Below are 112448 nucleotides of genomic sequence, written 5' to 3'. Positions count from 1 at the left end.
CGTCGTCGGCGAAATCCCCTTCCACACCGTCTACCTCCACGGCCTCGTCCGCGACGCCAAGGGCAAGAAGATGTCGAAGTCGTTGGGCAATGTCATCGACCCGCTCGAGATCATAGACGAATACGGCGCCGACGCCCTCAGGTTCGCGAACGCCGCCATGGCCTCGCTCGGCGGTGTGCTGAAGGCCGACATGAACCGCATCGCGGGCTACCGGAACTTCGGCACGAAACTCTGGAACGCCACCCGCTTCGCCGAAATGAACGCCGCCCTTTGTCGGGACGTTGTCGGGACGGATGCGGGACGGATGCCCGACGCCAGCCATACCGTCAATCGCTGGATCATCGGCGAGACGGCGCGCGCCCGCCTCGCCGTGGACGAGGCGCTGGAAGCCTTCCGCTTCAACGACGCGGCGGACGCGCTTTACAAGTTCGTCTGGGGCAAGGTCTGCGACTGGTACGTCGAGTTTGCCAAGCCCCTGATGGACGGCGATTTTGCCAACGAAACAAGGGCCACCATGGCCTGGGTGCTCGACCAGTGCTACATCCTCATGCACCCGATCATGCCCTTCATCACCGAGGAACTCTGGGGCCTGACCGGCGAGCGCGCCAAGATGCTCGTCCATGCCGACTGGCCAACCTACGGCGCTGAAATCATTGACGAAACGGCGGATGCCGAGATGAACTGGGTCATCCGCCTGATCGAGGAAGTGCGCTCCGCCCGCACCCAGATGCGCGTGCCGGTGGGCCTCAAACTGCCGATGATCCTGACCGCCCTCGACGACAAGGGCCGCGCGGCGCTCACCCGCAACCGCGCCATCATCGACCGCCTCGCCCGCATCGACGGCCTGAGCGAAGGCACCGCCCCGAAAGGCGCGATCACCATCCCGGTCGAAGGCGGCGCTTTCGCCCTTCCCCTCGAAGGCATCATCGACATCGGCGCCGAAAAGACCCGTCTTTCCAAGACTTTGGAGAAGCTCGAGAAAGACATGTCCGGCCTGCGCGGACGTCTGAACAACCCGAAATTCGTGGCCTCCGCGCCCGAAGAAGTCATCGAGGAAACCCGCGCCAACCTCGCCCTCAACGAGGAAGAAGCCGCCAAACTGAAAGCGGCGCTAACCCGTCTTTCCGAAGCAGTCTGACCCATTCATCTTGGCCCAAATACCTCGGGGGTCCGGGGGCAGAGCCCCCGGCCTTCGCCAATAGGAGGACCGATGCCCCGCTTCACGCCCCTCGTCGACAGCCTCCCCTCGACCGTCCCCTTCGTCGGCCCCGAAACCCAGGAACGCGCCCGCAGCCGTGCCTTCACCGCCCGCCTCGGCGCGAACGAGAATATCTTCGGGCCCTCGCCCATGGCCGTCGCGGCCATGGAAAAGGCCGCCCGCGACGTCTGGATGTACGGCGACCCCGAAAACCACGACCTGAAGCAGGCACTTGCGCACCATCATGGGATCGCTGCGGAAAATATCGTGATTGGCGAAGGGATCGACGGCCTCCTCGGCTATCTCTGCCGCCTCCTCATCGGCCCCGACGATCCGGTTGTGACCTCGGACGGCGCCTACCCTACCTTCAACTTCCATGTCGCGGGCTTCGGCGGCACCCTCCACAAGGTCCCCTACAAGGGCGACCGGGAAGACCCCGAGGGCCTGATCGCCAAGGCCCGCGAAACCGGCGCGAAACTCATCTACCTCGCCAACCCCGACAATCCGATGGGCTCATGGCACCCGGCCGAAACCGTCCAGCAGATGATCGACGCCGTGCCCGAGGCCTGCCTCCTCGTCCTTGACGAAGCCTATGTCGAGTTCGCCCCCGACGGCACCGCCCCCGCCCTCGCCCCCGCGAACCCGAATGTCATCCGCATGCGTACCTTCTCGAAAGCTTACGGCATGGCCGGCGCCCGGGTCGGCTATGCGATCGGCCATCCCGACCTCATCCGCGCCTTCGACAAGATCCGCAACCATTTCGGCATGTCCCGCATCTCCCAAGCGGGCGCCCTCGCCGCGCTTGCAGACAGTGGCCACTTGCCTCGCACCCGCGCCGCCGTAGAAGCGGCCCGCACGGAAATCGCCCGGATCGCCGAAGCCAACGGTCTCGCCCCGCTGCCGTCGGCGACCAATTTCGTCACCATCGACGCCGGGCGCGACGGCGCCTTCGCCCGCCGCCTCGTCGCCGAACTCATCGCCCGCGATATCTTCGTCCGAATGCCCTTCGTTGCCCCGCACGACCGTTGCATACGTGTGAGCTGCGGCCGCCCCGAAGACCTCGCCGCCTTCGCCGAGGCATTGCCACGGGCCCTTGAGGCCGCGCGGGCCTCGTCCTGAGCCTCACGCCCCGGCGATCATCGCCGTAGCCGCGTCTAGCGCGCCTGCGCCGTGCGCCACTTGCAGGGCTTTCATTCCCGCCTCGATCACCGACAGGACGCCTAGCACCATATGGGCATTCACATGACCCATATGACCGATCCTGAGATAGTCGCCATAGGCGGGCTCGTTCGAGTGCGCCATGCCGAGCGGGATGCCCAGCGTCACCCCCGCCACCTCCTCGCTCCAGCGGCGCAACCTGCCGCCCGCCCCGCCGCCGAAGCGCACCGCCGTCACCGATGTGCCGCGCTGGTCCGGCGCCGCCACGTTCAGCGCGATGTCACCGCCCGTCCCCCAGGCATCGACCGCGGCCCAGACCGCGCGCGCCAAACGTTCGTGCCGCGCCCAGACATTTGAAAGCCCCTCCTCGTCGAGGATCATCGTCAGCGCCTCGCCCAGGCCGAACAGATGATGCGTGGGCGCGGTCCCGCAGAAATGCTGCCAATATTCCTCGGCAAAGGCGCGCGGCTCCCAGTCCCAGTAGGGCGTCCTGAGGTCCGATCCCTTGCAGGCGGCAAGCGCCTTGTCGGAGAACCAGACAAAGCCGAGACCCGGCGGCACCATCAGCCCCTTCTGGCTCGCCGCCACGGCAACATCGACACCCCATTCATCCATCAGGAACGGATCGCAGCCCATCGAGGCGATGCAATCGACCGCCAGAAGGGCCGGATGCCCCGCCGCGTCGATCGCCGCCCGCACCTCTGCCACGTCATTCCTGACGGTCGAGGCGGTGTCGGTATGGGTCAGGAGCACCGCTTTGATCCGGCCGCCGCGATCAGCCCGCAGCGCCGCCTCGATCCGGCCCGCGTCGGCCTTCGCCGAGCGGCCGAAATCCAGAAACTCGACCTCGACCCCCATGCGGCGGACCGAATTGGCCCAGCTCAACCCGAACTGGCCGGTCGAAGCCACCAGCGCCCTGTCGCCGCGCGAGAAGAGGTTGGCATTCGCCGCCTCCCACGCGCCATGGCCGTTGACGATATAGATCGCCACATGGGCCGAGGTGCGGGCCACCCGGCGCAGGTCGGCCATGATCCTTGCGGTCAGGTCATGCAGCGGCCCCTCATAGATATTGGGCGCCGCACGGTGCATGGCACTCAGCACCCGGTCGGGCATGACGGACGGGCCGGGGATGGCCAGATAGCGACGGCCCTGCGACAGGTTCATGGGAAAGCTCCTACAGTCGGCGCGACGCTACGACGCGTCCGTTGAGAAGACAATGCGCCCCGCCCCTTTCGCATGCCGGAGCCTGCGCTATATCTTGGCCTCGCGACAGGAGGGATCATGACAGGCGAAGAGGCCCCGGGCCGGACCATCATCCGCATCAGCGGCAAGGATCGCGAAAGCTTCCTGCAGGGGCTTGTCACCAACGACCTGCGCAGGCTCCAAGACGGGGCGGTTTATGCAGCCCTTCTGACCCCGCAAGGCAAGTACCTGGCCGATTTCTTCCTCTACCCGGCCGAGGAGGCAGTGCTGCTCGACGTGGCCGAACCGCTAGCCGAAGGGCTGGTGCGCCGCCTGTCACTCTACCGGCTGCGGGCCGATGTCACGCTCGAGCGCACCGCACTTCACGTCCATCGCGGCCTTGGGCCCGCCCCTGCGGGTGCATTCCCCGATCCGCGCCATCCGGCGATGGGCTGGCGTGCCGTGGCGAATGGTCCCGGCGCCGCGCCGACCACCGACTGGGATGCGATACGCGTGGCCGAGCTGATCCCCGAAAGCCTGACCGAATTGCATCCCGATGACAGCTATATTCTGGAAATGGGGTTCGAGCGGTTGAACGGTGTCGATTTCCGCAAGGGCTGCTATGTCGGGCAGGAGGTCACCGCGCGGATGAAGCACAAGACCGAGCTGCGCAAGGGTCTTGCCCGGGTCGAGATCGCCGGGGAGGCAGCACCTGGCACCCCGATCCTTGCGGACGGCAAGGAAGCGGGGGAGATTTGTACACGTTCCGGCAATAATGCGATCGCCTACCTGCGATTTGACCGGGCGGAGGGCAAAATGCGGGCGGGAGAAGCCACGGTTCGGCGCGCGTAGCCTCGATCGGGTTCTTGATCGACCGTCTGGTCAAATCCGCAAAAGAATCGCATGGGCGACTTGACGCGGCGAAGAACCTCCCCATATCTGGACCTGCGTTTGCGGTAACTTCAGCCAGATATTGATGCTGCGACCGCAAAGCCATGCGTCAGGCGCATGACAGGCATTCGAAACCAGAAATACCGAATCACGAATAAATCGTCATATTCACGGCACTTCGGGAAACGCAAGAGCAATAACAGGACGAATGGAATGCGCGACTTCGTGGATGGTACGGCTTTCAATTACGAGCAGGGTCAGCGGTCGCGCAAACTCTTTGCCGCGGTGGTTCTGGCTGCGCTCGACGATGCGATCGCCGATGACAAGAAATACGGCAACGGCCCCGACCAGATCGCCCGCTGGGCGCGGTCGCGCGATGGCCGCGAGGTTCTGTCCTGCGCGGGGATCGACCCGAACGAGCGGGTGGTGAAGGGCCTGATGGAATTCGTGGGCAAGGGCGTGCGCACCTCGGTCGCGCTGTCGCGCGAGGAAAGCGAACGCCGTCATGCCGCGGAAGAGGCCGAAGCGGCCTGATCAGCGCCCGGCAGTCCGGTCACACAGCGCGCCCAAGGGCGCGCGTTTTCGTGTCCGGGTCAGAGCAGATAGTGGAACATCAGGTGCGGCGTGAGTTCGAGTGCGAGCAGCGCGGCGAAGAAAGCCCGCGCCCGCCAGCCCGAGAAACGCCGCCAGAGCCAGGCGGTGCAGAGAATCGCGAGCGCCATTTCGACCGGCGCGACAATCTGGCCATGGTGGCGCGGATCCCAGTAGCTGACCGGGCTGCGGAACATCCAGTCAGACACCGGCCAGAAATGGCGGCGTGCATCCTCGTTGTGCAGCACGAGGTCGCAGGTCACATGCAAAAGCCCCGCCGCCGCGAAGGCGATGACAGCGGTCCTGCCCCGCCAAAGGGCGAAGGCCAGGACGATGCCCCAGAGCGGGATACTGTTATCGACTGCAAAAACCGCCTGCCATTCGGTCGAGAAATAAAGCTCTCGGAACACCCGCTCTGCCGGGATGCCCATGAGCCAGATCGAGGCCGTGGCCATGAGATACAGCGACAGGTCGGGTACAAGCGCGCCGAGAACAGCGGCGACGGTCGTTCCCGGGTGCGACGGGCGCGCGAAGAGCGCGGCGCCGAAGAGAAGATGGGCGGGCGTGTTCATGGCGGCGGCAGAGTGCGCCGCCCGTTGCTTGCTGGCAAGGGCCGGTGACGGACCGCTGCCCTCACCGGCGCGTCTGCAGCGCCTCGGCGATGGCTGCCTCGATGCGGCTGACAAGGCGGGCACCGAACTCGCCCTGCATCTCCTCGCGCAGGATGTCGGCGATCAGGTCGCGTAACATGCCGTCCGACTGTCCGGCGGCCTTCCCGGCTTCCTCGTCGGGCCACGGCGCGGCAGCCTCGTCCAGCTCGTCCGCGAGAAGGCTGTCTTCCCCGTCCTCGGGCGTGTCGTCTGCAACGTCCGGCAGGGCAACGGCCGTCAGCGACAGATGCAGCCGACCAGCAGGTTCGACCGCTTGCGCCTGTGCGGCGTCGCCGAGGGGCTGCTCATCCCGGCTTTCGGGGTCACCGCTGCCGTCAGACAGGCTTTCGGAAAGATCCTGCGCCGCGCCGCTGATGTCGTCGGCGACCGGAGTTGCGCTGCCCGGCGGCTCGGACAGATCGCCTTCGGGGGCCGCGGGCGAGAGCGAGACACGCCAGCTGTCGCCGCGACGCATGAGCGGCATCGCAATATCACCGATGATCGGCGCATCGAGGCGGTCTTCGGGCGCCGACATTTCGAAACCGGCCATGATCCCGTGGAAGCCTGACGGCTTCTGCTCTGCAGGCGCTTCTCCCGCCCGGCTGGCGGCCTCCGGCGCGGGATCGGCGGCGTCCGCCGTCCAGTCAGCATCCTCCAGGGCCTCGGCATCGCCAAGATCGGGTTCAAAGGGCTCATCGATATCGGCGACGGCGGCTTCCAGTTCGGCGATGGTTTCTTCCAGGGATGCCGCCTCCGCCAGAAGCGGCTCGGCCTCGACCTCCGGCGGCAGGTCGAGGAGGAGCGGCGTCTCCTCTACCTCGGCGGCGATATCGGCCTCCCATTCGGCGGCCGTCCCGGACGCGACGGCAGGCGCGGCATCCTCGGCGGGGATGCGGTGGGCAGCGGTCAGCACAAGGCGGCTGTCGGCACTCTCGGCCAGAGCAGCGGGCGCGGAAACAGACGGGGCAGCCGAAGCGGGCGCTGCAGCCGCGCCGCCAGCCTGCGCTGCCTCGTCGGGCATCACGTGCCGACGCTCGGCCACCAGCCGCCGGATCGAGGAAAGGACGTCGTTGATTTCCATATTCGCCGGGGATGTGCTCATCTCAACCGCTCCTGCCTTGCCATGATAACAGCAGACCGGCGGCCGTACGTCACATCAAAAATGAGACTTCTGTAACAATCAGTTCTTGCCGATGGCCTTGAGGACACGGTCGAGCTTCGCCCCCTGCGCCGAGAGGGGCGCCTTCCTGACCACGTTGTAATAGGCCTCTGGGTCATAGACCGGGATCCCGAGTTTCAGGTTTTCCGCCGTCAGAAGACCCATAGAGGCGAGAAGTGAATAAAATGCTACCTGAAGATTGGCCTCGGCCGTGGTGCGGTCTGACTTGGCCGACAGAAGCTCGCGTTCGGCGTCCAGCACGTCGAGCGTCGTGCGGGCGCCAAGCGCCGCCTCTTCCTTGGTGCCGTCATAGGCCGACTGGGCTGCCTCGATCTGCAGGTCGATGGCACCGATCTGGGCGCGCGCGACCTCTATCGCCGACCAGGCATTGGACACCTGCTCGGCCACTTCGACCGCCGTCTGCGTCAGGGCCGCGCGCGACGCATCGCGCCCGGCGATGGCCTTGCGTTCGGCCGAAGCGATCTTGCCGCCGGTGAACAACGGCTGGACAAGCTGCACTGTCGCCTGACCGGAGGTCTCGCCATCGTCGTCGCGCAGGGCCTGAGCGCCTGCCTCGATAGTCGGGAAATGCTGGGCGCGCGCCAGTTCGAACTGCAGGTCCGCGACCTTGGCCTGATGCTGGGCCCTCAGGATCGCCGGATGCAGCTTCTGCGCCAGCGCCTGCGCCTCGGCGAGTGTCTTGGGGAAGGCGGGGGTGCCGGGCAGGCTGGTGCGCCCGTCGCTTTCATGGCCGACGGCGGCGGTATAGGCAGCCCGCGCCACCTTCAGGTCGCCCTCGGCCGCGGCAAGGCCCGCGCGCGCCGCCGCCAGACGCGCCTCGGCAAGCGCCACGTCGGTGCGGGTGATCTGGCCAACCTCGAACCGGTCCTGCGCGGCGCGCAGCTGTTCGGAAATCACGTTGACCGAGGTGCGGTTGATCTCGACCGCCTGGGTCGCGCGACGCACGTCCATATAGGCGCGAACGGCGTCCAGCAGCACGCCCTGTTCGACCTGCAGAAGCGCCTGCCGGGTGGACAGGACGGTTTCCTTGGCAATGTCGATCCCAAACCGCGAGCGGCCGAAATCGTAAAGCGTCCAGTCCAGGCTGATGATGTGCTCGGCGGTGCGGCTGTTCACCCCGGTGCCGAAGAGCGGGCTGCGCCCCTCGCTGTAGGTGCCCTTGAGGATATAGCTGATCACCGGCCTCAGCGTCGCGACGGCTGTCGCCACATCCTCGTCGGCGGCACGCAGCACCGCCTGGTTTTGATCCAGGAGGTTGGAGTTGCGATAGGCTGACACCAGCGCGTCCCCCAGGGTTTCCGACTGGACCTGCCCGGAGAGAAGCGCGAGCATGGCCGACCCGGCCGCGAGGGCCCTCAGCGTGCGCGCCACATGACCTGCCATTCTCTTGCCTCCTGCCGCCGGGTTCGGACCCGGACTATTGTCGCCTGACCGGCCAGCTGTCCGCGAAGAGCGGGCGGGCTTACAGGCTGAATTCCCGTTTCGCGGCAAAGCCCGGCAGAACCGGGGCCGCGCCGTTGAACGCAAAGCGCCAGCTGATGGCGCCGTCGATCTTGTGGCCGATGCGGGCGGTGCCAAGCGCGCCATCCATGAAGACCGCGCCGATGCGGCCACCCTCGCACAGCTGCGCGGCCAGCGTCTCGGGTAATGTCTCGATCGCGCCTTCCACGAGGATCCGGTCGTACGGCCCGTCGGCTTTCGCACCATCGCCAAGTGCGCCGTCACGGACCGTGACATTGGCGGCACCCTGCGCCGACAGACGGTCACGCGCCGCTGCCGCAAGGCCCGCTTCCGACTCAAGCGCCACGACCGTGCCCGCCATCCGCGCCAAGAGGGCGGCCGAATAGCCAAGCCCTGCGCCGACGATCAGCACCTTGTCGCCCGGCCCGACATCCAAAGCGTCCAGCAGCTTGGCGAGCGTGCGGGGTTCCAGCATCACCCGGCCCGGGTTCAGCGCGATATTGTCGCCGAGATAGGCCGCGCCCTTGGCCGCTTCAGGCACGAAAGCCTCACGCGGCACCGTCAGCATCGCTTCGATGATCGGAAACTTGGTCACGTCATTGGGGCGGACCTGCGTATCGACCATCATCGTGCGGGCGGCGGCGTAATCGGTCATTTCTGAACTCAATGGTTTAGTTTGGCTTTACTCAGTCTTGCCACAGTTTGCAAGCCGCGGCAACCGCGCCCGGGGTCGCAACGCAAGGCCGTCAAGGCTGAATGAGGGCCGCGCGCCATTCTTCCAGAAACCGCCGCCGGGTGATCTGGTCGAGGTTCGCCAGAAGGCCGGGATCAAGCCGGATCGGGCGCAGATGCGGGTTGCGGTCGAAGGCATCGGCGTCCAGCGCGGGCAAACCCGCACCCTCGGCAACAAGCGCCTGCCCCTCGGCGGACAGAAGGAACGCCAGAAACTCAGCCCCGGCCTCCGGTGCGCGGGCGCCCTGCGGCACAAGTGCCGTGCGCAGAAGCGTCAGCGTATAATCCTGAAGCTCGACGATCCTTAGCCCGTCCGCGTCGTTTCCCGGTGCGTAGGAGCCAAGGACATTATAGCCAAGCAGCATCCGCCCCTCGGCAATGTCGCCGATCATGCCGGCAGAACAGCAGTAAAGCTTCGTGTCGAGCCGTCCCATCACTTCCGCCAGACGCCAGAATGCGTCGGACAGCCGCGCATCCTGGACCGCGAACAGATAGCCCGCGCCGGACACGGCCGGATCGTAGGTCGCGACCTTGCCCCGGAAGCGGTCGGGATGGTCGCGCAGAAGGTCGATCAGCTCGCGCCGCGTCGTGGGTGGGGAAACGCCGGGCGGCAGGGCATCACGACCAAGAAGCAGCACCACCGGTTCCTGTGTCACCGCGACCAGAAGGCCGCGCCAGCGCGCCCAGCCCGGCTGGCCCGACATGAGCGCGGCCGGGAGCGGGCGCGCCAGCCCGTCATTGGCGATCTTCATCTGCAGGTCCATCGCCGAGGAGATCACCAGATCGAAGGGCGCGTCCTCCTCCGCCACGGCGCGGTAGACCTCCTGGCTGGAGGCGACGACATAATGCAGGGTCACATCGGGGTGGCGCGCCAGATAGGCGTCAATCACTGGCTGCATATAGGCGATGTCGGTGGTGGACAGCACGTCGATGCGCTGCGCGCCGCTGCCGAAGTCCTCCACCGCCTCGATTTCGAATGCCCGCGCGGTCGTCGCCACGACAAGCGCAAGCCACAGGGCGCCGAAGAACAGCCTTACAGAAGCGGCAGCGAAAAGACGGCGCATGTTCCCCCTCCCTCTCGCGGGCCGATGGCGAAGCGGCCGCCCATCGCCTGTGCGGCTTCCTCGACGATGGTCAGGCCAAGGCCCGATCCCGGCACGTCGCTTACATTGGCACCGCGCCGGAACCGGCGCTTGAGCCCCTGTTCCACGACCCCCGCCAGACCGCGCCCGCGGTCCATCACAGTCACGCGCCCCTCGCCCGAGACTGCCTCGGCCACCACCTCGACAAGCCCGTCCGGCGCCGAATATTTGACGGCATTGTCGATGATATTCCTCAGCGCCGCCTCGACCAGCACCGGGTCTGACCGCGTGGGCAGCGTGCCACGGACCTCCAGCCGAACCGAAATATCCCGCATCTCTGCCGCCGGGCGGAAGCGTTCCACCAGATCGCGGACAAGTTTCGCCAGATCGACCTCGGCCCAGTCGGCCTGTTCGGCCCGGTAAAGGACGGTCGCATGATCCAGAAGCTGGCTTGCCGAGCGCGCCGATTCGTCAGCCGCCCGGATCAGGCCGCGCAGCCGGGCGCGGGTTTCCTCCTCGCCCGACTGCCGAAGCGCCAGTTCCGCCTCGTTTCGCATCACCGTCAGAGGCGTGCGGATATGATGCGCGGCCTCGGCCAGAAAGGTCTCGGTCTGGCTGAGGGTGCCGCGCAGCCGGGCGATGAAGCTGTTCAGCGCGGTGACGAACGGTTGCAGTTCGCTAGGCGCCGGATGGCGCAGCGGGCGCAGGTCGCGGGCCCCGCGCCGTCCCACCGCCTCGGCCAGACGGTCGATCGGGCTGAGGAAGCTGCGCGCGAAGTAAAGAGAAAAGGGGATGGCGGCGAGGAAGATCCCAAGCCCCAGAACCGCCGCCCGGTTGCCAAGCCGCGCCGCGATCGCCCCCTGCCCCTGGCGCGTCTCGGCAAGTAGCACCAGAAGCGGCGCCGCGCGCCCCTCGATCCTGATGCTGCGCAGGATGGCTGCGACCCGGACATCGGTGTCGCGATAGCGGGCGTCATAGAAGCTCGGCGCAAGGGCTGTTGGCGGCAGTTCCGGCAAGGGCAGGTCGCCATAGCCTGTCACCGGCACGCCATCGACATCGACACGGTAGAATATCCGCTCCTCCCCCATCGCCGAGAGCATCGAGAAGGTCGCGGGCGGCAGGTCGACCGCGATACCCCCTTCGGCAACCCGCACCTCTTCGGCGAGGCTTCCGGCGGCAGCCCCGAGGACGGCATCGAATGTTGCCTCCGACGCGCGGTCGGCGCCAAGTCGCACGGCGGCGTAAAGCCCGACCGACAGGCAGGCGGCCAGCAGCAGAAGCTGCAGGAGCAGGCGGCGCCTCAGCGATACCGGCGAGAGGGAGGGTGTGACTGACTGCTGCGCCATGTCAGCCGCCCGTCAAACGGTAGCCAAGGCCACGCACGGTTTCGATCCGCGCGCGGCTGCCCGCAAGTTTCTTGCGCAGGCGCCCGACATAGACCTCGATGGCATTGTCGCTGACCGGTTCGGAAAAGGAAAAAAGCCGGTCACACAGATGTTCCTTCGACAGGATCCGGTCAGGCGCATTGAGGAAGAGTTCAAAAAGCCGGACCTCGCGCGAACGGAGTTCCCGCCGTTCGTTGCCGACCGCCAGCGTCGCCGCGAGCGGATCGAAGGTCAGATCCCCGTAGGTCCTGAGTGTCTGCGCCCCGCCACCCCGCCGCCGCAGGACTGCACGGCAGCGCGCCTCCAGTTCGGCGAAGTCGAAAGGCTTCGTGACATAGTCATCCGCCCCGGTATCGAGCGCGTCGATCCGGTCGGTGACGGCAGAGCGCGCAGTCATCACGATGACCGGCGTTTCGCGGCTGGCCTTGCGGTGACGCGCCAGAAAATCCCGCCCGTCGCCATCGGGCAGCATCATGTCGAGGAGGATGAGATCGTAACCGGCAACGCCCAGACAGGCCTCGGCCTCGCCAAGGGTCGCGGCGCTGTCGACGGCATGACCGTCGAGCTTCAGCCGCGCAGCGACCGAGGCCGCAAGATCGGCATTATCCTCGACCAGCAGGAACCGCATCGCCCTCCCCTTTGCGATGAACCTTGGGCGAACCATGGCCCGTGACAGGTTCATGTCAGCTTTTCAGGTTTGACTGCCCCTCGCAATCCCCGGGCAGCCAAGCGCACCGGGGCGCGACTGAACCATGGGAGGAACAGATGAAAACCACTTTCAAGGCGCTGGCGCTATCCGCTGTCGCTGCTTTTTCGGCCGCTGGTGCGGCGTCGGCCACCGAATGTATCGCGCCTGCGAACCCCGGCGGCGGCTGGGATTTCACCTGCCGCCAGATCGGTCGTATCCTGCAGGAAATCGGCGTGACGCCGAACCTTGTTCAGGTGACCAACATGGCGGGTGCGGGCGGCGGTGTCGCCTATTCGGCGGTTGTCGCCGACCGGAACGAGGATGCCGACCTGATCGTCGCGGCTTCGTCCGCCACCACCACCCGGCTTGCCCAGAACGCCTTCGCAGGCGCGACGGCCGACCAGGTGCGCTGGGTCGGCGCGATCGCCGGCGATCCGGGCGTGATCGTCGTGGGCAAGGACAGCCCTTACCAGTCGATCAACGACCTGATCGAGGCGGTGAAGGCCGATCCGGCCGCCGTTTCCTTCGCAGGCGGCTCGGCCGTGGGCGGCTTCGACCACCTGAAGGTCCTGATGCTTCTGAACCGGGCAGGCTTCACCGATGCAAAATCGGTCAAGTACATCGGCCTCGACGGCGGCGCAGACGCGATCACCCAGACGGTGGGCGGCTTTACGCAAGCCATGACCGGCGACTTGTCGGAGGTTGGCGGCTTCCTGAAATCCGGCGATGTGCGCGCGCTTGCGGTCCTGTCGGATGCACGCGTCACCGGCTTCGACGATATCCCGACCGCCAAGGAACAGGGCGTCGATCTCGTCGCGATGAACTGGCGCGGCCTTTATGTGCCGAAGGGTATCTCGGACGACGACTATGCGAAGTGGGTGGATGCGCTGAACAAGGTCGCGGCCTCGGACCAGTGGAAGCAGGTCATGACCGAGAACGGCCTTGCGCCCTACACGGTCACGGGTGCCGATTTCGAGACCTTCGTGGGCGAGAACATCGCCGAGATCACGAATATCTCGAAAGAAATCGGGATCATCCAGTGATGAAAGGTGACCGGATCTTCGGTCTGGTCATGATGGTCGTGGCGCTGGGGTATCTCCTCAGCGCCTCTACCGTAGAGACCAGCTTCATGTCCGATCCTGTCGGGCCACGGGTCTTTCCCTACATGATCGGCGGGCTGGTGCTGATCTGCGCGCTGGTGATGGTGCTGCGCCCCGATCCGGACGTCGACTGGCCGGGCCCGGCGATGGTGATGACACTTGGCGCGGCCCTTCTCGCGCTCGTGCTCTATGCGCTGACGATCAAGCCCCTGGGTTTTATCCTGCCGACGATGCTCGTCTCGGGTTTCCTGTCCTGGCAGATCAGCCGCCGCCCGGCTCAGGCCGCGCTCGCAGGCGCGGGTCTGGGGATCGGCCTTTACGTTCTCTTCAAGACGGTTCTCGGTCTCGGCCTTCACGGCCTGCCGCGTTTCCTGATGGGTTAGGAGCGCCTGAATGGACATTCTTTCGAACCTCGCCATGGGCTTTTCCATCGCGCTGACGCCCTGGACGCTTATGCTTGCGGTGATCGGCGCCTTCGTCGGCACGATCATTGGCGCCCTGCCCGGCCTTGGCCCCTCGAACGGCGTGGCGCTGCTGATCCCGATCTCCTTCTCGATGGGACTCGACGCGATCTCGGCGCTGGTGCTGCTGACCTCGGTCTATTACGGCGCGATGTATGGCGGGCGTATCTCCTCGATCCTTCTGAACATTCCCGGCGATGAACCGGCAGTTATGACGACACTCGACGGCTATCCGATGGCCAAGCAGGGCTTCGCCTCGGACGCGCTGGTGATTTCCGGTGTCGCCTCGTTCGTCGGTGCCTTCCTCGCCACCATCGCTTTGATGCTACTGGCGCCCTTGCTCGTTCAGGTCGTCTACAAATTCGGACCGGCGGACTATTTTGCCCTCTATGCCCTCGCCTTCTGCACGCTCGGCGGCATCGGCTCCAACAATCAGGCCAAGTCCGCGATGGCTGTCGCCATCGGCCTCGGAACTGCGATGATCGGATACGACAAGACGACGGGCATGCCCCGTTTCACCTTTGGTAACATGCATCTGAACGACGGGATCAGCTTCCTTGTCGCCATCGTCGGCCTCTTTGCGGTGGCCGAGGTTTTCCATTTCATCGAAAGCCATGGGCGTGACAGCGCCATCGGGGTCAAGCTGGGCAAGATCACCGTCGACTGGGCAAAGCTCTGGTCCACCCGCTGGACCATGCTGCGCGGTACGGTCATCGGCTTTGCCGCAGGCGTCCTGCCGGGCGCGGGCGCCTCGATTGGGTCCTTCCTCGCCTACATGGGCGAAAAAGCCATCGCGCGTGACCCCGAGAGCTTCGGCAAGGGCAACCCGCGCGGCGTGGCGGCGCCGGAGGCCGGGAACAACGCGGCGGCGGGCGGTGCGCTGGTGCCGATGCTGACGCTTGGCGTGCCGGGGTCGGGGACGACGGCGGTGCTGCTGGCTCTGCTTCTGACGCTGAACATCACGCCCGGGCCCCTTCTCTTCACCGACCGGCCCGAGGTTGTCTGGGGTCTGATAGCCGCGCTTCTCATCGCCAACATCGTGCTGCTGGTCATGAACGTGCCGATGGTGAAGATCTTCGTCCATATCCTGTCTGTGCCAAGCGCGATCCTTCTGCCCGGCGTCACGATGATCGCCTTCGTGGGGATCTATTCGCTGACCGGATCGAGCTTCGACATGCTGATGATGATCGGTTTCGGCGTGATGGGCTATGTCTTCCGCAAGCTCGACATTCCGACCGTGCCGGTGATCCTCGGCATCCTCCTCGGCAATGCGATGGAGGACAACCTGCGCCGCGCGATGGTTCTGTCGGACGGCGACTGGACCTATCTCTTCTCCTCGCCGATCTCTGTGGGCCTCTGGCTTGCCGCGGCACTTGGCTTTGTCGCGCCGATGTTCCTGCGCGGTGTGCTTAAGCGGCCGCCGGTGCCCGCAACAGACAGCTACGACAGAGACTGAGGGAAGGATGGCGACGCGCGTTCTGGTGCCTTCGGGCGTTCTCGGCCTCGGTTTCGACCGGGCGGCGCTGGCGCGCGGGGTGGCGGCACGGCCCGACATCATCGCCATAGACGGGGGCTCGACCGACAGCGGACCCTATTCCCTCGGCGCGGGTGTATCAAAATATTCCCGCGCCGCCACAAAGGCCGAATGGCGGCATCTGATGCAGGCCCGCGCCGAGGCGGGCGTACCTTTGGTGATCGGCACGGCGGGCACCTGCGGCACCGACGCAACCGTCGACTGGATGTATGCGATCACCGAGGAACTGGCGGCGGAACTGGGCGAGAGCGTCCGCGTGGCGCGGCTCTATTCCAGCCAGCCCAGGGACCGCATCACCAAGGCTCTGGCGGCGGGTGAGGTACGCCCGCTCGACCCCGCGCCGCCGGTCGATGCGGCGGCGCTTGCGGAGATGACCAATATCGTCGCCCTTGCAGGCGCCGAACAGATTCAGGCGGCCCTCGCCACCGGCGCTGATATCGTCATCGCCGGACGCACCACCGACACGGCGACCATCGCCGCCCTGCCGCTTGCGCGCGGCGATCATCCGGGTGCGGCCTGGCACGGCGCCAAGATCGCCGAATGCGGGGCGCTCTGTTCAACGAACCCGACGTCGGGGGTGATCCTCGTCGATTTCGACGAGACCGGTTTCACTGTCGAGGCGATGGCCGAAAGCGCGCTTTGTACGCCGCATTCGGTCTCGGCCCATATGCTTTACGAAAATTCCGACCCGTTCCGCCTTTATGAGCCGGGCGGGCATCTCGACGTGACGGGCGCGCGCTACCGCGCGCTCGACGCGCGGCGGGTCCGGGTCGAAGGGTCGGAATGGGTGCCCGGGCCTTATACGGTCAAACTCGAAGGGGCGCGGATCGCGGGCTACCAGACAACGATCCTCGCCATCCTGCGCGCGCCCCGCTATGTCGCCGCCGCGCGGGAATGGACGAAAAGGCTGCACGCCTTCCTTCAGGGGGAAATCGCAAACCGAATGGGCCTGTCACCCGCCGACTATACAATCGACTTCCGGCTGATCGGCGCCGACGGAGCGCTCGGGAGCCTTGAGAACCGCAGCGGCCAGCCGGTGGAAATCGGCGTTCTGGGGATCGTCACGGCGGCAACGCAGGAAACGGCGGCCGAAATCGGCAAGCTCATCAACCCTTTCGTCCTTCATTATCCGCTGACCGAGGAGGAGGAACTGCCCACCTTCGCCTTCCCCTATTCGCCCGCCACGACCGACCGTGGCGCGCTTTACGAATTCGCGCTGAACCATGTCCTGATGCTCGACGACCCGATGGCGGCCTTCCGCATCCTTGTGACGGAGGTCGGCGCATGAAGCTGGGCGATCTGGTCCTGAAGGTGCGCTCGAAGAACGCCGGTCCCTTCTGGCTGACGGTGGACATTTTCTGCGGCGATGCAGATCGGTTCGCGCGGGTTAGCGCCGCGCTGGACACGGGCGAGGTTGCGCGTCTCTTCGCCACGCCGCGTCAGACGCTCAAGCGCTTTGACATCGAGGGTCTTTCGGTGGTGAAATTCTCGCTGCCCCGCCCGGTGATCCAGGGCAGCCGCGAGGACCGGGACATGCATGGCGCGCAATGGGCGCATCTTCTGGAAGAGATCGAGGTGTGAGCTATCTCGACCGTGGCCGCCTGACCACCTTCGCCGCCGCTGCGGCGGGCGCGGCACTCTTCCTGGTCCTTCACCTGCCGCTTCCGCTTCTGCTTGGCCCGCTGGCGGCCTGCCTTGTCGCCGCGCTGTCGGGTATCCGCATGCGCGATGCGGGCATACTCGGTACCTTCATGCGCACCTTCCTTGGTGTCGCGGTTGGATCGTCGATCCAGCCAGCCACGCTTGGCCATATCCCCGATTTCGCGCTGTCGCTCCTCTTCGTTCCCGTCTTTGTTCTGACCATCGGCGGGCTCGGCTATCCGCTCTTCCGCCGGGTCCTCGGCTTCGACCACGCCACGGCCTTCTACGCGGCCATGCCCGGCGGGCTGCAGGACATGCTGATCTTCGGCGAAGAGGCGGGCGGCAATCCGCGCGCCCTGTCGCTGATCCACGCCACCCGCGTTCTCTTCATCGTGACGCTCGCCCCGGTCATCATGACCCATGTCTGGTCGGTCGACCTGACCCGTCCGCCGGGCCAGCCCGCAGCAGACGCGCCGCCCTTGCAGATCGCCCTGATGGTAGCGTCGGGCTTCCTTGGCTGGAAGATCGCCGAGCGCGCGGGCCTATTCGGCGCCTCGATCCTCGGGCCGCTGATCCTGACCGCGATCCTCTCGCTTGCGGGCCTCATCACCATGCGCCCCCCGGCCGAAATCATCTGGGCCGCGCAATTCTTCATCGCCATCGCCGTCGGGTCGAAATATTCCGGCATCACCTGGGCCGAGCTGAAACGCATCGTCGGGGCGGGCCTTGTACACGCGCTGCTGCTCGGCTGCCTGTCGCTTGCGCTGATCGAGGTCATCCACCGTTCCGGCATCGCGCCAGCACGCGAGGCCTTTCTCGCCTTCCTGCCCGGCGGGCAGGCGGAAATGGTGGTGATCGCCATCGTCGCGGGCGCCGATCTGGCCTACGTCGTCAGCCACCATCTATTGCGGATCATCCTGGTGATCCTGCTGGCCCCGCTCGCCGAACGCTGGCTGCGCTGACCGGCGCGCAGCCTCAGTGCGCCGCCACCAGATACCCGTGACCGACATCCGTCAGCTGCCCCCTCTCCGGCCCTGCGCCGGATCGGCCATCGCCTCGTTGCTCAGGTCACCACACGCAAGGTCAGATTGATCCGGCCCGGGCGTTCAAGAAGCGCGGATGTGCCGGGCGCGATACGGTCGATACCGTGATGAAGAAGGCGCGAAGCGCCCTCCATCACCAGAACGTCACCGGAGTGCAGCCAGACACTTTCGCTTGGCCCGCCTCGTTCGATATTGCCCACCCGGAAGAGGCCATCGTCACCGAGACTGATCGACAGGACCGGCTGGCTGAAATCAGCCTCGTCGCGATCCTGATGCAGGCCCATGCGCGCCTCGGGCCTGTACCAGTTGATCAGGCAGCACTCGGGGTCGCGCGCCGAGCCCGACAGAGCACGCCAGACCTGAAGCACACGTTCCGGGATCGGCGGCCAGGCGCCGCCGGAGGGATGCCGGTCGATGTAGCGGTAGCCCTTGCGGTCGGAATACCAGCCGAAGCGCCCCGCCGAGGTCATGCGTACGCTCATCGGTTTGCCCCAGCCGGTCAGCGGCGAAAAGAGCGGCGCTGCGGCGATGACCGCGCGCAGATCTGCGACCAGCGCGCGCTGTTCGTCCGGCGCGATCCAGCCCGCATGCAGGCGCATTCCGCGGATCACCGCCGACGGCGATGGAAAAGAGGAAGAACTGTCCGGCTTTTCCACGATTTCTTTCCGCTTTTCCGCTTCTCTCGCCGCTTGCAGGGGCAATTTCCCCTCCCTATATACGCCCAGAAGCCGGTCGGGGGGCACCCCGATCACAATCTGGGATCGGAGGCGGGGGCCTTATGGGACCCGGCTCCATATCATCGCCGAAGGAAGAGGAATTACTATGGCCAAAGTCATCGGGATCGACCTCGGGACCACCAACTCCTGCGTCGCGATCATGGACGGGTCGAAGCCCCGCGTGATCGAGAATTCGGAAGGCGCCCGCACCACGCCCTCGATCGTGGGCTATACCGACAGCGAACGCCTTGTGGGCCAGGCCGCCAAGCGTCAGGCCGTCACCAACCCGTCGAACACCGTCTTCGCCGTCAAGCGCCTGATCGGCCGCCGCGTCACCGACGCGGAAGTGGAAAAGGACCGCAAACTCGTTCCCTATTCGATCGTCGACGGTGGCAATGGCGATGCCTGGGTCGAAGTGCGCGGCGAGAAGTTCAGCCCCGCCCAGATCTCTGCCGTCATCCTGCAGAAGATGAAGGAAACCGCCGAATCCTACCTTGGCGAGTCGGTCACGCAGGCCGTCATCACGGTTCCGGCCTATTTCAACGACGCCCAGCGTCAGGCCACAAAGGATGCAGGCAAGATCGCGGGCCTTGAAGTTCTGCGCATCATCAACGAACCGACGGCGGCGGCGCTGGCCTACGGCCTCGACAAGAAAGAGACCAAGACCATCGCGGTCTATGACCTCGGCGGCGGTACGTTCGACATCACGATCCTCGAGATCGACGACGGTCTTTTCGAAGTGAAATCGACCAACGGGGATACGTTCCTCGGCGGCGAAGACTTCGACATGCGCATCGTCAACTATCTGGCCGACGAGTTCAAAAAGGAACATGGCGTCGACCTGACGAAGGACAAGATGGCCCTTCAGCGCCTGAAGGAAGCCGCCGAAAAGGCCAAGATCGAACTGTCGTCGAGCCAGCAGACCGAAATCAACCAGCCGTTCATCTCGATGGACATGAAGTCGGGCACGCCGCTCCACATGGTGATGAAGCTGACGCGCTCGAAGCTGGAAAGCCTCGTGGGCGACCTGATCAAGAAGTCGCTGAAGCCCTGCGATGCAGCGCTGAAGGATGCTGGCGTCTCGAAAGGCGACATCGACGAGGTGGTTCTGGTCGGCGGCATGACCCGCATGCCCAAGGTGATCGAGGAAGTGACGAACTTCTTCGGCAAGGAACCGCACAAGGGCGTGAACCCCGACGAGGTCGTGGCGCTTGGTGCCGCGATCCAGGCCGGCGTGCTTCAGGGCGACGTGAAGGACGTGGTTCTTCTGGACGTCACCCCCCTGTCGCTCGGCATCGAAACGCTCGGCGGTGTCTTCACCCGTCTGATCGACCGCAATACCACGATCCCGACGAAGAAGAGCCAGATCTTCTCGACCGCCGAGGACAACCAGAATGCCGTGACGCTGCGCGTCTTCCAGGGCGAGCGCGAGATGGCGGCCGACAACAAGTTGCTCGGCCAGTTCAACCTTGAGGAAATCCCGCCCGCGCCGCGCGGCCTGCCGCAGATCGAGGTCACTTTCGACATCGACGCGAACGGCATCGTGTCGGTCAAGGCCAAGGACAAGGGGACGGGTCGCGAACAGGCGATCACGATCCAGGCCTCGGGCGGTCTGTCGGATGACGAGATCGAGAAGATGGTCAAGGACGCCGAGGCCAATGCCGAAGGCGACAAGAAGCGCAAGGAACTGGTCGAGGCCAAGAACCAGGCCGAGGGCCTGATCCATTCGACCAGGAAGTCGCTGGAAGAGCATGGCGACAAGGTCGATGGTTCGACCGTCGAGGCGATCGAACTGGCCATTGGCGCGCTTGAGGAAGCGCTCAAGTCCGAGGATGCCGGCAAGATCAAGGGCGGCATCCAGAACGTCATGGATGCGTCGATGAAGCTCGGCGAGGCGATCTACAAGGCGAGCCAGGCCGAAGGCGCCGCCAAGGCCGATGACGAGGAAGAAGGTCCGCGCAGCGTCGACGATGATATCGTCGATGCCGACTTCGAGGACCTTGGTGAAGACAAGCGGCGCCGCTAAGGCCGCCTGAACCCGGGGGCCGGTCCGGTTTTGGCCGGGCCGGCCCCGCGCGTTTCCCGAAAGTGGGTTGAGAATGGCAAAACGCGACTATTACGAGGTTCTTGGCGTCCAGCGCGGGGCGTCGGCCGACGAGATCAAGAAGGCCTACCGGACCAAGGCGAAAGAACTTCACCCCGACCGCAACAAGGACAATCCCGCGTCTGAAGCCGCGTTCAAGGAAGTGAACGAGGCCTATGACTGCCTGAAGGACGACCAGAAGAAGTCAGCCTATGACCGGTTCGGCCATGCGGCCTTCGAGGGCGGTATGGGGGGCGGTGGTCCGCGCGGCGGGCAGGGCGATTTCGCTTCTGCCTTCTCGGACGTGTTCGAGGACCTTTTCGGCGATTTCATGGGTGGCCGGGGCGGTGGCGGCGGACGGCAGCGCGCGACGCGCGGGTCGGACCTGCGCTACAACCTGCGTGTCACGCTCGAAGAAGCCTACAAGGGCGTGCAGAAGGCGATCACCGTGCCAACGGCGGTCAATTGCGGGGCGTGCAACGGCACCGGCGCGGAAAGCGGGTCTGAACCCCAGACTTGCCCGACCTGCTCGGGCATGGGCAAGGTCCGCGCCCAGCAAGGCTTCTTCACCGTCGAACGCACCTGTCCGACCTGCAATGGCGCGGGCCAGATCGTGAAGAATCCCTGCAAGGCCTGCCGTGGCGCGGGCCGGATCGAGAAGGAACGCCAGCTGTCGGTCAATATCCCCGCGGGGGTGGAGACCGGCACACGCATCCGCCTGGGTGGCGAGGGCGAAGCGGGCCTGCGCGGCGGACCGGCGGGCGATCTTTATATCTTCATCGAGGTGAAGGAGCATGCGCTTTTCCAGCGCGATGGCGTGAACCTTTACTGCCGCATCCCGGTATCTATGCCGACCGCCGCGCTTGGCGGCGAGGTCGAGGTGCCGACGATCGACGGCGGGCGCAGTCTGGTCAAGGTGCCTGCGGGCGCGCAGAACGGCAAACAGCTCAGACTCCGTGCCAAGGGCATGCCCGCGCTGCGCGGTGGCGGCGTTGGTGACATGCTGATCGAGTTCGCGGTGGAGACGCCGGTGAACCTGACGGCGCGGCAGAAGGAAATCTTGCGCGAGTTCGACGCGATCGAGGCCAACAACAACCCCGAAGGCTCGTCCTTCTTCTCGAAGGTCAAGAACTTCTGGGACGGGATGACACGGTGACGGGCGCGCCCGCCGGTCTGAAATCCCTGATCATCGAACAGGCCAAGGCCGAGGGTTTTTCCGCCCTCGGCTTTTGTCGTCCGGGCGCCATCCCCGACGCCGCCGGGCGGCTTGCCACCTTCGTGAGCGATGGCCGCCATGGCCAGATGGGCTGGATGGCGGAACGGATGAACTGGCGCGGCGATCCCGCCGCACTCTGGCCAGAGGCGCGCACAGTGATCATGCTGGCCGAGGCCTATACGCCACCGCACGACCCTTTGACGGTTCTGGAGCAGAGAGACCGGGCGGCGATCTCGGTCTATGCGCAGGGCAAGGATTACCACGACATCGTCAAGAAGCGCCTCAAGCGCCTGGGACGCTGGCTGATCGGCGCGGGCGGCGGCGAGATCAAGGTCTTCGTCGATACCGCCCCGGTGATGGAAAAGCCGCTCGGGGCGGCGGCGGGGCTCGGCTGGCAGGGCAAGCACACGAATCTTCTGTCGCGCGATCTCGGCAGCTGGTTCTTTCTTGGCGCGATCTTCACGACGCTGGACGTTGATCCCGATCCGGCGGAAGTCAGCCATTGCGGCTCCTGCACCGCCTGCCTCGACATCTGCCCGACGAAGGCCTTCCCCGCGCCCTACCAGCTCGACGCCCGCCGCTGCATTTCCTACCTGACGATCGAGCACAAGGGGCCGGTTGACGAAGAGCTGCGTCCGCTTCTTCGCAACCGCATCTATGGCTGCGACGATTGCCTCGCCGCCTGCCCCTGGAACAAGTTCGCGCAAGCGGCGTCCGAGACGGGTTACGCCAGCCGCTTCGCCGAGGCGCCGAAACTCGCGGACCTCGCCGCATTGGACGATGCCGCCTTCCGCGCGCTCTTCTCCGGAAGCCCGATCAAGCGCATCGGCCGCGACCGCTTCCTGCGTAACGTGCTCTATGCCATCGGCAATTCCGCCGACCCGTCGCTGGCCCCCCACGCCGCCGCCCATCTGGACGCCGCCGACGAGGCAGTCGCCGACGCGGCCCGCTGGGCGGTCGCGCGCCTCGGGGGGCGACCGGTGTGATCGCCCCGCCGACCGCACACACTCGCCCGGATCGTCACAAGCCGAGCGCGGCGGCGATGTCGGCGACGAGCCGGTCATGCACCTCTGTGCGCACCGCTCCCTCCGGATCGCTGCAAAGCGGGTCTTCGCCCTCGTCCTGCAAGATCGCCTCGGCCCCGTCCTTGCAGGGCGCGAGGAAGGTGAAGTGGTTCGCGGGCGCCACGACCGAATAGGTCGCGCCCGGCAGGCGGGCGGCAAGGCCGTTGCCGTCCGGTCCGACGTCGGTCGCGTCAATACGATCGGCTGCGTCGCCGAGGTTGACCAGATGAACCCCTGCCGTCACCGCCCGCAGGCTGTCGGCGATCACTGCGCCGCCAAAACCCGGATCGATGGCGACTGCGCGGACGATCCGGGCATCGCGCGCATCTGCGGAGAACCCGGGGACGGAGGCAAAGCTTACCCCGCCACGCTTGAAGAACCAGCAGTCCGCGGCGTCGGGGCCGGTGGTGCAGCGTTCGTCCTGCATGGCGCCGTCAAAGCGCAGGCCCGCGAGGTTCAGCGCGGTGGAGCCTCCGAGCGAGAAACCGACGACGCTGACATTGTCCTCGTCGATGAACGGCGCGAAGGCAGGGTCGGTCAGGATCTGGTCGAGCGCTGCACTCAGGTCCCCGGCCCGGGCCTGAAGATCGACCGAGCGGCGGGGCGAGCTGTCGCCGCCGGTCGACCCGGGGTGATCGACGCCAAGAACGATCGCGCCGCGACCGGCGAGCGCCGAGAGGAGCCAGCCGAGCCCATCGGCCCTGCCGCCCGAACCGTGCGAGAAGAGAACAAGCGGATGGCGGCCTTCGGCGACCGCCGGCCCCATGAAGGCCATGATGGGCCTGAAGATCGGGTTCTCGCCGATCGGCGCGCGGAAGGTCGGATTGGCCGCCGGATACCAGAGCGAGGCGGCAATCGGGCGGGCGCGGTGGACGGACTGGACATCGAACCGGTCATAGCCCGGCAGCATGTCGGCCGCGGCGGGCAGCGCGGTGGCCAGAGACAGTGCGAAAGAAAGTGTCAGGCGTTTCATCGGAACCTCCTTGATCTGAACGCTGTGGCCGGGATGCCGCCCTGCCACGGCTTTGGCGTCCGAAATCCCGAAAAGAGGTCGCCAGGATCGGGATTGAGGACCAGAAGGGTGCAGGAGGTTCCCGATGCCCAACCTGCCTGTCCCCGCCTTCGGCGCGCTTGTCCTCGCCTATCTCGCACTGCGGACGCTTCTGTCCGGCGGGCCGAGGCTGCTGGCCCTGCTTCTGGGGGCGACGGCGCTGCAGCTGATGACCGTGGCGTTGGTGCATGGTTATGGCGTGACGGCGTTGCGCCCGCTTCTGCCGGTCGGGGCGACGGTCATCCCGCCCCTGACCTGGATCAACTTCCGCGCCGCCTTTTTCCGCCGGCCGGACTGGGCGCAGGTCCTGCCTCATCTTGGCGCGCCGCTTTTCGCGATCTTCTGCCGCCTCTTCGCGCCCGCGACCATTGACGGCGTCGTGTCGCTGACCTTCGTGGCCTACGGCGCGGCAATCCTGTGGCAGGTTGGCGCCGTGCGCGACCTGCCGCTGGCCCGGATCGAGGCGGGGGGGCTGCCCGCGCGGATCTGGATGGCGCTCGGCTGGGCGCTGATCGGGTCCGCCCTGACCGATCTCCTGGTGGTTCTGGCCTATGCGAGCGGCCATCCCGACTGGGCCGCGCCGCTTATCGGGTCCTCGGCGACGCTGGCGCTGATCGCGATCGGGCTTCTCAGCGCCGCGCCGTCGGCCACCGATGGCGGCAGCGAGGAGGAGGTGCCCGAGGCACCGGCCGTGCCGGCCGAGACCGAGGCCGAGGATGCCGCCATCCTGGACCGCCTCGATGCGCTCATGGCACGGGAACAGATCCATCTCGACGCGGGCCTGACGCTTGTTCGTCTGGCCCGCCGCCTGCATCTGCCGGAAAAGCGCCTGTCGGCTGCGGTCAACCGGGCGACAGGTGAGAATGTCTCGCGCCATATCAACGGCTGGCGCATCCGCCATGCCTGCGGGCTGATCGAGGCCGGGCAGTCGGTGACGGGCGCGATGCTGGAAAGCGGCTTCAACACCAAGTCCAACTTCAACCGCGAATTCCGGCGAGTCACCGGAATGCCGCCAAGCCGGTGGCGAGGCCCTGTCCCCGGGGGTGACGCGGCGTTCCTGTTGACGCGCGAGCCGGGCCGGTCGCACATCTGAACTCACCCGTTCAGCTTTGCCGGAGCCCGCCGATGATCCCGACCTTGCGCGTTCTTTTGCACATGGGCAGCCTGCAGCGGCTCTTTCCCTTCTGGCTCGCGGCCATCGCGCTGGCGGTGTGGGGCTGGACGCCCTGGCTGATCCTCGCGGTTCTTTACGGGTTCATCCTGCAATTCTTCGTCGAGTATGCGATGCACCGGTTCCTGCTGCACAGGAAGCCCCCGACGGAGCAGGGGATCTTCAACCATCTTTACCGCAGCCATATCGGCCACCACGAGTTTCCCGCCGACCCCGAACTCTTCACCGGCGACGACCATTGGTACCCGGTCCGCTTCGGCCTGATCTCGGTCGCGCTGCACACGGCTGCCCTCTGGCCCTTCCTCGGCCTCGGCCCCGCCTTCACCTTCGCCTTCGTCGGCCTCTTCGCGGGCTCGGTCTCGGCCTTCGCCTTCTACGAATATTGCCACACGCTAGCGCATCTGAACGTGCCCAAGGGCTGGATCGGCCAGAAGATCACCCGCGACCACCTGGCCCACCACTATCAGGACCATCACGCGACCTTCCACGTCAGCCTTGGCATGGGCTGGATCGACCGGCTGTTCGGCACCGGCCACGACGCCGAAACCGCCAAGGCCCGCTTCGACCGCAAGACCATCCTATCCATCGGCATGGACCCGGAGGATTTGCGGCTCGTGACCGCCCGCAAGGCCTACGGCCTGCCGCCGAAGCCGGGGATGAAGCGGGCCCAGCCGGGGGAGTGATGTAGCGATAGGCTTGCCCTGCGGCGGCATGATGCCGTTTGCCGGAAGGTTCGCGCCGGTAACCTGTCCTTAAATGCTTGTGAATCAAAACATCCGAGGCCATCTTTGTGACATGTATGGCATTGGGCATCGGGAAGATCATGGCTGGGTCAAGCAAGGCGCGAGTTGTCAAGGAACCCGGGGGGCGCCGGTCCATCGATTCAGTCAAAGGTGGCTGGGTCAAGCGCGATGAAACGACCGGCCGCTTTGTCGAAGTGAAAACGGAAACGGGCACCTATCGCGCGAAACCTGAATCCGAGTCTGCGATCAAGTCGGCATCCCGGGACAGGTATGATGCGCTGAAGCGATTGGCCGATCGCTAGGATGCATTACCGCGTCACCTTGGCCGACGCGATTTCAGCGCATGACGAAGCCCTGACCTATGGCGGCTGACCGGGGATCACCAGCCTGCATCTGACCGAGTCCGCGCTGGGAAGGCCTTACTCCGGCTATCACCGGAACATTGCGTCGAAAGCGGCCGCGCTTCTTGAAAGCATGGTTGGCAATCATTGGTTCGTCGACGGCAACAAGCGGACCGCCTTGCTTATGGTCGAATTGCTGGTGCGCCGCAGCGGCTATCATATCGAAGTCGCCGAAACCGAACGCCTCGACGACCTCGTGGTCACGGTCGCCGCCGGGCAAATGGACTTCGGCGCGATCGTCGACTGGTTCAAGTCGCGCATTCGCAAGATGCCCTAATGTCATCCCTCCTTCCCAACCCCCCCGTTTTCCTGTATGGCCCGCGCCATCTGTGACGTGAGGCCCGCCCCCGGCCGCATGCAAAGGATAGGGGGCGGCGGCAATGGGGCCGCCATGCAAACGGAGGACCGGCAGGGGCCGGGATGCCTCCTTGAGGAAACGATAGATGTTCAATGTGACGAAGAAATCCATCCAGTGGGGCAATGAGACGCTCACACTGGAAAGCGGGAAAGTTGCGCGCCAGGCAGACGGCTCGGTGGTCGCGACGCTCGGCGAAACCCAGGTCATGGCCAACGTGACCTTCGCGAAATCCCCCAAGCCCGGCCAGGACTTTTTCCCCCTGACCGTGCATTACCAGGAAAAATACTATGCCGCGGGCAAGATCCCCGGCGGCTTCTTCAAGCGCGAGGCGCGTCCTTCTGAAAAGGAAACGCTGGTCTCCCGCCTGATCGACCGACCTTGCCGCCCGCTTTTTGTCGAGGGCTTCAAGCATGAAGTTCTGGTCATGGCGACCGTGCTCTCCTGTGACCTCGTGAACGACCCCGACGTCGTGGCGATGATCGCGGCCTCGGCGGCGCTGACCATTTCGGGCGTCCCCTTCATGGGCCCGATCGGCGCGGCGCGCGTCGGCTTCTCGAACGGCGAATATGTCCTGAACCCGGCCATGGACGACATGAACCAGCTTCGGAACAATCCCGACCAGCGTCTGGACCTTGTCATCGCCGGCACGAAGGACGCCGTGATGATGGTGGAATCGGAAGCCTACGAGCTGACCGAGGCGGAAATGCTGGGCGCGGTGAAGTTCGGCCATGCCCAGATGCAGCCGGTCATCGACCTGATCGTCGACTTCGCCGAAGATTGCGCGAAAGAGCCCTTCGACTTCTCGCCCCCCGACATCTCGGCCATCTACGGCAAGGTGAAGGCGGCAGGCGAGGCGCAGATGCGCGCCGCCTTCGCGATCCGCGACAAGCAGGAGCGTACCAACGCCATCTCGGCGGCGGTCGAGGCGATCAAGGCCGCGCTGGGCGAGGAAGATCAGGCCGATGCCAACCTCGGTTCGGCGATCAAGAAGCTGGAATCGTCGATCCTGCGCGGCGACGTGGTGACCAACGGCACCCGCATCGACGGCCGCGACACGAAAACCGTCCGCCCGATCGTCTGCGAAACCGGCATCCTGCCGCGTACCCATGGCTCGGCCCTCTTCACCCGCGGTGAGACCCAAGGGTTGGTCGTGACCACGCTCGGCACCGGCGAAGACGAGCAGATCATCGACGCGCTGAACGGCAACTGGCGGTCTAACTTCCTCCTGCACTACAACTTCCCGCCCTATTCGGTCGGCGAGGTTGGCCGCGTCGGTTCGCCCGGCCGCCGCGAGATCGGCCATGGCAAGCTTGCCTGGCGCGCGCTGCAGGCGGTTCTGCCGGCCGCGACCGACTTCCCCTACACGATCCGCGTCGTCTCCGAGATCACCGAATCGAACGGCTCCTCCTCGATGGCGTCTGTCTGCGGTGGATCGCTTTCCATGATGGACGCGGGCGTTCCGCTGAAGGCGCCGGTCGCGGGCGTGGCCATGGGCCTCATCCTCGAAGATGACGGCCGCTGGGCGGTCCTGACCGACATCCTCGGCGACGAGGATCACCTCGGCGACATGGACTTCAAGGTCGCGGGCACCACGAACGGCATCACGTCCCTGCAGATGGACATTAAGGTAGCGGGCATCACGCCCGAGATCATGGAGCAGGCTCTGGCGCAGGCCAAGGACGGCCGTCTGCACATCCTCGGTGAAATGGCCAAGGCGCTCAGTGCCCCGCAAGGCTTCAGCGAATACGCGCCGAAGATCGAGACGATGTCGATCCCGACCGACAAGATCCGCGAAGTGATCGGCTCGGGCGGCAAGGTCATCCGCGAGATCGTGGAAACCTCGGGTGCCAAGGTCGACATCAACGACGACGGCGTGATCAAGATCGCATCGAGCGACGCGAATGCAATCAAGCGCGCCTATGACATGATCTATTCGATCGTGGCGGAACCGGAAGAGGGCAAGATCTACACCGGCAAGGTGGTGAAGCTCGTCGATTTCGGTGCCTTCGTGAACTTCTTCGGCAAGCGCGACGGTCTGGTGCACGTGTCCCAGATTTCCTCCAAGCGCCTGAACCACCCGAACGAACTGCTGAAGGAAGGCCAGGAAGTGAAAGTGAAGCTTCTCGGCTTCGACGATCGCGGCAAGGTTCGGCTCGGCATGAAGATGGTCGACCAGGAAACCGGCGCCGAGATCGTGGCCGAGAAGAAGGAAAAGGAAGAGGCAGCCGAGGGCTGAGCTTCTTTATTCTTGATGTAAAGTGGCCCCGGCGGCAGCGCCGGGGCCACTTTGCTTTCAAAATCAGGGCGATTTTTGCCGTCAATATGACTTGCTGGCGCTTGAATGACAGCAACCCGGATTGACAACAAGATATGCGCGAAATCTGTTGTCAACCCTGCTTGCTGTCAATACTGTGCCGGCAAGCTTGTTTGACGACAGGAAACGCCCGAAAATGAATCTCAACGAGCCGGATTTCTCGCAAGCGGTCCATTACCATTCCGGCGCATTCCCTCCGGTCACTCTCGACTACCAGCGTCTTATCCCGGCAATCGAAGACGCCGCCGCCTCGCTGGCGCGCTATGACGCCAAGATGGAAAGCATGGTGAGCAGCGCCTTGCTTCTCGCGCCACTACGCCGCCAGGACGCCGTTGTCTCTTCGCGGATGGAAGGTACGATCTCGACGATCGACGAAATCTACCGTCTTGAGGCAGAAGAGGACGCGCAGACTCTCGATCCCTATCGCGAGGCTCGCAGTGACGATATCGAAACTTTCCTCTACTCTCGGGCAATGATGCGTGCCCAGCAGGCGATCGAAGCAGGTCAGTCGATCGACGAGCATCTCATACGCTCGATACATCACGTGCTGTTGTCATTCGGACGGGGCATGCGCAAGAACCCCGGCCAATACAAGCGCGACCAGAACTATGTTGCGGACGATCGCCGACGTGTCATCCACTTCGTTCCCATTTCGCATGTGCACCTGCCCCAGGCCATGCAATCATTGGTCACCTACATCAACGACGACCGGCACCGACCACTGATCCGCACTGCATTGGCCCATGTCGAGTTCGAAGCCCTCCACCCTTTCGAGGACGGTAATGGCCGGATCGGGCGCATGCTCATCACGCTGATGTTGTGGAAGCTTGGCATCCTCAGTCGACCGCACTTCTTCGTTTCGGGATATTTCGAGACACACAAGGAAGAATATGTCGAGCGTATGCGGAATGTGTCGGCGAACGGCGACTGGACAGGATGGACCGAGTTCTTTCTGACCGCCCTGCACGAACAGGCAAGGGTCAACATCGCCATTGCAGACAAAATCCTGACGCTCTATGGCGCGATGCGCGAACGGTTTCGGACCGTTCTCAATTCCCAATATCACGATCAGGCACTTGACTATGTCTTCGGCAACCCGGTCTTTCGCAATGATCGTTTCGTCGATCGCGCGGGAATTCCGGCCTCGTCCGCTCGTGGTATCACGCGGCGGCTGACCGAGGCGGGGTTTCTTCGTACGCTCGAACCATCGTCAGGTCGTCGCGCAGCACTTTATGCATTCGATCCCTTGTTAGACATCCTGCAAATCTGACAAATCCGGGTGTCGCGTTCACCAACAAACCGAAGACCCCACACACAACAGCGCGCCGGGATAACTTCGTCACCGTCAACAGGCTTGCACGGAAGACCGACCATCACCCTTGAGCGCGCGCCATGCCCGCGCAAGGACATCCCGCATCGCGCGCTCCGCCTCTTCCGGGTCTGCCGCTTCGGCATAGACGCGCAGTTCCGGCGCGTTGCCGGAGGGGCGCAGGTGCAGGATCAGGCCGCGTTCGAAGGTCACCCGCAGACCGTCGGTCAGATCGAGCCCCTCCTCTCGCCCATATCCGTCGAAGAAAGCAGCACGCGCGGCCTCGTCACCGCTGAGGCGCGCGACCAGGGCCTTCGACAGATCGGTCGGCGCCTCCTCCAGCCGGTCGGCGGCGGTGTGACGCTGTGGCAGGCGCGCGAGAAGCCCCGCCACGCCGTTGCCCTCGGCCCGGGCCACCGCGAGGACGGCGAGGATCGGCAGGAAGGCGTCGCGGGTCAGAAGCGGCGGCAGACGCCGCCCGCCGCGTTCCGCCGTGAAGCCCAGAAGGAAGCCGCCGTTCGCCTCGAACCCCACCGGGCGGCCGCCCTCGCCCGCGACCTCGGCAAGCCCCGCCACGACATAGGGCGAGCCGATCCGGGTGCGCAGCGTGCAGCGAAAGGCGCCGCTCCGCTCGATCAATGTGTTGGAAGAGACCGGGGTCACGACCAGATCGGCGCCAAGCGCCATCGCGGTCAGCGCACCAAGCACATCGCCCGGCACCACCCGGCCCGAAGCGTCGGTCAGAAGCGGGCGATCCGCGTCGCCGTCCGCCGACACGATCGCATCGACGCCGTATTCTCGCGCCCAAGCGCCAAGCGCGGCGCGCATGTCGGGGCTGACCGCCTCGGTATCGACCGGAATGAAGATGTCGGACCGGCCAAAGCGCACGACCTCGGCCCCGAGTGCAGGAAGGACAGAGGCGAGGCCGTCGCGCGCGACGGTCGAATGCTCATACACCCCGATCTTCAGGCCCGACAGTGCACGCGGCCCGAAGAAATCGACATACCGCGCCGCATAGGCCGCCGCCGCATCGAATGCCTCGCGCCCCGTCGGCTGGATCGTGCCGCTCGCCGCCCCGGCGCGCGCGCTGATCGCTTCCTCGTCCTGCTTGGTGATCTCGCCTTCCGGTCGGTAGAACTTCAACCCGTTCCGGTCGGCCGGGATATGGCTGCCCGTCACCATGACCGCCGGCGCGCCCGCCGCCATTGCTGCAAGCGCCAGCGCGGGCGTCGGCAGGGCGCCACAGTCGACCACCCGCCGCCCGTCCGCCGCCCCCGCCACCGCCGCGGCAATCCGCGGCGAAGAGGGGCGCAGGTCGCGCCCGACATAAAGCAGATCGCCCGGCGGCATGACATCGAGGAAGGCCCGTACATAGCGCGCGCACAGATCGTCGGTCAGGTCGCTGACAAGGCCGCGCAGGCCGCTCGTTCCGAATTTGGGCGCCATGGTCTGTCCTGTTGGTCCTGGCCCAAGCTATCCGTCCACGCGCTGCCGGAAAAGGCCGTGCTGCGATACAATCGGCGCAGGCGATGACAATCGCCACGAAACGGCGTGAAATGGCTCCGCGATCGGCACGGCCCTTGCCCGGAACCTCGAAATGACCGATTTCAGTCCTATCGCCTGACCGAAGCCTAGGAGTGAGTGATGACAGCGACGATCCGGCCGGTGATCCTTTCGGGCGGCACGGGGACGCGGCTCTGGCCGGTCTCGCGCGAAGGGATGGCAAAGCAGCTTCTGCCGCTCGCGGGCGAGCGGACCATGCTGCAGGCGACATTGATGCGTGTGACCGGCGACGAGGGCTTCGGCCCGGCGATGGTGATCGGCGCCCATCCGGTGCGCTTCATCCTGAAGGACCAGATCGAGGCGGTCGCGCCCGCGACCACGCTCGTGCTGGAGCCTGCCCGGCGCGACACGTTCGCCGCCGTCCTTCTTGCCGCGACACTGGCCGCCTCCGACGATCCCGATGCGATCCTCGCGGTGATGCCGTCCGATCACCTGATCAGCGGCGAGGCCGCCTTTTGCGACGCGGTGCGCGCTGCCGCCGCGCGCGCCAGCCAGGGCGGGATTGTGGTGATCGGCGTCACCCCCACCGACCCCGCGACCGGCTATGGCTATATCCGTCCGGGCGCCGAAACAGCGCCGGGCCTCTTCGCGGTGGAGCGTTTTGTCGAGAAACCCGACGAGGCCGGGGCCGCGCGGCTCATTGCCGAAGGCTGCCTGTGGAACGCGGGCCTCTTCGTCTTCCGCGCCGGCTGGCTGATAGAGGCCCTGGCGAAGCTCTACCCCGGCGATGTCTCGCTGATGGAGGAAGCGGTGCGGCGCATGAGCCGCGATCTCGGCATGCTGATCCCGGGCGCCGCTTTCTCGGACGTGCGCCAGATTTCTTTCGACCATGCCTTCATGGAAAAGACCCGCGAAGCTTTCGTGGTGCCCGCCGCCTTCAGCTGGTCGGATGTGGGCGACTGGAACGCGCTGTGGAAGAGCGCGGCTCGCGACGGCAATGGCAATGCGCTGCGCGGCGATGTGGTGGCGAAGAACACGAAGAACACCCTCATCCGCGCCGAAAGCCGCACGGTCTGCGCGCTCGGCGTCGCGGACCTGACCATCGTCGAGACGCCCGATGCCGTGCTCGTTGCCCATCGCGACGCCGCGCAGGAGGTGAAAGGCCTGGTCGAGGCTCTGAAAGCCGCGGGCAACCCGGCGGCAAGCGAACATATCCGCACCCACCGCCCCTGGGGCTGGTACCAGACGACCGACCTTGGCGACCGGTTCCGGGTAAAGCGCATTCAGGTTCGTCCGGGTGCAAAACTGTCGCTCCAGCGCCACCACCACCGCTCCGAACATTGGGTCGTGGTGCGCGGCACCGCCGAGGTGACGGTCGACGGCACGGTCCGCGTCCTGCACGAGAACGAAAGCGCCTATATCCCGATCGGCGCCATCCACCGTCTGGCCAATCCCGGCAAGATCCCGGTCGAGATCATCGAGGTCCAGACCGGCGCCTATCTGGAAGAGGATGATATCGAGCGGATCGAGGATGAATTCGGCCGCGCCTGACCGGCAGGCCCGAACCGGCCTTGCCCTTCACCTTGGTTCAAATACCTCCGGGAGAGCGCGAGAGGGCAGGCAGCCCTCTCGCTCCGCGCTCACGGCATCTCCCGCAAGAGCCGGATGGTCGAGCCTTCGCCGTTGTTATAGGGATGCGGGCCCACCCGCATCGCCGACCGCACCTGCCAGCCGGGGCTGAAGGTCGACCCGCCCTTGAAGACCGCAAGCTCGCAATCCCCGCCCTTGTAGGCCGACCCGTCGGTGATCGATGCCGGGTGAGACGGGGTGAAACAATCCTCGGTCCATTCCCAGCCATTGCCCGCCATGTCGTAAAGGCCAAAGTCGTTCGGCGGCTGAAGTCCGACGGGGCCAACTCGCCATTGATCCCAATTGCCGCCGCAGCCGAAACAGGCGGCGCGGCCCGGCTCCATCGCATCGCCCCAGTAATAGGCCGTCGCCGTGCCCGCCCGCGCGGCATATTCCCATTCGGCCTCAGACGGCAGGCGGTAGGTCTGGCCGGTCTTCGCCGACAGCCAGGCGGCGTAGGCATGGGCATCGTTCTGATCGATCTGGGTGACGGGCCGGGCCAGATAGTCGGTCTCGCCAAAGGCGATCATCCGCGCCGGGCGCCCGGTGATCCTTTCCCAGTCCGGATCGCCCTGCGCCCTTTCCCAGTCCGCGAACGTCACCTCATATTTCGACATCGCAAAAGCCTGGCGGATATGGACAAGCCTGCGCGGACCCTCGCGGTTCAGGAACCTGATCTGCGCCCTGACCGGATAGCGGCCGAAGAAATGCTGGTGCCGCCCGTACTCGATCAGCGGCGAGCCGATCAGATAGTAGCCGGCGGGGATCGTCACCAGTTCCGGGCAGTCCGGGCAATCGCGGACCACCTCGCCCGGCGCCACCGTCTCTGCCCCCGGCTGGCGCAGGGGCAGAAGCTGCGAGACGAGGAACAGGGGCCAGCTTTTCCAGCCTGGCAGGGGATCGTCTGCCGATGCCTCTGCCTCGCCCGCCGCGACGATCCGGTCGAGATCGGAAAGCGCTGAAAGCGCGAGGCCATAAAGAAGCGCCGCGACGAGGCCGAAGGCAACGAGGAGCAGGCGCCAGGGATGTTTCATGTCAATCTCGCAAGCTGTTGGCGATGTCGGCGCCCGCCCGCGCCGAAAGGGCCATGATCGTCAGGCCGGGATTGTGGAACGGATTGGTCGGGAAGGACGCGCTGTCGGTCACCCAGACATTCGGGCAATCATGCAGGCGGTTTCGCGCATCGGTGACATGGCGGCGCGGATCGTTGCCCATAGAGGCCCCGCCGGTTTCATGGATCGACGAGCCGGGAATCAGCGCCCCCTCGGGCGTGTAGACCAAGGGCCCCGCGATCTTGTAGACCAGCTTCGAGATCAGGCTTTCGCGCCCCAAGAGATCGTCGGGCAGACCGAAAGTCTCTGAAAGATCCTTCAGCACCGCCTGCATGTCGGCGATCATCGCGCGTTCATTGTCGGAATGGGTCAGCGTCACTCTCGCGACCGGCAGGCCCCAGGCATCGGTTTTCCCCCGGTCAAGCTCCACCCGGTTCTCGGCCCGCGGCAAGACCTCGCCGATCGCCATGAAGAACCAGCCGGGCGACAGGCGCCCGACCGAGCCCAGAAGCGAATAGCCGCGCAGGAAGGGCAGCCCTTCCGGCCCGGCGCGGTTGCGGAACGAGGGGATATAGATCCCCGATTGCTGGCCGAAATCGTAAGGATCGTGGCCCGCGCCCATCCCCTCGACCTCGGGCAAGGTTCCGGCGCGGAAGACCATCAGATGGTCGGACAGATAGCGCCCGAGATTGCCCGACGAATTGCCCAGCCCCGCCCCATGACGCCCGCCCGAGGACATCTGCAACAGCCGCACGCTTTCGATGGTCGAGGCGCAGACAGCAACCGCCCGCGCCTTGACCGTTACCCGCGCCTTCGTCCGCGCGTCGATGTAGGTGACGCCGGTCGCGAGACCGGTCGCCGGATCGGTCTCGACCCGCGCCGCAATGGCATCGGGTCTGAGCTCCGCGCTTCCCGTCGCCAGCGCGGCCTTCAGCGTCGGCACCTCGCGCCCCGTCATGTGATGGATGATCCGGCAGGTCGTGGCGGGCCGGTCGGGCCATTTCTCCGCCATCTCGGCGATCAGCCGCCGTTCAGCCTGCGTCAACGGGTGGGGGTGGCTGTAGTGCCCGTCGGGCAGGTTATCGATCCCTGCCGCCTCGCCCGTCACACCCAGAAATTTCTCGACACGGCCATACCAGGGATCGAGGTCGCCATAGCTGACCGGCCAGCCATCGCCGAACCCGTCGCGCTCCGCCATATGCAGGTCGAGGTCGGAAATGCGCAGCGCATTCCGCCCCCACAGATGCAGCCGCCCGCCGACCTGCCGCGCCCGGTACCAGTTGAAGCGCGCGCCCGGCCCGGTCGAATAGGGGTTCTGCCGGTCGTTGATGAAAAGGTGGGACGTCTGCGGCGTGAAGGACATGCAGCGCGCCTGCACCGCCTGGCCCTTCAGGATCGACATGACCCGGGTCAGGACCGAAACGCGCGAGCCTTCCTCGTGCGCCTGCGGCGGGAAATCCTTCGCCGGATCAAGCTTTCGCCCGGCTTCCAGGACCAGCGTCGAAAGCCCGCGCTCGGCGCATTCCTTTGCCACCCAGCCCCCGGCGGCGCCGGAGCCGATGACGATGACGTCGAAGGCCTCGGCTTCGCTCATGGCCGCCGCGTCACATAGCCCCAGACCTCGCCCACGGTCCAGGCGATGGTGAGGATGATCACGTATGGGAGTGCCAGTAGATAGCGCCCGCCCCGGCCCTTTCGCGCCTGCGTCAGCCCATGTCGCAGCCAGAGGCTGACCGGAATGAGCGGCGAAAGCGCGATATAGAAGAACCGCTGGCGCGGCGTGAAATGCTTGGCCCTAATCCAGCCAAAGAGCCGACCCCAATGGAACCGTTCCGGCAGAAGTCGGGCGAGCGTCGCGGGCGGTCGGACATGTTCTACCACCAGTTCGTTCGACAAAAGCAGTTCCTCGCCAAGCGAGATCAGGTGCCAGTTCACCACCGGTTCATGAAACCGCTCGCGCCAGAGATGCCGCGTCGCCTCCAGCGCCTTGCGGGAATAGGTGACATTGACGTCCGACACCCAGGTTGCTGGCCCTGTCTCGAACGGGCGACCATAGCGGCCGAAATCGGTGACCCAGAAGGCCCAGTTCAGAAGGCTCGTCGGTTCCTTGCAGTCGATTGCACCGCCGATGACGTTGCGGCCCGTCTCGCGATGCAGGCGCACGACCGTTGCCGCCCAATCGGGCGCGGGATGACCGCGGTCTTCCAGAATGGCGATGATGTCGCCGGTCGCCGCCGCAAGCCCCGCCGCGCGGCGGCGGTCGAAAAGCTCATGCTGCCCGGCTTCGGTGGTGATCGGGTAGATGGGCGTGATGGTGCCCAGGTCGAGGAAGGTCACATGCGGAAATTCCGCCGCATAGCTCGCCACATCCGCCGCGGTCGCGTCATAGGGAACGATCAGTTCCAGACGCGGCGGCGTTGTGAAACGCTGCGTGGCTTTCAGAAACTCCCGCAGATAGGGGCCGCCGTCGACGATGGTGACGACGATCGACAGAAGCGGACCTTCTTTCACCTCAAGACCTTCGCTCAATTCATTCCCTCAAACATCATCGTCATAGCACGGGCACCCGCCCATCCAAAGGTTCGGCCGCGTCAGACCCGCATCGGGCCGAGGTCTTCCAGCCTGACGGGCAAACCGGTTCGCGTGCTTTCCGGCACGGCGGCGGCAATCTCGACCGCGCGCAGCGCGGCATGTCCGTCGGCGATGCGCAAGCCGCTTTCGCCCCGTGTCAGTCGCAGGAAATCCGCGAGTTCCGCCGCGAACGAGGCCTCTGCCGTCACCTTCCAGCTTCTGAGTTTCTCGGTCAGCTTCACGCCCCAGAAACGGTTCCGCTCCCGCCGAACCGCGCCGCCGGGCTTGTCCATGGTGATCGTCAGCGTTTCCATCGGTGCATAGGCGCCCATCACCATGCCGTGGCTGCCATAGACCTCGACCGCGCTGCGATAGCCTTTCCAGTCGGTCCAGGTCGCCTGATAAGTCGCGGCAAGACCCGAGGGCGACTTGAAGATCGCCATGGCATTGTCCTCCGACCCCGGCACCTTCCAGACCTTTTCGGTCGCCACGCCATAGACCTCGGTGATCTCGCCCATCAGGTGACGCGCCATGTCGGTCATGTGGATGCCCACATCCCACAAGGCCCCGCCGCCCGAAACCTCGGCCTTGTATTCCCAGTCATAGGCGAATTTCGGCAGGCCCTCGTGCCCGCCATAGATGCGGATATGGTCGATCTCGCCGATGCGGCCGCTCTCCATCACGTCCTTCACATGGGCGAAGGCCGGGTAATAGCGCATGTTGAAGCCCGCCCCCAGCACCCGGCCCGCGCGCTTGGCCGCCGCGACGATCCGGCGGCTGCCTTCGACCGTGTGGTGCAGCGGCTTTTCGGACAGGACATGCAGGCCGCGCTCGAAGGCGGCAAGGCAGAGGGGCTCGCGCACATGGGCGGGGGTCGAGATGATGACGGCATCCATCTTCTCGTCGAGGAAGCGGCCAAGCTCGGTATGAACCACCGCGCCACCGGCCAGCGCGCGGGCCTTGTCGGCGTCAAGGTCCATCACCGCTACAAGATCGCATGCGGGATTGGCCCGCACCGTCGCCACCCGCATCCGGCCGATCTTGCCCGCCGCCCCGATGATCCCGATCCGCATCCTGCCCTTTCCGATCCGCCAGCTTTCGCAGCGGACATCATCAATGATCGCGAAACAATCGCTTTGTCGCGCGGCTAGCATGGGCACGGGATTCGGGCCAGCCCCGGGACGCTTCGGTGTTCCGTTCGGAAACACTCGCGGCTAGGGTCGGGGAAAGCGGAAAGGATGGGGAAGATGGCAGGGTTCGAAAGCGCGCTGAAGAGCCGGAAGGTGCTGGTGACCGGAGCATCGGGCTTCATCGGTCGGCCGCTGGTCGCGGCGCTGGTCGCGGCGGGGGCGGAGGTGACGGCGCTTGGCCGTACCCGGCATTCGGCCGCGCCGTTCCGGGGGCAGCCTGTGCGCTGCCTGACCGGCGCGATGGGCGATCCGGCTGCGGCGCGCGCGGCGGTTGCGGGGCAGGAGGTGATCTTCAACCTCGCCTATGACTTCCGCGATACCGGTGCTGCAAATGTCGCCGCGCTTGAAACATTGATTGCCGCCGCCGAGGCAGAGGGTCGGGCGCGGATCGTCCATACCAGTTCCATCGTCGTCTATGACGACTGGCCCGCTGGCACCCTGACGGAATCATCCCCGATGGACCGGCCGGGCGGCAGCCCCTACCGGCAGGCGAAGGTAGCGATGGAGCGGCGGCTGATGGGGTCGCCCCTGCCGGTCGCGATCCTGCAGCCGACCATCGTCTGGGGACCGGGGTCGAGCCTCTGGACCGACGGTTTTGCCGAAGCGCTGATTGCGGGTGCCGTGGTGCTGCCGGAACCGGAGGGCCTGTGCCAGGGTGTCTATGTCGACGATGTGGTGCAGGCCTGCCTCCGCGCCGCCGTCCTGCCCGACCTCGGGCGCGAGCGCTTCATCATCAACGGGCCCGAACCCTTCCCCTGGTCCGCTCTGCTGGAGGGCTACAGCAAGTCCCTCGGCCGTGGAGAGATCCGTTTCGCCCCGGCCGAGAGCCTGAAACCGGCCGTCCCGCATGGCGCAGAGCCGGAGCCCGACCACGCGCCCTCCGCCGCCGCCCGCATCTCGGCCCTCGGCCGCCGCCTGATCGGGCGTGCGCGTTTCGAGGCGCTGGTGCGCGCCGCCAAACGTCGCCTGAAGCGCGGCGGCGAGATGCGGCCCGACGCCCATCTTTACGAATTGATGGTCGCGGCGGGGCGGTGCCCCTCGCAACTGGCAGCCGATAGGTTTGGCTTCTCGCCGACCTTCGGGCTCGTTCAAGGGCTGCAGGCGGTGGCGCCTCATCTCGCGCAACTCGGTCGGTCAGGATGATGACGACACCTGCGCGCGCCCCGTGTGCATCTTCAATCTGTCGGCAACTTGGCGCGCAGATTCGACTGCGTGAGAAAAAACCTGCCCATTAAGGGTTTGGTGCGGCACGAAGACGACAACCGGGGGTGTAAGCAGGCGTGTTTTGCACTATGTTCGGATCATGTCTGACACCTGCCGCACCACGATCGTCTCGGTCTGCTACAACAGTCTCGCCGTTCTGCCCGCGATGCTGGCGTCGGTGCCCGCTGGCGTGCCCGTGATCCTGGTCGACAATGCATCAGCCGATCCGGATGGCGTCCGGAAACTGGCCGAAGCGGCCGACGCGCGCGTCATCCGCAATGCTGCCAACCGGGGATTTGGCGTTGCCTGCAATATTGGCGCTGCCGAGGCATCGACCGAATTCTTGCTGTTCCTCAATCCTGATGCCGCGCTTGAGAGCGGTTGCCTTGAGGGTCTTGAGGCGGCAATGGACCGCTTTCCTCAAGCGTCCGCGCTGAACCCGCGGATCACCGAAGCCGACGGGCGAGCCTATTTCAAGCGGCGGAGCGTGCTGTTGCCGCGTCGCGAACATATGCCGCGCGGGTGGCCCGAGGCAGATCGCGAAGTGAGCGTGCTGTCGGGTGCCGCGCTTATGGTGCGCCGCGCGGATTTCGAGGCCCTTGGCGGTTTCGACCCGAAGATATTCCTCTACCACGAAGATGATGACCTGAGCCTCCGGCTGCGCGCCGAGCGCGGCCCGCTCATGTTCATCCGCGGCGCAGCGGTCCGGCACGCAGGCGGCGGATCCAGCCCGCGCAGCGCAGAAATGGCGGCGTTCAAGGCCTGGCACATGGGACGATCCCGTGTCTATGCCGCGCGCAAGCACGGTCTGAGATGGGGAGGGGTCGTTGCGGCAATGGCAGGCATTGCGCAAATGGCATTGCCGTGGAATATCGTCTCCCGAAGACAGCTTCATAAAAGGTATGGTTTTGTTCGCGGCGTCTTCTCCGGCTACTTGGGTGCAGACCAGAATGTCCAATAAGATGAGTCTCTCGACATTCGGCCGGAAGGCACGGCGCGAGGTTCGCCGAATTGGGCTGCAGTTGAACAACCTGCCCTATCGACTCTTCGAATCCACCTTCGTTCAACTTCACTACGATCTGACGAAGTCCTACAGGACACAGACCACCTCTGGCCGAATGGAGCTGCGCGACAAGTGTGCGGTGTATCTGATCTACCCTCAGGACGGTGTTGCCGCGTCGCATTTTCTGGCGCTGGATTATCTGGCTGCGTCCGGATATGCGCCGGTCGTCGTGTCGAACCTGCCATTGACCGCAGAGGCGCGCAGGGCGCTTGCCGAGAAATCCCATGTTGTCATAGAGCGCCCGAATTTCGGATATGACTTCGGCGGTTATCGCGACGGAATCCTGTTCCTCAAGGACAGGCTTCAAGGGTTGCAGCATCTCGCCCTCTTGAATGATTCGGTCTGGTTTCCGCTTCCCGGCTCCTACGACTGGCTCAAGCGGATGGAGCGATCCGGCAAGGATTTCTGGGCTTCGATCTGGGCATGGGCCGTTCCAAAACGGGAACCTGAGGATTTCCGGCGGATCGACTGGCGGATCGACAAGACCAGGCGACATTTTCACTATGCCTCTTTCGCGCTGGGATTTTCTGGAAAAGTCCTGAGAGATGCCGGTTTCGCGCAATTCTGGCGAAGCCTCAGGCTTACCTCGGACAAGGACCTTACCGTCCGGCGCGGAGAGATGGGCCTGACGCGATGGATATTGCACAACGGCTATTCACATGCTGCAGCATCCGAAATGGCGGATCTTCCCAGCATCCTTTCCAGTCTGTCGGACCGGGAGGTGCGGAGGGTCTTTGACGAGCTTATCAGCGTCAATGATCCAGACATGAGCGCCTTCCGGCGACAGTATGCTGCGCAGATCGACGTCAGGACTGCGGACAGGGCCGATCTGGAGAAGATCATATTGTGCAGCGTCGCTCGCCAGGGCGCGAGCTATGCCATCGCCGGGTTGCTGACACGCAAACTGGGCTTCCCCTTTCTGAAAAAGTCCCCCTGCACTGCCGGGCCCGAAAGCGCACGCGTCATGCTCGCCATAGCGAACCATCTGAGTTGGATGGGCGACAGCTGCATCTCTAGTGAAATCCGGGCACAGGTCGAGAAGGCCGTGCAAGAGAATGTTCCCGCGGTGCAGGAATTTCGCCTCGCCTCCTAGCGAGTTGCCGGCACTCGTCCCAGTTGGACGCCGCTACCCCTGCTTCTCGCAGGCGCCGGAAAGTAGCTGAAACTGCGTGGCATCCGTCGGCGCCGCGTCAAAGCCGTCGGCTCGCCACCCAAGCATAGCCGTTCGGGCAAAGAACATAGCATTCCCTGAGCCCATGCGGCTTGTCGGTCGGCGGCTGAAGGATCGTCGCCTGATCGTCCGCCGCGGCCAGGGCCGCCACCCCGTCCGGGTCGCTTTCATAGAGCCTGATCTCGATACCTGCGCCGCGCGGACCCGCTTCGGGCAAGAGCGACAGGAGCGGGTTCGACCCATAGGTCTGGTCGGCGTGCAGCTGAAACAGCTGCTCGCCATAGGTCATGATGGCGAAATCCTTCGACAGCCGGTGGACGCCCATGCCGAAGAGCCGGGTCAGGAACGCCGCTTCCGCCTGCACGTCCCGCACCAGAAGGTTGAGCCCGATACCCTTCAGCGAGCGGCCGAAATCCTCGGGGCTGATCTTTTCGAAATCCATGGTTCCTCCCGATGCCCTTGTCCTGCACGCCACTGCCCTTGTCAAAGCCCGCGCGCCCATGGATGGTCGGGCCATGACCGACGCAGTCTTCAGCCTGATCCCGGCCCATGACCTCGCCATCTTCGTGATGGCAGGGCTGATCCTCAATCTCACGCCCGGCGCCGATGTGATGTTTGCGACCGCCGCGGGCCTCTCGGGCGGGCCGCGCGCGGGGGCGGCAGCCGGGCTTGGTGTCGGGCTTGGTGGGCTCTGGCATGTCGGCCTCGCCACGCTCGGGCTTTCGGCGCTGCTTGCAGCCATGCCAACGGCGCTTACCCTGCTTCGCTGGGCCGGGGCGGCCTATCTTCTGTGGCTCGCCTGGTCGAGCTGGCGGGCAGGCAACGCACACCTTCCACAGCCAGAAGCGATCAGCCCGGCCCGTGCCCTTTGGCGCGGCTTTCTCGTCAATGCCTTCAACCCCAAGGTCGCGCTCTTCATCCTCGCCTTCCTGCCGCAGTTCACCGATCCGGCGCGCGGACCGGTCTGGCAGCAGATCGCGATCCTCGGGCTGCTTTTCACCCTGACCGGCACGATGGTCACCGCGCTTTACGGGGCGGCCGCAGGGCTCTTCCGCTCTGCTCTGGCCGCGCGATTGCATCTTCTCAACCGGCTGGCGGCGGGGCTTCTCGCCCTGCTCGCCATTCGCCTTCTTCGCACCAACTGAGGTTTCCATGGCAGACATCACCCTTCTTGACGGCGGCATGGGGCAGGAGCTGATCGCCCGGTCCGGCGATCCGCCGACGCCGCTCTGGGCCACACAGGTGATGATCGGCCATCCCGGCCTCGTCGGCGCGATCCACGCCGATTACTTCACCGCCGGATCGACCGTCGCCACCGCCAACACCTATGCGATCGAGCGCGAGCGGCTGAGGACGTTCGAGATCGAGGATCGGTTCAGGTCGCTGATGGAACAGGCGCTGCGCGAGGCAACCGAAGCCCGCGCCGCCCATGGCACGGGTCGGATCGCGGGCTCGCTTGGCCCGCTCGTCGCCTCCTACCGGTCGGATGTCCTGCCGCCGCACGAGGTTGCCGTTGCCCGCTACCGCGAGGCGGCAGGGCTGATGGCGCCACATGTCGATCTGCTGATCGCCGAAACCGTGCCCTCGCTCGCCTCGGCGCGGGCCGTGGCCGAAGGCGCCTCGGGCGCGGGAAAACCGCTCTGGCTGTCGGTCACGGTGGATGACGAGGACGGCACGCTTCTGCGGTCGGGCGAGAAGGTCGCGGGCCTCGCGCCGATCCTGCGTGACCATGGCGTTGCGGCTGTGCTTGCCAATTGTTCGGCGCCCGAGGCGATGGCGGCAGCACTCGATATCTTCAGGGGCTTCGGCCTGCCCTTCGGCGCCTATGCCAATGGTTTCCAGCAGATCACCAAGGAATTCCTCAAGGACAATCCGACCGTCGACCTCCTGAGCGCCCGGCCCGAGATGACACCGGCCCGCTATGCCGATTTCGCCCATCTCTGGGTGACGATGGGCGCGACGATCATCGGCGGCTGTTGCGAGACGACACCCGCCCATATCGCCGAGATCGCCCGGCGACTAAGTGCCGAGGGTCACCGGATCGTCTGATGCCACCCGACCATCTTCGCTTCGCAGCGCGGTCGTCCGACGATCAGCGCGCCGCGCTGTTCGACATCGTGCGCGACAGCCCGGTGCTGATGCGGACGCTGGCGGGTCTAAGGGCGCTTGACCTGCCGGACAGCTGGCTCGTCTCGGGCGCGATCTACAATCAGGTCTGGAACCATCTCACCGGGCGGCCCGAGATGCATGGGGTCAAGGACATCGACCTTTTCTATTTCGACGCGGACACCAGCTACGAGGCCGAAGACCGCGAAATCCGCCGCGCCGCACTGCTCTTCCCGCCCGAACCGCCGGTCGAACTGCGCAATCAGGCGCGCGTGCATCTGTGGTACGAGTCGCATTTCGGTCAGAACCGCGCGCCCCTGCCCGACAGCCGCACCGCCATCGACCAGTTCGCCAGCCGCACCCATTGCGTCGGGCTGCGGCTTGAAGCGGATTACAGCCTGACGCTGCATGCCCCTTACGGACTCGATGACATCTTCGCCTTCCGTCTCACGCCTAACCCCTGCCTGCCGAACCGGGCAACGCACGAGGCGAAGGCCGCGCGGCAAAGATCCTGCTGGCCCGAACTGACCGTTGTCCCCTGGCCCGCCGACTGACCGATCGCGCCTTGCCCTTTCACTCTGGTCCAAATATCCCGGGGTGCGGGGTGGAACCCCGCTCCTGCCGCCCGGGATCCATGACCGACTTCACCTATGCGCCCCCCGACGAACCCGTCCGCGTTGTCCATGCCGATCACGCGGTTCTTCTCGTCGACAAGCCCGCAGGCCTCCTTTCCGTGCCGGGCAAGGGCGAGCATCTGGCAGATTGCATGATCGCGCGCGTGCAGAAGCTTTACCCCGAGGCTTTGCTCGTCCACCGGCTCGATCTCGATACATCGGGGGTCATGGTCTTTGCCCTGACCCGCCATGCGCAAAGGGAGCTTGGCGCGCAGTTCGAGGGACGGCAGACGAAGAAGGTCTATCGCGCGCGGCTTTGGGGGCATCTCGAGCCGAAGGAGGGACGGGTCGATCTGCCGCTGATCGTCGACTGGCCGAACCGGCCGCGTCAGCATGTGAACCATGAGACCGGCAAGCCCGCCCAGACCGACTGGCGCGTCCTTGGCCACGATCCGGACGGTACGACGCGGGTCAGGCTTTACCCGCTGACCGGGCGCAGCCATCAACTGCGGGTCCATTGCCAGGCGCTCGGCCATCCGATCCTCGGCGATCCGCTCTATGCCGAGGGCCCGGCGCGGGACTTTCCGCGCCTGATGCTTCATGCCGAGAGCCTGCGCTTCCGCCATCCGGAAACCGGCAAGGGCATCACCTTCTCGGCGCCCTGTCCGTTTCGCTGAACGCCCAACATGAAAAGACCGCCCGGGTTTCCCGCGGGCGGTCTTTCAAATTCCGTGCGCTCGAAGCGATCAGCCCAGGGAGATCAACCCTGATGGGCTCAACCCTGACGGGCCTTGTAGCGCTTCTGCGTCTTGTTGATCACATAGACCCGGCCCTTGCGGCGCACGATCTGGCAATCGCGGTGACGCGTCTTGAGCGAGCGGAGCGAGTTCGCAACCTTCATCGTTCTCTCCTTCGCAGGCCAAGTCGGCGCTGCATGACTTGCCCCCGGAGGGGCGGTGAATGGTGGGCGCGACAAGGATCGAACTTGTGACCCCTACGATGTCAACGTAGTGCTCTACCGCTGAGCTACGCGCCCGCCGTCAACAATTCCGCCCATTCCAAACAATAAGGACGCGGGCGGAACCGCGTCGGTCCCGGGGTCTATATAAAGAGTCGTCGGGGCTTGCAAGAGGGTTTGGCGCTTAAGTTTTTGGCGCTATGGTTGGTGCATGACAAGACCGGCTGCACAGACGATCGCCTACGAACTCCACCTGCCGGAAGACCGCCGGACCAGCGTGGTTTTCGCCTCGCCCCATTCCGGCCGCGCCTATCCCGAAGCGTTTCTCAGGGCGTCGGTGCTTGATGAACGCGCGATCCGCTCTTCTGAAGATGCCTTCGTGGATTTGCTGCTTGGCGGCGTGACAGAACTCGGCGCGCCTTTGCTGACAGGCATGGCGCCGCGCGCCTACCTCGACCTCAACCGCGGGGCGGATGAGCTTGACCCGGCCGTCGTCGAAAGCGCGCTGGCCTTCGCCCACAATCCGCGAATCGCCTCGGGTCTCGGGGTCATCCCCCGCGTCGTCTCGGGCGGGCGCGCGATCTATCGCGGCAAGATCCCGATGTCGGAGGCGCGCGAGCGCATCCAGACCTATTGGCACCCCTATCACGACCGCCTGCGCGCGCTTTTGTCCGAATCGCGGGGGCTTTTCGGCCAGGCGATCCTCGTCGATGTCCATTCGATGCCGCATGAGGCGATGGAAACCCTCGCCCACCGGCCCGGCCACCGCCCCGAGATCGTGATCGGCGACCGCTATGGTGCCTCGGCTGCGGGCGGCATCACCGACGCGGTCGAGGAAGCCTTCCGCGCCCGGGGCTTCACCGTGGCCCGCAACGCGCCCTTCGCGGGGGCCTATATCGTCCAGACCTACGGCCGCCCCGGCATCGGCCAGCATGCCCTGCAGATCGAGATCGACCGCAGGCTTTACATGGATGAGCGCACGATCACCCCGCACGGCGATTTCGCGCCCTTCAAGGAACGGTTGCAGCATGTCCTCGGCGATATCGCCGCGATCGGCGGCGAGGCGCAGAAGCTCGCGGCAGAATAGCGCGCCGGGGCGGGCGGCTCGTCGAGCCCTTGCGTGCTCTTCTCGCCGTTGTCAGCGCGCAATCGATCCGACGCGTGCACGAAGTGCTCGAGGAGGCCGCGGCCCTTCGCCGACTACCGAAGCGCCCGGCCCTTGACGATCGCGTCCTTGCCGAATTTAGCGCGGATCCGGTCGGCGGCGCGCTCGGCGCCCACACGCCGCACGGCCTCAGGGTCGAGAAGATCGCCCGACAGGTCCGCCTCGCGCCCCGGCCGGATGTCAGAAAGACCGACGCCGATCAGCCGGAAGGGCCCGGGTTCCCTCACGCCCGCCATCAATTCCGCCGCCGCGCGGTAGAGGCGGTCGGCGGTCTGGGTCGGTTCATGCAGCCGGTGACTGCGCGTCAGGAGCGAGAAATTCGCCCGCCTCAGTTTCAGCGTGACCGTGACACCGGCAAGGTCCTTGGCCTTCGCCCGGTCGGTGACCCGTTCCGACAGGCGCCAGATATGGCCGTCGAGCAGTTCGCGGTCGGCGGTATCCTCGTCGAACGTCGTCTCGGCAGAGATCGATTTCATCGGCTCGTGCGGGTTCACCCGCCGGTGATCCTCGCCCCGCGCCAGATGCCAGAGCCGGTCACCTATCGAACCGAACTTCTGTCCCAGGTCCTTGCGGTCCCACCGCAAGAGATCGTCGAATGTCCGTATCCCCGCCTGTTCCAGCATGGCCTGCGAGGCGGCACCCACGCCCCAGATCATCCGCACGGGCTTGCCCTTCAGGAAGGCCGCGGTATCGGCCCGGCCGATCACCGAAAACCCGCGCGGCTTGTCGAGGTCGGAAGCGACCTTGGCGAGGAACTTGTTGTGCGACAGGCCGACCGAACCGGTGAGACCAAGTTCCCCCTCCATCCGCTTCAGAAGCCTGCAGAGCAGGACGGCGGGCGGCGCCTTGTGCAGCCGCGCGGTTCCGGTCAGGTCGAGGAAGGCTTCATCCAGCGACAGGGGTTCGATCTGCGGGGTCAGCGCCTCCATCAACGCACGGATTTCCTTCGAGACGGCGGCATAGTGACTGCCGCGCGGCTTGATGACCACTGCCTCGGGGCAAAGCTTCAGCGCCTGGAACATCGGCATGGCCGACCTTACGCCCTTGATGCGTGCCAGATAGCAGCAGGTGGAAACGACGCCGCGCTTCGCCCCGCCGACGATCACCGGCCTGTCGCGCAGGTCCGGCCGGTCGCGCTTTTCGACCGAGGCATAGAAGGCGTCGCAGTCCATATGCGCGATGGACAGGTCGAATAGTTCCGGGTGCGCAAGAACGCGCGGCGACCGGCAGGCCGGGCAGCGGCTGCCGGAGTCGAAAGGATGAAAGCAGTCGCGGCACAGGGCGGGCATGGGCCCAGTATAGGCCCCTGCCCGCCCCGAGGAAACGCTCGCCTGTCTGGCGAGCCCTACGGATGGTCCGGCTTGCGGATCACTGCGACGCGAGCTTGTCGTTGGCCTCTTTCAGCGAGCTGGCGACGATGTCGTACCACTCGCCGCTGTCACGCATCTCGTTCAGGCCGCGGTTGAGGTAAGTGAGATATTCGCGGGAATGTGGATTGGATTTGTAGGTCATCACCGCGATGGCCTGGATCGAGGAAATCCGTGGATTTTCGACGATGTCGCCCCCGACGCCCTCGGCCTCCAGCGCCGGATAGGCCGCCTGCGATTCCACCGAGAACACGTCATATTTGTCGGCCATGATGCCCTTGATACAATCCTCCATGTAATCGTCGATCGTGATGGATACGACGGGCTCCATTAGCCCCTGGGCGTCCAGGTCATGGAAGGAATAGCCCTCGGGCCGGCAGATGCGCGCGCCCTTGAGGTCGGCGAAGGTCCTGGCGTTTTCGTACTTGTTGCCCTTCTTGGTGAAGAAGCCGAACACCGCATCATAGAGCGATTCCGAGAAGTCGTAGTTCAGGCACAAATCGCGCGTCATCTCGGAAACCGTGTCGAGCGCGCTGCAATCGGGCTGGTACCAGGCGATCGAGGCATCGAATGCTCCCAGCGGCAACAGGGTTGTCAGGTGCGAATCCCAATCATCCACCCAGTCGATGGCGAACTGCTGGTCGTTTCCGCCGCGCTGCATCGCGGTCGAAACGAGCCGGATCAGGAAGCCACCGCCCGAGAGCCCCTCGTCCGCGAACGGATACCAGTCTCCGCCCGTCACGAAACGGATCTTGGCGCGATACTTGCCCTGGGTATCGCTGGAAACGTTCCCGACCTTCGAGACGGCCGCATCGATCTCGGCGACATCGTCGGTGGCGCTCAGGCGCCCGTCGCCACAAGGGATCACCAATTCCATTCCGGCACTCAGGGCGTTGGGATTGGCGCGCAACTGCTCTGTGTTGGCATTGAAGATCGCCTGATAATCCAGCCGACCGTAGGCCGACATCGAGATCGAGCCGAGCGTGTCACCCTCTTTCACGACATAGCTTGTGCAGGCATCCTGCGCGAAGGCCTGGGTGGCGAGCGCCCCCCAGACCGAAAGGATCAGGAAGCTGCGGCTCGATCCGCAAAACACATCCGTAATCATATTTTCTGCTCCGTCCTGGATTCATCGGTGCCGCTTGACGCGACGCTCCGAAGAGGCTTGCGTCGGAATCAGGCGATAATGCGGCGTTTTTGAACATCTCTTCCACTTTGCGAAAAATTTGAGCAAATTCGGAGATTGTCTCGAGACTCAGGACCGGCAGGGGCGCCTGCGGCGAGCCGCCGGGACCGCCTCCCACCACATTCCAGCCACGAATCGGCGCGCGGCCGAAACCGGTCGGAAGCCACTTGCGCGCGGGTTTCAATCCGATCATTTAAGGGAAGAACAAACGGGAGGGACCCATGATCGGGAACGAGCTTACCGGCGGCAGCGCCGTCTTTCTGGTGCTGGCGCTATTCATACTGCTCTGCATCTGGCTTGGCGTGCGCATCGTGCCGCAGTCGGAAAAGCATGTGGTGGAACGGTTCGGGCGGCTGCGCGCCGTTCTGGGGCCGGGGATCAACTTCATCATTCCGTTCCTCGACCGGGTCCGCCACAAGATCTCGGTCCTTGAACGGCAGCTTCCGACCCACAAGCAGGATGCGATCACCGCCGACAACGTGCTGGTGACGGTCGACACGAGCGTCTTCTACAGGATCACGGAACCGGAAAAGACCGTCTACCGCATCCGTGACGTGGACGCGGCCATCGCCACCACGGTCGCAGGCATCGTCCGGGCCGAGATCGGCACGATGGACCTCGATCACGTCCAATCGAACCGTTCGAGCCTGATCGCCAAGATCCGCGATGCACTCGCACAGGTGGTGGATGACTGGGGGATCGAGGTGACGCGGGTCGAAATCCTTGACGTCAATCTCGACGAGGCGACGCGGTCCGCCATGCTCCAGCAGCTCAACGCCGAACGGGCGCGCCGCGCGCAGGTGACCGAGGCCGAAGGCAAGAAGCGCGCTGTGGAACTGTCGGCAGATGCCGAACTCTACGCGGCCGAGCAGGTCGCCAAGGCGCGCCGGATCACGGCGGATGCCGAAGCCTACGCGACCGGTGTCGTGGCGCAGGCGATCAAGGAAAACGGCATCGAGGCCGCGCAATATCAGGTCGCGCTCAAGCAGGTCGAGGCGCTCTCAGCGGTGGCCGCCGGGCAGGGCTCGCAGACCGTCATCGTTCCGGCATCGGCGCTTGAGGCCTTCGGCGATGCGTTCAAGCTTCTGAAGGGGCGCGGCTGATGGAACTTTGGCAAGAATGGTGGGTCTGGGTTGCCGCGGGCGGCGTGCTGGCGATCCTTGAGGTGATGGTCTCGGGCTATGTGCTCCTCGGCTTTGCCATCGGCGCGGTGCTGACCGGCCTTCTCATCGCGCTTGGCGTGCTTGGCGACTGGATGTCACCCATGGTCCTGGTCTTCGCGATCGCCTCGCTTGCCGCCTGGCTGATCCTGCGCCGCCTTTTCGGGCTGCCGCGCGACCGGGTGAAGATCTTCGAGCACGATATCAACGAGAACTGAAAAAGGGCGGCGCAAGCCGCCCTTCCTTCGCCCGCTGCCTCTGACTGACCTTTTCAGGTCAAGGCCCGATAGCGCGCCGCGAGCTCGGTCATCGCAGTCCGATAGGGCCCCGGCCCGTAGCTCGCGCGCGCCACTCCAAGCGCGGCGGCATCGCTGATCCGCCCGAGCGCCCCCATCATCATCACATTCACCGGCAATCGAACGGATGAGGTGATCGCCCGGATGAGGCCATGGTCGGTCAGCCCGGGAACGAAGAAGCCGTCCGCACCCGCAGCAGCATAGGCCTCCGCCCTGTGCAGGGCCTCCGCCACGCAGCCCTCTTGCGCGGCAGGATCGGCGTTCAGGAAAAGGTCCGTGCGCGCGTTGATGAAGAGGGGAAGATCGGCCTCGCGCGCCGCCTCGCGGATCGCCCGGATCCGGGCAGCCTGAACCTCGACCGGATAAAGCCCCTCGCCGCGCACGATCCGGTCCTCGAAATTGATCCCGACCGCGCCGGTGCGAATCAACCGCGCCACATTCGCCGCCAGACCAGCAGCGTCGGAGGCATAGCCGCCCTCGAAATCGACGCTGACCGGAACATCGACCGACCGGACGATGCGCCCGACGATCACAAGCAGCAGATCGAGCGGGATCGCCTCGCCGTCGGCAAAGCCATGGGCCGCCGCGACCGACCAGCTTCCGGTCGCCACCGCCGGCGCCCCGGCATCGGCCAATGCCTTCGCGCCGCCCGCATCCCAGATATTGTAAAGGACAAGCGGCGCGCCCGCCCGGTGCAGCGACCTGAACATCATCGCTTTGTCTTTCTGGCTCATCGTAGCGCGCTCCTCTTGCTGTCCGCCTTGTGCATTCTGAATCGGCTTTCGGCGTTGTCTCGGTCGGCCAGCCCTGTATGTTCACGTTATGTTCATTTGAGGTGGATTGCCATGACCTATGTTCTCCATCAGATGCCCGGCTGGGGCTCGGCGCTCGTCGAATTGCAACTCGCGTGGTACGGGCTGCCGTGCGCGCTGATCGAGACCGGTGACCTGTTTGACAGCGCCGAGGCGCGGGAAAGGCTCGGCAAGCTCAATCCGCGCGCCCAGATCCCGACCCTGATCCTGCCGTCCGGCGAGGTGATGACCGAAAGCGCCGCGATCACCCTGCACCTGGCCGACGTCACCGGGCGCGACGACCTGGTGCCCGGCCCCGGGGCGACGGAGCGGGCGGCCTTCCTGCGCTGGTTGGTCTTCATCGTCGCCAATATCTATCCCTGCCACACGTTCGCCGACGATCCTTCGCGCTTCGTCGCCGATCCTGAAGCAGCGAAGGCCTATCGGGTGCGGATCGACGATCATCACCGGACGCTCTGGCGCGAGGTCGCTGCCGTCGTGGCAGATCGCGGCGGCCCCTGGTTCCTCGGGCACAGGTTCAGCGCGCTCGACCTCTATCTCGCGGTGCTGACCAACTGGCGGCCGGGAAAGGACTGGTTTGCGACCGAAGCGCCAGGCCTTCTGGCCATCGGCCGCGCGGCGGCCGGCCGGCCGGAGGTGGCCGGCGCGATGAAGCGCAACTTCGGCTAGGCTGCGCGCGGAGAGTTGCACCTTTTCGCCCGCGCGCTTAGGGTCCGGCGCGATCCCGCTCAAGGAACGTCCGCATGACCGATGACAGCGACAAGACCGACCGTCCGGCCAAGATCAAACGTCCGCAGCAGGTCTATACACTGCTTGTCGAGGTCGGCCGCAAGGACGGCGACGGGCTGCCCAAGGGCGCAACCGGCGCAGCGCTTCTGTGCTATTCGACCGGCGTAAGCGAGGAAGAAGCGGTACGTGAATGCGTGGCAGTGCTGAAGCAGGCCGATATGGCGCCGCTGGATGTCACCGCATACGGCACCCCTGAGGAGCGCGTGGCGCAGGGCCATGAGGTCGACGCGGACGAGCGCGAACTGATGGACCGGGCGCTTGCGGAGAATGCGGTCATCGTCGTGCAGGCAACGCCGTTCTACGACGAGGAAAGCCGCGCCGCGACCTTGCACTGAGGCCAGGATCATGTCCCACCTTCCCGTCGACCCCGTCGCGCTGACCGCCGACCTCATCCGCTGCCCCTCGGTCACGCCGGAGGAAGGCGGCGCGCTGCAGCTTCTGGAAAGTCTGCTTGCTGGCGCGGGCTTTGACTGCACGCGCGTCGACCGAAACGGCACGCCGAACCTTTTCGCCCGCTGGGGGCGTCCGGGCGCCAATCGAACCTTCGGCTTCAACGGCCATACCGATGTGGTGCCCGTTGGCGATGCCGCCGCCTGGACCCGCGATCCCTTCTGCGGCGAGATTCACGACGGCTGGCTCTGGGGGCGTGGCGCCACCGACATGAAATCGGGTGTGGCGGCCTTCGTGGCGGCAGCCATCGATTTCGTCCGCACGACCCCGCCCGACGGCGCGATCATCCTGACGATCACCGGAGACGAGGAAGGGCCGGGCAAGGATGGCACGGTCGCACTCCTCGACTGGATGAAGGCCAAGGGCGAGGCCATGTCGGTCTGCCTCGTCGGCGAGCCGACCAGCCCCGAACGGCTGGGCGACATGATGAAGATCGGTCGGCGCGGCTCGCTGTCATGCCACATCGAGGCGGCCGGGGTGCAGGGCCATTCCGCCTATCCGCACCGGGCGAAGAACCCGCTGCACGCGCTGGTGCGGTTGCTCGACCGGCTCGCCACGCATGAGCTTGACCGGGGGACGGACCATTTCGATGCCTCGACGATTGCCCTGACCACCATCGACTGCGGCAACCCGGCAGGGAACGTGATCCCTGCCCGCGCCAGCGCCCGGCTGAACATCCGCTTCAACGACGCCCATTCCGGTGCCTCGCTGTCGGACTGGCTCAAGGCCGAGGCCGCGCGCGCAGAGGCCGAGACCGGCGTGAGCTTCACGCTCTCGATCGACATATCGGGCGAAAGCTTCCTGACCCCGCCGGGCGATTTCACCCGGCTTGTCGCCGGATCGGTCAGGGCCGAAACCGGGCTCGACCCCGCGCTTTCGACCTCCGGCGGCACGTCGGACGCGCGTTTCGTCAAGGACCATTGCCCGGTGGTGGAGTTCGGCCTCGTCGGCAAGACCATGCATCAGGTCGACGAACGTGTGGAGGTGGCACAGATCGGCCAGCTCAAGGCGATCTACGGGCGGATACTGGCCGATTATTTCGCCTGACCGTCTTTCTGAAGGAAGGGCGAGGGGACTTGCCGTCCCCTCGCGCTCCCCTGCGGATATTTGGACCAGAATGAAGGCAGCTTTCACTGTGGCGCAAATATCCTCGGGGGTGTGGGGGCAGACAGCCCCCACCCGCGCTTTCCGCATGACGGCGGCTGCGTTGCATGCTAGGCCGCGCCCATGAGAGAGCTTCCCTCCAAGGCTGATATCCTCGCCTGGATCGCCGAAAACCCCGGCGAGACGGGCAAGCGCGACATTGCCAAGGCGTTCGCCATCAAGGGCGCCCAGAGGATCGAGCTGAAGCGGCTTCTGAAGGAACTGGAAGCCGAGGGGCAGCTGCAAAAACGCCGCCGGTCCTACCGCGACCCCGACGCCCTGCCGCCGGTCGGGGTTCTGACCATGCTCGCGCCCGACGCGTCCGGCGATCTTTTCGCCCGCCCCCAGGACTGGCAGGGCGACGGGCCCGCGCCCCGCGTCCTTTTCATCCCGCGCAAGGGCGATCCGGCACTTGGACAGGGCGACCACATTCTTGCCAAGCTTCTCCCCGTCAAGGCACCGGACCATGCCTATGAGGCGCGCCTGATCCGCAAGATCGGCACCAACCCTATCCGCATCGTCGGCCTTTTCCGCAAGGGGGCCGAAGGCGGAAGGATCATCCCGGTCGACAAGGGCGCCGAGAAGGAATGGCTGGTCGCCGCCGACGCGACCCTCAGCGCAAAGGACGGCGAACTGGTGGAGGCAGAACTGGCCGGACCGAAAGGCCGCATGGGCCTGCCGCGCGCCCGCGTCGTCGAGGTGCTGGGCGATCCGTCGGCGCCGAGGGCCGTCTCGCTCATCGCGATCCACCAGCATGGCATCCCCGACCATTTCCCCGACGCGGTGATCGCCGAGGCGGATGCGATGGAACCCGCGCCGCTCGGTGATCGCGAAGACCTGCGCCATCTGCCCTTCCTGACCATCGACCCGGCCGACGCCCGCGACCGCGACGATGCGGTCTATGCGCATGGCGACGAGGACCCGAAGAACCAGGGCGGCTTCATCCTCTGGGTCGCCATCGCCGATGTCGCCCATTATGTCACGCCCCAGTCCGCGCTGGACCGCGAGGCGCGCAAGCGCGGCAATTCCACCTATTTCCCCGACCGGGTCGTGCCGATGCTGCCCGACCGTCTGTCGGGCGATCTCTGTTCGCTGCATGAGAATGTCGACCGGACGGTGCTGGCGGTCTGGATGAAGATCGACGCGCACGGCAACAAGCTGTCGCACCGGTTCACGCGCGGCCTCATCCGCTCGCGCGCCTCGCTCGACTATGAGGAGGTCCAGGCGGCACAGGATGGCGCACCGAACGACCGTACTGCGGATCTGATGGACCATGTCCGGCCGCTTTATGGCGCCTATGACGCGCTGAAGAAGGCCCGCGCCGCGCGCCAGCCGCTCGACCTCGACCTGCCGGAGCGCAGGATCCAGCTTTCCGATGACGGCCATGTCACTTCGGTCGCCTTCAAGGAACGGTTCGACGCCCACCGGCTGATCGAGGAGGCGATGATCCTCGCGAATGTCGCCGCCGCCGAGGAATTGATCCGGCTGCGCCGCCCGCTCCTCTTCCGCATCCACGAAGAGCCGAGCCCCGAAAAGATCGACGCCCTGCGCGAGGTGGCGGAGGCGTCGGGCTTCACGCTCGCCAAGGGGCAGGTCTTGAAGACCTCGGCGCTCAACCGGCTTCTGAAACAATCGGAAGGGACGGAGTTCGACGAGCTTCTGAACATCACCATGCTGCGGTCGATGACCCAGGCCTATTATCACCCCCAGAATTTCGGCCATTTCGGGCTCGCGCTCGGGAATTACGCCCATTTCACCTCGCCGATCCGGCGTTATTCCGACCTGATCGTTCACCGGGCGCTGATCTCGGGCCATGGCTGGGGCAAGGACGGGCTGTCGGCGGCGGATGTCGAGATGCTGGAGGAAACCGCCCGGCAGATTTCCGACACCGAACGACGATCGATGGCGGCGGAGCGTGATACGACCGACCGTTATCTGGCTGCCTATCTGTCGGGCCGCGTCGGCGCCGAATTCCCCGGCCGGATCAGCGGCGTGCAGAAGTTCGGGCTTTTCGTGAAGCTTGACGAGACCGGCGCCGACGGGCTGATACCCATCCGGTCGGTCGGGCGCGAATTCTTCCATTACGACCCCGACGGCCTGACCCTGACCGGCGCCGATAGCGGCCTGAGGATCGGGCTTGGCCAGAAGGTCACGGTGCGGCTGGCCGAGGCGGTACCGGTCACCGGAGGACTTGCGCTCGAGCTTCTGGAGATCGAGGGCGCGCCCCTGCCCGGCGGCGGGCTGAAGCGCGGGCGGCGCACGGCGCGCAAACCCGGCCAGGCCCGCGCGCGCGATGCGAAGGCCCGTCGCAAGGTCGAGCGGCGCAGGCGCTGATCCGCCGTTTGCGCCCGCCCCCCTTTTCGCGCAGCGCCGGGCAGGCTAGGCTTGCCGAAAAGAAAGCAGCCCGATGATCCGACCAACAGGCCCGATTACCCTTCTTCTGTCGCTTGCCGCTCTGCCCGCCCTCGCCGCGCAGCCCGCCCCGCCCTTAGGAGCTCCGCCCATGTCCACCGGTCCCGAGGCGCTGATCACCGTGGGCAGCGAAGCGGGCTTCGACCGCTGGGTCGAGGCTTTCCGCCCCCGTGCGCTGGCCCGCGGCATCAGCGAGGCGCTCTTCGACCGGGCCTTCAGGGGCGTCACTTACGACCCCTATGTTGTTGAAAAGGACCGCAATCAGGGTGAATTCGTCAAGCCGATCTGGGACTATCTCGACAAGGCAGTGTCGGACGAAAGGGTGGCAAACGGCAGGAAGGCGCTGAAGAAATACGCCCGCCTTCTGAAACAGATCGAGGCGGCCTACGGGGTAGAGAAAGAAATCGTCGTCGCGGTCTGGGGGTTGGAAAGCTCCTACGGCGCAAACCGGGGCAACCGGCCGCTGATCCAGTCCCTCGCAACACTGGCCTATGACGGTCGGCGCGGCAGCTTCTTCGAAAGCCAGCTGATCGCGGCCCTGAAGATCATTCAGGCGGGCAATGTGGCGCCGGACGACATGACCGGAAGCTGGGCAGGCGCCATGGGCCATACCCAGTTCATCCCGACCTCCTACCTTGCCTTCGCGGTCGATTTCACCGGCGATGGCAAGCGCGACATCTGGTCGGATGACCCGAGCGACGCGCTCGCCTCGACCGCCGCCTATCTGGCGAAGTCGGGCTGGCGCAAGGGCGTGCGCTGGGGCACCGAGGTGCAGCTTCCGTCCGATTTCAATGTCGATCTGACCGGCGACGGGGTGAAGAAGAGCGCTGCAGACTGGGCCGCGCTCGGCGTGCGCGACATGGGCGGGAAAGTCGTCAAGGAGGGCGGGGCAGCCTCGATCCTGCTGCCTGCGGGCGCGCGCGGCGCGGCCTTCATGATCTTTCCGAACTTCCGTGCCATCGAACGCTACAATGCCGCGGACGCCTATGTGATCGCCGTAGGCCATCTTGCCGACCGGTTGAAGGGCGGCGCACCCATTAAGGCCCAGTGGCCGCGCGAGGACCGGGCATTGACCCTGACAGAACGTGTCGAACTGCAAGAGCGCCTGACGCAGGCAGGTTTCGACACGGGAGGCGCCGACGGCAAGATCGGTCCGAAGACGATCGCGGCGGTCAAATCCTTCCAGCGCGCGATCGGCATGATCCCCGATGGCTATGCAAGTCTCGACATCCTGAAGCGGCTACGGGGATGAGAGGCCGGGGGTTTCACACCCCCGGACCCCCGTGGGATATTTGAAAACGGAAGCGGCAAGGTTTCGTTAACCACCTTCGCCTAGACTCGAGGAACGGTACAGGCGGGGACGCCGATGACCGTAACGGAAGAGGCGCCCCGGTTGTCATGACCGGGGCGTTTTGATCTCTTCCGTTTCCAAATATCCCCGCCGGAGGCGCGCGCGCCGCAGCTTTCGGCTGCGGCGCCACGAAAAGACTTGAGGCCGCAGGCCTCGCCTTTGGATCACGTCAGGCGCGGGCCGCGCGGATGGAATCTTCGAGCTTTCCGAGCGCTTCGGTGAAGATCTCGTCCTGGATGGTGATCGGCGACAGGAAGCGGATCACATTGCCATGGACACCGCAGGTCAGAAGGATCAGCCCGCGCTTCAGCGCCTCCAGCCGGACCTTGTTGGCGAAGTCGGCCGACGGCTTGCCGGTCCTGGCATCGTTGAACTCGACCGCGTTCATGAAGCCCGGGCCACGGATATCGACGATCTCAGGCACTTCGGCGCGCAGCATTTCCAGATGCTGTTTCAGCCGCGAGCCAAGCTGGTTGGCGCGGTCGCAAAGCCCCTCCTCCTCAATCACGTCGAGGACAGCATTCGCCGCCGCGATGCCCATGGGCGAGCCGCCATAGGTGCCGCCGAGGCCGCCCGGGCCGGGGGCATCCATCACGTCCGCCCGGCCGACGACGGCGGCGAGCGGAAAGCCGCCGGCAAGTGCCTTGGCCATGGTCATCAGGTCGGGCTGCACGTCATAATGCTCCATCGCGAACATCTTGCCGGTGCGGGCAAAGCCGGTCTGGACCTCGTCGGCAATGAGAAGGATGCCGTGTTCGTCACAGATCGCGCGGAGCGCCTTGAAGAACTCGCGCGGCGCCTCGTAGAAACCGCCTTCGCCCTGCACCGGTTCAAGGATGATCGCGGCGACGCGCTTGGGATCGACATCGGCCTTGAAGAGATAGTTCAGCGTATCGAGCGACTGTTCGACCGATACGCCATGCAGCGGCACCGGGAAGGGGACGTGGAAGACATCGTTCGGCATCGCGCCGAAGCCCACCTTGTAGGGCACGACCTTGCCGGTCAGCGCCATGCCCATGAAAGTGCGGCCATGGAAGGCGCCGGTGAAGGCGATCACTGCCTGACGGCCGGTTGCCGCGCGGGCGATCTTGACCGCATTCTCCACCGCCTCGGCACCGGTCGTCACGAAGACCGCCTTCTTCTCGCCCTTGATCGGCGCGATGGCGGTCAGGCGCTCGGCCAGACGCACATAGTTCTCATAGGGCACCACCTGGTGGCAGGTGTGGGTGAAATGGTCGAGCTGATCCTTGACCGCCGCGATCACCTTGGGATGGCGGTGGCCGGTGTTCACCACGGCGATCCCGGCCGCAAAGTCGATATAGCGGTTGCCTTCCTTGTCCCACAGTTCGGCATTCTCGGCCTTGTCGACGAAGACTTGCGTCATGACACCGACACCGCGCGACATGGCGGCCTTGCGGCGGGCTTCGATTTCGGCGTTCTTCATGGCAGTTCCCCTTGAAAGGCCGCGCCGCCCCTCCGGGCCCCGCGTCGGCGTGCGTTCAATATTATGTATTGACGGAAAATAAATTTATCTTTCTCCCGGCCGACCCGCAAGCTATTTCATGCATATGGAAGGAGCATCCATGACATTCGATACCGGTGCGCGGCTGAAGGCCGAACGCGAGGCCCGCAAATTGTCGCAGCGCCAGCTTGCGGCGCTCGCGGGCGTGACGGCGGCGATGATCTCGATGATCGAGCAGAACCGGACAAGCCCCTCGATCGGCACGCTGAAGAAGATCCTCAGCGGTCTCAACATGCCGCTGTCGGCCTTCTTCGCCGAGGATGAGCCCGCCGCCACCAAATGGCATTTCACCCACGAGGAATTCCGGGAAATCACGCCGCCGGGCGGGTCTGCCGACCCAAAGATCAGCTTCCTGCGCGTGGGCCATACGACCGACAGCGCGCTTCTGGTTCTCTATGAACATTACAAGCCCGGCGCCGACACCGGCCCCGACCTGTACAGCCACGAATCGGAAGAGGCAGGCGTGGTGGTCGAGGGCCAGATCGAACTGACCGTCGGCACAGAGACGCGGCTTCTGAAGACCGGGGACGGCTATCATTTCAACAGCCGCCAGCCACACCGGTTCCGCAACCCGGGGCCCGGCGATTGCGTGATCGTCTCGGGCTGCACGCCGCCGACCTTCTGACCATGCGGCTCTTTCTGGCGATCCCGCTGCCCGAACCGGTCTCGGCCCGGCTTTCGGAAGTCGCCTCGCGCCTCAAGATCGGCCGCCCGCTGCCCGAAGAGAACCTGCATCTGACGATCGCCTTTCTGGGCGAACAGCGCGAGCCCGTGCTGGAAGAGCTTCACTATGAGCTTGAACGGATAGGCCAGCAGGCCTTTCCAGTCGTTTTCGGCCCGCTCGGTACCTTTGGTGACAGCCCCGGAACGGTACATGCGGAAGTCCTGCTGTCGGAAGGACTGAGATCGCTTCACCGGTCGGTGATGGGGGCGGTGCACAACGCAGGTGTGACGCTTGAGCGGCGGCGGTTCCGCCCGCATGTGACGATCGCCCGCCTGCCCCGTCATTCTGCCCCCGGCGATCACGCCGAGGTCGCGCGCTTTCTGGGGGTTCATGCCGCGACGCCGCTTCCGGGTTTCACGGCGGACCGGCTGGTCCTTTACCGGTCCTGGCTGCGCCCCGAAGGCGCGCTTTACGAGGAGTTGGCCGATTATCCGCTGGGCTAGCTGCTCATCCAGCCCTGCGGCCTGTCTTCGCACGAGGAGCGCACGACGTGCGACGACGAGTGCCCCTCAGGCCAGATAGGCGCGAAAGGCCGCCACCACCTCGTCATAGACCTTGCGCTTGAACGGCACGATCGAAGCGATCAGCTCGTCGGCCGTCACCCATTTCCACTCGGAAAATTCGGGATGTTGGGTGGCGATATCGATCTGATCGTCGCGGCCGAGAAAGCGGTAGAGGAACCATTTCTGCCTCTGCCCGCGATACTTGCCGCCCCAGACCTTGCCGACAAGGTGATCGGGCAGGTCGTAGGTGATCCAGCCATGGGTCTTGCCGACGAACTCGACAAGATCGGCCACCACCCCGGTTTCTTCCCAAAGCTCGCGCAGCGCGGCGGCGCGCGGCTTTTCGTCCTTGTCGATCCCGCCCTGCGGCATCTGCCAGGCCGCGACGTCGCTGTCCTTGCGCTGGCCTGCAAAGATCCGGCCAGTGCTATCGATCAGCATCACGCCCACGCAGGGCCGGTAGGGCAGGTCATCCGTCGCAGCCGACCCGCCCAAATCGCTTCCGCTCATTCCGTCCCCTGCGACACGGCGAGGCCTTTGATGATGTCGATCGCATAGGCCATCTGATAATCGTCCTGGCGGCGCTTGGCGGCCTCCTCGGCTGCCTTCTGCTCCTCCTCGAAGACCTTCTTCTCGTCCTCGCTCATCGAATCGTTCGACAGCGCGCCGCGCAGGTCCGCCTCGGACCGCTGGCGCTTGGCGATGCTCTCGGGCGTGTCCTCGCCGGTGGCCGAGGTATCGACCTTCGGCTGTTCGACCACGATATCGGGCGAGATGCCCAGCGCCTGGATCGAGCGACCCGAGGGGGTGTAATAGCGCGCCGTCGTCAGGCGCATGGCCGCATCGCCCTTGAGCGGCACGATGGTCTGGACCGAGCCCTTGCCGAAGCTCTTGGTGCCGACGACGATCGCCCGGTGATGGTCCTGCAGCGCGCCGGTGACGATCTCGGAGGCCGAGGCCGAGCCGCCGTTGATCAGCACCACGATCGGCTTGCCCTGCGCCAGGTCGCCCGGTTCGGCATTGAACCGTTCGCTGTCCTCGGGTTTGCGCCCGCGGGTCGAGACGATCTCGCCCTTGTCGAGGAAGGCGTCCGACACCGCCACGGCCTGGGTCAGAAGCCCGCCCGGATTGTTGCGCAGGTCGATGACAAAGCCACGGACCTTGTCGATGCCCCCAAGCTCTTCGACGGACTTCTTGATCCCTTCCTCGATGCCCGCATAGGTCTGTTCGCTGAAGGTCGTGACCCGCAGGATCACGGTATTTTCTTCAGTCCGCGGTTTCACGGCGGCGATCTTGATCGTCTCTCGGGTGATCGTCACGTCGAACGGCTCGTCCGACCCCTCGCGGGCGATGGTGATGGTGATCTCCGACCCGACGGGGCCGCGCATCATGTCCACCGCCTCGTCGAGCGTGAGCCCCAGAAGGCTGTCGCCGTTCACATGGGTGATGAAGTCGCCTGCCTGGATGCCGGCTTCCGCCGCGGGCGTCCCGTCGATCGGCGACACGACCTTCACGAATCCGTCCTGCTGGGTCACTTCAATCCCGAGGCCGCCGAACTCGCCGCGCGTCGTTTCACGCATGTCGGAATAGGCTTCGGACGGCAGGTAGGAGGAGTGCGGGTCAAGCGAGGTCAGCATGCCGTTGATTGCCGCCTCGATCAGCTCGCGCTCGTCGACCTCTTCCACATATTGCGCGCGGATCCTCTCGAATATGTCGCCGAAAAGATCGAGCTGCTCGTAGACCGAGGCGGGCTTGGTGTTTTCCTGCGCGACCAGCGGTGCTGCCACCTGCGTGGTAAGCGCAATGCCCGCCACCGTGCCGAGAAGCGCGGAGTAGAGGTATTTCTTCATGACCTACTTGTCCTTCGTTTCCACGAACCACGGACCGGGATCGACGGTCGCGCCGTTCTCTCTAAGTTCGATATAAAGCGTTTCCGTTCGGTTTGCGCCACTGCCTTCTTCGCTGACGCTCTCGGCGCCGCCCATCAGCCCCACCGGGGCGCCGGTCGTCAGCACATCGCCGGTTTCGCCAAACACGCTGCCCATGCCCGCCAGAATCAATAGATAGCCGTTCGCGGGCTCGAGGATCATCACGTTTCCGTAGTCGAGCAGCGGCCCGCGGTAGCGGATCGTCGCGGGCCAGGGCGCGGTGACGAGCGCACCGGGCGCGGTGGCGATCAGAAGGCCGGGCCTGAGGATACCCGCCGCATCCGCCTCGCCCGCGCGGCGCAGGAGCCACCCAAGCACCGGCAGGCCGAGCGCGCCTTTCGCGCCGGCGAAATCCTCAAGCGGCGGCCCGATATCGCTTTCCAGCCCGCGCAAGCCTTCGGCAAACGCGTCAAGCGTGCCCGCACTGTCAAGAAGCTGCTGCAATTCCTCTGGGTCGTCGAGATAGCGTTGCGGCAGGTCGGTGCGGTCCTGCATCGCCTTCGACAGCGCCGTGCGCGCCTCCTGTACCGCGACGAGACCACGGGTCAGCATCGCCTGCGCCTCTTCCTGCAGGCGGCGAATGTTGCGCATCTCGGTCAGGTCCGCCTTCAGCCGTTCTGCCTGCGCCTGAACCGCCGGGGCGACCGCAGAGAGGACCATGGCCGAGCGCGCGGCGCCGAGCGGACCCGAGGGATGGAGAAGGAGGACCGGTGCCGGTTCCCGCTCCATCGCCGCCATCACGCCGAGGAGGCGGCCGATATCATCGCGCCGCGCCTCGAAACCCGCGTGGATTTCCGCCTCGCGCACCGAGACGGCGCGGAGCGCGTCGCGGAAGGCCGAGAGCCCGGTCTCATAGGCGCGGATGGTCCGCGTGAGCGCGGCGATCCGGTCCTTGCCGCTCTTCGCGGCCTGCAAGTCCTCGATTGCCGCCCGAAGCTCGACGGCGGCGCTTTCCGCCGTCGCGGGGGCGGTCTGCGCCGATGCAACGGTCGCGGTCAGCGCCAGCACCGCCACAGGCGCGAAAAGCCTCATGCGCCCGCCCGTTCGATCAGGCTGCGCCCGGTCATCTCGGGTGGCAGGTCGAGGCACATCAGGTCAAGGATCGTCGGCGCGAGATCGGCAAGGCGGCCATTCCTCAGCCGCGCGCCCTTTGGTCCGCCGACCAGCGCCACGGGAACCGGGTTCGTCGTGTGGGCCGTATGCGGCCCGCCCGTCGCCGGATCGATCATCAGTTCGGCATTGCCATGATCGGCGGTCACGATCATCGCGCCGCCCGCCTTCTCCAGCGCGGCCAGCACCCGCGCCAGCCCCCGGTCCACCGCCTCGCAGGCGGCAATGGCGGCGGGCAGGCTGCCGGTATGGCCGACCATGTCGGGATTGGCGAAGTTCACCACGATCAGGTCATAACCCTTTTCAATCGCCGCGACGAACTGGTCGGTGACCTCGCCCGCCGACATTTCCGGCTGCAGATCATAGGTCGCGACCTTGGGCGAGGGCGCCATGTAGCGATCCTCGCCCGCCTCGGGCGCTTCCTTGCCGCCATTGAGGAAGAAGGTGACGTGGGGGTATTTCTCGGTCTCGGCCAGCCGGAACTGCGTCAGGCCCTTGCCTGCGACCCAGGCACCCAGCGTGTTGACCACGGCACGCTTGGGATAGGCCGCCGCCATGAAGGCATCATGCGTCTTCGAATAATCGACCATGCCCATCAGCGCCGCCCAGTGCGGGCGCGGGCCGCGGTCGAAGCCCGCGAAAGCGTCCTCGCCGACGGCAAGCAGAATCTCCCGCGCCCGGTCGGCGCGGAAATTGAGGCAGAAGAAACCGTCGCCATCGCGCGCACCCTTGTAATTTGCAAGGACCGTCGGCTGAATGAACTCGTCGGTTTCGCCGCGCACATAGGCATCGGCCACCGCCGCACCTGCGTTCTTGGCGGCCAGACCTTCCGCCTTGACCATCGCGCCATAGGCGCGCGCAACCCGTTCCCAGCGATTGTCGCGATCCATCGCGAAATAACGGCCCGTCACCGTCACCACCCGCGCGCCCGTCGGCAGGCGCCTTTCCAGATCGGCGATAAAACGGTCCGCCGACGAGGGCGCCACGTCGCGCCCGTCGGTCACCGCATGCAAAGCCACCGGCACGCCCTGCGCGGTGATCGCCTCGGCCGCCGCGATCACATGGTCGATATGGCCATGCACCCCGCCATCTGAAATCACGCCCATCAGATGCGCCGAGCCGCCCGTGCCCTTCAGCGTCTGGGCAAAGGCCAGCATCGCCTCGTTGGAGAAGAAACTGCGGTCTTCAATGGCCAGATCGATCTGGCCGAGGTCCATCGCCACCACCCGGCCCGCGCCGATATTTGTGTGACCTACCTCGGAATTGCCCATCTGACCGGAGGGCAGGCCCACATCGGGACCGTGCGTCACAAGTTGAGCATGCGGACAGGTCGCCATGATCCGGTCGTAGGCGGGAGTTTCGGCAAGTGCGACGGCGTTGCCCTCACGCTCCGCCCTGAGGCCCCAGCCATCCAGAATGCAAAGGGCGACGGGTCTCGCGCGGGTCATCGGAGGCTCCTGCTGGACGGTTCGGCTTCTTCTAGTCGCAGTGGCGGCGGGCGGCAACCAAGCACTGGCTCGCAGGCGAACCGCCGCACAGTTTCAGGCCCGGTGATAGGGCGCACCGGCGAGGATCGACGCGGCGCGGTAAAGCTGCTCGGCCAGCATCACCCGCACCAGCATATGCGGCCAGACCATCTTGCCGAAACTGATCGAGACATCCGCCTTCGCCCTGAGCACCGGCGCGATCCCGTCGGCGCCGCCGATCACGAAGGCCACCTCCTGCCGCCCCCCGTCGCGCCAGCGCGCCATCTCGTCCGCAAATTCCGGCGATGAGAATGTGCGCCCGCGCTCATCGAGCGTGACCAGAAGCGCGCCTTGCGGCAGGGCGCGTTCGATCAGGGCGGCCTCGGCTTCCATCCCGAGACCCTTCTTGTCCTCGACCTCGACGAGGCGCGCCGGACCGAGGCCCAGGGCCCGCCCGGTCCGGTCGAACCGTTCCAGATAATCGGAAATCAGCGTCAGTTCAGGGCCGGCCCGCAAGCGGCCCACCACAACGAGGGTGACTTTCACCTGGCGCCCGGCCTCAGACCGGCTTGCCCGCAGCGGCGGCCGCAGCCGGCAGCCACATCTTTTCCAGCTGGTAGAAGTCGCGCACCTCGGGGCGGAAGACATGGACGATCACGTCCTGGGTGTCGATCAGCACCCAGTCGCCCTGTTCCTTGCCCTCGATCTTGCAATTGCGGCCCATCTCCTCCTTCAGCCGCTCGACCAGCTTCTCGGCGATGGCGCCGACCTGACGGGACGACCGGCCCGAGCAGACGACCATATAGTCGGCCACGGACGAGCGCCCGCGCAGGTCGATGGTGACCACGTTCTCGGCCTTGTCGTCATCGAGGGAGGAAAGGATGCGGGCAAGCAGAGCGTCGCTTTGCCCATCGGAGGACCGCGCCGTCATCGGCGCCGTCCGCGCAGCCGTCGAACCGGCCGCTTCATGAAGACTGGACAGAACATTGTCCTCCTGTGCTGCACGCCGATCAACGCCCCGGCGCCGGACTTGTTCCCAAGGTAACATCGCAATTGCGAAATCTCAATGAACCTTCCCATGGAAAGTTCCCGCGCCGCCGCCGGGCGCGGGAACCGCTTGCGCCTCAGCCGCAGGGGCCGATCGCGGCAAGATTTTCCGGCCCGAGCAGGTCCACCAGCGGGGCTTCGTCGATGACCGGCGCCATCGGTGCGTCGGCCCTGAGCCTCAGCCCGAGCGAGCCGGTCGCGTCGGGTGCGGGCCCCGACCCGGTCGCGCAGGCGCCGAGGCTGACCGAAAGGCTGCCCGGCGCCGGGCCGGATTGCCGCAGGTTAAGCACCTTTGCCTGCCAGGCCCGGAACCGCTCGGCATCGACGGGCGACAGGGAAAGCTGAGTGACCCCGCCCTCCAGCCCCTCGACCAACCGAAGCCGGAAGTTTTCGGCGATGCGCAAATCGCCCTTCTGCGCCTCGACCGTCAGCAGCGCCTGATCGGGGCGAAGCCTCAGCCCCTCGGGCAGGGTCACACGCGCCTCGATCACCGAAGGATCGGCGCGCAGAGGATCAAGCAGCGAAAGGTCCTTCACCGCGACAGGGTTGAGATAGCTGCAGGCGGCAAGGAACAGGAAGAGGGCATACGGGATCGGTTTAGATAATGTCATGAGAATCTCCTTTGACATGATCTTTTTATCGTATTACATTAAATTTATAACTTGAGAAGAGGATATCATGGCCAACAGCGAACGCGTGGCGAAACTGGCTTCCTGGCTCTGGTGGGTGGTCGCCCTGCTGATCTACGCCCTGCCGGTCATCTATTTCGTCATCATCGTGATCCTTGTGCGCGCGCCCGACTGGCCGCAGGCTGTCTTTCCCGAGGCCAGGGTGGAGGTCCGGCCCGACTGGATCACGACCGGCCTGGTGATAGTGCTCGCCATTGTGGTGGCGCTGCCGGTGCTGCACATGCTGATCGAGATGCGCAGCCTCTTCGGCAATTACCGGCGCGGCGACATCCTGACCGAATCGAGCGCGCGCCACATCCTCGGCATCGGGCGCGCCATACTGTCGCTTGCCGTCCTCAAGGTCGTCGTGCCGGCGATCCAGCTGATGCTTCTGACCAGCGGCCATGTCCTGTCCTTCAGCCTGAACGACAATTTCATCGTCTTCACTCTGGCGGGCGGCTTCCTCGTCACCATCGGCTGGGCGATGCGCGAGGCGGCCGAACTGGCCGAGGAAAACCGCGGGTTCGTGTGATGGAGATCGTCGTCCGCCTTGATGTGATGCTCGCGCGCCGCAAGATGCGCTCGCGTGAGCTGGCCGACCTTATCGGCATCACCGAACAGAACATCAGCCTGCTGAAATCCGGTAAGGTAAAGGGCATCCGCTTCGAGACGCTGGCCGCGATCTGCGCGGCGCTCGACTGTCAGCCGGGCGATCTGCTGGAGGCGGTGGCGGAGGCGTCAGACTAGCCCCGCCGCTGTCCTTGCCTCGCAGGGGATTCGGGCGTATCAAGCCCGGCATGATGAGATTTTTCGACATCGGGGACCGTGCGCGCCTGCCCTGGCGCTTCTACGGTTCGACCGTCTCGATTCTTGCGCGCGCCTGACAGGCCGTCCGCGCTCCTGCCGCCATTCCTCTGTTCCTAGCCGAGAGATAGCCATGTCTGGCCCGAAAACCCTCTATGACAAGATCTGGGATGCCCATGTCGCGCATGAAGATGCCGACGGCACCTGCCTGCTTTATATCGACCGCCATCTGGTGCATGAGGTCACGAGCCCGCAGGCGTTCGAAGGCCTGCGCATGACCGGTCGCAAGGTGCGCGCGCCCGAAAAGACCATCGCGGTGCCGGATCACAACGTGCCCACGACACTCGACCGGGCCAATGCCGCGACCATGACCGAGGAAAGCCGCATCCAGGTCGAAGCGCTCGACAAGAACGCCAAGGAGTTCGGCGTTCACTATTACCCCGTCTCGGACATCCGTCAGGGCATCGTCCATATCGTTGGACCGGAACAGGGCTGGACGCTGCCGGGCATGACCGTCGTCTGCGGCGACAGCCACACTGCGACGCACGGCGCCTTCGGCGCGCTCGCCCACGGGATCGGCACGTCGGAGGTCGAGCATGTGCTGGCGACCCAGACGCTGATCCAGAAGAAATCGAAGAACATGAAGGTCGAGATCACCGGCAAGCTGCGCCCCGGCGTGACGGCGAAGGACATCACGCTTTCCGTCATCGGCGCCACCGGCACGGCGGGCGGCACCGGCTATGTCATCGAATATTGCGGCGAGGCGATCCGCGATCTTTCCATGGAAGGCCGGATGACCGTCTGCAACATGGCGATCGAGGGCGGCGCACGGGCGGGTCTGATCGCACCGGACGAGAAGACCTTCGCCTATGTGATGGGCCGCCCCCATGCGCCGAAGGGCGCGCAGTGGGAGGCGGCACTCGCTTGGTGGAAGACGCTTTACACCGACGAGGGCGCGCATTTCGACAAGGTCGTGACGCTGAAGGGCGAGGACATTGCTCCGGTCGTGACCTGGGGCACCAGCCCCGAGGACGTGCTGCCGATCACCGATGTGGTGCCCAGCCCCGATGCCTTCACCGGCGGCAAGGTCGAGGCGGCGCAACGCTCGCTCGACTACATGGGGCTGAAGCCGGGGCAGAAGCTGACCGACATCAAGATCGACACGGTTTTCATCGGATCCTGTACCAACGGCCGGATCGAGGACCTGCGCGCCGCGGCCGCGATCCTGAAGGGCAGACGGATCAAGGACGGCATGCGCGCCATGGTCGTGCCCGGATCGGGCCTCGTGCGCGCACAGGCGGAGGAAGAGGGCCTGGCGCAGATATTCATCGATGCAGGCTTCGAATGGCGGCTTGCGGGCTGTTCCATGTGCCTCGCGATGAACCCCGACCAGCTTTCGCCCGGCGAACGCTGCGCCGCGACCTCGAACCGCAACTTCGAGGGCCGTCAGGGCCGCGGCGGCCGCACGCACCTCATGTCGCCCGCGATGGCGGCGGCGGCGGCGGTGACGGGGCACCTGACCGATGTGCGCGAAATGATGTAAACCGGGTGCTCATCGTCGCCCTTCGGGCGCTCTTCGCAAGGACGACGAGCGCCGAAGGCGACGAGGAGGCCCCGCAGGGAAACAAGACATGGACAAATTCACCACCCTGACCGGCATCGCGGCGCCCATGCCGCTGGTCAATATCGACACTGACATGATCATCCCCAAGCAGTTCCTGAAGACGATCAAGCGCTCGGGGCTGGGCAAGAACCTGTTTGACGAGATGCGGTACAATCAGGACGGCTCGGAGATCGCCGATTTCGTCCTGAACCAGCCGGCCTATCGCACGGCCGAGATCATCGTCGCGGGCGACAATTTCGGCTGCGGATCGTCGCGCGAGCATGCGCCCTGGGCGCTTCTCGACTTCGGCATCCGCTGCGTCATCTCGACCTCGTTTGCGGACATCTTCTTCTCGAACTGCTTCAAGAACGGCATCCTGCCCGTCGTCCTGCCGCCCGAGGCGGTCGCCCATCTGATGGAGGATGCGAGGAAGGGCGCCAACGCGCGCATCACCGTCGATCTCGAGGCGCAGACGGTAACCGCGTCGGATGGCGAGAGCTTTTCCTTCGACATAGACCCGTTCAAGAAACATTGCCTTATCAATGGCCTGGACGATATCGGCCTGACGCTTGAAAAGGTCTCGTCCATCGACAGTTTCGAGGCAGAGGCCAGCCAGAGCCGCCCCTGGGTCTGAGGCCCGGCGTCCGTCATGACCGGAAGGGCCGCGCATGCGCGGCCCTTTGCCGTTTCAGGAATGGATCGGCGATCTCTCGCGCTTGATGCAAAGTCGCACCAGTTTCTCCATCAAATGGCCGTTATTGTCATGTTATCTGACCCTGACGATTGCCAGGGGGGCATGAATATGGGCAAAAGTGTGGCAAGAATAAGGCATGTCGCCACAATTGGCGGACAGGCCGACGGTTCGGGCCGGAGCAACGCGCTGAGCCCGACGGGTGTGAGGGCGTAAGGCAGTGTTTTCGCAGATCACAGGCGCGTTCGTGCGCGGGCTTCTGGTGATGGTGCTTCTCGCCACGCCGTCGCTCATGCTGCCGGGCGTCAACGCCGACACGACCCAGATCGTCGCCCTCGTCGCGCTTTTCGCCGCCGCGCTTACCTTCTTCGAATATGCCTCAACCTATCCGGGCCTTGTCGAATTCCGCGACGCGCCGCCGTTCAACCGCATCCGCTACCTGTCACTTCTGGCCACCGTGATGCTTCTGGCCGCCATCGTGCGCGGCCAGACCCAGCCAACCACGATGACCGAGTTCCTGACCGCGATCGGCACCCAGATCGGGCTTCTGATCGACGTGCCCTACAGCCCCGTGCGTCTGGTGGTGCTGATGCTGCCGAACGACATGGACCCGGGCCATATCGCTCTCGTGCGCACTGCGGCTGGCCTGTCCTACCTCATCTCGCTTCTGACGCTTGTCGTCTTCATCGCGGTCCTGTGGCTTCTGGGCTGGCCGAGCCGCATGGGCACGTTCAACGTCTGGATCAACCTGCCGACCTTCGACCCGACGGCGGGCGGCGATGTGGTCGACCGGCTGACGCGCGATTCGCGGTTCAACATTGCCTTTGGCGTGCTTCTGCCGTTCATTATCCCGGCGACACTAAAGATCGCTTCGCTCTCTTTCTCGCCCGTCACGCTCGAAAGCCCGCACACCCTGATCTGGACGATGACCGCATGGGCCTTCCTTCCCGCCAGCCTCTTCATGCGTGGCATCGCCATGGGCCGCATCGCACGGATGATCGCCACCAAGCGCCGCATGCAGGGCCAGTCGGCCGAAGCCGAATATCAGCTGGCCTGATCCTAGCACTGACGCTGGCCACGCCCGCAGCCGCCGACAGCCTGCGGATCGCCACCTGGGATCCCGGTCTCAGCCGCGACGGCCCGGGGCTCCTCGTCCGTGACCTGGCAACGGCCAGGGACGCGCAGGCCGGGGCCGTTCTCGACGTGATCGTTGTGGCGGATGCCGACGTGCTACTGCTGACCGATCTGGATTGGGATGCCGATCATGTCGCCCTTCATGCGCTGCAGGCGGCGCTCTCTGCCCTGGGCCATCCCTACCCTCACGTCTTCGCCTTCCGTCCAAACGCGGGTGAGCCCACCGGGTTCGACCTTGACGGAGACGGGCAGACCAGCGGCCCGCGTGATGCACACGGTTTCGCCTCCTTCCGCGGACAGGGCGGCATGGCGATCCTGTCGCGCCTGCCCCTGGATAGCGAGCGCGCGCGAGACCTGTCGCCTTTCCTCTGGCGCGACCTGCCGGGAAATCGCATGGCCGAAGCGGGGCTGCCCGAGGGTGCCGAGGATGTGCTGCGGCTCTCTGCCCACGGCATGTGGGACGTGCCGGTCCTTTTACCGAACGGCAGCGCGCTTCGCCTTCTTGCCTGGCATGCCGGTCCGCCTGTCTTCGCGCCCGAGAACATGAACCGCGCCCGCAACCATGATGAGGCAGCCTTCTGGCCGCTCTACCTGGACGGCAAGCTGCCATGGGCCGCGCCCGAGGGGCCCTTCGTCCTTCTCGGCAACGCCAACGCCGACCCCGAGGATGGCGCGGGCGACCGGACGGCGATCCGGGCGCTTCTGTCCGACCCCCGCCTTGCCGATCCGCGCCCGCAAAGCCCCGGCGGCGCGGCGGCCGCCATCCCCGGCAAGGCGGGCGATCCCGCGCTGGACACGACCGACTGGGCGGGAAATCCCAATGTCGGCGACAATCTGAGGGTGGATTATGTCTTGCCCTCCGCCGATCTGACCGTCACCGCCGCAGGCACCCTCTGGCCCGCCCCCTCCGACCCGTTCGCACCCACCGTCGCCCAGGCCTCATCCCATCGCCTCGTCTGGATCGACATCGCCCTGCCCTGACCGCCCCGCCATCGCAAGGGTGATCTCAAGCGTCTCGACACTCACCCGCACCATCAAGGCCACAACCTGCGACGGAACAGAACGTAGGGCGGGTGAGACCCACCGTGACGCCCGGATTTGTCAATCTATATGGTGGGTTGGCACCCACCCTGCAGCCCGGAGGGCTGGCCTGCTTCACGCTTATCGCATCTTCGCGCCGGACCGCTGTTCCAGAGAGCTGCAGGACGCCGTTGAACTTGCTCTGGTCAGTCAGGAAGTGAGGATTGCCTTCCGATAGTCCGCGATTGGCTTCCGTGTAAACTCCTTTAAAATGGTCCGTGCCACCTGCCAGCATATGCGATCCGGCCCAAAAGCCCCGAAGGCCATCCCGCGATGTGTCGCCGATGATATCCTTGAGCCATTGCGGCGGCAGCGGAAGGTCCGGAAAGTTCACCATTTGATCAGTCCCAGAAAAGTTGAATTAGCGTTATCGAACCGAATGCCGGTCGATCAGACCTCGGGAAATTGGAAGGAATCGATGCCCGTCAGCTTCAGGGTTTGCAGGCGTTCGGCGAAAGCATTCGAGAAGAAGGTCTTACCGTAGAACTTGTCGTACCAGGCGTGATGGGCGCCGATCAGCCGTTTTGACAAGACCACTCGGTCACCCTGATTCTGACCGAACGGGCTGGGCTTCCAGAAGCCCCGCGGATTAAGGGGCGGATAGCAATGGTCTGCCGCAAGCGTGGCCAAGCGGGTGCAGCAGACGAACCAGTAGTAGGTTGCGACCTTTGTGCCATTGACCAGCAGGTCCATCGGGAAAAACTGGTGTACGCCCGGCTCCATCTCCTCCAGAAGATCGCGGAACGCCTTACAGACCAGAAGATTGCCGCTCCAGTATGAAAGCACGTCCTGAAGCGGATACTCTTCCAGCGTCGGTCCGGTCCGCTCCAGCCGGGTCGGCACGTTCTTGTCCCTGATGGGGCGTCCATCTTGGGGGCTACGACCGGACATTAGCCCCCCATCATCCTGGGATGCGTCGATCACTTCCAGTTGGCGCGTGTCGCCGTCCAGGTTCTTCCAATGATGCGACATCCGCACTTCGGGATAGCGCGCCTTGTCTTCCTCGGTCCAATGCCCGCCAGAAATCACCCATGCCATCAGGTCTGCCCTCCTTCGGGTTGCGCAAGTCTGCTGCCCCCCATCTTCTCCAGCATCTCCCGCTCCACAAGCCCGCCGATCTGGGGATGCATCCTGAGCTCCCCCTCCTTCACCACCTGGGCAAAGTTCGCGATCACCCGGCCCGCCGTCTTCCGGTCCGGCGCGATCACGTCCAGAAGCCAGTTGATCGTGCCCGACTGCCAATCCTCGGGCTTCAGCCGCACCGGAAAAGTCCCCGCCTTGATCTGGTCGCGGAGCTTGGCGTCCACCTCTTCGCTGACCGAGGCCCGGTATCTGCCGGGGTGGCAGCCACCCTGACCGGCTTGACCCCGCGTCCCCCTTTGGCTAGGCGCTTCTCGCACCCGTTTTGACAGGAGACCGCCCGTGGCCAACCCTTCCCTCCTCATCCTCGCCGGTGACGGCATCGGCCCGGAAGTCATGGCCGAGGTGAAGAAGATCATCGGCTGGTTCGGTGACAAGCGCGGTGTCACCTTCGACGTCTCCGAAGACCTCGTGGGCGGCTGCGCCTATGACAAGTACGGCACGCCCCTGCATGACGATACGATGGCCAAGGCGCAGGCGGTGGACGCCGTGCTTCTGGGCGCGGTCGGCGGGCCGAAGTATGACAAGCTCGACTTCTCGGTAAAGCCCGAGCGCGGGCTTCTCAGGCTCCGCAAGGAAATGGACCTCTATTCCAACCTCCGCCCCGCGCAGTGCTTCGACGCGCTCGCCGATTTTTCGTCGCTGAAAAAAGAGGTGGTCGCGGGCCTCGATATCGTCATCGTCCGCGAGCTGACCTCGGGCGTCTATTTCGGCGAACCGCGCGGCATTTTCACCGAGGGCAACGAACGGGTGGGGGTCAACACCCAGCGCTATACCGAAAGCGAGATCGCCCGCGTGGCGCGGTCTGCCTTCGAACTGGCGCGGCGGCGGGGCAACAAGGTCTGCTCGATGGAGAAGGCCAATGTGATGGAATCCGGCATCCTGTGGCGCGAGGTCGTGCAGGAAGTGCATGACAAGGAATACGCGGACGTCGAACTCAGCCACATGTACGCCGACGCGGGCGCGATGCAGCTTTGCCGCTGGCCCAAGCAGTTCGACGTGATCGTGACCGACAACCTCTTTGGCGACCTTCTGTCGGACGCCGCCGCGATGCTGACCGGCTCGCTTGGCATGCTGCCATCGGCCTCGCTCGGCGCACCGATGGCGAATGGCCGGCCGAAGGCGCTGTACGAACCCGTCCATGGCTCGGCCCCCGATATCGCCGGTCAGGGCAAGGCCAACCCGATCGCCTGCATCCTCTCTTTCGCGATGGCGCTGCGCTATTCGTTCGACCTTGGCGACGAGGCGACGCGGGTCGAACAGGCGGTCGAGAAAGTGCTGGCCGACGGCGTCCGCACCGCCGACCTCATGGGCCCAGAGCGTGGCAAGCCGGTCACAACCGGGGAGATGGGCGATGCGATCATCGCCGCCCTGGACGCGAGTCTTTGACAGGATCACGGAACCGTGATCTGAAGGGGCACTGTTGTGCCCCTTTTTTTGTTTCGAGGACCGATGAAGACCTTTCTTTCCTGCTTGGCAGTCACGTTCACGCTCACTCTCCTTCCGGCGCATGCGGAAAGCTTCAAGGAGATGTTCCCCGAAGATTACGGGCTACTCTCTGCAGAAGAGCAGGCACGCGCCGACAAGATGGCTCTTCAGACCGGCAAGATCAGCATCGATGGCGGCAGGGCCGAAGTCACGATCCCCGATGACTACTATTTCCTCGGCGCCGAGGATTCCGCCTATGTGATCGTGGATATCTGGGGCAATCCCTCCGCCGAAGGCACACTTGGCATGATCTTTCCGGCCGCGCACTCCCCTTACGGTTCCGGCTGGGGCGTCGAGATGAGCTTTGAGGAAATGGGCTATGTCTCGGACGGGGATGCCGACGGCTACGATTACGACGACCTTCTGCGTCAGATGCAGCGCGACACCAAGCAGAGCAGCAAGGAGCGCGAGGCGCAGGGATATGGATCAGTCGCGCTCCTCGGCTGGGCCGAGCCGCCGCACTACGACAAGAGCGAACGCAAGCTCTATTGGGCGAAGCGGCTGCAGTTTGGCGATGTCGACGGCGAGACGCTCAACTACAACATCCGCGTCCTCGGGCGGCACGGTGTCATGGTGGTGAATTTCATCGCCGGGATGGACGAACTGGAAAGCGTCCGCGCGGCCGCGCCGGAAGTGATGAAGATGGTCAGTTTTGCCGAGGGCAACCGCTATGCCGATTATGTTCCGGGCGTCGACACCGTCGCCGCGGTTGGCATCGGCGGCCTGATCGCGGGCAAGGTCGCGGCGAAGACCGGTCTTCTGGTGCTTCTGCTGGCCTTCGCGAAGAAGTTCATCTTCCTTCTGCTGATCCCGGTCGCCATCCTGTGGCAGAAGGTGAAATCGTTCTTCTCGGGCGGGCGGCACAGCTGAGAAAGCTGACAGACCGCTCGCGCCCCCTTGCTGGGGCTCTTCGCTGAAGAGCGATGAGGCCTGTAAGGGCCGAAGAGCGGCCCGCTTCGCTGCCCGTTTCAGCGCACCCGCGCCACGACATAATCGGCCAGATCGGCCATCATGTCGTTGAGTTCGTGCTCTGGCAGGCGCGTCAGCGCGTCCCGCGCCTTGGCCGACCATGCGAGCGCCTCGGCCCGGGTTGCTTCCAGCGCGCCATGGCGGGCAAGAAGCTGCATCGCCTCTTCCAGATCGCCCTCGCGCTGGTCGCCCTTCTCGATCACACGCTCCCAGAAAGCCCGTTCGGCCGCATTCGCATGGGCAACCGCGCGGATGACCGGCAGCGTCAGCTTCCGCTCGCGGAAATCGTCGCCGACATTCTTGCCGATGACCGCCGCCGCACCGCCATAGTCAAGAAGATCATCGACCATCTGGAAGGCCACGCCCAAGGCATCGCCATAGGTGAAGAGCGCCGCCACCTGGTCTTCCGACGCCCCGGCGATCACGCCGCCCACCTCGGTCGCGGCCGAAAAGAGCGCCGCCGTCTTGCCGCGCACCACCTGCAGATAGATCCGCTCGTCGGTACGAAGGTCCTGCGCCGCGGTCAGTTGCAGCACCTCGCCCTCGGCAATCGTCGCGGAAGCATTCGCCAGAATGTCGAGAACCCTGAGCGAGCCGGTTTCCACCATCAGCTGGAACGAGCGCGAAAAGAGATAGTCGCCGACCAGAACCGACGATTTGTTGTCCCACAGAAGGTTGGCCGTCGGGCGCCCCCGCCGTTGGCGGCTTTCATCGACCACATCGTCATGCAGAAGCGTCGCAGTATGGATGAACTCGACCGTCGCGGCGAGATGGACGTGATAGGGGCCTTCGTAGCCCATCATCCGCGCCGCCGCGAGCGTCAGCATCGGCCTCAGCCGCTTGCCACCCGCCTCGACCAGATGCGCCGTCACTTCGGGGATGCGGGGGGCATGTTCCGACGCCATCCGCGTGCGGATCAGGGCGTTCACCTCTTCCATGTCCCGGGCGAGATAGGTTCCCAGCCGGTCATGCGGTTTTGTCGAGGCGTCGTCCAGGCTCATCTTCGTTCCAGATCTCGAGGTCCCGCCGTGACATTTCCGCAAAGCGCGTTAAGTCTTGGCATATGAAAGAGCTTTTGCGCACGACAGACCCGACCCGGATCGCCTTTGCAACCGCCCTGCTGGATGGGGAGGGTATAGCGGCCTTTGAATGGGACGTCCACATGAGCGTCCTTGAAGGCGGATTGGGCATATTGCCGCGCAGGCTGATGGTCGCCGACCGCGATTACTTCATGGCGCGGGCACTCTTGCGCGACAATGACATCCCCGAACGCGATGCCTGAGCCGCAGACAACCTCGGACGGTTTTCTTGGCGGCCGGCTCACCATCCTTCAGCCGAAGGACGGCTATCGCGCCGCCACCGATCCGGTGTTGCTTGCCGCTGCCGCCCCGGTGCGTCCCGGTGACACCGTACTGGAGCTTGGCTGCGGCGTCGGGGTGGCGAGCCTGTGCCTTCTGTCTCGCGTGTCCGGCGCGGCGGTCACGGGGATCGAACGCCAGGCAGACTATGCGGCCCTCGCGGAAGAGAGTGCCCGGCAGAACGGCCTGCCTTTCGAGGTGATCGCGGGCGATCTGACCCACCCGCCCCCGCCGCTTCGCGCCCGCAGTTTCGATCATGTGATCGCCAACCCGCCCTTCTTTCGTGCCGGGGACGGCACCGGCGCCCGCAATTCGGGCCGCGAGATCGCCTTTCGTGAAGACGCGCCGCTGTCGGCCTGGATCGATGCGGGCCTCAGGCGGCTTCGCCCCGGCGGCTGGATGACCATGATCCATCTGGCCGAACGGCTGGGTGACATACTAGCCGAGCTTCAGGGCCGCGCAGGGTCGGTCTCGATCCTGCCGCTGGTGCCGCGCGCCGGGCGCCCGGCCAGCAGGGTGATCGTCCGTGCCCGCAAGACCGGCCGCGCGCCGCTCCGGCTTCTATCGCCCTTCATCCTGCATGAAGGCCTCGCGCATCTGGCCGACGGCGACGATTTCACGCCAGATGCCCGCGCCGTCCTGCGCGATGGCGCCGCCTTGCCGGGTTTCGACTGACAGGTTTCAACGGGCGGGCAGGCAGTCCTCCGCCAACCGTCATAAACTCTTCACACTGCGACACCTTCGCGCGTGACACGACTCGGGGAATATGCTCGACTGACCCTCAGAGGTTCACAGCAGAGGAGTTGACGATGTCGATGAACGCCCATTTGCAGGAGCTCCACAAGAAGCACCAGCATCTGTCCGAAGCTGTCGAGGAAGCCCAGCGCAGCCTGAGCACCGACGATCTGACCATCGCCGACATGAAGAAGCAGAAACTGAAGCTGAAGGAAGAAATCAGCCGGTTGAGCCGGGCCTGATTTCCGCCGTCCGGACGCGGGCGCTGGCCCAGGCGGCCAGACCCGCACCGGCGGTAATGCACAGTGCGGCAATTCCGATGCGGGCGGTTGGTTCTGCCACGCCCGAGGCGACAAGTGCGAGCGTCGACAGAAGCGGCGCCGCGTAGGAAGCGGTTCCCAGTATCTGAATATCGCCCCGCTTGACCCCCACATCCCAGACATAGAAGGCCAGCCCCACAGGCCCGAGGCCAAGCGCGATAACGCACAGCCAGCCGCGCATGCCGATGGGCCAGGCAGTCTCTTCCAGGGCCAGATGGAAGGGCACCGATAGCACCGCCGTGATCAGGCAGAAAACGGCAACCGCGGCGGTCGGCACCTCTTCCATCCGGCGCGACAAAAGCGAATAGGCCGCCCAGGTCAGCGCCGCCAGGAAGGCGAGCAGGAAGCCGGACAGACTGCCTTCCACCGAACCGCCCCTGCCTAGCAGCAGGCAGGCCGTGCCCGCGAAGGCCAGCGCCGCACCGACGACATGCATGGCCGTCAGCCGCTCGCCGGGCAAAAGCCCCGAGAAGAGCACGATGAACAGCGGCCAGAGATAGCAGATCAGCCCGGCCTCGGCCGGAGGCGCCAGCCTTAGCGCCGAGAAATAGAGGAAATGATAGCCAAAGAGGCCGACCGCGCCGAGGAGGTAGGTTTTCGGCTGCACGCGCCCGAGCTGCCCGCCCCCCCCGCCGAAGCCGATCCAGATCAGCCCGACGAGGCCGCCGATGGAAAAGGTCAGCGCGTTCAGGAGGAAGGGCGGCACCGGCACCGTCCCGACGGTGAAGAGCGCCAGAAGCGACCACAGAAGGATCGCCCCGAAACCGATCGCCGTCGCCCGTGCCCGCATGCCCGTTTCCTCCCGCTCTGCCGTCATCGCGCAAGCGCGGTCGAAGCACAAGGCATGGCCGTTGCAGAGGCCGCGCACCACGCGCAGTGCGCGCGCGCCGCTGGCAATTCGTGAGAGCGGCCTCCCCCGCCGCGAATGGGCCGCGAGGGTGGCAGGAACGCGCCGCGCCTGCGGAAAATAGTTCGAATTGTTCCGGCCCCCTTCACCGTTGCCACGCTCTTAAGCAATTTGTCGTCCTCTGGCTTCTGGGGTGCGCGCGGAAGGGGTTCCGGCGCCGGGACGGGGGGCTCCAATGCTCATGCTTGCGGGATTCATAGGTCTGATGGCGGCGGTCGCTGCCCTTGACGTCGTATCGGCATTCGGCGGAAACGACGAGACAGAGCCGCCAGCGGACGATCACGGCGGCGTGGCGGGCACGTTTCATGAAGAGGATCCTTCGCAAGAGGATCAGCCCGCCGACAGCGCACGCGATGATGGCCTGACCGACGCCTATCGTCCACATCCCGACGGTGAATTCACCGGCAACGACGACCGCGCCCCGGGCGGCCAGGTGATTACCGGGGCCGAAGTGCCCGACATTCTTGTCGGAACCGATGGCGGCGACACGATCGACGGGCGCGCGGGCGACGACCAGATCGGCGGCTATGGCGGTGACGATCTGATCGAGGGGCAGGAGGGCGACGACGACCTGCATGGCATGGCGGGCGACGATACGCTCGACGGCGGCGCGGGCGACGATACGCTTTCAGGGGGCGACGATAACGACAGCCTGTCAGGCGGCGAAGGCGATGACCTGCTCGCCGGTCAGATGGGCGACGACATGCTCGACGGCGGCGCGGGCGCGGATTCGCTTCTGGGCGGCGCGGGTGAGGACAGCCTGTCTGGCGGCGCGGGCGATGACACGCTCGAGGGCAATGACGGCAACGATACGCTCGACGGCGGCACGGGTGCCGACGTGCTTATGGGTGGCGGTGGCGACGATGTCCTTTCGGATCGCGATCCCGACGGCGAAGTTGTGCGCGACTTCCTGAACGGTGGCGCAGGCGACGATACGCTGGTTGCAGGCGAGGCAGACTGGCTCGACGGTGGTGAGGGGCACGACAGTTTCGTCCTCAGCGAATGGCTGGACGAGGCGCACGAGGCAGCCACCATCGGTGACTACAACGCGACCGAGGACCAGATCGTGGTGGTCTATGACGCAGCCGCCCATCCCGATCCCCTGCTTTCGCTGTCGCCCGCCGATGATGGCCAGGGCGAGGGGGACATGAACCTGTTCCTCGATGGCATGCTGGTGGCGCGGGTGCTGGGCAGTCCGGACCTGGCCGTCTCCGACATCCAGCTGCTGCCCGCTCAGGCGGCCTGACGCAGGGCCCACCCGGCCGCGCGGATCGTCGGCGCGAAAACCCTTCCCTTCCGACCGATTCTCCCTTATAGGCGCGCATCCGCCCCGTCACGGGACGGTCCCTCCACGGGCCTTGCTGGACGACATCCCGGCCTGCGCCATAACCCTTTCTGAAAGGAGACCCCGATGTCGATCACGGTTGAAGAAAAGAACCGCCTGATGAAGGAATATGCGACCAAGCCGGGTGACACGGGCTCGCCCGAAGTCCAGGTCGCGATCCTGTCGTCGCGCATCGCGACGCTCACCGAACATTTCAAGAGCCACGCGAAGGACAACCATTCCCGCCGTGGCCTGTTGATGATGGTCGCCCAGCGCCGCAAGCTTCTCGACTATCTCAAGGCCAAGGATCAGGCGCGCTACGCAAGCCTGATCGAGCGCCTCGGCCTGCGTCGCTGACGCTTACTGGCTGGAACGACAGGGGCCCGCGCCGCAAGGTGCGGGCTTTTTGTTTCAGCCTCGGCGCCGGACGCCAGGTCAGGGAAACCTGGCAGGCAACCCGTCAAGAAGGCCCAAGCTTTCACTGTTTCAGCATTGGCGGAAAGCGGTCACACTTGCGCGCTTTGCTGGCCCGCAGCCTTGCAACCCCCGGCACCGGCGCCTAAAGGCGAAACGAGTTGATGGTTTTTCGCTTTGCGAAGGATTGAACCCGCATGTTTCAAAGCCTTTTGAAGTCGCTCGGGCGCCCCGGCCTTCGCGCGACCCTTCCGGTACTTGCGCTTGCGGCAGGCCTTGGCGCCTGCACGCGGCCCGGACCCGGCGTCGATATCAACGACCCGTATGAACGTGGCAACCGCTCGGTCCACCGGTTCAATACCGCTGTCGACAAATTCTTCTTCGGCAATGACGAACAGAAGGGCGTGATCCCGATCATCCCGCGCCCGGTCTCGATCGGCTTCAGCAATTTCGCCTCGAACCTCGGCCAGCCGAGTGCTGTCCTGAACAGCCTTCTTCAGGGCAAGCCCGGCCCGGCCTTGCAGAACACGCTGCGGCTCGCCGTCAATTCCACCATCGGCATCGGCGGGCTTTTCGATCCGGCCAGCAAGATCGGCATTCCCGCCGACCCGGCCGACTTCGGCGAGACGCTGCATGTCTGGGGCGTCGCGGAAGGCGCCTATCTGGAAGTCCCCTTCCTCGGCCCCTCGACCGAGCGGGATCTTGCCGGAACCATCGTCGATATCGTGATCGACCCGGTCAACGCACTGGTCGACACGAACGAGGCCGCCTATATCACGGTTGGACGGCTGACGGCCAAGGTCGGCAACCGGCAGCGGTTCGCGGATACCTATGAATCTATCCTCTATGAAAGTGCCGACAGTTACGCCCAGGCGCGGCTTCTCTATCTACAGAACCGCCATTTCGAACTGGGCATCGAGGAAGAGACGTTCGATCCCTATGAGGACCCCTATGCCCAGTAACCTTTCCCGCCGCGCCTTTTCGGCGCTTGGCCTGGGTCTTGCTGCCGCGTCGCTGATGCCGGGCGACGCGCAGGCCCTGAACGTGGACGAGGCCCGCGCACTGATCGACAAGCTGATCGGCGAGATCAACGGCGTGATCAATTCCGGCGCGTCGGAAAGCGCGATGTTCAAGTCGTTCGAAGCCATCTTCGCCCGCTATGCCGACGAGGGCTATATCGCCGCCTCGGCCCTTGGCCCGGCAGGCAAGAAGGCGAGTGCGGCGCAGAAGCAGGCCTTCGCGAGCGCCTTCAAGCGCTATATCGCCGTCAAGTACGGCAAACGGTTCCGCGAATTCATCGGCGGCAAGATCGAGGTCAAGGACGCGCGGCCGCTGAAGAATTTCTTCGAGGTCGTTTCGACCGCGAAACTTCAGGGCCAGAGCCCGTTCGAGGTGCGCTGGCATGTTTTCGACAAGTCCGGGAAGGTCCGCTTCTTCAACCTGATCATCGAGGGCGTGAACATGCTTGCCTCCGAACGGACCGAGATCGGCGCGATGCTCGACAAACAGGGCGGTAATATCGACAAACTGATCGCGGCGCTGAAGGCTGCAGGCTGAGACGTACCGACATTGACGGATGGAAGGGGGCGGTTTCCGCCCCCTTTGTCATCAGTTTCCGCCGGTCAGGATATTTATCAGGATGTCGCCCAAGGTCTGGCGCCGCTCGGGCTGCGGCTGCGCGGCCTGCCCGCCGGTCGCATCGAAGACCTGCCCCGGATAGCTTGGCGCCGTCGGCACGCCATCGGCGTTAACGTAAGCCGGGGGCGGCAGCTCTTCGGGCCGGATCATCGGCAGGGGCGCCGGTTCCAGGCCTTCGTTCACGCGCACCATCACCTCATGCCAGATTTCCGCTGGCAGGCCGCCGCCGGTCGTGCCCTTCAGCGGCGTGTTGTCGTCATATCCCATCCAGACGCCGACCACATAATCCGCGGTGAAGCCGATGAACCAGGCATCGCGCGCCGACTGGGTCGTGCCGGTCTTGCCCGCCGCGGGCCAGCCATCCAGCCGCGCCCGTCGCCCGGTGCCGCGTTCGACGCCCTGGTTCATCATGTAGATCAGCTGGCGCGCCGCATTTTCCGAGATCACCCTTTCGCGTATGCCGCCCTCCTGTCCGAGGAAAGGCTCGCTTTCGCCCTTGAAGCGCAGTTCGATCAACCCGTAGGGCTTCACCGCCGAGCCGCCGTTCAGGATACCGGCATAGGCGCCGGTCATCTCGATCAGCGTCGATTCCGACACGCCAAGCACCACGGCTGGTCCTTCGGCAAGCTTCGAGGCGAAGCCGAACCCCTGTGCCACCGCCTTCACCGCATCGAGCCCGGCCATCTGCGAGACGCGCACGGTCGCGGTGTTGATCGACCCCGCCAGCGCGTCTGTCAGCGTCATCGCCCCGCGAAAGCCCTGATCGTAGTTCTTCGGGCACCAGTCGCCCGAACCGGCGGTGTAGATGCAGATCGGGCTGTCGTCGACGATGCTGTTTGCCGTGTAGCCAAGGTCGAGCGCTGCGGCATAGACGAAGGGCTTGAAGGTCGACCCGGTCTGGCGCAATGCCTGAGTGGCGCGGTTGAAGGCGCCCGGTCCCTGAACCTCGCGCCCGCCGACCATGGCGCGGACCGCGCCGTCGGCCGACATCACGACAATGGCCGCCTCGGCCTTCGACCCTTCCTTGAGCTTCGTTTCAAAGACCTGTTTCAGCGCCGCTTCCGCCGCCGCCTGAATGCGCTGATCGAAGGTCGTCTCGATGATCACATCCTCGGTCGTATCGTTGGTCAGGAAGGCCGGCCCCGTTTCCATCACCCAGTCGGCGAAGAACCCGCCCGCCTTCTGCGCCGCCGCTTTCGATAGTTTCGCAGGGCTCGCCAGCGCGTCCTTGTATTCGCTGTCGGTCAGATAGCCCTGATCTTGCATCAGTCCCAGAACCAGTGCCGCCCGGTCCTGAGCCCTTTCCATGTTTGCCGTCGGCGCGTATTTCGACGGCGCCTTCAGAAGGCCCGCAAGCATCGCGGCCTCCGACGGGCTCACGTCATTGGCCGACTTGCCGAAATAGCGCTGCGCCGCCGCCTCGAAGCCGCGCGCGCCCGCACCCAGATAGGCGCGGTTGAGATAAAGCGACAGGACGCCTTCCTTGCCGTACTTGGCCTCAAGCGCCATCGCATAGGGAATTTCCTTCAGCTTGCGCTTGATGCCACCCGACCGGCAGTCGGCCTCGTAATCGGCCTCCGACTTCCACTGCGTGGGATCGTAGGTGACCCCGAGACACAGGAGTTTCGCAAGCTGCTGGGTGATCGTGGACCCGCCGTTACCCTCGAACGGACCCCGGCCCTCGCTCATGTTGATCTTGATTGCCGAGGCGATGCCGCGCGGGCTGACGCCGAAATGGCGGTAGAACCGCTTGTCCTCGGTCGCGATGACGGCATTCTTCAGATAGGGCGACACCGTGTCGCCGTCGATCGAGCCGCCGAAGGTTTCGCCCCGCCAGGCAAAGACCTTGCCGTCGCGATCCAGAAGCGTGACCGAACCACGCACGCGCGCGTCGATCAGATCGTCGTAGGGCGGCAGTTGCGAATAATAGTAATAGGTGATCCCCCCGAGACCCAATGCCGCCACGATGCCCACGCGCCAGCTCATGGTCCAGATCAGGCCGATGAGACCGAAAATCAGCCGGGTGAAGACATTGCTGCCCCGCGCCCGGCGCGGGCGCCTGGGCTTCTTCGGCGGCCGGGTCTTTGGCGCGGGCTTCGGTGCGGGCCGTTTCGCGGCATAACGCCTGTCGGCGACGAGCCTGCCGTTGCCCCCGTTCTTACCTGCCATGCCCCACACCGTTCTTATGCCTTTGGCGCGCGACAATAGACCCTTCCCGCCGGGATGTGGAGCCTCGCGAATACACTTGCGCCTCTCAACAACGGTGAAAGTTTGGGCAGCCTTCCCCCTTCGTGCCGATTTTTCGGGATTCTGACGTCCGCGCACGCGCCATGACCGGCGATTTCTTGCCATGCCGCACCGCAGCAATCTCACTGAACGCGGGCCGGAAAGGTCCGGAGCGGGACAGGAGGCAGATGTGAAACTGATCATAGCGGCGATCAAGCCCTACAAGCTCGATGAGGTGCGCGAGGCGCTGGTTGCGATCGGCGTGCGCGGCATGATGGTGACCGAGATCAAGGGATTCGGCGCCCAGTCGGGTCATACCGAGATCTATCGGGGCGCCGAATATGCGGTGAATTTCGTCCCCAAGGCGCGGCTGGAGATCGCCGTGCCCGACAACCTTGCCGACGAGGTGGTCGAAACCATCGCCAGGACCGCCCGTACCGACAAGATCGGCGACGGCAAGATATTCACCCTCGACCTCAAACAGGCGCTGCGCGTGCGGACCGGCGAGACCGGCGACGACGCCCTCTGACCTATGCGTGACACAAGGATGCACCCCATGAAACTTCGATATCTCATCCCCGCACTCGCGCTCGCGGCGCCCGCCGTCGCGCAAGAGGCCACCCCCGTCATGGACAAGGGCGACGTGTCTTTCATGATGATTGCGACGGTTCTCGTGCTCTTCATGATCCTGCCTGGGTTGGCGCTCTTCTACGGCGGCCTTGTCCGGCAGAAGAACATGCTGTCGATCCTGATGCAGACGACCGTGGTTGCCTGTCTGGTGATGGTCCTTTGGGTGACCTACGGCTATTCGGTCACGTTCGGGGGCGGGACGAGCGCCTTCTGGGGCGGCACAGCCAAACTGTTCCTCAGGGGCGTCACAGCGGACAGTATGGCCGCGACCTTCAGCGCGGGCTACGTCATCCCGGAATATGTCTTCATCGCCTTCCAGATGACTTTCGCGGCGATCACGCCCGCGCTGATCATCGGCGCTTTCGCCGAACGGGTGCGGTTTTCCGCCGTCCTGCTCTTTTCGGCGCTCTGGGTCACCTTCGTCTATTTCCCGATTGCCCATATGGTCTGGGATGCAAACGGGCTCTTGTTCCAGATGGGCGCCATCGATTTCGCGGGTGGCACGGTGGTGCATATCAACGCGGGCGTCGCAGCGCTGGTCGGCTGTCTGGTGATCGGGCCGCGCATCGGCTTCGGGCGCGAGAACATGGCGCCCCATTCGATGGTGATGACGATGATCGGCGCCTCGATGCTGTGGGTCGGCTGGTTCGGCTTCAACGTCGGCTCGAACCTCGAGGCGAATGGCGGTGCCTCTCTTGCCATGATCAACACCTTCGTCGCCACGGCCGCCGCGACACTGGCCTGGTCGGCGGTCGAAGCGCTTTCCCGCGGCAAGGCCTCGATGCTTGGCGCGGCCTCCGGCATGGTGGCCGGGCTCGTGGCCGTGACACCCGCCTGCGGCACGATCGGCCCGATGGGCGCGATCCTTCTGGGCGCAATTGCCGCGGCTGCCTGCTACTTCTTCGTCACCACCGTGAAGAACATGTTCCGCTATGACGACAGCCTCGATGTCTTCGGCGTGCATGGCGTGGGCGGCATCGTCGGCGCGGTGCTGACCGGGGTCTTTTCCTCGGCCACGCTCGGCGGCGTTAAGGGGGACGACTATTCCATCGGTGCGCAGGTCTGGATCCAGATCGAGGCGGTGGCGATCACCATCGCCTGGACAGGCGTGGTCTCGTTCCTGCTCTACAAGATCGTCGACATGCTCGTCACCCTGCGCGTCGATCAGGACAGCGAGCGCCAGGGGCTCGATCAGACCGCCCATGGCGAAAGCGCCTATCACGGCTGAGCGACAGACCCGGCCAGAGCGCGGAGTTTTCAAAAACTCCGCGCAAAATCCTTTCAAAGGATTTTGACCCCTTCAGATACCGACCGCCAGAATGGCACGCGCCAGGATCGGAACGGTCCGCGCATTCAGCCCCGCGATGTTCAGTCGGCTGTCGCCCACCATGTAGATCGCATGCTCCGCCTTCATCCGCTCCACCTGTTCGGGCGTCGCCCCGAGGCGCGAGAACATGCCGCGATGCTGGGCGATGAAGCCGAACCGGTCGGACCCCGAAAGCGCCCGCAATTCCGACGCCAGCTGTTCGCGCAAGGACAGCATGGTCTGGCGCACCTCTTCCAGTTCCGCCATCCAGTCGGCCCGCAGCGCCGCATCGGTCAGGATCGTCGTTACCACCCGCGCGCCATGGTCGGGCGGGAAGGAATAGTTCTGGCGGTTGAGGAAGTTGAGGTTCGCTTGCGTGATCTCGCGCCCTGCCTCCGGCCCGATCGCCATCAAGACGCCCGTACGTTCGCGGTAGATGCCGAAGTTCTTCGAACAGGAGGCCGCGATCAGCGCCTCCGGCAGCCGCTCCACGATCAACCGCGTGCCCGCCGCATCCGCCTCAAGCCCGTCGCCGAAGCCTTGATAAGCAATGTCGATGAAAGGTAAGGCGCCGGTCCGTTCCAAGAGCGCCGCAACCTCGGCCCATTCGGGCAGGGTCAGGTTCGCGCCCGTCGGGTTGTGGCAGCAGCCGTGCAAGAGGACCACATCGCCCGCCTTCACGCCCTTCAGGTCAGCCATCATCCCCGCGAAATCGACACCGCGCGTCTCGCCATCGAAATAGCGGTAGGGCCGCCAGGTCATGCCGAGATAGTTCAGGATCGACGTATGGTTCGGCCAGGTCGGGTCGGAGACCCAGACAGTGGCCCCGGGCGCCGCCATGCGAATGAGCTCGAACGCCTGCCGGATCGCCCCCGTTCCGCCCGGTGTCGCGACCGAGGCGATGCGCGCCGCATGGGACGGGCCCCCGAAGATAAGTTCCGCCATCGCCGCGTTGAACGCAGGCTCTCCGGCGAGGCCCGTGTAGGTCTTGGTATCCTGTGTCTGCCAGAGCCGATGTTCCGCCGCCTTCACCGCCCGCATCACCGGCGTCAAACCGGTCGGGTCCTTGTAGACGCCGACGCCGAGGTCGATCTTGCCTTCGCGCCCGTCGGCCTTGAACTGGCCGATAAGCTGCAGGATCTTGTCCGCCGGTTGCGGTTTCAACGCGTTCAGCATGGCTCGTCCTTTCAGCCCTTTGCGACCTTCAGATCGCCGTACATGCCCCATTCGGCCCAGGAGCCATCATAAAGCGAATGGTCGCGCTTGCCCATGCGTTCAAGCGCCAGGCTCAGGACCGCCGCCGTGACACCCGATCCGCAGCTGGTGATCGCGGGTTTCTTCAGATCGACGCCCGCGGCCGTGAAAACCTGCTCCAGCTCGGCGGGCGCCTTCATCGTGCCGTCAGCGTTCAGGACCGACCGGTAGGGCACGTTCACCGCCCCCGGAATATGGCCGGACCGGAGGCCCGGCCGCGGTTCAGGCTCCTCGCCCGAAAACCGCCCGGGCGAGCGGGCGTCTATGATTGCGTGATCACCCAGTTTCGCCGCTGCCGCCACCTGCGTCACATCGCGCACCAGATGGGCCTGGCGCTGCACGGTGATATGACGGTCGCGCACCATGGGCGGCATATCCTCGACCGGGCGGCCCTCGGCCTGCCACTTCGGGAAACCGCCATCCAGCACCGCCACATCCGTCTTGCCCATGAGACGGAAGGTCCACCAGACCCGTGCCGCCGAGAAAAGCCCCGCGCCGTCATAGACCACCACCTGATGGCCGTCGCCCACCCCCATCGCCCGCATCCGGCTGATGAACATCTCGGGCGGCGGCGCCATATGCGGCAGGCCGGAACGCTGGTCGGCAATCGCATCGATATCGAAAAAGCGCGCGCCCGGAATATGCGCCTGCGCATATTCCGCCTTCGGATCGCGCCCGGCGTCAGGCAGATACCAGCTGGCATCGAGGATCCTCAGATCGGGGTCTTTCAGGTGTGTCTCAAGCCAGTCGGTGGAAACCAGTGTCCGGGTATCGTCAGCCATGTCCGCCTCTCTTCGCTCACTACCGGATTAGCCGGGAGACCGGGCGCGAGGCAAGCGGACTCTGGCGCAGAGGGCATCGACCCTCGCCGACCGCGTCGGACAAGCCGAACATGGCACAGGCTGGCGGCGGCCGTTGTCGCCGGAAAGGGGCTACCCCTGCTTCAGCAGCCGCTGCTTCTGCCGGTTCCAGTCGCGCTTGGCCGCGGTCTCGCGCTTGTCGGCGACCTTCTTGCCCTTGGCGACACCGATCTTCAGCTTCACCCGGCCCTTGTGGTTGAAATACATGACCAAGGGCACGAGCGTCATGCCCTCGCGCCCGATCGCCTGCCAGAGGCGTGACAGTTCCTTTTTCGACACAAGCAGCTTGCGCTTGCGCCGTTCCTCATGGCCGAAGACGCCCGCCTGCTTGTAGGCGGCGATATAGCCGTTGATCAGCCACAGCTCGCCCTCCTCGACCGAGGCATAGCTTTCGGCGATGTTCGACTGGCCGGTGCGCAACGACTTCACCTCGGACCCGGTCAGCACGATGCCGACCTCGAGATCGCTCTCGATGAAATAATCGAACCGCGCCCGGCGGTTTTCGGCGATCACCTTGTAATTGGGGTCGTGCTTTTCGGCCATGATTGGGCTGAGATAGGCGAGCGCCGCGCCCGAGTCCAGCGGCGCAGGGGAGGAAGTGGAATGGTCCTGCAAATCTTGATAGGCGCATTTCTCATGCTGACCACCATTGCCGTTGCTGGGGCCTCGCTCTGGCGCGTGGAGCTTTGGCTGCGGCGCCGCCATGATTGGCTGGTTCAAGCGCCACACGGGCCAAAGCTGTTGCTCCTTCTCTGCGCCGGGGCGCTGTGGGTGATGGGTCTCCTCACGATATGGGTCTGGCTCTGGGCGCTGACCTTCTATGCGCTCGGCCTCTTCCCGGGGCTTGAGCCTTGCGTCTACTTCGCGCTCGTCTCGTTCACGACGCTTGGCTATGGCGATGTGCTTCTGCCGCACGAATGGCGGCTTCTGGGCGGCATGACGGCGGCGAACGGATTCCTGAATTTCGGCATCCTTGTCGCAAGCCTCACCGAGGCCCTGCGCAACGTCCGCCTGGCCCAGATCGCCCGTGGCGAGGCTCAGAAATAACTTCGCACCAGCGCGCCTGAGACAAGGCTCCAGCCGTCCGCGACCACGAAGAAAGCCAGCTTGAACGGCAAGGAGACGATGGCGGGCGGCACCATCATCATGCCCATCGACATAAGGATCGCGCTGACAACGAGGTCGATGATCAGGAATGGCAGATAGAGAAGAAAACCGATCTCGAAGGCTCGGGCGAGTTCCGACAGCATGAAGGAAGGGACGAGCAGCGAAAGCGGCGCGGTCGCCGGATCGGTCAGGCCCGCCGTCTGGGGGCGAAGCGCGGCGAGCGACGCGAGCGTGTCGGGGTCGAGCCGGGCGGCCATGAAGGCGCGGAAGGGTTTCATCCCCGCCTCGAAGGCGGCCGCGATATCCATCTGCCCTTCGGCCAGCGGTCTGCCCGCCTGTACCCAGGCTTCGGTGAAGACCGGCTCCATGATGAACCAGGTCAGGAACAGCGCGAGCGAGACGATCAGCATGTTGGGCGGCGACTGCTGCAGCCCGATCGCCTGCCTCAGGATCGCCAGCACCGTGACGATGAAGGGAAAGCAGGTGACCATCACCGCGATCCCCGGCGCAAGGCTGAGGACGGTGACCAGCGCAATCAGCGTCATCGACTGGCCTGAAAGCGTCGGCGCGCTGCCTGCGCCCTGCAGGCCCCGCGCCGCCAGATCAAGCAAGTCGCCCGCCCCCGGGCTGTCCTGGGCCAGCGCCGGAACCGCCGCGAAAACCAGCGCCAGCAGGGTGAACGGAATGATCCGCCCGACTGTCGGCAGGCGCGCCACTCAGAGACCGTCCTTCAGATCGGCGACCTCGGTCAGGCGCACCGCCAGCTGGCCCGCCCGGTCGCCGTCAAGCTCGGTCAGCATGCCCCGCCCGATCAGCTTGTCGCCGACATAAAGCTCGACCGGATCCTCGACCCGCCGGTCGAGCGGCAGGACCGAATCGCGCGTCAGCCGCAGAAGATCGCGCACCACCGGCCGGGCGCGGCCGACCGATATGGTGATGGTGATCGGCACCTGGGTGAAGGGATTGGCCGCGTCCGTAGCAGTTTCGCTCATGGCTGAACCTCGTCATGTTCGGTCTGGAAATAGGCCTTCACCGCCGCTCCGATTGCCCCGACCACACCGTCGAGGTCGATCTGCACCTCGCCCGCCGCGGTCTTCAGGAAGGCCTGACCGGGGCCGAGGGTCGGCTCCGCGACCACCTGGACCGGCACATCTACCTTCTGGGCAAGCAATTCCTCCACCATGCTCTGATTGGCGGGCGCGGTCCGGATGGTGACGGGGGTGGCGGCCAGCCGGTCGACGACCGGCCCCAACTCCTCAAGGATCATCGGACCCAGCGCCTGATGGGCGATGGCGGGCAGCACCTTTGCCACCATCTCGTCAAGTAGCGGCTCGAGCGAAGCAAGGATGTGGCGGCGGGCATCGCGGTAGCTCAGCGCCATTTCGGTAAGGTTGCGGCCAAGCTCGGTCCTCAGCCGCGTGATATCGTCATTCTGCGCGCCAAGCGCATCGTCCCAGCCGGCCTGATAGCCCTGTTCATAAGAAAGAAGCTTCATCTCGGCGACCTGGGCATCGCCCATCAGCGTTGCCTGAAGGGGATCGTCTGGCAGATCGAAGGTTTCCAGTTCCAGAATCCGTGCCATCACGCTTTCTCCGCCTGCGGGTCATCCATCCAGCTTTTCAGGATCTCGACCGATTCCTCCTGCCGTTCGGATATGAGCCGCCTCAGCCGCGCGACGGGGTCGTCGATCTCGGCGGGCTCCGCCTCTTCGGCCACGCCCCGCCGCGCGCCGCGCCCGAGCGCGAGACCTTCGGGGAAAGCGCCGTCCTCCTCGATCACGCCGGTCAGGACAGGTCCGTTGGCCAGCTGCGGCGCGGGCAGCGAGGCGGCGACCGGGGCGGCGCGCGAGGTCAGAACCGGCCTGACCACGAAAAGACCAAGGACCAGCGCCACGACAGCGAGCACGGCGAGCTGCACGAGCGTCATCACATCGATGGCGAAGGCCGCAAAGCCGCCGCCCGCGGCCTCGCTTCCCGCCGCCGCCACCGGCTCGAAGGCCAGCGACTTGATGGTGATCACATCGCCCCGCGCCTCGTCGAAACCGACCGCCGCGGCGACCAGATCCTTCAGGGCCGCCAGCTCGTCGTCGGGCCGTGGCGCGGCCGAGACCGTGCCGTCCGCCGCCGTCTCGCTCACCCCGTCGACCAGCACGGCCACGGTGATCCGCTTGATCGCGCCGGGGTTCCGGACCAGATCGCGCTTGGTCTCGCTCACCTCGTAATTCACCCGCTCGCGCGTCGTGGAATCGTTCGACTGCGAGCTCTTGCCGCCACCCGCCGCCGCGCCCGTGGGCAGGTTCGAGGCGACGCTCACCGACGGATCACCCTGATTCTGCGCGCTCGAACTTTTCTCCTCGTTCTCGGACGAAATCGCCACGCGCCCCTGCGGGTCGATCTTGCGTTCCGAAATCGCCTCGCTTTCCGTCACCGTCTCGACCGCGACCTCGACCACGGCCTTGCCGTAGCCCACCCGCGCCTCCAGAAGCCGCGTGACATTCTCCCTCAGCGCCGCTGCCCGGTCCGACCCGGCCTTGGCACCGGTATCGTCGTCGGCGAGGATCAGGTTGCCGTCGCCGTCGATCACCGCGACATCCTCGGGCTTCATCCCCGCCACGGCCGACGCCACCAGAAACTTCAGGGCCCGTGCATGATCGGGCGACAGCGACCCGTCGCGCGTCACCGCCGCGACCGAGGCCTTGGGCGATCCGGTCTGGCGGAAGCCCTGCGGTTCGGTGTTGGAAATATGGACGCGGACCGAGCGCATGTTGGGCATGGCGGCAATGGTGCGGGCCAGTTCGCCTTCCTTCGCGCGCCAATAGGCGGCGTCGAACATCTGCGAGGTGGTACCGAAGCCCGACAGACCGTCCAGAAGCTCGTACCCGCCGCCGGAATTCTGCGGCAGGCCCTGCGCCGCCAGTTCCATCCGCAACTCGTCGCGCCGTGTGGATTCGACATAGATCGCCTGACCGCGCACCTCGTAGGTCACGCCGCGCTGGTCGAGCGCGGCGAGCACCTCGCCCGACCTTGATCCCTCGATTCCCGCATAGAGCAGCGCCAGCGACGGGCGCGTCGCGACCGCGGTCAGCGCGTAGACTGCGGCAAACATCGCAAGCGTCGCCAGGACCACGATGATGCGCTTCCTTGGATCGAGCGCCTGCCAGACGGACATCACTTGCACGTTCGGTGCCTCCCTTCCCGGGCTTCTGCCGGTAGCTGATGCTTCCCCGATTGCCCTTAAGAATCGGTTAGTCGCATTCGGCCTATACCGGGGTAGGCCGGAAGGATTGGACCAATGTCGGAAGCCCCCGAAGAAGCGGAAGAAGCCCCGAAGAAGAAATCGAAGAAGCCGATGATCATCGGCCTGGTGCTGATGCTCGCGCTCGGCGGCGGCGGTTTTTTCGCCGTCTACAAGGGGCTGGTGCTTGCCCCCCACGATGCCGAGGCCGATTCGCACGCGGCAGTGGCAGAGGGCGCCGAGCCCCTGCCCGAAATCGCCTTCGTGCCGATCACGCCGCTTGTCGTCTCGCTCGGCCCCAAGGCGGGCGGGCGGTTCCTGCATTTCACGGCGCAGATCGAGGTGGAAAAGCATTACGAGGCGGATGTGACACTGCTTCTGCCGCGCATCCTTGATGTGCTGAACGGCTATCTGCGCGCCGTCGGCACGGGCGAGCTTGAGGATCCCGACGCTCTGGTGCGGCTCCGCTCGCAGATGCTGAGGCGCGTGCAACTGGTTACCGGAGACGGGCGCGTGCGCGACCTGCTCGTGACCGAATTCGTGATCAACTAGGAGGGCGCGATGGAGCTGATCGCCGATATTCTTCTGGGCGGGGGCGCCATCGGGGCGGGGCTTTTCTGCTATGTGCTCTCACGCCGCCTTTCGGCCTTCACCACGCTTGAAAACGGCATGGGGGGCGCGATCGCGGTCCTGTCGGCGCAGGTCGACGACATGACGAAAGCCCTGGAACAGGCCCGGACGGCGGCGGGCGAATCGTCCCGCGCGCTGACCGAGCAGACCGCGCGGGCCGAGGATGCGGCGCGACGGCTGGAACTTCTGATGGCCTCGCTGCACGACCTGCCGGAGGCGGGAGAGCATCGCCGGACGCGGGTTGTCCGCAATGGCGAGGCACGCCACCGCAGGTCGAGCGATGAGGAGGCCGCCTGATGAGCTTTGCCCTGTTGCGCGCTGCGCCCGCCGCCCGCCGCCCCAGACGGCGCCGCGGCCTTCTGATGATCGCGCTCTTCCTCGGCCTGTCCGGCCTGATCCGCATCGGCGATGGCGTCGGCCATGCTTTGGCCGAAACCTCGAGCCATGAGGCGGAGCAACCTGCCGCAGAGGCCGCCATGACCGGTGCCGAATGCACGCCCGACGGCGGGGCATCGGCGCTTCTCGATGCGCTGAAGCTGCGCGAGGCGCGGGTCAGGGAACAGGAACTGGCGCAAGAGAACGAGGCGCAGACACTGGCGCTTGCCCGCGCCGAGATCGAGGAGAAGCTTGCCGCGCTGACGGCGGCCGAGGAAAAGCTCGCCGCGACCGTCCAGCAGGCCGACAAGGCGGCGGAAAAGGACGTGGCCAAGCTGGTCGCCATGTACGAGACGATGAAGCCCAAGGATGCGGCGAAGCTTTTCTCAGAGATGGACCCGGACTTCGCGGCGGGCTTCCTTGCCCAGATGCAGCCCGCAGCCGCCGCGGCCGTGCTGGCCGGGATCGAACCGTCGAAGGCCTATACGATCAGCCTGATGCTGGCGGGCCGCAACGCAACCGCGCCGAAAAGCTGAAGCGGAAGACGGAATCTTAACCCGCCCCCCGCAGGCTGGGGCGGGAACCGGGTTCGGGATGGTAGGTAATGGTCGGCATCATTGGCATCGTCATCATCTTCGTGATGGTGTTCGGCGGCTACACGCTGCACGGCGGCAAGCTCGGCATCGTGCTCGAGGCGCTGCCCTGGGAAATGATCATGATCGGCGGCGCGGCGGCCGGCGCCTTCGTGGTGGCCAATGATGGCGCTGCGATCAAGCAGACGATGAAGGATGTGGGCAAGGTCTTCAAGGGACCGAAATGGAAGGCCCCCGACTACCGCGACCTGCTGTGCCTGCTGTTCGAGCTGATCCGGCTGGCCAAATCGAACCCCGTCGGGCTCGAGGAGCATATCGAGAACCCGCATGAAAGCTCGATCTTCGGCAAATATCCCAAGATCGCGCATGACCATGGGGTGGTGGACCTGATCTGCGACACGATGCGCGCCGCCTCGATGAACTATGACGATCCCCACCAGGTCGAGGAGGTGCTGGAAAAGCAGCTTGAGGCCAACCATCACCATGCGATGCATTCAAGCCATGCGCTGCAGTCGATCGCCGACGGCATGCCCGCGCTCGGCATCGTCGCCGCCGTTCTCGGCGTGATCAAGACCATGGGCTCGATCGACCAGCCGCCCGAGATCCTCGGCGGCATGATCGGTTCGGCGCTTGTGGGAACCTTTCTCGGCGTCTTCATGGCCTACGGGCTCGTCGGCCCCTTCGCGGCCAAGGTGAAGGCAGTGGTCGAGGAGGACGCGCATTTCATGAAGCTGATCCGCGAGGTGCTGGTGGCGAACCTCCACCGCCATCCACCGAACATCTGCATCGAGGTCGGCCGTCAGAACGCGCCCCATCATGTCCGCCCGAGCTTCTCGGACCTGGAGGAAACACTGAAGGCGCTGAAGGCGGATGCGGCATGATGACGCCTGCCGCCCGTCTGTTGCTTCTGCTCTTCGCCGGGCTCTGCTTGCCGGCGGCGACGCTGGCAGAGACCGTGACGGTACGCTCGGGCGAGCATGGCGATTTCACCCGCCTTGTCGTCGATCTGGGCGGCGACAGGCAATGGCAGTTCGGGCGGACGGAGGATGGCTACCTCCTCAGGGTCGAGGATCCGGCGCTTGGCTTCGACATCGGGCGTGTGTTCGAGCGCGTGCCGCGCACCCGGCTGACGGGCCTGTCGGCAGGGGCCGGCGAACTGCGGCTCGCGCTTGCCTCGGGCACCTTCGCCCTGCTGGCGCAGGAAGGCGGCGGCCTCCTGATCATCGACATGCGGCGCGGCACCGCGCCCGAGGAATCGCCTTTTGAAAAGCCAATTGCCACGGAAGTCGCGGGCGTCGAGGCCGGAAAGAAACCGGCAGTCCCCCTGCCCCATCCGGTCTCTGCCCCGCCCGCCGCCGCGCCCGGGCTTGCGGCGACTTTGAGCTACCGCCCGGAAACCAACAGCGCTGCCAGCCTGCCTATCTATTGGCGCGATGTTCTGGAGCCCGGGACCAGTCAGGAGGGCATGGCAGAGGCCGCACCCGAAACGCCGCAAGACCCCGAAATCGAAATCGCGACGAGCGGCGCCGATCACGATATGGGCCGTGAGAAGGCCGCCGCATCGCCCGCAGCCGGTGATGGGGACGATCCGGGTCGTCCGGCCACCGACCTGCCGCCCGATCTGCCGCCCGATCTGCCGCTTAGCCTGCCGACGCCGGGCTTCGGCACGCTTGCGCTGCCCGTACCGTCACCCGAGGTGCTGGCGTTGGAGGAAGCTCTGCGCGAACAGGTCGCACGCGCGGCGTCCCAGGGGCTCGCCGAAGCGGCAGTAGACAAATTCGCCGACCCGCACATGAGCGCCGAGAAGACCGATCACCAGGAGGCTCCGGAACAAAAGGACATGCCCGCGGACCCGCCGACGGCGGACGATCACATCGCCTTCCATGCCGAAACCTCGATGGACCGCGACGCCCGCGACAATCCGCGCGCGGTCAGTGTGACCGAGGACGGGCTCGCCTGCCCCGATGAGGCGCTGATCGACCTGCGCCACTGGGGCGACGACCGGGCGGTGCCGCTGCAGCTGGCCGAGGCACGGGGCGGCCTGACCGGCGAGTTTGACCGGCCGGATGAGGCGGCCGTCCTGCGCCTCGCGCGGCTCTACCTGTATTTCGGCATGGGGGCGGAGGCACGGTCGGTCATGAACGGCTTCGGCCTGCAGGCGGAAGGGGCGCCGCTTCTCATCGACATGAGCTACATGATCGACGATCGCGCGCCGCCGCCGCCCGGCGCCTTCGCGCCCTATGGTCAGTGCGAGACTTCAGCCGCGCTCTGGGCCTTCCTGTCGGCGCCAGACGCGGCGACCCCGCCGGTCGCGAACCTGCCTGCGCTCATCCGGGGCTTTTCCGGCCTGCCCGCGCCCCTGCGCCTCGCGCTCGGGCCGCGGCTTTCGAACCGGCTGATCGCGGCGGGCGCGCTCGACGCCGCCAAGACCGTGCGCAATGCAGTTGCCCGCAAGTCGGACGATCACGACCGGCCGCTTAGGATGATCGAGGCGGAAATCGCGCTGAGCCAAGGCGAAACCGATGCCCACGAGAAGCTGACCGCTCTGGCGCAGGGCTCGGACGATCTTGCGGCGAAGGCCCTGATCCTGTCGGTCGAGCAGCGCTTGCTCAAGGGCGAGACGGTGCCCGCGTCGGAGGTGGCGGATCTGGCCGCGCTCGCCTTCGAACGCCGGAACGGCAAGGGCGCGGATGCGCTCGCAGCACTTGAGATCGAGGCACGGGCCGCATCCGGCGATCTGCCGCGCGCCTTCGAGCGCTTCGCGGACTGGAGCCGGGACGCCCCTGCCGACGCTGCGCGCAAGACTGCACTGACATTGTTCGCCGCGCTTGCCGCCGACCTCGATGATGCTGCGTTCCTCGGCGAATATTTTGCCCGCAAGCCCCTCCTTCCGGCCGATGCCGACGCCGAAGTGCGGCTGCGGCTGGCCGAACGGCTCGGCGGGCTCGGCCTATACGAGGAAGCGCTTCTTCTGCTTCCGCCGACACTGCGCACGGGTGACGAGGCGCGGCTGGTACTCGCGCACGCGGCGGCGCAGGCCTTCCGCTACGAGGAAGTGATCGCCATGACCGGCGGGCTCGATCTGCCAGAGGCGCAGGCGCTGCGGGCGGAAGCCCTCGACGCGCTCGGCGATCATGCGGCGGCGGCCGATCTCTATGCGGCGCTGGGCGAAACCGCGGCGGCGGCCGGCGCGGCCTGGCGCGGCGGCGATCTGGCGCGCGCGGGCACGGATGCAGGTTTCAGCGAAATGGCAGCGCTGCTCGGGGCCGACCCAGCCGCGCCGCGACCGGACGAAACCCTGCCCGGCCTGGCGGAGGCGGGCACGACGCTTGCGGGCAGCAAATCGCTCTTGACCGAGAGCGGCAAGCTGCGCGCCTCGCTCGCTGCGCTTCTTTCCGCATCGGGCGCAGCGACAGCGACGTCGCGCTGAGGTCGCGCCAGACCCGCGCCGACGGTTACCGAATCTCAACGCCCACGCCCTAGCCTCGCCGCATGCAAGAATTGCAGGGATGGCCGGAATGGGCAGCGTGATGAGACTTCTGGCTTTGCTCTGCCTCGCGCCGGGCACCGGCGCCACCGCCGGGACGACCGACGCCGATCCCGCGCTCTTCTGCGAATATGCCGCCCAGCAGGCCGCCGCCGAGGAAGGCGTGCCGCTCTCGGTCCTTAATGCAATCTCCCTCAACGAGACCGGGCGCAAGCGCGAAGGCGCCTTCCGTCCGTGGCCCTGGACGGTGAACATGGAAGGCGCGGGCCACTGGTTCGACACAAACGAGGAGGCGCTGGCCTATGCCGAAAAGGAATTCGCGCGCGGCGCGCGCAGTTTCGATGTGGGCTGCTTCCAGATAAACTACAAATGGCATGGGGAGCATTTCGCCTCGATCGACGAGATGTTCGATCCGATGGTGAACGCCCGCTATGCCGCGCGCTTCCTAAAGTCGCTCTACAGCGAACAGGGGTCGTGGGAGGCGGCAGCGGGCGCCTACCATTCCCGCACGCCCGAATATGCCAACCGCTATGCCGCGCGCTTCAGCCGGTTCCGAAACGACCTGATCGCCCGCTATGGCGAGGAGATACCGGAGATTCCCGATATCGTTCTGGCCGCCTACGCGGCCGAAAGCGAGGTGCCGCGCATCAACAATTACCCGCTGCTGCAGGCGGGCAGCGCGGGCGGGCTCGGCTCGCTCGTGCCGATCGGCAACGGCGCGCGCGGCGCGCTCTTCGGCGCCCCGGCGCAGCCCGCCGAGACAGAGATCGTCACCGAATGAGCGAGGCCGCGCCGAAGATCTTCCAGCCGACGGTGCTTCTGGCGCTCGCGATGATGGCGGTCATCGCGATGATGATCCTGCCGATGCCCGCCTGGGTGCTGGACATCGGGCTGGCCGCCTCTTTCGCCATCGCGATCCTCATTTTCACCATCACGCTTTTCATCGAACGGCCGCTCGATTTTTCGGCCTTCCCGACGATCCTTCTCGCCTCGCTGATGCTCAGGCTCGCGCTCAACGTCTCTTCGACCAAGCTCATCATCGGCGAGGGTCATACCGGCACGGCAGCGGCCGGCGAGGTGATCGAGGGCTTTGCCATGTTCATCATGTCGGGCTCGGTCCTGATCGGGCTCGTGGTGTTCGGCGTCCTGATGATCGTCAATTTCATCGTCATCACCAAAGGCGCGGGGCGCATGGCCGAAGTGGGCGCGCGTTTCGCGCTTGACGGCATGCCGGGCCGGCAGCTGGCCATCGACGCCGACATGAATGCGGGCGCCATCGACCATGCCGAGGCCAAGGCGCGGCGCGAGCGGGAACAGGCGGAAACGACCTTCTTCGGCTCGCTCGACGGGGCATCGAAATTCGTCAAGGGCGACGCGGTGGCGGGGCTCTTGATCACGCTTCTGAACCTCGTCGTCGGACTGTCTATCGGCGTGGGCGCCCATGGCATGCCGGTCGGTCGTGCGCTTGAAACCTACGCGATCCTCACCGTCGGCGACGGGCTCGTCAGCCAGATCCCTGCCGTCATCATCTCCATCGCCTCGGCGCTCCTTCTGTCGCGCGGCGGCACCAAGGGGTCTGCCGACCGCGACATCCTGCGCCAACTCGGGCGCCACCCGCTGGCGCTTGGCACCGTGGCCTTTTTGATGGCGCTCTTCGCCCTGGTCCCTGGCCTGCCCTTCCTGCCCTTCATCATCGGCGCCGCGATCCTCGGCTTCGTCGGCTGGCGGCAATGGCAGGCGGAAGGCGAGGCCGCCGAGCGCGGGCGGGTGCAGGCCCTGCCGGTCGAACCGGCGCGGCGGCGGACGATGGGCGATCTGCTCGACCTTGACGACATCCATGTGGAGTTCTCCCCGAGCCTTGTGGCCATGGTCCTCGACCCCGCGACCGGCCTTGACGCGCGCATCGCCAACATGCGCAGCCATGTCGCCACGACCTATGGCCTGATCCTGCCGGAAATCCGGCTGACCGACGATTCCACGCTGGGCGACGGCATGTACCGGATCCGCATCCAGGGGGTGGAACAGGCCCGCGACCGCATCCATCCCGATCAGGTGATGGCGCTTCTTTCCGGCGACGATGCCGCGCTGCCGCCCGGTGGTGATGTGCGCGAACCCGTCTATGGTGCACCCGCCCGCTGGATCCCCGCCGACCGGCAGGAGGAGGCGGCGCTGGCGGGCATCACTGTCGTCGGCCCGACCGAGGTGCTGGCGACGCATCTTCTGGAAGTGGTGAAGCGCAATTTCGCCCGGCTTCTGACGCTGAAGGGGCTGAGGCGGCTTCTCGACGAATGCACCTCGCTGTCCGACCCGGCGCGCGCCGAGGCGGCAAAGCGGCTGTTCGACGAGCTGATCCCCGACAAGGTGCCGGTCGACATGCTTCTGGCCGTGCTGCGCCTTTTGCTGGAGGAGCGGATCTCGATCCGCAACCTGCCCCTGATCCTTGAATCGATTGCCGAGGCCCGTGGCCTCGGCGCGCCCGAGGCGATTTGCGAACATGTGCGGCGCAGATTGGGCTTCCAGCTGGTGGCCGAGATGCGGCGCGAGGACGGAACCTTGCCGCTTCTGCAGCTTGCCCCGGAATGGGAAGAGATGTTCCGCACCTATCAGGTCGAGGGCGCCCATGACGTTGCCCTGCCGCCAGAGAAGTTCAACCGGCTGGCCGCGAACGTGGCCGAGAAGGTGGCGAAGGCCGGCGAGAAGGGGATTTTCCCCGCCCTGATCACCTCGGCCCGCAGGCGGCGGTTCCTGAAGACCGCGCTCGGGGCCAAGGGTCTGACGACGCCGGTCCTGTCCTACGAGGAGGTGGGCGGCGATGCGAAGCCCGCCATCGTCGGGCTGGTGGCGGCATGACGGACATGCAGGAGGCAATCCTCGCCGCCCTTGACGGCCCCTTGCTGATCGCGGGTCTGGTTTTTCTGCGCCTGGGCGCGGTAATGGCGCTTCTGCCCGCCTTCGGCGAGCGCGCCGTACCCGCCCGCATCCGGCTCGCGCTCGCGCTCGCCTTCACCGCGATCGTTGCCCCGGCGGTCGAGGCGAGGATCGCCCCTCCGGGCGGCACGGTCGCGGCCTATGTCTTGTTCTTGATGGCAGAGACCGCGAACGGGCTGGCGCTCGGGCTCGTCGTCCGACTGTTCCTTCTGGCACTCGAGATGGCGGGTGGGATCGCGGCGCAATCGGGGTCGCTCTCGCAGATGTTCGGGGTACAGGGCGAACCGATGCCCGCGATGGCGCATCTGTTCGTGATGTCGGCGCTGTGCCTCGCCGTCCTGTCCGGCCTGCATGTCCGCGCGGCGGGGGCGATGATCCTGTCCTACGAGGCCCTTCCCGCAGGGACAGTACCGGGTGCGGCGCTCCTGAAGAGCTGGACGGTGGGCCAGATGTCGCAGGCCTTCGCGCTGGCCTTCAGTCTGGCCGCGCCCTTCGTGGTGGCGGCGCTTCTCTATAATGTGGCACTCGGCGTCATCAACCGGGCGATGCCGTCGCTGATGGTCGCCTTCGTCGGCGCGCCTGCGCTGACGGCAGGGGCGCTTGTCATGCTGGCGGTCGCCGCGCCGCTGATGCTCGGCCTCTGGAAGGGGGCGTTCGACGCGATCCTCGCCGATCCGTTCGCGGTGCCGCGATGAGCGGCGAGGACGACGCCAGCCGCGAACACGAGCCGACGCAGAAGAAGCTCGACGATGCCCGCGCGCGCGGCGATCTGGCGCGGTCGGCCGATCTGACCTACGCGGGCGGCATGACGGGGTTTCTGGCGCTGTCGGCCTTCGCGGGGGCGAAACTGCTGATCGCCTTCGGCGACCGGGCGGAGGCCTATCTGGGCGGCTTCGCCCTGACGGGCGCCGCCGCAGGCGCGCCCTCCGGCGCTTATGTCGCGGGCTGGGCTGTGGCGATGGTCCTGCCGGTCCTGCCTTTCCTCCTCTTGCCGGGGCTTGCCGCGCTTCTGACCCTCATTGCCCAACGGGGGCTGGTGTTCGCCGGGGAAAAGCTTGCGCCCAAACTCAGCCGCATCGACCCTTTGCAGAACGCCAAGCAGAAATTCGGCCGGGCGGGCCTGTTCGAATTCGGCAAAAGCGCGGTGAAGCTTGTGGTAACCGGCTGCCTTCTGGGCTGGTTCCTCTTGCGCAACATGGACGAGATCATGACGACCGCCGCCCTGCCCTCGGGCGCGGTGTCGGCGGTGATGGTCGGGCTTCTCCTGCGCTTTCTCATGCTGGTCGCGGCGATTGCCCTTGTGATCGGGCTTGCGGATTTCGGCTGGCAGAAGCTCGAACATCTGCGCCGCAACAAGATGAGCCGCCAGGAGCTGATGGAGGAATTCAAGCAATCCGAGGGCGACCCGCATATGAAGGGTCATCGCCGCCGCCGCGCGGAAGAAATCGCGATGAACCGGATGCTCGCCGATGTGCCGAAGGCCGACGTGGTGGTGGTGAACCCGACCCATTATGCAGTGGCGCTGAAATGGAACCGCGCGAGCGGCCGGGCGCCCCTCTGCCTTGCCAAGGGCGTGGACGAGATTGCCGCCCGCATCCGCGAGGCGGCGGCGACAGCAGGCGTGCCGATCCATTCCGACCCGCCGACCGCGCGGGCGATCCATGCGACCGTCGAGATCGGGCGCGAGATCCGGCCCGACCACTACGCCCCGGTTGCCGCCGCGATCCGCTATGCCGAGCGGATGCGCCGCCGCGCCCGCGAGCGTAGCGGGCGAGGCGCGAAATGACCCCCGCCGACCGCACCCGCCAGCTTGCGCGGCTGAAACGCGTGGCCGATGCCCGGCGCGACAGCGACCTTGCCGCGCTCTCGGCGGTCTCCGCCCGCCTTGCCGCCACCGAGCGGGCACGCGAGGAGCTGGCACAGGCGCTGGCGGCCGAGGTCCGCAAGGCCGTGGCCGAGCCCGACCTGCCGACCTTCCGCGCGCTCGACATGCATCTGGTCCTGTCTGAGCGGGCGAAGGCCGCGCTCGAGGCGCGGATCGCCCGGATCGCGGACGAGCGCGAAACCCTGCGCGCCGCGGCGGCCCTGTCCTTCGGCCGTGCGACGGTGCTTGACCGGATCGCGGACCGGCTGGAGCGTTCGCGGCCGCCCGACCGATCCGGAGATCGCTGACCGCGCGTCGGCGGCGGCACCTCCTCGGGCACTTCGTTTCTCGTCGGGCGGGCAGCGGCCCTCGCGAGGAGTGCATGAAATGCTCGACGAGCTGCCCCGGCACCCTGCGCCCTCCTTCACGGCGATGTTGCAACCGATCACGTCTTGGACAGAAGGCTGCAATCACCTTGGCGCGGGCCCCGCCCCGCCGCCATAAAGGGCGAAACCCGCCGCCGCCATGGCGGTGCGACCGGAGAGGCCCGTTGAAAAGACCGCTGATCTTCCTTGGTGCCGCGCTTGCCATCCTGATCCTCTATAGCCTGTACGGGCCCGAGATCGGCAGCCTCGCCGATGTCCGCACCGAGCTTGCCCGGATCGAGGCGGCACGGGCCGCGGCACCGGTGACCGTCGCCGCGATCTTCTTCGCCGCCTATGTCGCGGTCACCGCCCTGTCACTGCCGCTCGCCGTCTGGATGACGCTCGCCGCAGGCGCGCTCTTCGGCTTCTGGGGCGGGCTCCTCCTCGTCTCCTTCGCCTCGGCCATCGGCGCCACGCTCGCCTTCCTCGCCGCGCGCTATTTCCTGCGCGACTGGGTGCACGTGCGGCTCGGCGACCGGCTGAAGGCGGTGAACCAGGGCTTCGCCCGCGACGGCAGCTTTTACCTTTTCACCCTGCGGCTCATCCCGGCGATTCCCTTCTTCGCGATCAACCTCCTCATGGGTCTCACGACCATCCGGCCCCTGACCTTCTACTGGGTCAGCCAGCTTGGCATGCTGGCGGGCACCGCCGTCTATGTGAATGCGGGCACGCGGCTTGCGGCGATCGACAGTCTTTCGGGCATCCTCTCGCCCGCGCTGATCCTGTCCTTCGTCCTTCTCGGCATCTTTCCCTGGATCGCGCGCGCCTTCATCGCCACGCTTCAGCGCCGCAAGGTCTATGCCGGCTGGCAGCGGCCCCGGCGGTTCGACCGCAACCTGATCGTGATCGGCGCGGGCGCCGCCGGGCTCGTCTCGGCCTATATCGCGGCCGCCGTGAAGGCCAAGGTGACGCTGATCGAGGGGCACCGGATGGGCGGTGACTGCCTGAACTACGGCTGCGTGCCCTCAAAGGCGCTGATCCGCTCGGCGAAACTGGCCCGCCAGATCGGCAAGGCCGAAGGCTTCGGGATCACGACCAGCCCGGCGCGGGTTAGTTTCCCGGCCGTCTTCGCCCGGATCGGCGCGGTTATCCGCGCCATCGAGCCGCATGATTCCATCGAACGTTACCAAGGCCTCGGTGTCGAAGTCCGCGAAGGCCACGCCCGCCTGGTCGATCCCTGGACGGTGGCGATCGCCGCCAAGGACGGCGGCGAAAGCCGTCTGACCGCGCGCGCCATCGTGCTGGCGACGGGGGCTGCCCCCTTCGTGCCGCCGCTGCCCGGGCTTGACGAGGTGGGCTATCTGACCTCGGATAGTTTGTGGGAGGCATTCGCTATCCGCACCGAGGCGCCGAAGCGCCTCGCCATCCTCGGCGGCGGTCCGATCGGCTTGGAGCTGGCGCAAAGCTTCGCGCGGCTCGGCTCGCATGTCACGCTGATCGAGATGGCGCAGCGGCTTTTGATCCGCGAGGACGAGGAGGTTTCGGCCTTCGCCCGCGCGCGGCTGGAAGAGGACGGGGTCGAGGTGCTGACCGGTCACAAGGCGCTGTCCTGCGGGCGCGCGGACGGCGAGAAGTGGATCGAGGTCGAGACGGGCGACACCCGCCGCCGCCTCGCCTTCGACGATCTGATCGTCGCCGTCGGCCGCGCGGCGCGGCTCAAGGGCTACGGGCTCGATGAACTGGGTATCCCGGCGGGCCGGGTGATCGAGACAAACGACTATCTCGAAACGCTGTACCCCAACATCTATGCGGCGGGCGATGCGGCGGGGCCCTACCAGTTCACCCATGCCGCCGCCCATCAGGCCTGGTTCGCTACGGTGAACGCGCTCTTCGGTTTCGCGAAACGCTTCCGCGCCGATTACCGGGTGATGCCCGCCACCACCTTCCTCGACCCCGAGATCGCCCGCGTCGGTCTGAACGAGACCGAGGCGAAGGCGCAGGGCATCGCTTACGAGGTGACGCGCTACGGGATCGACGATCTGGACCGCGCCATCGCGGACGGTTCCGCCCACGGCTTCGTCAAGGTGCTGACCGCGCCCGGCAAGGACCGCATCCTCGGCGCCACCATCGTCGGCGAGCATGCGGGCGACCTTTTGGCCGAATTCGTTCTGGCAATGAAGCACGGGCTGGGGCTGAACAAGATACTCGGCACGATCCATTCCTACCCGACCTTCGCCGAGGCGAACAAATATGCCGCGGGCGAATGGCGCAAGGCCCATGTCAACCCGCGCGCCCTGAGCCTTCTCGAAAGTCTGCACCGCTGGCGGCGGGGCGGCGCATGATCGACCGCTTCCTCCTGCCCCTGCAGCACGCGATCCTGCGCCCGCCCGCGCAAATGCTGGCAGCGCGTGGCGTGGGCGCCGATCAGATCACGCTTGCAGCCTTCGGCATCGGCGCGCTTGCCGTGCCCGCGCTCGCCGCGGGCTGGCACGGGTTGGCGCTTGCCCTCATCCTCGCGAACCGCGCGCTTGACGGGCTCGATGGCGCGGTGGCCCGCGTCACCGGCCCGACCGACCGCGGCGCCTTCCTTGATATCGTTGCGGATTTCCTCTTCTACGGCCTCGTGCCCCTGGGCTTCGCGCTCGCCGACCCGGCCGCGAACGCGCTTGCCGCCGCCTTCCTCATCACCACCTTCATCGGTACCGGATCGAGCTTCCTCGCCTTCGCTGCCATCGCCGCCCAGCGGGGCGAGGCATCCTCCGCCTATCCGGCCAAGGGCATCTATTACCTCGGCGGCCTGACCGAAGGCACCGAAACCATCGCGCTTTTCGTCGCCATGTGCCTCTGGCCGCAGGCCTTCCCGATACTCGCCACCCTCTTCGCCCTCCTTTGCCTGATCACCACCGCGCTCCGCTGGCACTGGGGCTGGCAGGCCTTTTCCCTACCCTCGAACGACCATAGGACAGACGCATGAGACTGACACTCACCGCCACACTTCTTGCCCTCATCGGCGCGCCCCTCTGGGCAGACAGCTGGGACGAGACACTTGCGGCGGCCAAGGGCCAGACCGTCTACTGGAACGCCTGGGGCGGGGACAGCCGCACCAATGATTTCATCGCCTGGGTGGACGGACAGGTGTCGGCAAAATACGGCGTCCATGTCGAGCAGGTGAAGCTTTCGGACACTGCCGAGGCGGTGACGCGGGTTCTGGCCGAGAAAAGCGCGGGCCAGACCGAAGGCGGCTCGGTCGACCTCATCTGGATCAATGGCGCGAATTTCCTGTCGATGAAGGAACAGGGGCTTCTGCACGGACCCTTCCTTGAGAACCTGCCGAACGCCGCCTTCCTTGACCTCACGCCTGGTTCTGCGGCGGTCACGGATTTCACCATCCCGACCGAGGGCTACGAGTCGCCTTGGAGGCTGGCGAAGTTCGTCTATACCTATGACAGCGCGCGCGTTGCGGAACCGCCCCGCTCGGCGGCGGCGCTGCTCGACTGGGCAAGCGCCAATCCCGGCCGCTTCACCCATCCGGCGGTACAGAATTTCATGGGCGCGACCTTCCTCAAGCAGGCGCTGATCGAGCTTGCGCCGGATGCGTCCGTCCTGCAGGCCGAGGCGACGGAAGACAGTTTCGCCGCTGCGACCGCACCGCTCTGGGCCTGGTACGACGCTCTCCGCCCCAATCTCTGGCGGGCGGGCGAGACCTTCCCGGAGAATGAGAGCGTGCTGAACCAGATGCTGAATGACGGCGAGGTGGATTTCACCATGGCCTTCGATCCGGCCGCCGCCGCTGCTGCCGTCGAAAAGGGGCTTCTGCCCGATACGGTGCGCACCTACGGGCCCGAAGCCGGGTCGATCGGCAATATCAGCTTCGTCGCCATTCCCTTCAACGCCGCGCACCGCGAGGGCGCGGAAGTGGTGGCGAACTTCCTGCTCGACCCGGCCACCCAGGCGCGCGCGCAGGATATCGGCATCCTCGGCAGCTATACGGTCCTCGACATGACGAAGCTTGACGAGACGCAACGCGCGGCCTTTGCCGATCTGCCCGCCTCTGCCGCCCTGCCGACCGAGGCAGACCTCGGCCCGACGCTTGTCGAGCCGCACCCGAGCTGGATGGTGCGGATCGCCGAGGAATGGGCAAAGCGCTACACGAAATGACGGGGCACGAGGGCTGGTGGCTCAGGCTGTCGGTCCTTGCGGCCGTGACCCTCGGCTTCGTCGCGCCGATCCTGGCCGGTCTGGCCCAGACGGCCCGCGTCGCCTTCGGGCTCGACGCGGGCCTTTCCTCGGACGTGGCGCCGCTCGCCGCCCTCGCGGCGCTGCCCGGCGTGGGCACGAGTATTGCGCTGACACTCTGGACCGGGCTCGCCTCGACGGTCCTGTCCTTCTTCCTCGCGTTCGAACTGGTGATGTGGACCGGCGGTGCGCGGCGCGCGACCTCCTGGCTCGCACCGCTTCTGGCCGCACCGCATGCGGCACTGGCGATCGGCTTTGCTTTCCTGATCGCGCCATCGGGCTGGATCGCCCGGGCGCTCAGCCCCTGGGCGACCGGCTGGAGCCTGCCACCCGATATCGCAACCGTGCATGACGCCTGGGGGATTGCGCTGATCCTCGGGCTGACGGTCAAGGAACTGCCGTTCCTCGCGCTGGTGATGCTCGCCTCGCTCGGGCAGCTGCCGGTCGCGCGGCTTGTCGCCACCGGCCGCGCCCTTGGCCATGGGCGCCGTGCCTCCTGGTACTGGCTGGTGTTGCCTGCGCTTTATCCGGCTCTCCGGCTGCCGCTCTATGCGGTCCTCTCCTTCTCGCTCTCGGTCGTGGACATGGCCATCATCCTCGGGCCCTCGAACCCGCCGACCCTTGCGGTCGCCATGACCCGCTGGTTCCAGTCGGCCGACCTTGGCCTCTTCGCGCCCGCCGCTTTCGCGGCACTTCTCCTCGGCCTTCTGGTGGCCCTGACGATCTTCGGCTGGCACCTCGGCGAGAGGCTCGTCGCCGCGCACGCACGGCGGCGGCTCGCCCGGGGCTGGCGGGCGCTTCGCGCCCCCCGGCTGGGCGCCGCCATGCCCGGGGTGGCAGGCGGTCTTGTCGCGGCGGGGCTCCTCGCACTTCTGTCGCTGATTGTCTGGTCGCTCGCCTGGCGCTGGTCCTTTCCTCATGCCGTGCCCGAACGCTGGTCGCTCGCGCTCTGGCGCGATACCGGCTCAGGCTGGGTCCATGTTCTGGCCGAGACGGCCCAGATCGGAGCAGGCGCGACGCTCCTGTCACTGGTGCTTGCGGCCCTCTGGCTGGAGGGCGAGACACGCGGGCGCTTCAGGCGCGCCCGCTGGGCGACGGCGCTGATCTATCTGCCGCTTCTGATGCCGCAACTGGCCTTTCTCTTCGGCCTCAATGTCGTCTTCCTCAAGGCGGGGCTCGGCGTCGACTGGACGGCGGTGCTCTGGGCCCATGCGATCTTCGTCTTTCCCTATGTGATGCTGACCCTGACCGAGGCCTGGCACGCACTCGACCCGCGGCTTTTCCAAACTGCCGCCTCGCTCGGCGCCGGGCCCTGGCGACGGCTTCTGACGATACGGCTGCCCTGCCTTCTCGGCCCGATCCTGACCGCCGCCGCCATCGGCTTTGCCGTATCGGTCGCACAGTACCTTCCCACACTCTTTATAGGCGGCGGCCGGGTGACGACACTGACGACCGAGGCGGTGACGCTGTCGTCGGGCGGCGACCGGAGGGTGGCGGGGATGTATGCGAGCCTGCAGGCGCTGATGCCGCTTGCCGCCTACGGGCTTGCGCTGGCGCTTCCGGTGCTTCTGTGGAAAAACCGGAAGGGGCTTCTGGGACAGGGATAGGATGCTCAGCGTCAAGCAAGTCTGCATCTGTCCGGCAGGGCGAACCGAGCCCCTGTTCGCGCCCCTGTCGTGCGATGTGGCCGCGGGCGAGGTCGTGACGATCATGGGCCCCTCGGGCATCGGCAAATCGACGCTTCTCGATTTCATCGGCGGCCACCTCGGGCGGGACTTCGTCGGCCTTGGCACGGTATCGCTCGACGGTTGCGATGTAACGCACAGACCGGCAGAGGCGCGGGGGATCGGCGTTCTGTTTCAGGACGCGCTCCTCTTCCCGCATCTCTCGGTGGGCCAGAACCTCGCCTTCGGCCTCGGCCCGGCACCGCGCGACCGCGCGGCGCGGCGGCAGGCGATCGAAGAGGCTCTGGAAACCGCCGGGCTTTCCGGATTTGCCGACCGCGATCCCGCCACCCTGTCGGGCGGGCAACGCGCGCGGGTGGCGCTGATGCGGGCCCTGCTGGCGCGGCCGAAGGCGCTGTTGCTGGACGAGCCCTTCTCGCGCCTCGACGAGGCGCTGAGGGGCGATATCCGCGACTTCGTCTTCGACCACATTCGCCGTCAGGGCGTGCCCACGCTGCTGGCGACCCATGATGCCGCCGATGCCGAGGCGGCGGGCGGCCCCGTCCTTCGCCTTGCGCCGGAAGCGCCCTGAGCCTGCCGGGCCGCTCGTCGAGCCCTTGCGTGCTCTCCTCGCTGAGGAGGCGTGACGATCCGCTCAGCGACGGTCGAAGGTCCGGCGCTCGGGCGGCCTGCCCTCGGCCAGCCGGTAGAAGCCGTCGGCGGGCACGGTCTGCCAGTCGCCCGCCGTCCCGTCCGGCCAGAGGACGCGCACATCGGCCACTTCTGCGGGCCCAAGCCCGAAATGCCACCAACCTGCCTGCCCGCTCACATGGCCGCCGCCCACGGTCAGTTCGCGCCGCTGCACGCGATCAGCGGTCCTGACCTCGATCCAGCCGCCGACCGCATCGGGGTTTGACCCGTCCTGATGCGGGCGCAGGCCAAGCCAATGGCCACCCGGACCGAGATTTCGCCAGACCTGCGCAGGCCCGTGGCGGTTCACGACCACCAGATCGGGCAGGCCGTCGAGGTTGAAATCTGCAAGCGCCGCGCCCCGGCTGGTCAGAAGGCTCGCCACCCCCGCCTTGTCTGCGGCCTCCATGAAGGTGCCATCGGGTCGCTGCAACAGCAGGTTGTTGGGGTCTTCCATCGCGAAGTCCGGCATTTCGGACACATTGCCCTTGGCGACGAACAGATCGGTGAAACCGTCGTTATTCACATCCGCGAACTGGGCATGCCAGCCGGTCGAGGGGCGGATATCGCCGCCGGTGAAGGGCCGCTGCGCGGTGACGCCCGCCGCCAGCGCCATGTCGCGATAGTCGGGCGCGTCATCCGCGCCGGGCGCCAGTTCCTGCAGCTTGTGATCGGCCATGCTGGTCAGGAAATACTCCGGCGTGCCGTCACCCTTCAGGTCATAGCTCGCGATGCCCATCCCCCAGATTTTCAGTTCTTTCCAGCCCTCCTCCGCCGTGTAGAGCCGTGGCGCCTGGCCCGGCTCGACATGCCAGAGCTGTTCCTCACCCCCCTCGTAATATTCGCGGTCGTTCGAGACACGAAGCGAGGGCGTGCCCGAGCCGTTCCAGTCGGTGAAGAGCATCGAAAGCGGACAGTAGGACGGTGTCAGCGCCAGCGGCGGGGCGAAGCCGCCGGCCGGGCCTGGGCGATGCAGCCAGTTGTCGGTGCAAGAGCCCCAGGGCGAAAACTCCTCGTTCCGGTCGATGTAATTGCCGATGGCGATGGTGGGCCAGCCTGCGCCCTTCTCCCATGTCGCGGCGAGCGCCGTGGACCAGCCGTCGCCGCCGTCGAAATGCCACTCCTCGTTCGCGGCGCTGAAGCGGCAATCGCCCAGACCGCGCATCACGCTGTTGGCGCCGACGCGCAGAAGGACAAGGTCCATCGTCCCGTCGCTGTCAATGTCGAGCGGATAGGCCCCGGTCACTGCGTCAAGCTCCAGCCCGCTGGGCCGTTCGCTGAAGGCAAGCGCGCCGCCCTGGGCGCTGTCATTGTGATAAAGCCGGGCCGGGCTTTCGCCGCCCGCGAGGAACAGATCCTCGCGCCCGTCGGCGTCGCAGTCAAAGGCCGCCGCGCCGCCGCCGACCATATATTGCCATTCGCCGGTGTAGCTGTGGTCAATCCCTGCGGTTGCCGTTTCCTCCGCGAAGATCGGAACGACCGGCGCCTCGTCGGCGCGGACCGCGACCGGCGCGGCCAGAAGGGCAAGAAGCAAGAGCCCGCGCATCATGTCCTCCGCGTCTTCAGGGCGTTGGTATGGGCCGCGATGCAGCGGCCCTGATCGAGCCCGCGCTCGATGGCGGCACGGTAGTGGATGCCGCCGTAAAGGCGCGAAATCCCGGCCTCGTCGGCGGCGGCCCAGAAACTGGCGAAGCTGCGCGGCGCCATGCCCTCGATCGTCGGGGTTTCGTCGGTGAAGGCATGATCGGCGCCGAAAAGCGCGCTCAGCACTTCGGCCGCCGCACCCGACTGGGTGGAATGGCCCGAGGGATATTCCGGGAAGGGCGGGGTCGCGAGGAACGGCGTCCAGGTCGGGTCGATCAGCCGGTTGATATAGGTGACCGGGCGCAACAGGTCATATTCGTACTTGCCCTGCCAGCAGCCGATGAAAGCGTCGGCCAGCGCAACCCCCAGCCGGGCAACGACATCGGCATAGCGCGCCTGGTCGGCCCCTTCGGCGGCGAGCGCATCAAGCGCGATCGACATCCAGTGGCCGGGGGGCGTGCGCGACAGCATCGCATCGTCGGACCAGAAAAGCGCCACAGCGCGCTGGTCCTCGGTCAGGGTCTTGCTGACCTCGTAGACCTCCACCGCCTGTTTGTAGAACTCCGAACCTTCATCTTCGCTATAGGCCGGCGGCGGCGGCAGGCGGCAGCTCGTGCCCTGAGGCATGGCGAAAGTCCGGTTCGCGCCCCAGTGCGGCAGCAAGGGTTTCTGCTGAAGCGCGATACGGTTCGTCGGCACCCAGTGGGCGGGACCCGGGGTCAGCGCATGATCCTCGGGAAACCCCAGGCTGACGATTTCGGCGCCGCCGTCACCTGCAGCCCAGTCGAGCACATGGGCGGCAAACGCCTCGCCATAGGCTCGGCTGCGGCGCGCGACCTCGGGGGCGAGCGGCGCCTCGATCGCGGCGCCAAGCTTCTCGGTCACCGCCTTCAGGGCCCGCTGCCCGGTCGGACCGGTGTTGAAGAACAGGCGCGCGACGACACCGGCAAGTGCCGCATGCAGGACCATCGCCTCGTCATATGCGCCCGCCTCGCGTACCGGGCCCGCCGCAAGCCCGTTCAGCTGCCCCGCCAATGTCAGAAGATCGTCGCGCCCCGAGGCAGTCGCCTCATGGACCGCAACGCCTGCGTAGCCGAGCGCGCGGCTGACCACTGGCGGCGTGTAGGTGGGCGTGTGCCGCACGAGATCGAGGATCAGCCCATACCAGACCGAGATGATCTTCTGCGGCGAGGGGGCCGGGGCCGCATGGGCGGGCAGGGCCGGGAGGAGAAAGGCTGTCGACAGGCC

At 65.8% G+C, this 112448-nt stretch carries 111 protein-coding genes and 1 tRNA gene (2 of these 112 cut by a window edge); 69 read left to right on the top strand and 43 right to left on the bottom strand.

What is annotated here, in order from left to right; all coding sequences use genetic code 11:
* Positions 1–1138 carry the 3' portion of a valine--tRNA ligase gene (locus tag P0645_RS07790; RefSeq protein WP_284164119.1) on the top strand. The gene continues 1946 nt to the left of window position 1, outside the view, so 1138 of the gene's 3084 nt are visible here — the last part of the coding sequence; its start codon lies beyond the left edge, outside the window; the stop codon is at positions 1136–1138.
* Between the two features lie 72 nt (positions 1139–1210).
* The gene (locus tag P0645_RS07785) at positions 1211–2317 is read left to right on the top strand and encodes a pyridoxal phosphate-dependent aminotransferase (RefSeq protein ID WP_284164012.1); all 1107 of its coding nucleotides are present in this window, start codon (positions 1211–1213) and stop codon (positions 2315–2317) included.
* 3 nt (positions 2318–2320) lie between these two features.
* Here P0645_RS07785 and P0645_RS07780 read toward each other — a convergent pair whose 3' ends face one another.
* Positions 2321–3520: a pyridoxal-phosphate-dependent aminotransferase family protein gene (locus P0645_RS07780; protein ID WP_284164011.1), complete on the bottom strand. Its 1200-nt coding sequence runs from the start codon at positions 3518–3520 to the stop codon at positions 2321–2323.
* A 117-nt stretch (positions 3521–3637) separates the two neighbouring features.
* Here P0645_RS07780 and ygfZ point away from each other — a divergent pair, with 117 nt between their 5' ends.
* Both ygfZ and P0645_RS07770 read left to right on the top strand, forming a co-directional pair.
* Positions 3638–4390 carry a CAF17-like 4Fe-4S cluster assembly/insertion protein YgfZ gene (gene ygfZ / locus P0645_RS07775; RefSeq protein ID WP_284164010.1) on the top strand — a complete coding sequence of 251 codons (753 nt, stop codon included), beginning with the start codon at positions 3638–3640 and terminating at the stop codon, positions 4388–4390.
* A gap of 252 nt (positions 4391–4642) precedes the next feature.
* A complete protein-coding gene (locus P0645_RS07770; RefSeq protein ID WP_267634917.1) occupies positions 4643–4963 on the top strand; it encodes a DUF6280 family protein in 321 nt (106 codons plus the stop codon).
* A 59-nt stretch (positions 4964–5022) separates the two neighbouring features.
* Here the strand turns inward: P0645_RS07770 and P0645_RS07765 are convergent, their stop codons facing one another.
* From P0645_RS07765 to P0645_RS07735, 7 genes are all read right to left on the bottom strand, one after another.
* Complete coding sequence (locus P0645_RS07765) at positions 5023–5592, bottom strand: cobalamin biosynthesis protein CobQ (protein WP_284164009.1); 570 nt, start codon at positions 5590–5592, stop codon at positions 5023–5025.
* Positions 5593–5653: 61 nt separating this feature from the next.
* A complete protein-coding gene (locus tag P0645_RS07760) occupies positions 5654–6772 on the bottom strand; it encodes a hypothetical protein (protein ID WP_284164008.1) in 1119 nt (372 codons plus the stop codon).
* 78 nt (positions 6773–6850) lie between these two features.
* Entirely contained in the window at positions 6851–8233 is a 1383-nt protein-coding gene (locus tag P0645_RS07755) for a TolC family outer membrane protein (RefSeq protein ID WP_284164007.1), read from the bottom strand.
* Positions 8234–8312: 79 nt separating this feature from the next.
* Complete coding sequence (locus P0645_RS07750; RefSeq protein WP_284164006.1) at positions 8313–8966, bottom strand: protein-L-isoaspartate O-methyltransferase family protein; 654 nt, start codon at positions 8964–8966, stop codon at positions 8313–8315.
* Between the two features lie 91 nt (positions 8967–9057).
* Positions 9058–10107: an ABC transporter substrate-binding protein gene (locus tag P0645_RS07745; protein ID WP_284164005.1), complete on the bottom strand. Its 1050-nt coding sequence runs from the start codon at positions 10105–10107 to the stop codon at positions 9058–9060.
* Entirely contained in the window at positions 10077–11471 is a 1395-nt protein-coding gene (locus P0645_RS07740; RefSeq protein WP_284164004.1) for a sensor histidine kinase, read from the bottom strand. The genes P0645_RS07745 and P0645_RS07740 overlap by 31 nt, the downstream gene beginning before the upstream one ends.
* 1 nt (position 11472) lies before the next feature.
* Entirely contained in the window at positions 11473–12138 is a 666-nt protein-coding gene (locus P0645_RS07735) for a response regulator transcription factor (RefSeq protein WP_284164003.1), read from the bottom strand.
* Between the two features lie 137 nt (positions 12139–12275).
* Here P0645_RS07735 and P0645_RS07730 point away from each other — a divergent pair, with 137 nt between their 5' ends.
* Genes P0645_RS07730 through P0645_RS07705 form a run of 6 tightly spaced genes read left to right on the top strand, consistent with a single transcriptional unit; the run spans position 12276 to position 17896 of the window.
* Complete coding sequence (locus P0645_RS07730; RefSeq protein ID WP_284164002.1) at positions 12276–13241, top strand: Bug family tripartite tricarboxylate transporter substrate binding protein; 966 nt, start codon at positions 12276–12278, stop codon at positions 13239–13241.
* The gene (locus P0645_RS07725; RefSeq protein WP_284164001.1) at positions 13241–13681 is read left to right on the top strand and encodes a tripartite tricarboxylate transporter TctB family protein; all 441 of its coding nucleotides are present in this window, start codon (positions 13241–13243) and stop codon (positions 13679–13681) included. The genes P0645_RS07730 and P0645_RS07725 overlap by 1 nt, the downstream gene beginning before the upstream one ends.
* A gap of 10 nt (positions 13682–13691) precedes the next feature.
* Positions 13692–15215 (top strand): tripartite tricarboxylate transporter permease, encoded by a 1524-nt coding sequence (locus tag P0645_RS07720; protein ID WP_284164000.1) that lies wholly within the window; start codon positions 13692–13694, stop codon positions 15213–15215.
* 7 nt (positions 15216–15222) lie between these two features.
* Positions 15223–16581 (top strand): acyclic terpene utilization AtuA family protein, encoded by a 1359-nt coding sequence (locus P0645_RS07715; protein WP_284163999.1) that lies wholly within the window; start codon positions 15223–15225, stop codon positions 16579–16581.
* Positions 16578–16874, top strand: a complete 297-nt coding sequence (locus P0645_RS07710) for a DUF4387 family protein (protein WP_284163998.1) — start codon at positions 16578–16580, stop codon at positions 16872–16874. Before P0645_RS07715 ends, P0645_RS07710 begins: the two co-directional genes overlap by 4 nt.
* On the top strand, positions 16871–17896 hold the full coding sequence (locus tag P0645_RS07705; RefSeq protein WP_284163997.1) for an AbrB family transcriptional regulator: 1026 nt from the start codon (positions 16871–16873) through the stop codon (positions 17894–17896). The genes P0645_RS07710 and P0645_RS07705 overlap by 4 nt, the downstream gene beginning before the upstream one ends.
* A gap of 101 nt (positions 17897–17997) precedes the next feature.
* Here the strand turns inward: P0645_RS07705 and P0645_RS07700 are convergent, their stop codons facing one another.
* Positions 17998–18576 (bottom strand): alpha-ketoglutarate-dependent dioxygenase AlkB family protein, encoded by a 579-nt coding sequence (locus P0645_RS07700; RefSeq protein WP_284163996.1) that lies wholly within the window; start codon positions 18574–18576, stop codon positions 17998–18000.
* A 223-nt stretch (positions 18577–18799) separates the two neighbouring features.
* Between P0645_RS07700 and dnaK the strand changes: the two genes are divergently transcribed.
* From dnaK to queG, 3 genes are all read left to right on the top strand, one after another.
* Positions 18800–20719 carry a molecular chaperone DnaK gene (dnaK, locus tag P0645_RS07695; protein ID WP_284163995.1) on the top strand — a complete coding sequence of 640 codons (1920 nt, stop codon included), beginning with the start codon at positions 18800–18802 and terminating at the stop codon, positions 20717–20719.
* Positions 20720–20792: 73 nt separating this feature from the next.
* On the top strand, positions 20793–21932 hold the full coding sequence (dnaJ, locus tag P0645_RS07690; RefSeq protein ID WP_284163994.1) for a molecular chaperone DnaJ: 1140 nt from the start codon (positions 20793–20795) through the stop codon (positions 21930–21932).
* Positions 21929–22978, top strand: coding sequence for a tRNA epoxyqueuosine(34) reductase QueG (gene queG, locus P0645_RS07685; protein WP_284163993.1), 1050 nt, complete (start codon positions 21929–21931; stop codon positions 22976–22978). The genes dnaJ and queG overlap by 4 nt, the downstream gene beginning before the upstream one ends.
* A gap of 34 nt (positions 22979–23012) precedes the next feature.
* On the opposite strand, the gene P0645_RS07680 is transcribed toward queG, so the two are convergent.
* Entirely contained in the window at positions 23013–24029 is a 1017-nt protein-coding gene (locus P0645_RS07680; RefSeq protein ID WP_284163992.1) for an alpha/beta hydrolase family protein, read from the bottom strand.
* Positions 24030–24153: 124 nt separating this feature from the next.
* Here P0645_RS07680 and P0645_RS07675 point away from each other — a divergent pair, with 124 nt between their 5' ends.
* The 5 genes from P0645_RS07675 (at position 24154) to P0645_RS07655 (ending at position 30364) form a co-directional block, all read left to right on the top strand.
* Positions 24154–25200: a helix-turn-helix domain-containing protein gene (locus tag P0645_RS07675; RefSeq protein ID WP_284163991.1), complete on the top strand. Its 1047-nt coding sequence runs from the start codon at positions 24154–24156 to the stop codon at positions 25198–25200.
* 32 nt (positions 25201–25232) lie between these two features.
* Positions 25233–25961, top strand: a complete 729-nt coding sequence (locus P0645_RS07670; protein ID WP_284163990.1) for a sterol desaturase family protein — start codon at positions 25233–25235, stop codon at positions 25959–25961.
* A gap of 438 nt (positions 25962–26399) precedes the next feature.
* Entirely contained in the window at positions 26400–26699 is a 300-nt protein-coding gene (locus tag P0645_RS07665) for a type II toxin-antitoxin system death-on-curing family toxin (RefSeq protein WP_349775073.1), read from the top strand.
* 166 nt (positions 26700–26865) lie between these two features.
* Positions 26866–29016 carry a polyribonucleotide nucleotidyltransferase gene (gene pnp / locus P0645_RS07660; RefSeq protein ID WP_284163989.1) on the top strand — a complete coding sequence of 717 codons (2151 nt, stop codon included), beginning with the start codon at positions 26866–26868 and terminating at the stop codon, positions 29014–29016.
* 214 nt (positions 29017–29230) lie between these two features.
* Positions 29231–30364 carry a Fic family protein gene (locus tag P0645_RS07655; protein ID WP_284163988.1) on the top strand — a complete coding sequence of 378 codons (1134 nt, stop codon included), beginning with the start codon at positions 29231–29233 and terminating at the stop codon, positions 30362–30364.
* Between the two features lie 75 nt (positions 30365–30439).
* Here P0645_RS07655 and P0645_RS07650 read toward each other — a convergent pair whose 3' ends face one another.
* The gene (locus P0645_RS07650) at positions 30440–31849 is read right to left on the bottom strand and encodes a phosphohexomutase domain-containing protein (protein ID WP_284163987.1); all 1410 of its coding nucleotides are present in this window, start codon (positions 31847–31849) and stop codon (positions 30440–30442) included.
* Positions 31850–32047: 198 nt separating this feature from the next.
* Between P0645_RS07650 and P0645_RS07645 the strand changes: the two genes are divergently transcribed.
* Complete coding sequence (locus tag P0645_RS07645; protein ID WP_284163986.1) at positions 32048–33457, top strand: mannose-1-phosphate guanylyltransferase/mannose-6-phosphate isomerase; 1410 nt, start codon at positions 32048–32050, stop codon at positions 33455–33457.
* 89 nt (positions 33458–33546) lie between these two features.
* Here the strand turns inward: P0645_RS07645 and P0645_RS07640 are convergent, their stop codons facing one another.
* The 4 genes from P0645_RS07640 to P0645_RS07625 form a co-directional block, all read right to left on the bottom strand.
* Entirely contained in the window at positions 33547–34569 is a 1023-nt protein-coding gene (locus P0645_RS07640; RefSeq protein ID WP_284163985.1) for a formylglycine-generating enzyme family protein, read from the bottom strand.
* A 1-nt stretch (position 34570) separates the two neighbouring features.
* A complete protein-coding gene (locus tag P0645_RS07635; RefSeq protein WP_284163984.1) occupies positions 34571–36181 on the bottom strand; it encodes a GMC oxidoreductase in 1611 nt (536 codons plus the stop codon).
* Positions 36178–37116 (bottom strand): glycosyltransferase, encoded by a 939-nt coding sequence (locus P0645_RS07630; protein WP_284163983.1) that lies wholly within the window; start codon positions 37114–37116, stop codon positions 36178–36180. Before P0645_RS07630 ends, P0645_RS07635 begins: the two co-directional genes overlap by 4 nt.
* Positions 37117–37178: 62 nt before the next feature.
* Positions 37179–38231 carry a Gfo/Idh/MocA family protein gene (locus tag P0645_RS07625; RefSeq protein ID WP_284163982.1) on the bottom strand — a complete coding sequence of 351 codons (1053 nt, stop codon included), beginning with the start codon at positions 38229–38231 and terminating at the stop codon, positions 37179–37181.
* A 174-nt stretch (positions 38232–38405) separates the two neighbouring features.
* Here P0645_RS07625 and P0645_RS07620 point away from each other — a divergent pair, with 174 nt between their 5' ends.
* The 3 genes from P0645_RS07620 (at position 38406) to P0645_RS07610 (ending at position 41707) form a co-directional block, all read left to right on the top strand.
* Positions 38406–39491, top strand: coding sequence for an NAD-dependent epimerase/dehydratase family protein (locus P0645_RS07620; RefSeq protein WP_284163981.1), 1086 nt, complete (start codon positions 38406–38408; stop codon positions 39489–39491).
* Positions 39492–39651: 160 nt separating this feature from the next.
* A complete protein-coding gene (locus tag P0645_RS07615; RefSeq protein WP_284163980.1) occupies positions 39652–40512 on the top strand; it encodes a glycosyltransferase family 2 protein in 861 nt (286 codons plus the stop codon).
* On the top strand, positions 40502–41707 hold the full coding sequence (locus P0645_RS07610; protein WP_284163979.1) for a rhamnan synthesis F family protein: 1206 nt from the start codon (positions 40502–40504) through the stop codon (positions 41705–41707). Before P0645_RS07615 ends, P0645_RS07610 begins: the two co-directional genes overlap by 11 nt.
* A 97-nt stretch (positions 41708–41804) precedes the next feature.
* On the opposite strand, the gene P0645_RS07605 is transcribed toward P0645_RS07610, so the two are convergent.
* Positions 41805–42227, bottom strand: coding sequence for a VOC family protein (locus tag P0645_RS07605; protein ID WP_284163978.1), 423 nt, complete (start codon positions 42225–42227; stop codon positions 41805–41807).
* A 73-nt stretch (positions 42228–42300) separates the two neighbouring features.
* Between P0645_RS07605 and P0645_RS07600 the strand changes: the two genes are divergently transcribed.
* From P0645_RS07600 to P0645_RS07585, 4 genes are all read left to right on the top strand, one after another.
* The gene (locus P0645_RS07600) at positions 42301–42930 is read left to right on the top strand and encodes a LysE family translocator (protein ID WP_284163977.1); all 630 of its coding nucleotides are present in this window, start codon (positions 42301–42303) and stop codon (positions 42928–42930) included.
* A 7-nt stretch (positions 42931–42937) separates the two neighbouring features.
* Positions 42938–43834 (top strand): homocysteine S-methyltransferase family protein, encoded by an 897-nt coding sequence (locus P0645_RS07595; RefSeq protein WP_284163976.1) that lies wholly within the window; start codon positions 42938–42940, stop codon positions 43832–43834.
* Positions 43834–44445 (top strand): nucleotidyltransferase family protein, encoded by a 612-nt coding sequence (locus P0645_RS07590; protein WP_284163975.1) that lies wholly within the window; start codon positions 43834–43836, stop codon positions 44443–44445. Before P0645_RS07595 ends, P0645_RS07590 begins: the two co-directional genes overlap by 1 nt.
* Before the next feature lie 80 nt (positions 44446–44525).
* Positions 44526–45182, top strand: coding sequence for a pseudouridine synthase (locus P0645_RS07585; RefSeq protein ID WP_284163974.1), 657 nt, complete (start codon positions 44526–44528; stop codon positions 45180–45182).
* A gap of 98 nt (positions 45183–45280) precedes the next feature.
* Here the strand turns inward: P0645_RS07585 and ykgO are convergent, their stop codons facing one another.
* Positions 45281–45406, bottom strand: a complete 126-nt coding sequence (gene ykgO / locus P0645_RS07580; RefSeq protein ID WP_100196728.1) for a type B 50S ribosomal protein L36 — start codon at positions 45404–45406, stop codon at positions 45281–45283.
* A 60-nt stretch (positions 45407–45466) separates the two neighbouring features.
* A tRNA-Val gene (locus P0645_RS07575) sits at positions 45467–45541 on the bottom strand.
* A 133-nt stretch (positions 45542–45674) separates the two neighbouring features.
* Here P0645_RS07575 and P0645_RS07570 point away from each other — a divergent pair.
* Positions 45675–46550, top strand: a complete 876-nt coding sequence (locus P0645_RS07570; protein WP_284163973.1) for an N-formylglutamate amidohydrolase — start codon at positions 45675–45677, stop codon at positions 46548–46550.
* 113 nt (positions 46551–46663) lie between these two features.
* Here the strand turns inward: P0645_RS07570 and P0645_RS07565 are convergent, their stop codons facing one another.
* Both P0645_RS07565 and P0645_RS07560 read right to left on the bottom strand, forming a co-directional pair.
* A complete protein-coding gene (locus P0645_RS07565; protein ID WP_284163972.1) occupies positions 46664–47917 on the bottom strand; it encodes a DNA polymerase IV in 1254 nt (417 codons plus the stop codon).
* 79 nt (positions 47918–47996) lie between these two features.
* The gene (locus P0645_RS07560) at positions 47997–49103 is read right to left on the bottom strand and encodes a LysM peptidoglycan-binding domain-containing protein (RefSeq protein ID WP_284163971.1); all 1107 of its coding nucleotides are present in this window, start codon (positions 49101–49103) and stop codon (positions 47997–47999) included.
* 299 nt (positions 49104–49402) lie between these two features.
* Here P0645_RS07560 and P0645_RS07555 point away from each other — a divergent pair, with 299 nt between their 5' ends.
* Positions 49403–50284, top strand: coding sequence for an SPFH domain-containing protein (locus P0645_RS07555; protein WP_284163970.1), 882 nt, complete (start codon positions 49403–49405; stop codon positions 50282–50284).
* Positions 50284–50559 (top strand): NfeD family protein, encoded by a 276-nt coding sequence (locus tag P0645_RS07550; protein WP_284163969.1) that lies wholly within the window; start codon positions 50284–50286, stop codon positions 50557–50559. Before P0645_RS07555 ends, P0645_RS07550 begins: the two co-directional genes overlap by 1 nt.
* Positions 50560–50612: 53 nt before the next feature.
* On the opposite strand, the gene P0645_RS07545 is transcribed toward P0645_RS07550, so the two are convergent.
* On the bottom strand, positions 50613–51371 hold the full coding sequence (locus tag P0645_RS07545) for an isocitrate lyase/PEP mutase family protein (protein ID WP_284163968.1): 759 nt from the start codon (positions 51369–51371) through the stop codon (positions 50613–50615).
* 111 nt (positions 51372–51482) lie between these two features.
* Between P0645_RS07545 and P0645_RS07540 the strand changes: the two genes are divergently transcribed.
* The 5 genes from P0645_RS07540 (at position 51483) to P0645_RS07520 (ending at position 57495) form a co-directional block, all read left to right on the top strand.
* Positions 51483–52118 carry a glutathione S-transferase family protein gene (locus P0645_RS07540; RefSeq protein WP_284163967.1) on the top strand — a complete coding sequence of 212 codons (636 nt, stop codon included), beginning with the start codon at positions 51483–51485 and terminating at the stop codon, positions 52116–52118.
* Between the two features lie 74 nt (positions 52119–52192).
* Entirely contained in the window at positions 52193–52573 is a 381-nt protein-coding gene (locus tag P0645_RS07535; protein ID WP_284163966.1) for a DUF8846 family protein, read from the top strand.
* A gap of 10 nt (positions 52574–52583) precedes the next feature.
* Positions 52584–53735 carry a succinyl-diaminopimelate desuccinylase gene (dapE, locus tag P0645_RS07530; protein ID WP_284163965.1) on the top strand — a complete coding sequence of 384 codons (1152 nt, stop codon included), beginning with the start codon at positions 52584–52586 and terminating at the stop codon, positions 53733–53735.
* 180 nt (positions 53736–53915) lie between these two features.
* Positions 53916–56165, top strand: coding sequence for a ribonuclease R (rnr, locus tag P0645_RS07525; protein ID WP_284163964.1), 2250 nt, complete (start codon positions 53916–53918; stop codon positions 56163–56165).
* A 73-nt stretch (positions 56166–56238) separates the two neighbouring features.
* Complete coding sequence (locus P0645_RS07520; RefSeq protein ID WP_502854579.1) at positions 56239–57495, top strand: lytic murein transglycosylase; 1257 nt, start codon at positions 56239–56241, stop codon at positions 57493–57495.
* A gap of 268 nt (positions 57496–57763) precedes the next feature.
* Here P0645_RS07520 and P0645_RS07515 read toward each other — a convergent pair whose 3' ends face one another.
* Positions 57764–59038 (bottom strand): 4-aminobutyrate--2-oxoglutarate transaminase, encoded by a 1275-nt coding sequence (locus P0645_RS07515; RefSeq protein WP_284163962.1) that lies wholly within the window; start codon positions 59036–59038, stop codon positions 57764–57766.
* A gap of 139 nt (positions 59039–59177) precedes the next feature.
* Here P0645_RS07515 and P0645_RS07510 point away from each other — a divergent pair, with 139 nt between their 5' ends.
* On the top strand, positions 59178–59741 hold the full coding sequence (locus P0645_RS07510; protein WP_284163961.1) for a cupin domain-containing protein: 564 nt from the start codon (positions 59178–59180) through the stop codon (positions 59739–59741).
* A complete protein-coding gene (thpR, locus tag P0645_RS07505) occupies positions 59702–60283 on the top strand; it encodes an RNA 2',3'-cyclic phosphodiesterase (protein ID WP_284163960.1) in 582 nt (193 codons plus the stop codon). Before P0645_RS07510 ends, thpR begins: the two co-directional genes overlap by 40 nt.
* Positions 60284–60349: 66 nt before the next feature.
* Here thpR and P0645_RS07500 read toward each other — a convergent pair whose 3' ends face one another.
* From P0645_RS07500 to P0645_RS07470, 7 genes are all read right to left on the bottom strand, one after another.
* A complete protein-coding gene (locus P0645_RS07500; RefSeq protein ID WP_284163959.1) occupies positions 60350–60853 on the bottom strand; it encodes an RNA pyrophosphohydrolase in 504 nt (167 codons plus the stop codon).
* Positions 60850–62193 carry a S41 family peptidase gene (locus P0645_RS07495; protein WP_284163958.1) on the bottom strand — a complete coding sequence of 448 codons (1344 nt, stop codon included), beginning with the start codon at positions 62191–62193 and terminating at the stop codon, positions 60850–60852. Before P0645_RS07495 ends, P0645_RS07500 begins: the two co-directional genes overlap by 4 nt.
* A 3-nt stretch (positions 62194–62196) precedes the next feature.
* Positions 62197–63303 carry a murein hydrolase activator EnvC family protein gene (locus tag P0645_RS07490; RefSeq protein WP_284163957.1) on the bottom strand — a complete coding sequence of 369 codons (1107 nt, stop codon included), beginning with the start codon at positions 63301–63303 and terminating at the stop codon, positions 62197–62199.
* The gene (gpmI, locus tag P0645_RS07485; protein ID WP_284163956.1) at positions 63300–64829 is read right to left on the bottom strand and encodes a 2,3-bisphosphoglycerate-independent phosphoglycerate mutase; all 1530 of its coding nucleotides are present in this window, start codon (positions 64827–64829) and stop codon (positions 63300–63302) included. Before gpmI ends, P0645_RS07490 begins: the two co-directional genes overlap by 4 nt.
* Before the next feature lie 93 nt (positions 64830–64922).
* Entirely contained in the window at positions 64923–65393 is a 471-nt protein-coding gene (gene rlmH, locus P0645_RS07480; RefSeq protein ID WP_284163955.1) for a 23S rRNA (pseudouridine(1915)-N(3))-methyltransferase RlmH, read from the bottom strand.
* A 13-nt stretch (positions 65394–65406) separates the two neighbouring features.
* Positions 65407–65895 carry a ribosome silencing factor gene (rsfS, locus tag P0645_RS07475; protein ID WP_284163954.1) on the bottom strand — a complete coding sequence of 163 codons (489 nt, stop codon included), beginning with the start codon at positions 65893–65895 and terminating at the stop codon, positions 65407–65409.
* A 76-nt stretch (positions 65896–65971) separates the two neighbouring features.
* A complete protein-coding gene (locus P0645_RS07470) occupies positions 65972–66505 on the bottom strand; it encodes a hypothetical protein (RefSeq protein ID WP_284163953.1) in 534 nt (177 codons plus the stop codon).
* 67 nt (positions 66506–66572) lie between these two features.
* Between P0645_RS07470 and P0645_RS07465 the strand changes: the two genes are divergently transcribed.
* From P0645_RS07465 to P0645_RS07440, 6 genes are all read left to right on the top strand, one after another.
* On the top strand, positions 66573–67094 hold the full coding sequence (locus tag P0645_RS07465; RefSeq protein ID WP_284163952.1) for a DUF2975 domain-containing protein: 522 nt from the start codon (positions 66573–66575) through the stop codon (positions 67092–67094).
* Positions 67094–67309, top strand: coding sequence for a helix-turn-helix domain-containing protein (locus P0645_RS07460; RefSeq protein WP_284163951.1), 216 nt, complete (start codon positions 67094–67096; stop codon positions 67307–67309). Before P0645_RS07465 ends, P0645_RS07460 begins: the two co-directional genes overlap by 1 nt.
* A gap of 190 nt (positions 67310–67499) precedes the next feature.
* Entirely contained in the window at positions 67500–68909 is a 1410-nt protein-coding gene (leuC, locus tag P0645_RS07455) for a 3-isopropylmalate dehydratase large subunit (protein WP_284163950.1), read from the top strand.
* A gap of 88 nt (positions 68910–68997) precedes the next feature.
* Positions 68998–69603, top strand: a complete 606-nt coding sequence (leuD, locus tag P0645_RS07450) for a 3-isopropylmalate dehydratase small subunit (RefSeq protein WP_284163949.1) — start codon at positions 68998–69000, stop codon at positions 69601–69603.
* Positions 69604–69880: 277 nt separating this feature from the next.
* Positions 69881–70717: a hypothetical protein gene (locus P0645_RS07445; protein WP_284163948.1), complete on the top strand. Its 837-nt coding sequence runs from the start codon at positions 69881–69883 to the stop codon at positions 70715–70717.
* Positions 70702–71775 (top strand): endonuclease/exonuclease/phosphatase family protein, encoded by a 1074-nt coding sequence (locus tag P0645_RS07440; protein ID WP_349775072.1) that lies wholly within the window; start codon positions 70702–70704, stop codon positions 71773–71775. The genes P0645_RS07445 and P0645_RS07440 overlap by 16 nt, the downstream gene beginning before the upstream one ends.
* Positions 71776–72264: 489 nt before the next feature.
* On the opposite strand, the gene P0645_RS07435 is transcribed toward P0645_RS07440, so the two are convergent.
* On the bottom strand, positions 72265–72912 hold the full coding sequence (locus P0645_RS07435) for an imm11 family protein (RefSeq protein WP_284163947.1): 648 nt from the start codon (positions 72910–72912) through the stop codon (positions 72265–72267).
* Positions 72912–73181 carry a hypothetical protein gene (locus tag P0645_RS07430; RefSeq protein WP_284163946.1) on the bottom strand — a complete coding sequence of 90 codons (270 nt, stop codon included), beginning with the start codon at positions 73179–73181 and terminating at the stop codon, positions 72912–72914. Before P0645_RS07430 ends, P0645_RS07435 begins: the two co-directional genes overlap by 1 nt.
* 115 nt (positions 73182–73296) lie before the next feature.
* Between P0645_RS07430 and leuB the strand changes: the two genes are divergently transcribed.
* Positions 73297–74403 carry a 3-isopropylmalate dehydrogenase gene (leuB, locus tag P0645_RS07425; protein WP_284163945.1) on the top strand — a complete coding sequence of 369 codons (1107 nt, stop codon included), beginning with the start codon at positions 73297–73299 and terminating at the stop codon, positions 74401–74403.
* 63 nt (positions 74404–74466) lie between these two features.
* Positions 74467–75372: a DUF2167 domain-containing protein gene (locus P0645_RS07420; protein WP_284163944.1), complete on the top strand. Its 906-nt coding sequence runs from the start codon at positions 74467–74469 to the stop codon at positions 75370–75372.
* 98 nt (positions 75373–75470) lie between these two features.
* Here P0645_RS07420 and P0645_RS07415 read toward each other — a convergent pair whose 3' ends face one another.
* Positions 75471–76472, bottom strand: coding sequence for a polyprenyl synthetase family protein (locus tag P0645_RS07415; protein WP_284163943.1), 1002 nt, complete (start codon positions 76470–76472; stop codon positions 75471–75473).
* Positions 76473–76534: 62 nt separating this feature from the next.
* On the opposite strand from P0645_RS07415, the gene P0645_RS07410 reads away from it, so the two are divergent.
* The 3 genes from P0645_RS07410 to P0645_RS07400 all read left to right on the top strand — a co-directional run bounded on the left by P0645_RS07410 (position 76535) and on the right by P0645_RS07400 (position 77806).
* Positions 76535–76753, top strand: a complete 219-nt coding sequence (locus P0645_RS07410) for a putative signal transducing protein (RefSeq protein WP_284163942.1) — start codon at positions 76535–76537, stop codon at positions 76751–76753.
* Positions 76728–77504: a tRNA1(Val) (adenine(37)-N6)-methyltransferase gene (locus P0645_RS07405; RefSeq protein ID WP_284163941.1), complete on the top strand. Its 777-nt coding sequence runs from the start codon at positions 76728–76730 to the stop codon at positions 77502–77504. The genes P0645_RS07410 and P0645_RS07405 overlap by 26 nt, the downstream gene beginning before the upstream one ends.
* 134 nt (positions 77505–77638) lie before the next feature.
* Complete coding sequence (locus P0645_RS07400) at positions 77639–77806, top strand: YdcH family protein (RefSeq protein ID WP_284163940.1); 168 nt, start codon at positions 77639–77641, stop codon at positions 77804–77806.
* Here the strand turns inward: P0645_RS07400 and yddG are convergent.
* Entirely contained in the window at positions 77784–78674 is an 891-nt protein-coding gene (gene yddG / locus P0645_RS07395) for an aromatic amino acid exporter YddG (protein WP_284163939.1), read from the bottom strand. The two genes, P0645_RS07400 and yddG, sit on opposite strands and share 23 nt — an antisense overlap.
* Before the next feature lie 292 nt (positions 78675–78966).
* Here yddG and P0645_RS07390 point away from each other — a divergent pair, with 292 nt between their 5' ends.
* The 4 genes from P0645_RS07390 to P0645_RS07375 all read left to right on the top strand — a co-directional run bounded on the left by P0645_RS07390 (position 78967) and on the right by P0645_RS07375 (position 82086).
* Positions 78967–80037, top strand: coding sequence for a calcium-binding protein (locus tag P0645_RS07390; protein WP_284163938.1), 1071 nt, complete (start codon positions 78967–78969; stop codon positions 80035–80037).
* Between the two features lie 165 nt (positions 80038–80202).
* The gene (gene rpsO / locus P0645_RS07385) at positions 80203–80472 is read left to right on the top strand and encodes a 30S ribosomal protein S15 (protein WP_267633401.1); all 270 of its coding nucleotides are present in this window, start codon (positions 80203–80205) and stop codon (positions 80470–80472) included.
* 254 nt (positions 80473–80726) lie between these two features.
* Positions 80727–81491: an MlaA family lipoprotein gene (locus P0645_RS07380; RefSeq protein ID WP_284163937.1), complete on the top strand. Its 765-nt coding sequence runs from the start codon at positions 80727–80729 to the stop codon at positions 81489–81491.
* Positions 81481–82086 carry an ABC transporter substrate-binding protein gene (locus tag P0645_RS07375; protein WP_284163936.1) on the top strand — a complete coding sequence of 202 codons (606 nt, stop codon included), beginning with the start codon at positions 81481–81483 and terminating at the stop codon, positions 82084–82086. The genes P0645_RS07380 and P0645_RS07375 overlap by 11 nt, the downstream gene beginning before the upstream one ends.
* Positions 82087–82137: 51 nt before the next feature.
* Here P0645_RS07375 and P0645_RS07370 read toward each other — a convergent pair whose 3' ends face one another.
* Positions 82138–84336: a transglycosylase domain-containing protein gene (locus tag P0645_RS07370; RefSeq protein ID WP_284163935.1), complete on the bottom strand. Its 2199-nt coding sequence runs from the start codon at positions 84334–84336 to the stop codon at positions 82138–82140.
* A gap of 247 nt (positions 84337–84583) precedes the next feature.
* Here P0645_RS07370 and P0645_RS07365 point away from each other — a divergent pair, with 247 nt between their 5' ends.
* Entirely contained in the window at positions 84584–84922 is a 339-nt protein-coding gene (locus P0645_RS07365; RefSeq protein WP_284163934.1) for a P-II family nitrogen regulator, read from the top strand.
* A gap of 27 nt (positions 84923–84949) precedes the next feature.
* Positions 84950–86251: an ammonium transporter gene (locus P0645_RS07360; protein WP_284163933.1), complete on the top strand. Its 1302-nt coding sequence runs from the start codon at positions 84950–84952 to the stop codon at positions 86249–86251.
* 72 nt (positions 86252–86323) lie between these two features.
* Here the strand turns inward: P0645_RS07360 and P0645_RS07355 are convergent, their stop codons facing one another.
* The 3 genes from P0645_RS07355 to smpB form a co-directional block, all read right to left on the bottom strand.
* A complete protein-coding gene (locus tag P0645_RS07355) occupies positions 86324–87505 on the bottom strand; it encodes an amino acid aminotransferase (protein ID WP_284163932.1) in 1182 nt (393 codons plus the stop codon).
* Positions 87506–87516: 11 nt separating this feature from the next.
* Complete coding sequence (sseA, locus tag P0645_RS07350; RefSeq protein ID WP_284163931.1) at positions 87517–88365, bottom strand: 3-mercaptopyruvate sulfurtransferase; 849 nt, start codon at positions 88363–88365, stop codon at positions 87517–87519.
* Between the two features lie 150 nt (positions 88366–88515).
* A complete protein-coding gene (gene smpB, locus P0645_RS07345) occupies positions 88516–88986 on the bottom strand; it encodes an SsrA-binding protein SmpB (protein WP_284163930.1) in 471 nt (156 codons plus the stop codon).
* 60 nt (positions 88987–89046) lie between these two features.
* Between smpB and P0645_RS07340 the strand changes: the two genes are divergently transcribed.
* A complete protein-coding gene (locus P0645_RS07340; protein WP_284163929.1) occupies positions 89047–89490 on the top strand; it encodes an ion channel in 444 nt (147 codons plus the stop codon).
* Here P0645_RS07340 and fliP read toward each other — a convergent pair.
* Genes fliP through fliF form a run of 4 tightly spaced genes read right to left on the bottom strand, consistent with a single transcriptional unit; the run spans position 89481 to position 92718 of the window.
* Complete coding sequence (gene fliP / locus P0645_RS07335) at positions 89481–90266, bottom strand: flagellar type III secretion system pore protein FliP (RefSeq protein ID WP_284163928.1); 786 nt, start codon at positions 90264–90266, stop codon at positions 89481–89483. The two genes, P0645_RS07340 and fliP, sit on opposite strands and share 10 nt — an antisense overlap.
* On the bottom strand, positions 90267–90542 hold the full coding sequence (locus P0645_RS07330; RefSeq protein ID WP_284163927.1) for a FliM/FliN family flagellar motor switch protein: 276 nt from the start codon (positions 90540–90542) through the stop codon (positions 90267–90269).
* Entirely contained in the window at positions 90539–91132 is a 594-nt protein-coding gene (locus P0645_RS07325; protein WP_284163926.1) for a FliH/SctL family protein, read from the bottom strand. The genes P0645_RS07330 and P0645_RS07325 overlap by 4 nt, the downstream gene beginning before the upstream one ends.
* On the bottom strand, positions 91132–92718 hold the full coding sequence (gene fliF / locus P0645_RS07320) for a flagellar basal-body MS-ring/collar protein FliF (protein ID WP_284164116.1): 1587 nt from the start codon (positions 92716–92718) through the stop codon (positions 91132–91134). The genes P0645_RS07325 and fliF overlap by 1 nt, the downstream gene beginning before the upstream one ends.
* Before the next feature lie 123 nt (positions 92719–92841).
* Here fliF and P0645_RS07315 point away from each other — a divergent pair, with 123 nt between their 5' ends.
* The 15 genes from P0645_RS07315 to P0645_RS07245 all read left to right on the top strand — a co-directional run bounded on the left by P0645_RS07315 (position 92842) and on the right by P0645_RS07245 (position 109518).
* Positions 92842–93336: a flagellar basal body-associated FliL family protein gene (locus P0645_RS07315; protein ID WP_284163925.1), complete on the top strand. Its 495-nt coding sequence runs from the start codon at positions 92842–92844 to the stop codon at positions 93334–93336.
* Positions 93337–93345: 9 nt separating this feature from the next.
* Positions 93346–93711, top strand: coding sequence for a hypothetical protein (locus P0645_RS07310; protein WP_284163924.1), 366 nt, complete (start codon positions 93346–93348; stop codon positions 93709–93711).
* Complete coding sequence (locus P0645_RS07305) at positions 93711–94325, top strand: MotE family protein (protein ID WP_284163923.1); 615 nt, start codon at positions 93711–93713, stop codon at positions 94323–94325. Before P0645_RS07310 ends, P0645_RS07305 begins: the two co-directional genes overlap by 1 nt.
* Positions 94326–94393: 68 nt before the next feature.
* Positions 94394–95263 carry a flagellar motor stator protein MotA gene (gene motA / locus P0645_RS07300; protein WP_267633386.1) on the top strand — a complete coding sequence of 290 codons (870 nt, stop codon included), beginning with the start codon at positions 94394–94396 and terminating at the stop codon, positions 95261–95263.
* Positions 95260–97812, top strand: coding sequence for a hypothetical protein (locus P0645_RS07295; protein WP_284163922.1), 2553 nt, complete (start codon positions 95260–95262; stop codon positions 97810–97812). The genes motA and P0645_RS07295 overlap by 4 nt, the downstream gene beginning before the upstream one ends.
* A gap of 100 nt (positions 97813–97912) precedes the next feature.
* Positions 97913–98650 (top strand): transglycosylase SLT domain-containing protein, encoded by a 738-nt coding sequence (locus tag P0645_RS07290; RefSeq protein ID WP_284163921.1) that lies wholly within the window; start codon positions 97913–97915, stop codon positions 98648–98650.
* Complete coding sequence (gene flhA / locus P0645_RS07285) at positions 98647–100719, top strand: flagellar biosynthesis protein FlhA (RefSeq protein WP_284163920.1); 2073 nt, start codon at positions 98647–98649, stop codon at positions 100717–100719. The genes P0645_RS07290 and flhA overlap by 4 nt, the downstream gene beginning before the upstream one ends.
* Complete coding sequence (locus P0645_RS07280) at positions 100716–101492, top strand: flagellar biosynthetic protein FliR (protein ID WP_284163919.1); 777 nt, start codon at positions 100716–100718, stop codon at positions 101490–101492. The genes flhA and P0645_RS07280 overlap by 4 nt, the downstream gene beginning before the upstream one ends.
* Positions 101489–102583 (top strand): EscU/YscU/HrcU family type III secretion system export apparatus switch protein, encoded by a 1095-nt coding sequence (locus P0645_RS07275; RefSeq protein ID WP_284163918.1) that lies wholly within the window; start codon positions 101489–101491, stop codon positions 102581–102583. Before P0645_RS07280 ends, P0645_RS07275 begins: the two co-directional genes overlap by 4 nt.
* Positions 102580–102969, top strand: coding sequence for a hypothetical protein (locus P0645_RS07270; RefSeq protein ID WP_284163917.1), 390 nt, complete (start codon positions 102580–102582; stop codon positions 102967–102969). Before P0645_RS07275 ends, P0645_RS07270 begins: the two co-directional genes overlap by 4 nt.
* A gap of 242 nt (positions 102970–103211) precedes the next feature.
* The gene (locus tag P0645_RS07265; protein WP_284163916.1) at positions 103212–105368 is read left to right on the top strand and encodes a dihydrolipoyl dehydrogenase family protein; all 2157 of its coding nucleotides are present in this window, start codon (positions 103212–103214) and stop codon (positions 105366–105368) included.
* Positions 105365–106000, top strand: a complete 636-nt coding sequence (locus P0645_RS07260; protein WP_284163915.1) for a CDP-alcohol phosphatidyltransferase family protein — start codon at positions 105365–105367, stop codon at positions 105998–106000. Before P0645_RS07265 ends, P0645_RS07260 begins: the two co-directional genes overlap by 4 nt.
* Positions 105997–107184, top strand: a complete 1188-nt coding sequence (locus P0645_RS07255) for an ABC transporter substrate-binding protein (protein ID WP_284163914.1) — start codon at positions 105997–105999, stop codon at positions 107182–107184. The genes P0645_RS07260 and P0645_RS07255 overlap by 4 nt, the downstream gene beginning before the upstream one ends.
* Positions 107160–108869 carry an ABC transporter permease gene (locus P0645_RS07250; protein ID WP_284163913.1) on the top strand — a complete coding sequence of 570 codons (1710 nt, stop codon included), beginning with the start codon at positions 107160–107162 and terminating at the stop codon, positions 108867–108869. Before P0645_RS07255 ends, P0645_RS07250 begins: the two co-directional genes overlap by 25 nt.
* A 1-nt stretch (position 108870) precedes the next feature.
* Positions 108871–109518 carry an ATP-binding cassette domain-containing protein gene (locus P0645_RS07245; protein WP_284163912.1) on the top strand — a complete coding sequence of 216 codons (648 nt, stop codon included), beginning with the start codon at positions 108871–108873 and terminating at the stop codon, positions 109516–109518.
* A 63-nt stretch (positions 109519–109581) separates the two neighbouring features.
* Here the strand turns inward: P0645_RS07245 and P0645_RS07240 are convergent, their stop codons facing one another.
* Together P0645_RS07240 and P0645_RS07235 are read right to left on the bottom strand one after the other, a co-directional pair.
* Positions 109582–111162, bottom strand: a complete 1581-nt coding sequence (locus P0645_RS07240) for a CRTAC1 family protein (RefSeq protein ID WP_284163911.1) — start codon at positions 111160–111162, stop codon at positions 109582–109584.
* On the bottom strand, positions 111162–112448 hold the 3' portion of the coding sequence (locus P0645_RS07235; protein WP_284163910.1) for a vanadium-dependent haloperoxidase. It continues 33 nt past the right edge of the window; 1287 of the gene's 1320 nt are visible here — the last part of the coding sequence; the start codon falls outside the window, past its right edge — the gene reads right to left on this strand; its stop codon occupies positions 111162–111164. Before P0645_RS07235 ends, P0645_RS07240 begins: the two co-directional genes overlap by 1 nt.

Origin of the sequence: Frigidibacter sp. SD6-1, assembly GCF_030143255.1 — a bacterium.
In the GTDB taxonomy this organism is placed as follows: domain Bacteria; phylum Pseudomonadota; class Alphaproteobacteria; order Rhodobacterales; family Rhodobacteraceae; genus TMP-24.
Note: the sequence above shows the minus strand (reverse complement) of the source record. Positions and strands in the feature narration are given on the sequence as shown.

Bases quoted from the DNA above. Each gene is read 5' to 3' on its own strand.
- P0645_RS07785 (WP_284164012.1), top strand. From the start codon at position 1,211: ATGCCCCGCTTCACGCCCCTCGTCGACAGCCTCCCCTCGACCGTCCCC.
- P0645_RS07780 (WP_284164011.1), bottom strand. From the start codon at position 3,520: ATGAACCTGTCGCAGGGCCGTCGCTATCTGGCCATCCCCGGCCCGTCC.
- ygfZ (WP_284164010.1), top strand. From the start codon at position 3,638: ATGACAGGCGAAGAGGCCCCGGGCCGGACCATCATCCGCATCAGCGGC.
- P0645_RS07770 (WP_267634917.1), top strand. From the start codon at position 4,643: ATGCGCGACTTCGTGGATGGTACGGCTTTCAATTACGAGCAGGGTCAG.
- P0645_RS07765 (WP_284164009.1), bottom strand. From the start codon at position 5,592: ATGAACACGCCCGCCCATCTTCTCTTCGGCGCCGCGCTCTTCGCGCGC.
- P0645_RS07760 (WP_284164008.1), bottom strand. From the start codon at position 6,772: ATGAGCACATCCCCGGCGAATATGGAAATCAACGACGTCCTTTCCTCG.
- P0645_RS07755 (WP_284164007.1), bottom strand. From the start codon at position 8,233: ATGGCAGGTCATGTGGCGCGCACGCTGAGGGCCCTCGCGGCCGGGTCG.
- P0645_RS07750 (WP_284164006.1), bottom strand. From the start codon at position 8,966: ATGACCGATTACGCCGCCGCCCGCACGATGATGGTCGATACGCAGGTC.
- P0645_RS07745 (WP_284164005.1), bottom strand. From the start codon at position 10,107: ATGCGCCGTCTTTTCGCTGCCGCTTCTGTAAGGCTGTTCTTCGGCGCC.
- P0645_RS07740 (WP_284164004.1), bottom strand. From the start codon at position 11,471: ATGGCGCAGCAGTCAGTCACACCCTCCCTCTCGCCGGTATCGCTGAGG.
- P0645_RS07735 (WP_284164003.1), bottom strand. From the start codon at position 12,138: ATGCGGTTCCTGCTGGTCGAGGATAATGCCGATCTTGCGGCCTCGGTC.
- P0645_RS07730 (WP_284164002.1), top strand. From the start codon at position 12,276: ATGAAAACCACTTTCAAGGCGCTGGCGCTATCCGCTGTCGCTGCTTTT.
- P0645_RS07725 (WP_284164001.1), top strand. From the start codon at position 13,241: ATGAAAGGTGACCGGATCTTCGGTCTGGTCATGATGGTCGTGGCGCTG.
- P0645_RS07720 (WP_284164000.1), top strand. From the start codon at position 13,692: ATGGACATTCTTTCGAACCTCGCCATGGGCTTTTCCATCGCGCTGACG.
- P0645_RS07715 (WP_284163999.1), top strand. From the start codon at position 15,223: ATGGCGACGCGCGTTCTGGTGCCTTCGGGCGTTCTCGGCCTCGGTTTC.
- P0645_RS07710 (WP_284163998.1), top strand. From the start codon at position 16,578: ATGAAGCTGGGCGATCTGGTCCTGAAGGTGCGCTCGAAGAACGCCGGT.
- P0645_RS07700 (WP_284163996.1), bottom strand. From the start codon at position 18,576: ATGCGCCTGCATGCGGGCTGGATCGCGCCGGACGAACAGCGCGCGCTG.
- dnaK (WP_284163995.1), top strand. From the start codon at position 18,800: ATGGCCAAAGTCATCGGGATCGACCTCGGGACCACCAACTCCTGCGTC.
- dnaJ (WP_284163994.1), top strand. From the start codon at position 20,793: ATGGCAAAACGCGACTATTACGAGGTTCTTGGCGTCCAGCGCGGGGCG.
- P0645_RS07680 (WP_284163992.1), bottom strand. From the start codon at position 24,029: ATGAAACGCCTGACACTTTCTTTCGCACTGTCTCTGGCCACCGCGCTG.
- P0645_RS07675 (WP_284163991.1), top strand. From the start codon at position 24,154: ATGCCCAACCTGCCTGTCCCCGCCTTCGGCGCGCTTGTCCTCGCCTAT.
- P0645_RS07670 (WP_284163990.1), top strand. From the start codon at position 25,233: ATGATCCCGACCTTGCGCGTTCTTTTGCACATGGGCAGCCTGCAGCGG.
- pnp (WP_284163989.1), top strand. From the start codon at position 26,866: ATGTTCAATGTGACGAAGAAATCCATCCAGTGGGGCAATGAGACGCTC.
- P0645_RS07655 (WP_284163988.1), top strand. From the start codon at position 29,231: ATGAATCTCAACGAGCCGGATTTCTCGCAAGCGGTCCATTACCATTCC.
- P0645_RS07650 (WP_284163987.1), bottom strand. From the start codon at position 31,849: ATGGCGCCCAAATTCGGAACGAGCGGCCTGCGCGGCCTTGTCAGCGAC.
- P0645_RS07645 (WP_284163986.1), top strand. From the start codon at position 32,048: ATGACAGCGACGATCCGGCCGGTGATCCTTTCGGGCGGCACGGGGACG.
- P0645_RS07640 (WP_284163985.1), bottom strand. From the start codon at position 34,569: ATGAAACATCCCTGGCGCCTGCTCCTCGTTGCCTTCGGCCTCGTCGCG.
- P0645_RS07635 (WP_284163984.1), bottom strand. From the start codon at position 36,181: ATGAGCGAAGCCGAGGCCTTCGACGTCATCGTCATCGGCTCCGGCGCC.
- P0645_RS07625 (WP_284163982.1), bottom strand. From the start codon at position 38,231: ATGCGGATCGGGATCATCGGGGCGGCGGGCAAGATCGGCCGGATGCGG.
- P0645_RS07620 (WP_284163981.1), top strand. From the start codon at position 38,406: ATGGCAGGGTTCGAAAGCGCGCTGAAGAGCCGGAAGGTGCTGGTGACC.
- P0645_RS07615 (WP_284163980.1), top strand. From the start codon at position 39,652: ATGTCTGACACCTGCCGCACCACGATCGTCTCGGTCTGCTACAACAGT.
- P0645_RS07610 (WP_284163979.1), top strand. From the start codon at position 40,502: ATGTCCAATAAGATGAGTCTCTCGACATTCGGCCGGAAGGCACGGCGC.
- P0645_RS07605 (WP_284163978.1), bottom strand. From the start codon at position 42,227: ATGGATTTCGAAAAGATCAGCCCCGAGGATTTCGGCCGCTCGCTGAAG.
- P0645_RS07600 (WP_284163977.1), top strand. From the start codon at position 42,301: ATGACCGACGCAGTCTTCAGCCTGATCCCGGCCCATGACCTCGCCATC.
- P0645_RS07595 (WP_284163976.1), top strand. From the start codon at position 42,938: ATGGCAGACATCACCCTTCTTGACGGCGGCATGGGGCAGGAGCTGATC.
- P0645_RS07590 (WP_284163975.1), top strand. From the start codon at position 43,834: ATGCCACCCGACCATCTTCGCTTCGCAGCGCGGTCGTCCGACGATCAG.
- P0645_RS07585 (WP_284163974.1), top strand. From the start codon at position 44,526: ATGACCGACTTCACCTATGCGCCCCCCGACGAACCCGTCCGCGTTGTC.
- ykgO (WP_100196728.1), bottom strand. From the start codon at position 45,406: ATGAAGGTTGCGAACTCGCTCCGCTCGCTCAAGACGCGTCACCGCGAT.
- P0645_RS07570 (WP_284163973.1), top strand. From the start codon at position 45,675: ATGACAAGACCGGCTGCACAGACGATCGCCTACGAACTCCACCTGCCG.
- P0645_RS07565 (WP_284163972.1), bottom strand. From the start codon at position 47,917: ATGCCCGCCCTGTGCCGCGACTGCTTTCATCCTTTCGACTCCGGCAGC.
- P0645_RS07560 (WP_284163971.1), bottom strand. From the start codon at position 49,103: ATGATTACGGATGTGTTTTGCGGATCGAGCCGCAGCTTCCTGATCCTT.
- P0645_RS07555 (WP_284163970.1), top strand. From the start codon at position 49,403: ATGATCGGGAACGAGCTTACCGGCGGCAGCGCCGTCTTTCTGGTGCTG.
- P0645_RS07550 (WP_284163969.1), top strand. From the start codon at position 50,284: ATGGAACTTTGGCAAGAATGGTGGGTCTGGGTTGCCGCGGGCGGCGTG.
- P0645_RS07545 (WP_284163968.1), bottom strand. From the start codon at position 51,371: ATGAGCCAGAAAGACAAAGCGATGATGTTCAGGTCGCTGCACCGGGCG.
- P0645_RS07540 (WP_284163967.1), top strand. From the start codon at position 51,483: ATGACCTATGTTCTCCATCAGATGCCCGGCTGGGGCTCGGCGCTCGTC.
- P0645_RS07535 (WP_284163966.1), top strand. From the start codon at position 52,193: ATGACCGATGACAGCGACAAGACCGACCGTCCGGCCAAGATCAAACGT.
- dapE (WP_284163965.1), top strand. From the start codon at position 52,584: ATGTCCCACCTTCCCGTCGACCCCGTCGCGCTGACCGCCGACCTCATC.
- rnr (WP_284163964.1), top strand. From the start codon at position 53,916: ATGAGAGAGCTTCCCTCCAAGGCTGATATCCTCGCCTGGATCGCCGAA.
- P0645_RS07520 (WP_502854579.1), top strand. From the start codon at position 56,239: ATGATCCGACCAACAGGCCCGATTACCCTTCTTCTGTCGCTTGCCGCT.
- P0645_RS07515 (WP_284163962.1), bottom strand. From the start codon at position 59,038: ATGAAGAACGCCGAAATCGAAGCCCGCCGCAAGGCCGCCATGTCGCGC.
- P0645_RS07510 (WP_284163961.1), top strand. From the start codon at position 59,178: ATGACATTCGATACCGGTGCGCGGCTGAAGGCCGAACGCGAGGCCCGC.
- P0645_RS07500 (WP_284163959.1), bottom strand. From the start codon at position 60,853: ATGAGCGGAAGCGATTTGGGCGGGTCGGCTGCGACGGATGACCTGCCC.
- P0645_RS07495 (WP_284163958.1), bottom strand. From the start codon at position 62,193: ATGAAGAAATACCTCTACTCCGCGCTTCTCGGCACGGTGGCGGGCATT.
- P0645_RS07490 (WP_284163957.1), bottom strand. From the start codon at position 63,303: ATGAGGCTTTTCGCGCCTGTGGCGGTGCTGGCGCTGACCGCGACCGTT.
- gpmI (WP_284163956.1), bottom strand. From the start codon at position 64,829: ATGACCCGCGCGAGACCCGTCGCCCTTTGCATTCTGGATGGCTGGGGC.
- rsfS (WP_284163954.1), bottom strand. From the start codon at position 65,895: ATGTTACCTTGGGAACAAGTCCGGCGCCGGGGCGTTGATCGGCGTGCA.
- P0645_RS07470 (WP_284163953.1), bottom strand. From the start codon at position 66,505: ATGACATTATCTAAACCGATCCCGTATGCCCTCTTCCTGTTCCTTGCC.
- P0645_RS07465 (WP_284163952.1), top strand. From the start codon at position 66,573: ATGGCCAACAGCGAACGCGTGGCGAAACTGGCTTCCTGGCTCTGGTGG.
- P0645_RS07460 (WP_284163951.1), top strand. From the start codon at position 67,094: ATGGAGATCGTCGTCCGCCTTGATGTGATGCTCGCGCGCCGCAAGATG.
- leuC (WP_284163950.1), top strand. From the start codon at position 67,500: ATGTCTGGCCCGAAAACCCTCTATGACAAGATCTGGGATGCCCATGTC.
- leuD (WP_284163949.1), top strand. From the start codon at position 68,998: ATGGACAAATTCACCACCCTGACCGGCATCGCGGCGCCCATGCCGCTG.
- P0645_RS07435 (WP_284163947.1), bottom strand. From the start codon at position 72,912: ATGGCATGGGTGATTTCTGGCGGGCATTGGACCGAGGAAGACAAGGCG.
- P0645_RS07420 (WP_284163944.1), top strand. From the start codon at position 74,467: ATGAAGACCTTTCTTTCCTGCTTGGCAGTCACGTTCACGCTCACTCTC.
- P0645_RS07415 (WP_284163943.1), bottom strand. From the start codon at position 76,472: ATGAGCCTGGACGACGCCTCGACAAAACCGCATGACCGGCTGGGAACC.
- P0645_RS07410 (WP_284163942.1), top strand. From the start codon at position 76,535: ATGAAAGAGCTTTTGCGCACGACAGACCCGACCCGGATCGCCTTTGCA.
- P0645_RS07405 (WP_284163941.1), top strand. From the start codon at position 76,728: ATGACATCCCCGAACGCGATGCCTGAGCCGCAGACAACCTCGGACGGT.
- P0645_RS07400 (WP_284163940.1), top strand. From the start codon at position 77,639: ATGTCGATGAACGCCCATTTGCAGGAGCTCCACAAGAAGCACCAGCAT.
- yddG (WP_284163939.1), bottom strand. From the start codon at position 78,674: ATGCGGGCACGGGCGACGGCGATCGGTTTCGGGGCGATCCTTCTGTGG.
- P0645_RS07390 (WP_284163938.1), top strand. From the start codon at position 78,967: ATGCTCATGCTTGCGGGATTCATAGGTCTGATGGCGGCGGTCGCTGCC.
- rpsO (WP_267633401.1), top strand. From the start codon at position 80,203: ATGTCGATCACGGTTGAAGAAAAGAACCGCCTGATGAAGGAATATGCG.
- P0645_RS07380 (WP_284163937.1), top strand. From the start codon at position 80,727: ATGTTTCAAAGCCTTTTGAAGTCGCTCGGGCGCCCCGGCCTTCGCGCG.
- P0645_RS07375 (WP_284163936.1), top strand. From the start codon at position 81,481: ATGCCCAGTAACCTTTCCCGCCGCGCCTTTTCGGCGCTTGGCCTGGGT.
- P0645_RS07370 (WP_284163935.1), bottom strand. From the start codon at position 84,336: ATGGCAGGTAAGAACGGGGGCAACGGCAGGCTCGTCGCCGACAGGCGT.
- P0645_RS07360 (WP_284163933.1), top strand. From the start codon at position 84,950: ATGAAACTTCGATATCTCATCCCCGCACTCGCGCTCGCGGCGCCCGCC.
- P0645_RS07355 (WP_284163932.1), bottom strand. From the start codon at position 87,505: ATGCTGAACGCGTTGAAACCGCAACCGGCGGACAAGATCCTGCAGCTT.
- sseA (WP_284163931.1), bottom strand. From the start codon at position 88,365: ATGGCTGACGATACCCGGACACTGGTTTCCACCGACTGGCTTGAGACA.
- smpB (WP_284163930.1), bottom strand. From the start codon at position 88,986: ATGGCCGAAAAGCACGACCCCAATTACAAGGTGATCGCCGAAAACCGC.
- P0645_RS07340 (WP_284163929.1), top strand. From the start codon at position 89,047: ATGGTCCTGCAAATCTTGATAGGCGCATTTCTCATGCTGACCACCATT.
- P0645_RS07330 (WP_284163927.1), bottom strand. From the start codon at position 90,542: ATGAGCGAAACTGCTACGGACGCGGCCAATCCCTTCACCCAGGTGCCG.
- P0645_RS07325 (WP_284163926.1), bottom strand. From the start codon at position 91,132: ATGGCACGGATTCTGGAACTGGAAACCTTCGATCTGCCAGACGATCCC.
- fliF (WP_284164116.1), bottom strand. From the start codon at position 92,718: ATGTCCGTCTGGCAGGCGCTCGATCCAAGGAAGCGCATCATCGTGGTC.
- P0645_RS07315 (WP_284163925.1), top strand. From the start codon at position 92,842: ATGTCGGAAGCCCCCGAAGAAGCGGAAGAAGCCCCGAAGAAGAAATCG.
- P0645_RS07310 (WP_284163924.1), top strand. From the start codon at position 93,346: ATGGAGCTGATCGCCGATATTCTTCTGGGCGGGGGCGCCATCGGGGCG.
- P0645_RS07305 (WP_284163923.1), top strand. From the start codon at position 93,711: ATGAGCTTTGCCCTGTTGCGCGCTGCGCCCGCCGCCCGCCGCCCCAGA.
- motA (WP_267633386.1), top strand. From the start codon at position 94,394: ATGGTCGGCATCATTGGCATCGTCATCATCTTCGTGATGGTGTTCGGC.
- P0645_RS07295 (WP_284163922.1), top strand. From the start codon at position 95,260: ATGATGACGCCTGCCGCCCGTCTGTTGCTTCTGCTCTTCGCCGGGCTC.
- P0645_RS07290 (WP_284163921.1), top strand. From the start codon at position 97,913: ATGAGACTTCTGGCTTTGCTCTGCCTCGCGCCGGGCACCGGCGCCACC.
- flhA (WP_284163920.1), top strand. From the start codon at position 98,647: ATGAGCGAGGCCGCGCCGAAGATCTTCCAGCCGACGGTGCTTCTGGCG.
- P0645_RS07280 (WP_284163919.1), top strand. From the start codon at position 100,716: ATGACGGACATGCAGGAGGCAATCCTCGCCGCCCTTGACGGCCCCTTG.
- P0645_RS07275 (WP_284163918.1), top strand. From the start codon at position 101,489: ATGAGCGGCGAGGACGACGCCAGCCGCGAACACGAGCCGACGCAGAAG.
- P0645_RS07270 (WP_284163917.1), top strand. From the start codon at position 102,580: ATGACCCCCGCCGACCGCACCCGCCAGCTTGCGCGGCTGAAACGCGTG.
- P0645_RS07260 (WP_284163915.1), top strand. From the start codon at position 105,365: ATGATCGACCGCTTCCTCCTGCCCCTGCAGCACGCGATCCTGCGCCCG.
- P0645_RS07255 (WP_284163914.1), top strand. From the start codon at position 105,997: ATGAGACTGACACTCACCGCCACACTTCTTGCCCTCATCGGCGCGCCC.
- P0645_RS07250 (WP_284163913.1), top strand. From the start codon at position 107,160: ATGGGCAAAGCGCTACACGAAATGACGGGGCACGAGGGCTGGTGGCTC.
- P0645_RS07245 (WP_284163912.1), top strand. From the start codon at position 108,871: ATGCTCAGCGTCAAGCAAGTCTGCATCTGTCCGGCAGGGCGAACCGAG.
- P0645_RS07240 (WP_284163911.1), bottom strand. From the start codon at position 111,162: ATGCGCGGGCTCTTGCTTCTTGCCCTTCTGGCCGCGCCGGTCGCGGTC.